At 67.2% G+C, this 96,533-nt stretch carries 84 protein-coding genes and 1 pseudogene; 33 read left to right on the top strand and 52 right to left on the bottom strand.

The features are described from left to right. Positions 1 to 61 precede the first annotated feature (61 nt). A complete protein-coding gene (gene hisH, locus C477_RS07905) occupies positions 62 to 724 on the bottom strand; it encodes an imidazole glycerol phosphate synthase subunit HisH (protein WP_008893941.1) in 663 nt (220 codons plus the stop codon). Between the two features lie 144 nt (positions 725 to 868). On the opposite strand from hisH, the gene C477_RS23470 reads away from it, so the two are divergent. Continuing rightward, a complete protein-coding gene (locus tag C477_RS23470; protein WP_152423293.1) occupies positions 869 to 1,681 on the top strand; it encodes a hypothetical protein in 813 nt (270 codons plus the stop codon). A 12-nt stretch (positions 1,682 to 1,693) separates the two neighbouring features. On the opposite strand, the gene C477_RS07895 is transcribed toward C477_RS23470, so the two are convergent. The 3 genes from C477_RS07895 to C477_RS07885 all read right to left on the bottom strand — a co-directional run bounded on the left by C477_RS07895 (position 1,694) and on the right by C477_RS07885 (position 3,340). Then, positions 1,694 to 2,299 (bottom strand): uracil-DNA glycosylase, encoded by a 606-nt coding sequence (locus C477_RS07895; protein WP_008893939.1) that lies wholly within the window; start codon positions 2,297 to 2,299, stop codon positions 1,694 to 1,696. A 280-nt stretch (positions 2,300 to 2,579) separates the two neighbouring features. After that, positions 2,580 to 3,167, bottom strand: a complete 588-nt coding sequence (locus C477_RS07890) for an endonuclease dU (protein ID WP_008893938.1) — start codon at positions 3,165 to 3,167, stop codon at positions 2,580 to 2,582. Then, positions 3,167 to 3,340, bottom strand: coding sequence for a DUF5786 family protein (locus C477_RS07885; protein WP_008893937.1), 174 nt, complete (start codon positions 3,338 to 3,340; stop codon positions 3,167 to 3,169). The genes C477_RS07890 and C477_RS07885 overlap by 1 nt, the downstream gene beginning before the upstream one ends. A 184-nt stretch (positions 3,341 to 3,524) precedes the next feature. Between C477_RS07885 and C477_RS07880 the strand changes: the two genes are divergently transcribed. Next, positions 3,525 to 4,142, top strand: coding sequence for an MBL fold metallo-hydrolase (locus tag C477_RS07880; protein ID WP_008893936.1), 618 nt, complete (start codon positions 3,525 to 3,527; stop codon positions 4,140 to 4,142). Between the two features lie 206 nt (positions 4,143 to 4,348). On the opposite strand, the gene C477_RS07875 is transcribed toward C477_RS07880, so the two are convergent. From C477_RS07875 to C477_RS07865, 3 genes are all read right to left on the bottom strand, one after another. Next, entirely contained in the window at positions 4,349 to 4,498 is a 150-nt protein-coding gene (locus C477_RS07875; protein WP_008893935.1) for a 50S ribosomal protein L40e, read from the bottom strand. A gap of 138 nt (positions 4,499 to 4,636) precedes the next feature. Continuing rightward, positions 4,637 to 5,140 (bottom strand): DUF367 family protein, encoded by a 504-nt coding sequence (locus tag C477_RS07870; RefSeq protein ID WP_008893934.1) that lies wholly within the window; start codon positions 5,138 to 5,140, stop codon positions 4,637 to 4,639. Positions 5,141 to 5,251: 111 nt separating this feature from the next. After that, positions 5,252 to 5,593 carry a TrkA C-terminal domain-containing protein gene (locus tag C477_RS07865; RefSeq protein ID WP_008893933.1) on the bottom strand — a complete coding sequence of 114 codons (342 nt, stop codon included), beginning with the start codon at positions 5,591 to 5,593 and terminating at the stop codon, positions 5,252 to 5,254. 228 nt (positions 5,594 to 5,821) lie between these two features. On the opposite strand from C477_RS07865, the gene C477_RS07860 reads away from it, so the two are divergent. Together C477_RS07860 and C477_RS07855 are read left to right on the top strand one after the other, a co-directional pair. After that, complete coding sequence (locus C477_RS07860; protein WP_008893932.1) at positions 5,822 to 8,110, top strand: amino acid permease; 2,289 nt, start codon at positions 5,822 to 5,824, stop codon at positions 8,108 to 8,110. Between the two features lie 66 nt (positions 8,111 to 8,176). Next, complete coding sequence (locus C477_RS07855; RefSeq protein ID WP_008893931.1) at positions 8,177 to 8,566, top strand: nuclear transport factor 2 family protein; 390 nt, start codon at positions 8,177 to 8,179, stop codon at positions 8,564 to 8,566. Between the two features lie 12 nt (positions 8,567 to 8,578). Here C477_RS07855 and C477_RS25015 read toward each other — a convergent pair whose 3' ends face one another. Further along, positions 8,579 to 8,749 (bottom strand): hypothetical protein, encoded by a 171-nt coding sequence (locus C477_RS25015; protein ID WP_449404396.1) that lies wholly within the window; start codon positions 8,747 to 8,749, stop codon positions 8,579 to 8,581. Between the two features lie 87 nt (positions 8,750 to 8,836). After that, on the bottom strand, positions 8,837 to 10,003 hold the full coding sequence (locus C477_RS07850; RefSeq protein WP_008893930.1) for an MBL fold metallo-hydrolase: 1,167 nt from the start codon (positions 10,001 to 10,003) through the stop codon (positions 8,837 to 8,839). A 160-nt stretch (positions 10,004 to 10,163) separates the two neighbouring features. On the opposite strand from C477_RS07850, the gene C477_RS07845 reads away from it, so the two are divergent. Beyond that, complete coding sequence (locus C477_RS07845; protein ID WP_008893929.1) at positions 10,164 to 11,693, top strand: stage II sporulation protein M; 1,530 nt, start codon at positions 10,164 to 10,166, stop codon at positions 11,691 to 11,693. A gap of 66 nt (positions 11,694 to 11,759) precedes the next feature. Here the strand turns inward: C477_RS07845 and C477_RS07840 are convergent, their stop codons facing one another. After that, the gene (locus C477_RS07840) at positions 11,760 to 13,148 is read right to left on the bottom strand and encodes an MFS transporter (protein ID WP_008893928.1); all 1,389 of its coding nucleotides are present in this window, start codon (positions 13,146 to 13,148) and stop codon (positions 11,760 to 11,762) included. 160 nt (positions 13,149 to 13,308) lie between these two features. Between C477_RS07840 and C477_RS07835 the strand changes: the two genes are divergently transcribed. Genes C477_RS07835 through argS form a run of 4 tightly spaced genes read left to right on the top strand, consistent with a single transcriptional unit; the run spans position 13,309 to position 17,838 of the window. Beyond that, positions 13,309 to 14,268 (top strand): succinylglutamate desuccinylase/aspartoacylase family protein, encoded by a 960-nt coding sequence (locus tag C477_RS07835; RefSeq protein ID WP_008893927.1) that lies wholly within the window; start codon positions 13,309 to 13,311, stop codon positions 14,266 to 14,268. A 1-nt stretch (position 14,269) separates the two neighbouring features. Continuing rightward, on the top strand, positions 14,270 to 15,430 hold the full coding sequence (locus C477_RS07830; protein WP_008893926.1) for a pyridoxal-phosphate dependent enzyme: 1,161 nt from the start codon (positions 14,270 to 14,272) through the stop codon (positions 15,428 to 15,430). Between the two features lie 25 nt (positions 15,431 to 15,455). Continuing rightward, positions 15,456 to 15,992 (top strand): NUDIX hydrolase, encoded by a 537-nt coding sequence (locus C477_RS07825; RefSeq protein ID WP_008893925.1) that lies wholly within the window; start codon positions 15,456 to 15,458, stop codon positions 15,990 to 15,992. A gap of 58 nt (positions 15,993 to 16,050) precedes the next feature. Continuing rightward, positions 16,051 to 17,838 carry an arginine--tRNA ligase gene (gene argS, locus C477_RS07820; protein ID WP_008893924.1) on the top strand — a complete coding sequence of 596 codons (1,788 nt, stop codon included), beginning with the start codon at positions 16,051 to 16,053 and terminating at the stop codon, positions 17,836 to 17,838. A 143-nt stretch (positions 17,839 to 17,981) separates the two neighbouring features. Here the strand turns inward: argS and C477_RS07815 are convergent, their stop codons facing one another. Beyond that, positions 17,982 to 18,575 carry a hypothetical protein gene (locus C477_RS07815; RefSeq protein WP_008893923.1) on the bottom strand — a complete coding sequence of 198 codons (594 nt, stop codon included), beginning with the start codon at positions 18,573 to 18,575 and terminating at the stop codon, positions 17,982 to 17,984. 327 nt (positions 18,576 to 18,902) lie between these two features. Further along, complete coding sequence (gene minD, locus C477_RS07810) at positions 18,903 to 19,778, bottom strand: cell division ATPase MinD (RefSeq protein WP_008893922.1); 876 nt, start codon at positions 19,776 to 19,778, stop codon at positions 18,903 to 18,905. A 182-nt stretch (positions 19,779 to 19,960) separates the two neighbouring features. Here minD and prf1 point away from each other — a divergent pair, with 182 nt between their 5' ends. Beyond that, complete coding sequence (gene prf1, locus C477_RS07805; RefSeq protein ID WP_008893921.1) at positions 19,961 to 21,220, top strand: peptide chain release factor aRF-1; 1,260 nt, start codon at positions 19,961 to 19,963, stop codon at positions 21,218 to 21,220. A gap of 222 nt (positions 21,221 to 21,442) precedes the next feature. Continuing rightward, the gene (locus C477_RS07800) at positions 21,443 to 22,861 is read left to right on the top strand and encodes a CARDB domain-containing protein (RefSeq protein WP_008893920.1); all 1,419 of its coding nucleotides are present in this window, start codon (positions 21,443 to 21,445) and stop codon (positions 22,859 to 22,861) included. Positions 22,862 to 23,022: 161 nt separating this feature from the next. Here C477_RS07800 and C477_RS07795 read toward each other — a convergent pair whose 3' ends face one another. Further along, positions 23,023 to 23,268, bottom strand: coding sequence for a hypothetical protein (locus C477_RS07795; RefSeq protein WP_008893919.1), 246 nt, complete (start codon positions 23,266 to 23,268; stop codon positions 23,023 to 23,025). A 242-nt stretch (positions 23,269 to 23,510) separates the two neighbouring features. Here C477_RS07795 and C477_RS07790 point away from each other — a divergent pair, with 242 nt between their 5' ends. Then, positions 23,511 to 24,260, top strand: a complete 750-nt coding sequence (locus tag C477_RS07790; RefSeq protein ID WP_008893918.1) for a hypothetical protein — start codon at positions 23,511 to 23,513, stop codon at positions 24,258 to 24,260. 124 nt (positions 24,261 to 24,384) lie between these two features. Here C477_RS07790 and C477_RS07785 read toward each other — a convergent pair whose 3' ends face one another. The 3 genes from C477_RS07785 to C477_RS07775 all read right to left on the bottom strand — a co-directional run bounded on the left by C477_RS07785 (position 24,385) and on the right by C477_RS07775 (position 26,253). Beyond that, on the bottom strand, positions 24,385 to 24,705 hold the full coding sequence (locus C477_RS07785; protein ID WP_049914407.1) for a HalOD1 output domain-containing protein: 321 nt from the start codon (positions 24,703 to 24,705) through the stop codon (positions 24,385 to 24,387). A gap of 234 nt (positions 24,706 to 24,939) precedes the next feature. After that, positions 24,940 to 25,269 carry a DUF7577 domain-containing protein gene (locus tag C477_RS07780; protein WP_008893916.1) on the bottom strand — a complete coding sequence of 110 codons (330 nt, stop codon included), beginning with the start codon at positions 25,267 to 25,269 and terminating at the stop codon, positions 24,940 to 24,942. A 93-nt stretch (positions 25,270 to 25,362) separates the two neighbouring features. Further along, positions 25,363 to 26,253 (bottom strand): acyltransferase, encoded by an 891-nt coding sequence (locus C477_RS07775; RefSeq protein WP_049914405.1) that lies wholly within the window; start codon positions 26,251 to 26,253, stop codon positions 25,363 to 25,365. Positions 26,254 to 26,608: 355 nt separating this feature from the next. Between C477_RS07775 and C477_RS07770 the strand changes: the two genes are divergently transcribed. The 4 genes from C477_RS07770 to trpB all read left to right on the top strand — a co-directional run bounded on the left by C477_RS07770 (position 26,609) and on the right by trpB (position 30,886). Further along, entirely contained in the window at positions 26,609 to 28,294 is a 1,686-nt protein-coding gene (locus C477_RS07770; protein ID WP_008893914.1) for an NADH-quinone oxidoreductase subunit D, read from the top strand. 144 nt (positions 28,295 to 28,438) lie between these two features. Further along, positions 28,439 to 28,579: a hypothetical protein gene (locus C477_RS24020; RefSeq protein WP_008893913.1), complete on the top strand. Its 141-nt coding sequence runs from the start codon at positions 28,439 to 28,441 to the stop codon at positions 28,577 to 28,579. A 4-nt stretch (positions 28,580 to 28,583) separates the two neighbouring features. After that, complete coding sequence (locus tag C477_RS07765) at positions 28,584 to 29,567, top strand: YeiH family protein (protein WP_008893912.1); 984 nt, start codon at positions 28,584 to 28,586, stop codon at positions 29,565 to 29,567. A gap of 161 nt (positions 29,568 to 29,728) precedes the next feature. Continuing rightward, positions 29,729 to 30,886 carry a tryptophan synthase subunit beta gene (gene trpB, locus C477_RS07760; protein WP_008893911.1) on the top strand — a complete coding sequence of 386 codons (1,158 nt, stop codon included), beginning with the start codon at positions 29,729 to 29,731 and terminating at the stop codon, positions 30,884 to 30,886. A 716-nt stretch (positions 30,887 to 31,602) separates the two neighbouring features. On the opposite strand, the pseudogene C477_RS24485 reads toward trpB, so the two are convergent. From C477_RS24485 to C477_RS07750, 3 genes and pseudogenes are all read right to left on the bottom strand, one after another. Beyond that, a pseudogene (locus C477_RS24485) lies at positions 31,603 to 31,830 on the bottom strand (HIT family protein); the annotation flags it as partial. Beyond that, positions 31,830 to 32,891, bottom strand: coding sequence for a glycosyltransferase (locus C477_RS07755; protein WP_008893910.1), 1,062 nt, complete (start codon positions 32,889 to 32,891; stop codon positions 31,830 to 31,832). The pseudogene C477_RS24485 and the gene C477_RS07755, both read right to left, overlap by 1 nt. A 205-nt stretch (positions 32,892 to 33,096) precedes the next feature. After that, positions 33,097 to 33,729: a hypothetical protein gene (locus C477_RS07750; protein ID WP_008893909.1), complete on the bottom strand. Its 633-nt coding sequence runs from the start codon at positions 33,727 to 33,729 to the stop codon at positions 33,097 to 33,099. A 315-nt stretch (positions 33,730 to 34,044) separates the two neighbouring features. On the opposite strand from C477_RS07750, the gene C477_RS07745 reads away from it, so the two are divergent. The 3 genes from C477_RS07745 (at position 34,045) to C477_RS07735 (ending at position 37,748) form a co-directional block, all read left to right on the top strand. After that, positions 34,045 to 35,865, top strand: coding sequence for a S9 family peptidase (locus C477_RS07745; protein ID WP_008893908.1), 1,821 nt, complete (start codon positions 34,045 to 34,047; stop codon positions 35,863 to 35,865). A 108-nt stretch (positions 35,866 to 35,973) separates the two neighbouring features. Then, the gene (locus C477_RS07740) at positions 35,974 to 36,930 is read left to right on the top strand and encodes an ABC transporter ATP-binding protein (protein ID WP_008893907.1); all 957 of its coding nucleotides are present in this window, start codon (positions 35,974 to 35,976) and stop codon (positions 36,928 to 36,930) included. Next, a complete protein-coding gene (locus C477_RS07735) occupies positions 36,927 to 37,748 on the top strand; it encodes an ABC transporter permease (RefSeq protein ID WP_008893906.1) in 822 nt (273 codons plus the stop codon). Before C477_RS07740 ends, C477_RS07735 begins: the two co-directional genes overlap by 4 nt. A 6-nt stretch (positions 37,749 to 37,754) precedes the next feature. Here C477_RS07735 and C477_RS07730 read toward each other — a convergent pair whose 3' ends face one another. Continuing rightward, complete coding sequence (locus tag C477_RS07730; RefSeq protein ID WP_008893905.1) at positions 37,755 to 38,816, bottom strand: NAD(P)-dependent glycerol-1-phosphate dehydrogenase; 1,062 nt, start codon at positions 38,814 to 38,816, stop codon at positions 37,755 to 37,757. A 79-nt stretch (positions 38,817 to 38,895) separates the two neighbouring features. Then, a complete protein-coding gene (locus C477_RS07725; RefSeq protein ID WP_008893904.1) occupies positions 38,896 to 39,885 on the bottom strand; it encodes an NAD-dependent epimerase/dehydratase family protein in 990 nt (329 codons plus the stop codon). A 175-nt stretch (positions 39,886 to 40,060) separates the two neighbouring features. On the opposite strand from C477_RS07725, the gene C477_RS07720 reads away from it, so the two are divergent. The 4 genes from C477_RS07720 (at position 40,061) to C477_RS07705 (ending at position 44,669) form a co-directional block, all read left to right on the top strand. Beyond that, positions 40,061 to 41,068 (top strand): RAD55 family ATPase, encoded by a 1,008-nt coding sequence (locus C477_RS07720; RefSeq protein WP_008893903.1) that lies wholly within the window; start codon positions 40,061 to 40,063, stop codon positions 41,066 to 41,068. Positions 41,069 to 41,241: 173 nt separating this feature from the next. Next, positions 41,242 to 43,437, top strand: a complete 2,196-nt coding sequence (locus tag C477_RS23465; RefSeq protein WP_152423292.1) for a hypothetical protein — start codon at positions 41,242 to 41,244, stop codon at positions 43,435 to 43,437. Between the two features lie 99 nt (positions 43,438 to 43,536). Continuing rightward, on the top strand, positions 43,537 to 43,962 hold the full coding sequence (locus C477_RS07710) for a GIY-YIG nuclease family protein (protein ID WP_008893901.1): 426 nt from the start codon (positions 43,537 to 43,539) through the stop codon (positions 43,960 to 43,962). A 92-nt stretch (positions 43,963 to 44,054) separates the two neighbouring features. Further along, positions 44,055 to 44,669, top strand: a complete 615-nt coding sequence (locus C477_RS07705; RefSeq protein ID WP_008893900.1) for a peroxidase-related enzyme — start codon at positions 44,055 to 44,057, stop codon at positions 44,667 to 44,669. A gap of 320 nt (positions 44,670 to 44,989) precedes the next feature. Here the strand turns inward: C477_RS07705 and gltB are convergent, their stop codons facing one another. The 3 genes from gltB to C477_RS07690 all read right to left on the bottom strand — a co-directional run bounded on the left by gltB (position 44,990) and on the right by C477_RS07690 (position 52,407). Further along, complete coding sequence (gltB, locus tag C477_RS07700; protein WP_193366256.1) at positions 44,990 to 49,570, bottom strand: glutamate synthase large subunit; 4,581 nt, start codon at positions 49,568 to 49,570, stop codon at positions 44,990 to 44,992. Between the two features lie 514 nt (positions 49,571 to 50,084). Next, positions 50,085 to 51,566, bottom strand: coding sequence for a proline--tRNA ligase (proS, locus tag C477_RS07695; RefSeq protein ID WP_008893898.1), 1,482 nt, complete (start codon positions 51,564 to 51,566; stop codon positions 50,085 to 50,087). Between the two features lie 64 nt (positions 51,567 to 51,630). Further along, positions 51,631 to 52,407, bottom strand: coding sequence for a YihY/virulence factor BrkB family protein (locus C477_RS07690; RefSeq protein WP_008893897.1), 777 nt, complete (start codon positions 52,405 to 52,407; stop codon positions 51,631 to 51,633). A 148-nt stretch (positions 52,408 to 52,555) separates the two neighbouring features. Between C477_RS07690 and C477_RS07685 the strand changes: the two genes are divergently transcribed. Then, positions 52,556 to 53,530 (top strand): quinone oxidoreductase family protein, encoded by a 975-nt coding sequence (locus C477_RS07685; protein ID WP_008893896.1) that lies wholly within the window; start codon positions 52,556 to 52,558, stop codon positions 53,528 to 53,530. Positions 53,531 to 53,559: 29 nt separating this feature from the next. Here C477_RS07685 and C477_RS07680 read toward each other — a convergent pair whose 3' ends face one another. Then, the gene (locus tag C477_RS07680) at positions 53,560 to 54,381 is read right to left on the bottom strand and encodes a hypothetical protein (RefSeq protein WP_008893895.1); all 822 of its coding nucleotides are present in this window, start codon (positions 54,379 to 54,381) and stop codon (positions 53,560 to 53,562) included. Positions 54,382 to 54,585: 204 nt separating this feature from the next. Next, the gene (locus C477_RS07675) at positions 54,586 to 55,131 is read right to left on the bottom strand and encodes an 8-oxo-dGTP diphosphatase (RefSeq protein WP_008893894.1); all 546 of its coding nucleotides are present in this window, start codon (positions 55,129 to 55,131) and stop codon (positions 54,586 to 54,588) included. Positions 55,132 to 55,313: 182 nt separating this feature from the next. Here C477_RS07675 and C477_RS07670 point away from each other — a divergent pair, with 182 nt between their 5' ends. Next, a complete protein-coding gene (locus tag C477_RS07670) occupies positions 55,314 to 55,736 on the top strand; it encodes an EamA family transporter (protein ID WP_008893893.1) in 423 nt (140 codons plus the stop codon). Continuing rightward, on the top strand, positions 55,733 to 56,152 hold the full coding sequence (locus tag C477_RS07665) for an EamA family transporter (protein WP_008893892.1): 420 nt from the start codon (positions 55,733 to 55,735) through the stop codon (positions 56,150 to 56,152). The genes C477_RS07670 and C477_RS07665 overlap by 4 nt, the downstream gene beginning before the upstream one ends. A gap of 99 nt (positions 56,153 to 56,251) precedes the next feature. On the opposite strand, the gene C477_RS07660 is transcribed toward C477_RS07665, so the two are convergent. The 3 genes from C477_RS07660 to C477_RS07650 are packed head-to-tail and all read right to left on the bottom strand — an operon-like array spanning position 56,252 to position 63,435. Continuing rightward, positions 56,252 to 60,091, bottom strand: coding sequence for an ATP-dependent DNA helicase (locus C477_RS07660; RefSeq protein ID WP_008893891.1), 3,840 nt, complete (start codon positions 60,089 to 60,091; stop codon positions 56,252 to 56,254). Beyond that, positions 60,084 to 61,196, bottom strand: a complete 1,113-nt coding sequence (locus C477_RS07655; protein ID WP_008893890.1) for a PD-(D/E)XK nuclease family protein — start codon at positions 61,194 to 61,196, stop codon at positions 60,084 to 60,086. The genes C477_RS07660 and C477_RS07655 overlap by 8 nt, the downstream gene beginning before the upstream one ends. Continuing rightward, positions 61,189 to 63,435, bottom strand: a complete 2,247-nt coding sequence (locus C477_RS07650; protein ID WP_008893889.1) for a hypothetical protein — start codon at positions 63,433 to 63,435, stop codon at positions 61,189 to 61,191. The genes C477_RS07655 and C477_RS07650 overlap by 8 nt, the downstream gene beginning before the upstream one ends. A gap of 190 nt (positions 63,436 to 63,625) precedes the next feature. Between C477_RS07650 and C477_RS07645 the strand changes: the two genes are divergently transcribed. After that, positions 63,626 to 64,030, top strand: coding sequence for a CBS domain-containing protein (locus C477_RS07645; protein ID WP_008893888.1), 405 nt, complete (start codon positions 63,626 to 63,628; stop codon positions 64,028 to 64,030). A 169-nt stretch (positions 64,031 to 64,199) separates the two neighbouring features. Here C477_RS07645 and C477_RS07640 read toward each other — a convergent pair whose 3' ends face one another. The 6 genes from C477_RS07640 to rtcA all read right to left on the bottom strand — a co-directional run bounded on the left by C477_RS07640 (position 64,200) and on the right by rtcA (position 70,795). Continuing rightward, entirely contained in the window at positions 64,200 to 64,559 is a 360-nt protein-coding gene (locus tag C477_RS07640) for a hypothetical protein (RefSeq protein WP_008893887.1), read from the bottom strand. 149 nt (positions 64,560 to 64,708) lie between these two features. Continuing rightward, positions 64,709 to 65,311 carry an Hsp20/alpha crystallin family protein gene (locus tag C477_RS07635; RefSeq protein WP_008893886.1) on the bottom strand — a complete coding sequence of 201 codons (603 nt, stop codon included), beginning with the start codon at positions 65,309 to 65,311 and terminating at the stop codon, positions 64,709 to 64,711. Between the two features lie 65 nt (positions 65,312 to 65,376). Then, complete coding sequence (locus C477_RS07630; protein ID WP_008893885.1) at positions 65,377 to 66,984, bottom strand: FAD-dependent oxidoreductase; 1,608 nt, start codon at positions 66,982 to 66,984, stop codon at positions 65,377 to 65,379. A gap of 102 nt (positions 66,985 to 67,086) precedes the next feature. Further along, a complete protein-coding gene (locus tag C477_RS07625; RefSeq protein ID WP_008893884.1) occupies positions 67,087 to 68,421 on the bottom strand; it encodes a hypothetical protein in 1,335 nt (444 codons plus the stop codon). 133 nt (positions 68,422 to 68,554) lie between these two features. Further along, the gene (kdgK1, locus tag C477_RS07620) at positions 68,555 to 69,508 is read right to left on the bottom strand and encodes a bifunctional 2-dehydro-3-deoxygluconokinase/2-dehydro-3-deoxygalactonokinase (protein ID WP_008893883.1); all 954 of its coding nucleotides are present in this window, start codon (positions 69,506 to 69,508) and stop codon (positions 68,555 to 68,557) included. A 135-nt stretch (positions 69,509 to 69,643) separates the two neighbouring features. Further along, positions 69,644 to 70,795 (bottom strand): RNA 3'-terminal phosphate cyclase, encoded by a 1,152-nt coding sequence (gene rtcA / locus C477_RS07615; protein WP_008893882.1) that lies wholly within the window; start codon positions 70,793 to 70,795, stop codon positions 69,644 to 69,646. A gap of 204 nt (positions 70,796 to 70,999) precedes the next feature. Here rtcA and C477_RS07610 point away from each other — a divergent pair, with 204 nt between their 5' ends. Further along, entirely contained in the window at positions 71,000 to 71,203 is a 204-nt protein-coding gene (locus C477_RS07610; protein ID WP_008893881.1) for a hypothetical protein, read from the top strand. 51 nt (positions 71,204 to 71,254) lie between these two features. Here the strand turns inward: C477_RS07610 and mutL are convergent, their stop codons facing one another. The 3 genes from mutL to C477_RS07595 form a co-directional block, all read right to left on the bottom strand. Next, positions 71,255 to 73,486: a DNA mismatch repair endonuclease MutL gene (gene mutL, locus C477_RS07605; RefSeq protein ID WP_008893880.1), complete on the bottom strand. Its 2,232-nt coding sequence runs from the start codon at positions 73,484 to 73,486 to the stop codon at positions 71,255 to 71,257. Positions 73,487 to 73,680: 194 nt separating this feature from the next. Continuing rightward, the gene (locus tag C477_RS07600) at positions 73,681 to 74,574 is read right to left on the bottom strand and encodes a dihydrodipicolinate synthase family protein (protein WP_008893879.1); all 894 of its coding nucleotides are present in this window, start codon (positions 74,572 to 74,574) and stop codon (positions 73,681 to 73,683) included. Between the two features lie 101 nt (positions 74,575 to 74,675). Beyond that, positions 74,676 to 75,473, bottom strand: coding sequence for an SDR family NAD(P)-dependent oxidoreductase (locus C477_RS07595; RefSeq protein WP_008893878.1), 798 nt, complete (start codon positions 75,471 to 75,473; stop codon positions 74,676 to 74,678). A 186-nt stretch (positions 75,474 to 75,659) separates the two neighbouring features. Here C477_RS07595 and C477_RS07590 point away from each other — a divergent pair, with 186 nt between their 5' ends. Next, the gene (locus tag C477_RS07590; protein ID WP_008893877.1) at positions 75,660 to 76,496 is read left to right on the top strand and encodes a YihY/virulence factor BrkB family protein; all 837 of its coding nucleotides are present in this window, start codon (positions 75,660 to 75,662) and stop codon (positions 76,494 to 76,496) included. A 35-nt stretch (positions 76,497 to 76,531) separates the two neighbouring features. Here the strand turns inward: C477_RS07590 and C477_RS07585 are convergent, their stop codons facing one another. From C477_RS07585 to C477_RS07535, 11 genes are all read right to left on the bottom strand, one after another. Next, positions 76,532 to 77,566: a carbohydrate kinase family protein gene (locus tag C477_RS07585; protein WP_008893876.1), complete on the bottom strand. Its 1,035-nt coding sequence runs from the start codon at positions 77,564 to 77,566 to the stop codon at positions 76,532 to 76,534. 84 nt (positions 77,567 to 77,650) lie between these two features. Beyond that, entirely contained in the window at positions 77,651 to 79,609 is a 1,959-nt protein-coding gene (locus C477_RS07580) for a PAS domain S-box protein (RefSeq protein WP_008893875.1), read from the bottom strand. Between the two features lie 80 nt (positions 79,610 to 79,689). Then, entirely contained in the window at positions 79,690 to 82,365 is a 2,676-nt protein-coding gene (gene mutS, locus C477_RS07575; RefSeq protein ID WP_008893874.1) for a DNA mismatch repair protein MutS, read from the bottom strand. Positions 82,366 to 82,462: 97 nt separating this feature from the next. Then, a complete protein-coding gene (locus tag C477_RS07570) occupies positions 82,463 to 83,962 on the bottom strand; it encodes a globin-coupled sensor protein (protein WP_008893873.1) in 1,500 nt (499 codons plus the stop codon). 248 nt (positions 83,963 to 84,210) lie between these two features. Further along, positions 84,211 to 84,540: a tRNA-binding protein gene (locus C477_RS07565; protein WP_008893872.1), complete on the bottom strand. Its 330-nt coding sequence runs from the start codon at positions 84,538 to 84,540 to the stop codon at positions 84,211 to 84,213. A gap of 103 nt (positions 84,541 to 84,643) precedes the next feature. Further along, entirely contained in the window at positions 84,644 to 85,066 is a 423-nt protein-coding gene (locus tag C477_RS07560) for a hypothetical protein (protein WP_008893871.1), read from the bottom strand. A 96-nt stretch (positions 85,067 to 85,162) separates the two neighbouring features. Beyond that, positions 85,163 to 86,161 carry a TIGR03560 family F420-dependent LLM class oxidoreductase gene (locus tag C477_RS07555; protein WP_008893870.1) on the bottom strand — a complete coding sequence of 333 codons (999 nt, stop codon included), beginning with the start codon at positions 86,159 to 86,161 and terminating at the stop codon, positions 85,163 to 85,165. After that, positions 86,158 to 87,519 (bottom strand): bifunctional hydroxymethylpyrimidine kinase/phosphomethylpyrimidine kinase, encoded by a 1,362-nt coding sequence (thiD, locus tag C477_RS07550; RefSeq protein WP_008893869.1) that lies wholly within the window; start codon positions 87,517 to 87,519, stop codon positions 86,158 to 86,160. The genes C477_RS07555 and thiD overlap by 4 nt, the downstream gene beginning before the upstream one ends. 444 nt (positions 87,520 to 87,963) lie before the next feature. Beyond that, the gene (locus C477_RS07545) at positions 87,964 to 89,001 is read right to left on the bottom strand and encodes an AIR synthase family protein (RefSeq protein ID WP_049914418.1); all 1,038 of its coding nucleotides are present in this window, start codon (positions 88,999 to 89,001) and stop codon (positions 87,964 to 87,966) included. Between the two features lie 208 nt (positions 89,002 to 89,209). Beyond that, the gene (locus C477_RS07540) at positions 89,210 to 89,533 is read right to left on the bottom strand and encodes a hypothetical protein (protein WP_008893867.1); all 324 of its coding nucleotides are present in this window, start codon (positions 89,531 to 89,533) and stop codon (positions 89,210 to 89,212) included. 185 nt (positions 89,534 to 89,718) lie between these two features. Continuing rightward, positions 89,719 to 91,203 (bottom strand): MATE family efflux transporter, encoded by a 1,485-nt coding sequence (locus C477_RS07535; RefSeq protein WP_049914400.1) that lies wholly within the window; start codon positions 91,201 to 91,203, stop codon positions 89,719 to 89,721. Between the two features lie 240 nt (positions 91,204 to 91,443). Between C477_RS07535 and C477_RS07530 the strand changes: the two genes are divergently transcribed. From C477_RS07530 to C477_RS07520, 3 genes are all read left to right on the top strand, one after another. Further along, entirely contained in the window at positions 91,444 to 93,315 is a 1,872-nt protein-coding gene (locus tag C477_RS07530; RefSeq protein ID WP_008893865.1) for a molybdopterin biosynthesis protein, read from the top strand. A 127-nt stretch (positions 93,316 to 93,442) separates the two neighbouring features. Next, the gene (locus tag C477_RS07525) at positions 93,443 to 94,096 is read left to right on the top strand and encodes a helix-turn-helix domain-containing protein (RefSeq protein WP_008893864.1); all 654 of its coding nucleotides are present in this window, start codon (positions 93,443 to 93,445) and stop codon (positions 94,094 to 94,096) included. Positions 94,097 to 94,185: 89 nt separating this feature from the next. After that, positions 94,186 to 94,458 (top strand): glutathione S-transferase N-terminal domain-containing protein, encoded by a 273-nt coding sequence (locus C477_RS07520; RefSeq protein WP_008893863.1) that lies wholly within the window; start codon positions 94,186 to 94,188, stop codon positions 94,456 to 94,458. Between the two features lie 329 nt (positions 94,459 to 94,787). Here C477_RS07520 and C477_RS07515 read toward each other — a convergent pair whose 3' ends face one another. Next, a complete protein-coding gene (locus C477_RS07515; protein WP_008893862.1) occupies positions 94,788 to 94,985 on the bottom strand; it encodes a hypothetical protein in 198 nt (65 codons plus the stop codon). Between the two features lie 63 nt (positions 94,986 to 95,048). Then, positions 95,049 to 95,678 (bottom strand): HAD family hydrolase, encoded by a 630-nt coding sequence (locus C477_RS07510; protein WP_008893861.1) that lies wholly within the window; start codon positions 95,676 to 95,678, stop codon positions 95,049 to 95,051. Between the two features lie 185 nt (positions 95,679 to 95,863). On the opposite strand from C477_RS07510, the gene C477_RS07505 reads away from it, so the two are divergent. Further along, complete coding sequence (locus C477_RS07505) at positions 95,864 to 96,316, top strand: DUF7344 domain-containing protein (protein ID WP_008893860.1); 453 nt, start codon at positions 95,864 to 95,866, stop codon at positions 96,314 to 96,316. A 46-nt stretch (positions 96,317 to 96,362) separates the two neighbouring features. Here the strand turns inward: C477_RS07505 and lwrS are convergent. Beyond that, positions 96,363 to 96,533, bottom strand: a 171-nt coding sequence (gene lwrS / locus C477_RS23460) for an LWR-salt protein (RefSeq protein WP_008893859.1), incomplete at its 5' end; no start/stop codon positions are given.

The raw sequence follows: 96,533 nt of genomic DNA, 5'->3' as shown, positions 1-96,533 counted from the left end.
ACCACTCACGCAAAAATCTGGACCAAAAAGCCGCTCACTCCCGCCGGTCGTTCGCGGTCGACTACTCTCGACTACAGATTTCGACGAAGTTCCGCAGGATCTGCAGTCCCGTCTCCCCGCTCTTTTCGGGGTGGAACTGCGTGCCGAAGACGTTCCCGTCCTCGTTGGCGACGATCGAGGGGAACTCGCGTTCGTAGTCGGTCATCGCGACCGCCGCGTTCTCGTCGTCGGGCACGGCGTAATAGGAGTGGACGAAGTAGGCGTACTGGCCGTCGACCCCCTCGACGAGCGGGTGATCGCGCTGAACGTCCAGTTCGTTCCAGCCCATGTGGGGCACCTTCTGGCCCTCCGCGAAGCGGACGTTGGTGCCCGGGATCAGATCCAGCCCCTGGACGGCCGACTCGCCGTCGTTCTCTCCCTCTTCGCTGGTCGTCAGCAACATCTGCATGCCGAGACAGATCCCGAACAACGGGGTGCCGCGCTCGGCGACCTCCAGGAGATCCTCGCGGAGCGGGTCGGCATTCTCGACGCCCTCGCGGAACGCGCCGACGCCGGGGAGGACGACGCCGTCCGCGTCGGCGAAGGCGGCCGGATCGTCGGTGATTTCGACGTCGGCGTCCGCGCGCTCGAGGCCGCGAGTGACGCTCCGGAGGTTCCCCAAGCCGTAGTCGACGATGACGACCGAGGCGAGGGACTGCTCGCTGGAAGTCGAAAGCGTGCTCATACCGGTATTCGGCGTCCCGTCTTGAAGTGTATTGCTGTTTAAGAGCTATAGAGACGGGTATAACTACTGGAATAAGTATATTGTATTCTTCTAATATGAATTACGACGAGAAGCTTTATCATATTTGAAACAACATGCAAGAGTATGCTTGATAAATCAGATGTCTATAATCCAAACCACGACTTATTTGATAATGGGGATAAAATATATTTTGATGCAGATGATCTGGAAGATCCAGACAATTCCTATGTCGCATGGGTTGACCTAATGGGTACCCGGTCATGGCTACTACGTTCAATTACCCATGCTGCAAATCATATCTACAAATTACATACTGCTGTTGCTAGTGCTACATATCGATTAGAGATCCAAGACGACCTCTATGTATATACAGCTATGGATGGTTTCTATTTAGTAGCGGAAGATAAAGAAACTATAGTTCGAGCATTAGAAGAAACATTTGCCACAATGGCTCGAACAGCAATTGATCGGATCTTTGGAACTGATAAAATATTTTATCTTCCTATAATCCGTGGTTCAATCGCATACGGACCAATAATCCATGGTAGTGATATAGACGATTCTACATTAGATAATACAATTTCACATTCTAATTCAACGGTTGATAAAAGTGATATTGTGCTTGGAGACCCGATATCTCAAGCATTTGATTCTGAATCTAATGCACCCCCTTATGGTGTTTATATCGATGAGTCTGCAAGAGGATTCTCCTCAAAAGGTGATGACCCCTTTAATAGAGTTTGGTTGGATTGGTATCATCACCGTTTTGGAGAGAACGATTATGAAGAAATAGCTGGTTTGATGAGAATTTTGCTTATAGAGTATTTTGACTGGTGCGATGATAACTCGGGACGGATTAGATATCCGGATGATAGACGTAAAGAGCATAAAAAATGGGCGAAGCAATATCTTCCCGAGATCGAATTAGAAACATAATATATTTTCTTTTCAAAATCCATCGAGTCGCGTCTGCCCGCTGTCGCCGTCGCCGACGTCCGCCAGCTCTGCCGCCCGCTCGAGCGCGTTCTCGAAGGTCTCCTCCTGGCTGCGGTCGTACAGCGTCGCCGCCGGGTGGACACAGAGGAGGACTCGCTGTGGCGTCCCGTTGATTCGGACCTCCTCGAGCGAGCCGGCCTCCTTGGTTACCGCCACCGAGCGCCCGAGCAGGTGCTCGCTGGGGACCTTCCCCAGCGTGACGATCACGTCCGGATCCAGCCGGTCGATCTCGGTCTCGAGGTAGCCCCGGCAGTTCGCGAGTTCGTCTTTCGTGGGGTCGCGGTTCTCCGGCGGCCGACAGCGCACGCAGTTGGTGATGCGGATGTCCGTCCGATCCAGACCGACCGTCCGCAGGCCGTCGTCGAGGACGGTGCCGCTGCGTCCGACGAACGGTTCGCCCTGTTCGTCCTCGTTGGCACCGGGCCCCTCGCCGACGAACAGCAGGTCGGCGTCCTCGGGCCCGGCGCCGTTGACGATCCGGCTCCGCGAGTCCACGAGTTTCGGACAGCGCGTACACTCGGTCACGCAGAGGCCGTCCATCGCTTCCGACTCGTCCATACGGTCTGAGACAGGCGGTCGCCTCCTACGTCTTTCGGGTCTCCTCCGGAGTCTCTCGAGGAACCATCACTAGTACTTCGACGAACACTACGGTGAAAGCCCCTTTCGCTCTCGACTCCCGGGCCTCGTTGCGCGCTTCGGTCGTTCGCTACGCTCACTCCCTGCAGTGCTTACGTCGTCCGGGTTCGCCGAGAGCGAAAGCCCCTTTCAGTCCCACCCAGCGGTGGCTAACCAGGGCTGCTATCGCACGTTCTGTTCGGGCCGAGCGACATAGCATCGCTCACCCAGCGTTTTCGTCTCCGTCCTCGAGCGATCCGACGAGCGAATCGCCCGCTCGAGCCGCCGTGCTCGCGACCCGAATCGGCTCCGGCCGCCCGCCGTCGGGCGTGAACGCGCGCACGACCGTGGCCGCCTCGTCGCGATCGCAGCCGCGATGGCGCACGTAGACGGTCTCGTCGTTGACCGACAGTTCGCGCCGATCCGGAAGCGAGCGATACGTCTCGAGGCGCCGCTCGAGTTCCCGTCCGGAAAAGGCGTCTCGGAGGCCGGCCTCGAGGCCGTCACTTGCCTCAAAGGTGACGGTGATTACCGGCCGATCAGCGGCCTCCTGGACGCGAGACGGGTCGAGAAAATTGTACCACGCGGGTGCGACGGCGCCGAGCAGGACGTACTGGACGTCGGGTCGACCCAACTCGGCGACCAGTTCCACAGCGGCCTCGGTCGCGTCGGTGCCGCCGACGGTACACCGACGGTACGCCAGTCCGTCGAGGACACGGTCGGCACGGACGACGGCACCGGCGAGCGTGCTTTGCTCCGCATCGCGACGAAACGACTCGGCGATGCCCAGCGCCCGCACCCCGGGCTTCATCAGGTCTCGTCTTTGATTTCCTTGAGTCGATCGAGCAGTTCGTCGCTGGACGCGCCGTTTTCGAACTCGATCGTCCCTTCGTGGCTGTTCTCACCGGATTTTACCGCGTCGTCGTCATCAAAATCAGCGTCGACTTCCTGTTGCTCGGATTCGTCGTAGCTCCCGAATCCCATACAGTGATCACTTTGGGCTTACGAGTGAAAAATCTCGTGGTTACCTGTTTATCTGCGTTTATGTCGTCGCTAGCGGACGCTGTGTCCGTCGGTCCGCATCCGTCCACATTCCGAGCGCAACTCGCGACGGGAGCGAGCACCCGCGACGACACCGTTTTTGGGGCCAGCGCTCGAGCCATCCGGTATGGAGGTCCATCACGTCACCGAGGACGCGGAGACGTTCACCTGCAACGCATTCCTCGCGATCGGCGAGGACGGAACGGCGACGCTGGTCGACGCCGGCGCGTGGGACGGCGTCGTCGACGAGATCCGACGCCACGCCGACGACGTCGACAGCGTGGTCGTAACCCACCAGCACGGCGATCACGTCGACCGACTCAAGGCCGTCGTCGAGGCCTTCGATCCCGACGTCTACGCATACGACGACCACTCGACCCGCACCGACGTGATCGAGGACGGCGACACCGTGACGATCGGCGACGAGGCGTTCGACGTCGTCTACACGCCCGGCCACGCCGACGACCACGTCTCCTTCGTCTCCGACTCGTCGCTGTTTTCGGGCGACGTGGTCGTCCACGACGACGGCGCCTTCGACTACGGCAGCTTCGGCCGCACCGACATGGCCGGCCAGTCCCGCGAGCGACTCATCGAGAGCATCGAGGACCTCCTCGAGCGCATGCCCGCGGAGGTCGAACACATGTACGCCGGCCACGGCGGCGTCTTCCACGGAACGGTGCGAGACGTCGTAGCGACGGCCCTCGAGCGGGCGGAGAAGCGCGAGCCGAAGTATCCCGACGGCTGACGGAGTCGACTACCTGACCCGTTTTTCGCGCGCCCGCCATTTCGACGGCACAGACGCCACTTGAAGGGACGCAGACGCCACTCGAAAGAGCGCAGTCGCCACTCGAAAGAGCGCAGTCGCCACTCGAAAGAGCGCAGTCGCCACTCGAAAGAGCGCAGTCGCCACTCGAGGGACGGTGCTGAGAGAACGAAAACGGAACGTCCGCGTTATGCGGCGCGCGGTTCCTTCGCCTTGGGGCGGAGGTTCTTGTAGCCGCACTTGCGACAGCGGTCGGCTCCCGGGGAGTTGCGGGCGTTACAGCGCATGCAGATCATCTTCTCGAGCGTCCGTTTCTCGGCGGCGTCGAAACTTGGCATACCGGCCCGTTAGCCAGTGGTGCATATAATCGCTGTGATTGTACGGCCCCGTCCCACCGAGCCGGCTGGCGACCGTCTCGTGTGGTCGCCGATCGCTCCTCGTCGATCAGGGCCGCTGACACGCCTCGTCGACGACAGTCACTCCTCGTCGGCCAGATACTCCTCCTGGACCGCGACGACCTCGCTCGAGTCGGCGCACTCGCTGTATCTTCGCAGGGGCTCCTCGTTGAGCGTCAGGAAGGTCTCGCCCCAGCGGAACGGCTCGAGCAGTTCCGCGGCTCGCTCTCGGTCGCCGAAGATACAGCAGGCGGCGGCCAGCGCCTCGACGGTGGTCAGCCGGAACGGCCGCCCGTAGTTGACCGGGTTCGCGGCGACGAGGAAGGGCAGCGCCCGGTGGACGCCGCGCATTTTGAACGACGCCGCCTCGGCGGACTCCCACGAGCAGTCGAGCGCGACCAGCGTCTCCAGCCCCTCCTCGGCGTCGGCCGGCGACAGCGCCTGCTCGGCGTGGGGGTTGAGGACGACGCCGTAGGGCACCTGCCCCATCGACCGGTAGAGGGTCGCCTCGTCGAATTTCTCGAGGCGCTTGGCGGTGCACTTGTTCGGGTCGTCGTCGCCCTCGTAGTAGACGTGACACTCCACGGCGGAGCGTTGGACACAACGGGAGAAAAGCGCCGCGGAATGGGTGCCACGAACTGCGGAGCGAGTCGGTTCTCGAGACAGCGGTGTCCGGCCACAGGTTCGAGACGGGCGTCACGACGGTCCATCGCGACGGAGCGCGTCGAGCGTCCTCGAGCCGATCCCGCCCTTCGGGAACGCGGTGACGATGTCGTCGGCTCCGATCGTCGTCTCGCCGTGTGGCGCCAGGACGGTGTCGCCCCGCTCGATCGCGATCACGAGGCTCTCTTCGGGGAGGGTCTGCCGTCGAACCGCGTGCTCGAGGATCAGGTCGGCGATGGGCGCCTCGTCGTTGACGGCGACTTCGACGTCGCCCGAGAGAGTGACGAAGTCGGTGATCCGGTCGCAGCTCGTTCCTTCGTCGGGACCGAACGGCGCGTCCGGCTGCCACGACCTGTGGTCAGAGCGGGAGGCCACTGACAAGCCCACCCCTTTAGGGCGGGTGCCTGACACAGTGTTCCGGGTTAGGACGTCGTTTCCGAGCCGACCTCGATTGCGATTGCATCAGGAGTTTTATCACGGCTTTCTCCTCAATTTCGACCTAATGAATCGTCGTTACCGTTCGCTCGAGTTGTCGAAACGGCTTCCGCCGATCGTCGCGTTCGGACCGACGAGTAGGAAAGTGCCACGGGGCGGGGGGACCGCATGAGCGCCGACGAGGAACTCGCGAAGGACCTCGGCCTCCTCTCGGCGCTCACGATCGGCATCGGGACGATGATCGGCGCCGGTATCTTCGTCCTGCCGGGGACCGCGGTTGCGCGAGCGGGTCCGCTCGCGGCCGCCACGTTCGTCATCGGCGGCGTGACCGCGCTGTTTACGGCGCTGTCGGCCTCGGAGCTGGGGACGGCGATGCCCAAGTCCGGTGGCGCCTACTTCTACATCAATCGCGCGCTCGGACCGATGTTCGGATCGATAAGCGGGTGGGCGAACTGGCTCGGGCTGGCGTTCGCGTCTGCGTTCTATATGTACGGCTTCGGGGAGTACGTCAACCAACTGGTCGGCGTCCCGACGTTCGCGCTCGGCCCGGTGACCGTGACGGCCGCCCAGACGATCGGCCTCGTCGGTGCGGCGCTGTTCATCGCCGTCAACTATCTCGGCGCGAAGGAAACCGGCGGATTGCAGGTCGCGATCGTTCTCACGCTCCTCGCTATCCTCTCGGCGTTCACCGTCATCGGGCTCCTGAACGCCGATTTGGATTCGCTACGACCGATCGCACCGCCGGGAACGACCGGCGAAGTGCTTCCGGTGACCGCAATCGTCTTCGTCTCGTACCTCGGGTTCGTCCAGATCACGTCCGTCGCCGAAGAGATCAAAGACCCCGGCCGGAACCTTCCGCTGGCCGTTATCGGCTCCGTTCTCATCGTCACGGTCGTCTACGCGCTGTTCCTCGTCGTGTTGCTGGCAGCCGTGCCGACCGAGTTGGTGGCCGACAACGAGACCGCGGTCGTCGAGGCCGCCGAGTTGCTGTTCGGACAGTACTCCGTGTTCGGCGTCGGTCTCGGCGCCCTCGGCTGGGGAATGCTGCTGTTCGGCGGGCTCCTGGCGACGGCCTCGAGCGCCAACGCGTCGATCCTCTCCTCGTCCCGGATCAATTTCGCGATGGGTCGAGAGAAGATCATCTCGCCGTCGGTCAACGAGATTCACGACCGGTTCGGAACGCCTTACAAGTCGATCCTGATCACCGGGGCGCTCATCATCGTCTTCCTTTTGTTCGGCAACCTCGAGTTGCTGTCGACCGCGGGGTCGGTCCTCCACTTGATCGTCTACGGGTTGTTGAACATCGCGCTGATCGTGATGCGGGAGGCCGATCCGGCCGATTACGATCCGGACTTCGAGGTGCCGTTGTATCCGTTCGTCCCGATTATCGGGATGATTTCGTCGTTCGCGCTGATCGCGTACATCGAGCCGGTCGTCATCGCACTCTCGGCGGGGCTCGTCGCCTTCGCGGCGCTGTGGTACCTGCTGTACGCGCGCAAACGCGTCGAGAGCGCGGGCGTGTTCGTCAACTGGGTCCTCGACCGATCCGAGGAGATGCCCGAACCGGCGGTGGCCGCGGCCGATTCCATCCGACCCAACGCCGCGCGCGAGTCGGACGCCGACGAGTTCGACGTCATGGTGCCGTTGGCGAATCCACGAACCGAAACGGAACTCATCACGCTGGCCGGCGCGATCGCGAAGCAACGCGGCGGCACAGTTCACGCGGTCCACATCGTCCAGGTACCCGACCAGACGCCGCTCGAACGCGCCGAACAGGAGGGGCGGGTCGACGCCGAATCGGAGAAGTTGCTCGCGCAGGCCCGCGACGACGCCGAGACGTTCGGCGTCCCGCTCGAGACGCACACGATACTCTCACACCGATCGTTCGAGGAGATCTTCGACGCCGCTCGCGCCTTCGACGTCGATCAGGTCGTCATGGGCTGGGGCGCCGCCACGCACGGCCGCGCCGAGTCGCGACTCGACGAGCTGACCCACGACCTCCCCTGTGACTTCCTCGTCCTGAAGGATCGCGGCTTCGATCCGTCGCACGTGCTGTTGCCGACCGCCGGCGGCCCCGACTCGGCGCTCGGAGCGGAGGTCGTCCGACTGCTTCGCGACGAGTTCGGTTCACGCGTGGCGCTCCTGCACGCCCTCGATGACGACGAGACTCGCGAGGACGGCGAGCGATTCCTCGAGGAGTGGGCGGTCGAGAACGGCCTCGGCGACGCCGACCTGGTCGTCGACGACCGAGACGTCGAGACCGCGATCGCCGACGCGGCCAGCGACGCGACGTTCCTGGTGATCGGCGCGACCGGAGAGGGGCTGCTGTCGCGACTCATCCAGGGATCGCTGGTTATCGACGTCCTCGACGACGTCGAATGTTCGGTACTCCTCGCGGAGACGGCCCGAAAGCGGAGTATGCGCGAACGACTACTGGGCACCGAGGAGACGGACTGACTCGGCCCCCGCCAGTCCGAAGACGAGATCTCGAGTGCTTTTGGCGGTGGCGCCGAACGGTCGGGTATGGGCACGGAGCCGAATCCGACCGACGATCCGGACGCCGCGTCGCTCGTCCGTCGCTACTACGACGCCCTCGACGAGCGCGACTACGAGACGCTCGAGGACCTCCTGACACCCGACTTCGTCCAGCGGCGGCCGGATCGGACGTTCGAGGACCGCGCGGCGTTCGTCCGCTTCATGCGCGACGATCGGCCCAACCCCGACACCAGCCACGAACTCGAGGGCGTCGTCGCCGACAGCGGAGCCGACCGCGTCGCGGTCCGGGGTCGGGTTCTCGACGCCGACGGGGAGCAGACGCTGTTCGAGTTCGCGGACTTCTTCGACCTCGAGGACGGGGACGGAGATGAAAACGGAGACGTTCGAATCGCTCGCCTCGAGACGTACTCGCGGTGACCTCGCGGAGAGTCAGAGCGACACCCAGTAGGAGTGGCCGTTGGAACAGGTCACGGACCGCCGTTCGCCGAACCGCGTCCCGAGGCGGGCGGACGTGCGGTCGTCGCTACGAACGGGAACGGGGATACTCGTTCGGTTCCCACACTGCGGACATTCGGCTTCGCGGATCGCTGTAACCTGCATTCGATATCACTATGGGATAGTATGCCACAGTAGTATATAACCTATCCTCCGAAGTACGGTGGAATCCGTGTCGCACCCAGGGAGCGCTCACGCCGAACAGTTGTTCGGCCCCAACTCGAGTTCCGTGCGATCCTCGGGCGGTCGCTCCTCGCGGCCGCGGTTCAGGTCGATGATCTCCTCGTAGTTCGCCGGCTTCTCGCCGGCGTCGGCCATGCGCTCGACGAACTCCTCCTCCCCGAGGCCGAGCAGGTCGATCCCGATGCGAGCCTCGCGGACGGTCGTCGCGATCGGTTCTCCCGGCCGGCCGTGCTCGAACTCGCCCTCGGAAGTGACGGTGACGTGGCCCGGCAAGACGACGACGTCCTCGGGTTCGGCCAGGATCGTCCGGTGGAGCGTCTCGTAGAGCAGCTCGGCACCTTCCTCACCTTCGTTCTGGCTAAACTCGAGTTCGGTTCGCCCCACCGAGTCGACGTGCAGCGTGTCAGCGGTCAGCAGGGCCGCGCCGTCGACGAGCAGAGTGATCATCTCGCTGGTGTGGCCCGGCGCCGCCAGCGCCTTGACCTCGAGGTCCCCGACGTCGAGGACCTCGTTTCGCTCGAGGGGCGTGAACGCGTAGTCGACGCCGCGGTCGGCCGCTCGCGCGCCGAGGTAGTAGGGGACCGCGAGACTGTCGGCCAACTCCCGACCGCCGGAAATGTGGTCGGCGTGGACGTGGGTGTCGACGACGCCGGCGATCGTCAGATCGACCTCTTCCGCGGCGACCTCGTACTCGTCGATATCGTCCGTCGGGTCGACGACGATCGCCTCGCCCGTCGCCGGACAGCCGACGACGTAGCCCAGACAGCCCTTCGCCCGCCGCTGGAGTTGGACGATCGTCGGGGCGTCCGTCGCGGTCCCGGTGCCGTCGCCGCCGACGTCGAGCTCGACGTGCTCGTAGACGCCGCTCCAGCCCGTCATCCCGCCGTCGACCGTCGCCACGTCGTAGGCGTCGGTGGCCGACTCGAGTCGGGTCGCCAGGTTGCCCGACGAGATCCCCTTCGCGCAGATCGTGATCACGCGGTCGGCGTCGCCGACGGCGTCCTCGAATTCCTCGAGGCGGTCGTCCAGTTCCTCCTCGGGGCCGAAGGGGAAGTGCACCGCGCCCGGGACGTGCCAGGCCTCGTAGCTGTCTTCGGGCCGGGTATCCACGAGGGTGACCGCGTCGTTTTCGTCGACGAGTTCGGCGAGCCGGTCGGCCGAGAGCGTGGTGACCATACGAACCGTACGAGAGCGCGCGATGTAAGTCTCGCCGCGCAGGTGCCGCTGTGGGATCCGCGGCCGCTCACCGCGCGACCGACACCGGGGGCGTCGAACTCGTTCAACTGTCGTTCCGGAAGGGAGGTCCATTTAACTGATACACGGACGAACGATCGGTATGTCCCTCTCAGAGGCCGTCGACGCGGCCATCGCCGCAGTGCGTCGCCGTCCGGGCGATCTCCTCCCCTGGTACGTTCTCGGCGCCGCCGTCCCCGCGATCGCCCGCGTCGTCCCGTTTCTCGCGACGGTGATCGCCTACGTCTACCTCGCGACGACCGGCCGACTCGCGACGATCGTCGCGGAGCTACAGGACCTGAACACCGAGCCGCCGGACCCGAACACCGACCCCGAGGCGTTCGAAGCGTGGGCCAGCCAGTTCGACGTGCTCGTCGACCAGCTGTTCACGCCGACGCTGATTCTGCTGGCCGTCGTGGCGATCGGCGCGGCGCTTGTCGTGTGGATCGTCCTGTACGCGGCCGTCGCCGCCGGACAGCTGACGGCCTGTTCCGCGCGGCTCCGCGGGAACCGAGGGGTGGCGGCCGGATTCGCGGGCGCGCGCCGCTACTGGCTGCGATTCCTCGGGCTCTACCTCCTCGAGTTGCTGGCGTGGCTCGCCGTCCTGCTGACGATCGGGCTGGTAGTGGGAGTCGTCGCCGGCATCGTCACGTTGTCGACCGGGTCGGGCGGCCCCGCGCTCCTCGTCGGCGCCGTCGCCGGGCTCGTGATCCTCGCCGCGCTGCTCGCGGTCCGCGCGGTGTTCGCGTTCGCGTCGGTCGCCGTCGTCGTCGACGACACGACCGCGGTCGACGCGGTGACGAACGCGCTCGGGTTTGTCCGATCGCGGCCTCTCGAGGCGGGCGTCTACTACGCCGTCGCGCTCGGGACGACGATCGCGCTCGCGGTGCTCTCGGCGGTAATCACGTTCGTCGACGTCGCCACGTTGCTGTCGCTGGTGACGCCGCTGGTCGTGTTTCCGGCCCTCGACCTCCTGAAGACGGCCGTCTACAACGACTATCGACGGCGCCTCGAGCCGCCGACCGCGCCAGTGCGGTCCCTCGGCGGACAGCTGCGAGACGGCGTTCGGTACGGCTGGTCCGAGATGGTCGCGTTCGTCCGCGAGACCCCCGGCACGCACGCCCTCGTGATCGCGCTCGCCCTCGGCAGCTTCTGGGCCGGCTGGGCGGCCGCGGCGCCGGTCGAGGGCACCGTCGAGACGTCGATCTCGGCGCGGCTCGTCGACCACAACCCGCTCGCGGCGACTCTCGAGTTCTTCGCCAACAACTGGCTGGTCGCGCTCACGACGGCGTTGTCCGGCGTCGTGCTGGTGGTGCCCGCGGTCGCCTCGCTGCTGTTCAACGGGCTCGCGATGGGGATCTTCGCGCGAACCGAGACCGAACCGACGGAACTGCTCGCGTTCGTCGTCCCCCACGGAGTCTTCGAGATTCCGGCGATCTTCATCGCCTCGGCGCTGGGGATCCGGCTCGGGCTGATCGGCTGGCGAACCTTCCGCGGGGACGCGAGCCGAACGGACCTCGCCGACGCGCTCGAGCGAGCGTTCTGGGTGCTGGTCGGCGTCGGCGTCCTGCTGGCGGTCGCGGCGGCGATCGAGGGCTTCGTGAGTCCGTACTATTCAGATCTGCTGTTCTGACGGCCGCGGCCGTCCCGCGCTCCGGGCGCCTCGAGCGTCTCGAGCGGTTCGACGGCGCCGGGCCGATCAGGCGTAGGCCTCGAACTCCTCGCCGAACAGCAGGAAGTAGGCGGTGCCGATCAGTCCGACGACGGTCGCGATGGAGAAGGCGAGCGTCGGCGAACCGGCGAATAGCTCTCGGCCGGAGAGCGGGTTCGAGAACCCGCCCCAGAGCAGGCCGCCCAGCGCGGCGCTGGGGATGACGATCAGGTTCCGGAGGAGGTAGTACGTGCCCGTGACGCGCCCGCCCGTACCCTGTTCGGCCGGCCCGACGATCAGCGCCTTGTGCGCGGGGAGGCCCGCAAATCGCAGCCCGGAGAAGGCGAAGAGCGCGGCGAGGGTGAGAGCGCCCGCGCTCTCCGTCGGCGCGTTGATCAGCAGGATCGGGAAGACCGCGTAGACGAAAAAGCCCAGCGCGACGACCGGCTTCAGCCCGATTCGCTCGGCGGCCTTCGCGACCGGAATCATCGTCAGCAGGGCCACGAGCATCTCGATCCCGAGCAGGACGCCGAAGTACGACTGGGGCGAGAGCTCGAGGGTGCCCGTCGCGGGCAGTGAGAGGGTGAGCCCGACCTCGAGAAACCGGGTGACGACGATGACGAAGAAGACGTAGACCATTCCGTTGGCGAAACGGACGAGGGTGTCGCCGACCAGCAGCGGTCGGAGTTCGTCGGGCATCGCCCGCAGATCGGCGACGACCTGCGAGAGGCCCGCGAACTCCTTGCCGACGCTGTCCTCCCCGGCCTCGTAGAGGACGTGCTGGACGATCGTCCCGACGATTCCGAAGATCACGGCGACGAGCAAGATCAGCTGGAAGGCGACCCGAACGTCGGCGTCGCTCGAGCCGAACGGGTAGAACAGCGCGGCGGCGAGCAGCGGGCCGACGAGAAAGGCGGTGCGACGGAACGTTTCGGTGCTCGCGAAGCCGGCGGCGAGCTGGGAGGGCGGGACCGCCTGCTTGACGATCGCAAACGTCGCGCCCAGCCCGAACGACTTCCAGGCCTGCGAGAAGAACAGGCCGACGAAGATCGCGACGACCGCGAGCGACGCGGAACCGACGGAAACGTCGGCGAACAGGGGAGCGGCCAACCAGATTCCGAAGCCGACCGTCGAACACAGCCCGAAGGCGGTCAGCGCGTACCGCGAGCCGATGCGATCGGAGATCGCCCCGCCCGGATAGGGGTAGACGGCGCTGATGACGTTCCCGACCGTCCCGAAGAGGCCGACGACGAACGCCGACGCCCCCAGCGCGTACATGTACTCGGCCATGTACCGGCTGGTCATCTGGAAGCCGAGGCTGAACGCGAACATCGCCGCCGAGAGGACCAGCACGTCGCGTTCGAGCGCGAAGAACTGCCGGTAGGCGTCCAGCGGATCGGCCGTCTCGGTCTCGGGAGCGTCTCGCTCGAGACTCATAGTCCGACGTGAGCGTCCGAGTGACTTCGTTGTTGTCCACAGCTGACAGCCCGTCGGGCTCCGCAGTTTCCGACGGGCAGGTCCCGGCGATACTGTCGGAACTGCCCGCTCGCTGGCGAACACCGAACCAATAAAGGCGAACGGGTCCGTCCACAGGGACATGACGACGACGCTCGGAACGGCGAGTGCGGCCCCCGGCGAGATGGATACGGGCCGTCTCGAGGTCGGCGAAACCCGGGACGGGAGCTCGTTCGGGTTACCGGTCGCCGTGATCAACGGCGCCCGTGCGGGAAAGACGCTCTATCTGCAGGCGGCAAGCGACGGCGACGAACTCAACGGCGTCGGCGTTCTCCAGCGCGTCGTCCCGCAGCTCGATCCCGCCGAAATCACCGGGACGATCCTGATCGTCGGGATCGTCAACTACCACGCGTTCCAGGTCGCCGAACACCGGAATCCGATCGACGACACGAAGATGAATCGCGCCTACCCCGGCAACGAGGCCGGCACCTCGAGCGAGCGGATCGCGGCGGCGACGTTCGAGGTCGCGACCCGTGCCGATCTGATCCTCGACCTCCACCAGGGCTCGACCAGCCGGATGATCGACGAGGTCCGGGTGCGCTGCGGGAAACGCCACCGCCTTCACGACGACTGTCTCAAACTCGCGAAGGTCTTCGGCTGCGGCTACATCCTCGATCAGAAGGGACCCGACGGCCAGCTGGCTCGCGCCGCCCCGGACGAGGGGATCCCGACCGTCGATCCAGAACTCGGCGGCACCGTCGGCTGGGACGAAGAGAGCATCCGCAAGGGCGTCGAGGGCGTGTTCAACGTCCTGAACTACTACGGCTTCCTCGAGGGGGAGACGACCGTCGAGACCCAGACCCGGGCCAACGGGTTCGAACAGTACGGCGCGCCCGGCGGCGGTCTGATCTCCTTCGAGCGCGAGCTCGGCGAGCGCGTCCGCCGCGGCGACCTGCTGTTCGAACTGACGACCCCCTTCGGCGAACGGAAGGCAGAGGTGACCGCCGACAGCAACGGCATCCTCTGGCGGACCCGACGGCTGCCCCAGGTCGCCAGCGGCGAGTACGTCTGCTCAGTCGCCACCGACATCGACGACTACTGACATGGCATCCGATCTCATCTGCCCGAACTGCGAGACCGTCTACGAGGCCGGCCCGTCCGAACCGTGGCGCTGTTCCTGCGGGGGCGCCCTCGAGTTCATCGACCGGCCGCATCCGCAGGGCGACCCCCTGCCGCTGCAGAGCCTCGATACCACCGAGGGGCTCTGGACGTTCTTCGAGTTCCTGCCCATCGAGAAGCACGTGACCTTTCACGAGGGGTTTACCCCGCTCGTCGACGCGCCCGACTGGGACGCCGAGTTCAAACTCGAGTACGTGTTCCCGACGGGCTCGTTCAAGGATCGGGGCGCGACGACGACGCTCTCGCGAGCGGTCGAACTCGGCGTCGAGAAGGTCATCGATGACTCCTCGGGCAACGCCGGCGCCGCGATCGCGACCTACGCGGCCCGCGCCGGCCTCGAGGCGGACATCTACGTGCCGGCGGACGTCAAACAGTCGAAGCTGATGGCCATCCAGCGGGCCGACGCCCGCCCGGTCAGAGTCGAGGGGAGCCGACAGGACGTTACAGACGCCTGTATCGACGCCGTCGAGGGCGAGGCGCGAAGCGCCTCGGAAGGGACGAGCGGGGACACCCCGCGACAAGCCGGTGAAGGATGGTACGCCAGCCACGCCTGGAACCCGGCGTTCTACGCGGGCACGATGACGTTCGCGTTCGAAATCGCCGCCCAACAGGGGTGGACCGTTCCCGACGCCGTCGTGCTTCCGATCGGCCACGGGACGCTGTTCCTGGGGGCCTACCGCGGCTTTTCGCTGCTCAACGAGGCCGGGATCGTCGACGGCATGCCCCGACTGCTCGGCGCGCAGGCGACGGGATACACCCCGATCGTCGACGAACTCGGCGGACAGCGGACCGAGGAGGACGGAGACACCGACGGGGCCGATATCGCCGACGGAATCAGGATCGCCGAACCGGCCCGGAAGGACGAGATCCTCCGAGCCATCGAGGAGACCGGCGGCGACGCCATCGCCCTCGGCGCGGACCCGATCGAGACCGCGCTCGACCGTCTCCACCGCGGCGGTTTCTACGTCGAACCCACCTGCGCGGTCGCCCCCGCGGCGCTCGAGCAGTACCGCGACGACGACGTTCTCGACGCCGACGCCGACGTCGTCGTCCCCCTGACCGGCAGCGGACTGAAAACCCTTTGAGGACGCGGTTCCGAAACTCGAACAGATGGTCAGTCGACCGCCGACGTTCTGTCCCGACTGCGGTACCCGCCTCGAGACGGCCACCGTCGACGGCCGCGAGCGCGAGCGCTGTCCGGCCTGCGGAGACGTGGTCTGGCACAATCCGGTCCCCTGTGCGAGCGTCGCGATCGTCGATCGCTCGCGGGCGGACGCGAGGGTGCTCTGCGTCGAACGCGGGGTCCCGCCGGGCGTCGGCGAGTGGACCCTCCCCGGCGGCCACATCGAGCTCGGCGAGGAGCCCGCGGCGGCCGCCGCGCGCGAACTCGAGGAGGAGACCAGCGTCAGCGTCGACCCCGGCGCGCTCGAGATCCTGAGCGCGTCCGCGATGGCACCCCGGGACGGCAAGCACGTGATGACGGTCCACTACGTGGCCGATCGGGCCGATGCCGACGGCGATCCGCTCGCGGGCAGCGACGCGAGCGCGGCCCGGTTCTGGTCGCCGAGCGAGTTCGACGCCTCCGGCGAGACGTTTCGGCCGGTCCACGAGGAGCGGTTCCGGGAGGCCGCGGCGTACTTCGACTAGTCGCCCTCGAGCGGGCGAACCCGACATTCCTTTACTTCGGCCCTGAATACGGGCGGGTATGTTCCTTGCCTTACGCGCGGAGGTCGAGGACGCCCTCGAGCGGGCGCTCTCCGAACTCGACTTCCCGACCGACGACCTCGGGATCGAAGAACCGCCGGAAGACGTCGACAGCGTCCTCGCCTCGAGCGTGGCCTTCCGACTCGCCGGCGAGGCCGGCGCGCCGCCGCCGCAGGTCGCGGGCCAACTCGCCGACGAACTCGACGCCGACGAGCTGACCTACGTCTCTGAGGTACAGACGCAGGGCCCCTATCTCAACTTCCTGCCGAGCGACGCCTACCTCGCCGAGACCCTCGAGACCGCGACCGCCGAGAGCTACGGCGCTCTCGAGGACCGCGACACCAGCGTCGTCGTCGAGCACACGAGCGCGAACCCGACGGGACCGGTCCACGTCGGCCGCGCCCGCAATCCGATCATCGGCGACGCCGTCGCGAACTTGCTCGACTACGCCGGCTACGACGTCGATCGCCACTACTACGTCAACGACGCCGGCCGCCAGATGGCCGTCTTCACGTGGGCCTACGAGACCTTCGACGAGGCGGAGTTAGAGAGCGAGCCGGAACGCGACCGGAAAGAGTACGACCTCGTGCGCTACTACCGGAAAGGCAACGCCTTCCTCGAGAACGGGCCCGAAGACGAAGTCGAGGAGGCCGAGGCCGAGATCGAGTCGATCATGCAGGGCCTCGAGGCGGGCGACGACGAGGCCTACGAGCGAGTCAGCGAAGTCGTCGATCAGGTGCTCGGTGGAATGACGGCCTGTCTCGAGCGACTCCCCGCGGAGTTCGACGAGTTCGTCAAGGAGACGCGGTTCATGCGCAACGGGGACACCGACGACCTCGTCGACCGACTGCAGGAACTCGACGAATCGGTCTACGAGGAGGACGCCTGGCAGCTCGAACTGGACGATCACGGCATCGACAAGAACCTCGTCTTCCTGCGCTCGGACGGCACCTCGCTGTACGCCACCCGCGACCTGGCCCACCACGAGTGGAAGTTCGACAACTACGATCGCGCGGTGACCGTGCTGGGCGAGGACCACAAGCTGCAGGCCAGACAGCTCAACACGACCCTCGAGTTGCTCGGCAACGACACCGAGCAACTCCAGCAGGTGCTCTACTCGTACGTCAACCTCCCCGAGGGGAAGATGTCGACGCGACGCGGCACGGGCGTCGACTTAGACGACCTGCTCGACGAGGCGATCGACCGCGCCCGCGAGGAGGTCGAGGACCGCCTGGACGACCGCATCCGCGACGACGATTTAGACGAGGACGACATCGAGCGGATCGCCCACCAGGTCGGTATCGGCGCGGTTCGCTACGACATCGTCTCCAAACAGCCGACGAAGGCGATCACCTTCGAGTGGGACCAGGCCTTAGACTTCGAGGCCCAGTCGGCACCGTACGTCCAGTACGTCCACGCGCGCTGTTGCGGGATTCTGGAGGAGGCCGGTCTCGACCCCGAGACCGCCCTCGCGGAGCAAGACGTCGAACTCGAGGCCCTCAAGGCCGACCTGCTCGAGACCGAGGCCGAACGCGACCTCCTCGAGACGATCGCGCGGTTCCCGGCAGTCGTCGACGAGGCGGCCGACGACCTCGAGCCCCACCAGATCGCGACCTACACGCGCGGGTTCGCCGACCGGTTCAACGCCTTCTACCGGGAGTGTCCGGTGCTTTCCGACGACGTCGACCCGGACGTCAGGGAGGCCCGACTCGCGCTCGTGGCCGCGTCGAAACACACGGTCGCCAACGCGCTGTCGATCCTCGGCGTCGAAGCGCCGCGCTCGATGTGACGGCGGTCGGATCGCTCGCGGCTACCGCCAGGCGCCGCTGACGGCGGTCGGATCGCTCGCGGCTACCGCCAGGCGCCGCTGACGGCGGTCGACGGCGTCAAAAAGACCGGTTGCGTCGAACGTCGATCGGTCGCTGGAACGGCTCACTCGGCCGTCGACTTGACGTTCTCGAGGAGCGCCTCCGCCGAGAGGTCGCCGTTCTGGTAGTCGACGAGCCAGTCGGTCTTCACGGAGAACGAAACCACCCGCTTGGCGTCGTGGTCGATGACCCAGTCGACGGCGTCGATCGCGTCCGCGAACGCCTCGGTGTCGACGATCGCGCTCTCGTGTGCCTCGGCCAGCGTCTCCAGTTCCGCGTACAGTTTCTGGTAATCGGTGATCTCGCTCGTCGCGACGACATCGACCGTGCTGTCCGCTTGCTCGACGGACGAGACCGAGACTTCGTCGCTCTCGAGGGAGAGTTTCGAGCCGTCGAACCCGGGGATATCCGTACTGGCAGTCTCGTCGGTTCCGTCGGAGTCCTCGGAGTCGCTCTCGTCGCCGTTCTCGGACGCTTCGTTCTCCGTCCCGTCGTTCTCGGAGTTTTCGGTTTCGTTCTCGGACTCGTCGTCGGTGATCGACTCGGTATCGTCGCTGTCGTCGTCCGAATCGTCGTCGTTACTGCCGCTGCCGGTACAGCCCGCGAGTGCGGTTGTGAGCGCTGCGCCACTGCCAAGGAGGATCTTTCGTCGCTCCATGGGCGACCGATCGCTACGGGATTTGATTAGTAATTAGATCGTTACAGTCAGTTCAACGGTTACGCGGAGAGTTTTTCCGAAAGAATGGCCCCTCACTTTCGAAAGCCGGCTGTTAGCACTCGAGCGAGTCGCTATCGACGAGACGCTCGACGGTATGTGCTGTATGAACGACAATATTGACTGATTATCACGACCTCGTGAACGACATCGAACCCGACGCGAATCGGCGGCCGCAAGCGCGAACCGAGCCGTTCAGGCACCACCTACCGGTCCGGACCGGGCGAGACGAGCTCATCGCTCAAGCCGGCGAGCACCGTGAATCGCCGATCAGGTGTCGGATTCGGCCTCGGTGATCGCACTCGAGACGTCGTCGTGGGCGGCCTCCCGCTCGGTGGATTCCTCATCGGTGGGGTCATCGGACGAGTCGGCGGAGTCGGCCGCGGCGGCCTCGGACTCGGCGGCCGCGTCGGCGTCTACCGTCGTGTCGGCGACCGCGATGCCGGCCAGATCGGCCGCGAATTGACGGTAGGCGCCGGCGGCGGGTCCGTCGGGTTCGTAGACGACCAGCGGCGTCCCGGCGTAGACGCTCTCGCGGGCCGCGGGATCGTCGGGGATCGTCGCCAGGAGCGGGGTCTCGAGGCGCGCGGCGATCTCCTCGTAGGAGACGTCGCTGTCGGGGCGGGTTCGCGTGACGACGAGTCCGGAGACCTCGCCGCCGGCGCGTTCGGTCAACTCGAGGGTTTTCTTCGAGTCGTGGACCGCCGCGGGTTCGGGCGTGGAGACGAGAACGACGGCGTCGGCAAGGCCGAGCGGGAGCACGGTTTCGTGACTGACTCCGGCGCCGACATCGAGAAAGACGTAGTCGAACCGTTCGCGGAGGTCCGCGACGACCTCGCGCAGGCCCTCAGGGGAGGTGTCGGCATATTCGTCGAGGCTGGTGCCGCTGGGGACCGCGACGATGTTATCGGTGATCCGGTAGGTGGCGTCGTCGATCGACGCGTCGCCGGACAGCACGTCGTGCAGCGTCGTCGAGTCGGGGGTGAGGCTGACGAACCCGGCGAGGTTCGCCATTCCGAGGTCGGCGTCGACGATGGCGACGCGCTCGCCGGCTTGGGCCAGCGCCGTGCCGAGGTTCACCGTCGTCGTCGTCTTCCCGACGCCGCCCTTCCCGCTCGCGATAGCATAGACCGTCTCGTGAGACATACTGGATACTGTCCGGACAGTGGAACGGCAGGACCTTAAAACGTGACCTCGGCACGCGACTCGACATCGGCCCGCAAACGCCGAGCGGGCGACCGCGAACGCGATGGTAGTCGCCCGCTGGGACTCCCGTCGACACCGCCGTCTCAAAGAATACTTACCCACAGGACCGTTTCCTAGGGACAATGAGCCAGGAGGGCGAACAGGAGCAATCCGACCGGAAGAAATACGAGTTCCGGAAGGTCATCGAGGATCTCAAGGATTTCGACGGGTCCGGGACGCAGCTTGTGACGATCTACGTTCCCGACGATAGACAGATCAGTGACGTCGTTCAACACGTCACGCAGGAACACAGCGAAGCGGCCAACATCAAGTCCAAACAGACGCGGACGGCCGTCCAGGACGCGCTGACGAGTATCAAGGACCGACTTCGGTACTACGACACCTATCCGCCGGAGAACGGACTCGTGCTGTTCTCGGGTGCCGTCGACAGCAGCGGCGGCCGGACCGAGATGGTCACCCGAGTGCTCGAGAGCCCGCCCCAGCCCGTCGAATCCTTCCGCTATCACTGCGACTCGGACTTTCTGACCGAACCCTTAGAGGAGATGCTGGCGGACAAGGGCCTCTACGGCCTGATCGTCTTAGACCGGCGCGAAGCCAACGTCGGCTGGCTGAAGGGCAAGCGCATCGAACCCGTCAAGTCCGCGTCCTCGCTCGTCCCCGGCAAGCAGCGCAAAGGTGGCCAGTCCGCCCAGCGATTCGCCCGCCTGCGCCTCGAGGCCATCGACAACTTCTACCAGGAGGTCGCGGGGATGGCGAACGACCTGTTCGTTCCCCGGCGCCACGAACTCGACGGGATCCTCGTCGGCGGTCCCTCACCGACCAAAGACGAGTTCCTCGACGGTGACTACCTCCACCACGAGATCCAGGACAACGTCATCGGCAAGTTCGACGTCGCCTACACCGACGAGTCCGGCCTGAAGGACCTCGTCGACAACGCCGAGGAGGCGCTGGCCGACGCCGAGGTGATGAAGGACAAGAAGGTGATGGAGGAGTTCTTCGAGGAACTCAACGCCGGCGATCAGGCTACCTACGGGTTCGAGCAGACCCGCCGGAACCTGATGATGGGCGCGGTCGACCGGCTGCTCATCAGCGAGGACCTCCGCAAGGACGTCGTCACCTACGACTGTCCGGAGTGTGGCAACACCGACCGCGAAGTCATCGACCGCCGCAAGTCCACGCCCGACCACTCCTGCAACGACTGCGGCACCGAGGTCGAGGCGACCGAGGACGACCGCGAGGACGCGATCGACCACCTCATCGAAATCGCCGAACAGCGGGGTACCGAGACCAAGTTCATCTCGACGGACTTCGAGAAGGGCGAACAGCTCTACAACGCCTTCGGCGGCTTCGCCGGTCTCCTGCGGTACTCCACCGGCGTCTAAGCACCCCATACTCGCTCCGTTCGCCCGTCCGATCGCTGATCCTTGCTCTCGACTTCGGACAAACCGATTCGTTCGTCGACCGCCGTTGATTGAACGCGTTCCCCTACGGAGCCGTTACCAGTCAGTTGTAATCTCTCCAGTACCGGGAGAAGGGGTGCATTCGCCGATTAGAAGATGTAACGGACGCTACCCTTTTCGATCGTTCGCCGACCTCGATCGAACATGTGGCAGACACCGACGCGCCGAGGGGTACTCGAGGGTGTCGCGGTCGGGGGGCTCGTTCCCGTCGCCGCTACGGGGACCGCCGCGGCGCGGACGACGATGCAGGACGCACCGATCGACGTAACGATTCAGGAGACGAACAGTCCGGTCGAGACGGGGGCCGTCCTCGAGGTGACCGCGACGGTCGAGTACGGCGGCAGCGGGTCCCTGTCGACCGACGCCGTGCTCGTCGTCGGCCACGATCCGACGGTCGTCGACACGCAGTCGATACAGGTGGGTGCCGGGGCCACGGCGACCGTCGAACTCACGTTCGAGACGGCGATCGTCGACAACGATCAGGAGTTTCCGATCTGGGTCGTCGTCGACGGGGCGGCCGATCGCACGAACGTCCTCGTCTACGCGGACGCGCCACCGGTCGCGATCGACATCTACCGGACAAATGATCCCCTCGCGACCGGCGAAGTCCTCGAGGTGACCGCACGGCTCGAGACCGAGGGCGACGTGTCGACGACGGAGACCGTCGAGTTGATCGTCGGCCACAATCCGACGACCGTCGATTCGGCGACCGTTTCGGTGCCGTCCACCGGCGGCCGACTGGTGACCCTGGAGTTCGAGACGGCCCTCGTCGCCAACACGCAGGAGTTCCCGGCCCGGGTGGTCGGCTCGTCCGATTCGGCAGAGCGGACCGTCCGCGTGATCGGGACGAACGACGATCCCGTCGAGACGAACGTGACCTTCACCTCGTGTACGCGGGCCGAGGTCTCGGGCACGTTCGGCGACGGCGACAACGTGGCGGCGAGCACCGGCTTCTACGACGATGCCGGGGGCGAGCCGATCTACGGGAACACGATCATCGAGGACTGGATCGAGATCGGCGCCCACGTCGACGCGCCGTTCGCGGGCACGATCGTCTTCGAGATCGGCGACGAACGCGATGTCTCCGCCACGCCCGACGGCGCTCGCGTGGAGGTTCCGGATTACGGCGAGCTCGGGACGGTGTTAACCGGAATTACGCTGCCGCCGGACTATCCGACCGCGACGATCTCCCACTCGAACCCACAGGCCCAATCCTGTCTCGAGGAAATCAGGAGCAGAGCCGGTGACGGCGGCGAGGGGACCCTCTCGGTTTCGATCTCCGGAACGAACGCGCCCGTCAACGCCGGCGATTTACTCGAGGTGACGGCGGTCGTCGAGAACACCGGCGGCGGATCGGCCTCGGGCACCGTCGCGCTCGTCGTCGGTCACGATCCCCAGCAGGTCGACTCGACGAGCGTCTCGCTCGAGTCGGGTGCGAGCACGACGGTGTCGCTTGGCTATACGACCTATCCGGCGGCCCAGACGACCGAGTTCCCGGTTCGGGTCGAGACCCCGGACGACTCGGCCGTCCGGTCGGTCACCGTCTACGGCACCGAGAGCTAGGTTCGCGGGTCGCGAGAGCGGTCACGCCGCCGCGGAGCGGTTCCTCGAAGCGCGGACGGCGACGACGGCCTCGACTCGAGGCGTTGAGATAGCGATACGCCCGTCCCGATCGAGACGGCCCGACAGGCCGGAGGGACGAACTCGCAGTCGAGCGGCCAAAACTAGAGCGTTCCGCGGAGGCGGACCGCGTCGTCGGTGATCTCCGCGATGCTACCCTCGTCGAGCGGGTGGGCCTCCTCGCTTCTGGATCCCCAGCCGAGTTTCGCCGCGATCGTGTCCGTCAGACTCGGATCCGGTTCGACGTAGCCGCGTCCGTCGTGGACGTCGACCAGCCGGCCGACTTCGGTCCCGTCGGTGTTCAGGACCCGTTTCCCCTCGTCCGCTTCGGTGAGTGTCCTCTCGCTCATACTCGTTCGACGATGATTCGCGCGTCGAGTCCGGTCCGGCGGCCGGACCGACTAGCCGACGACAGGCAGACGCGAGCAATAAATAGCCGAAACCGTTCCGCCGGTCACCGGCCCGTTATCGCCCGCTCGCCCGTTATCGCTCGAGTAGGCACCGGTTACGGCGCGATAGTGGCGTTCGGCGCCGCTCGAAGCGGTGCACAACAGAAGGGTTATGCCGGTAGTCGCGTATTACCAGTCGATCAATGGACGAATCCCCTCCCTTCGCCGCGTCGTTCGACGACCCCCGGATCACGCCCCAGTTTTGCCGCCGGGTGCCCGGGTCGTCGGGCGACTGTATTCTTCTCGGCGTCGTCCACGACCACCCCGCAAGCATCGCGCGCGTTGATCACATCCTCGAGTCGGTCGACCCCGAGACGGTCGCCCTCGAATTGCCGTCGGCGGCTCTGCCGCTGTACCGCGCCTACGCCCGCGACGGCTCCGCGTCGTCCCCGCCCCGCTTCGGCGGCGAGATGAGCGCCGCGATCCACGCGGCGCCCGAGGCCGACGTCGTCGGCATCGACGCGCCGAACTGGTCGTTCGTCCGGCGACTCGTGGCCCGGCTGATCGCCGACCGCGTCTCGCCGTCGACGGCCCGCCGCGTCCTCTCCGGTCTGGGCGGCGCGACGCGGGAGGCGCTGACCTGTCGCGTCGCGGCGACGCTGACCCACGCGACGTCGATGACCATCGCCTGCGACGATCCGATCGAGTACGACTGCGACCACGACGACACGCCGGAGCGCCAGGCCGCCCACGAGCGCTCCCACGTCGCCAGCGTCCAGGCGCTGCTGGGCAGCGTCGCGACCGAGGGCAGCGCGCTCACCTACCGCGACGACACCCGCGAGCGCTGCATGATCGATCGGCTCGAGGCGCTGCGAACCGAGACCGAGAACGACATCGTCGCCGTCGTCGGCGTCGATCACCTCGAGACGCTGGCGGACGCGCTGTCGGCGTAGGCCGGTCGAGTTGCTTTTCGCGGCCGTCGTCGCCGCATCGGCAGTCCTCACGGGCGAGGAGAGGGTTCGTTGCCGTCGTCGTCACTTCGGACGCGACGGACGCCGACGATCGACGAGAAGAAGGTTACCGCTTGGCGGGCGGTTCGATCAGGATTTCGCCGTCGCTCGAGACCGTCACGTAGTGGTCGCGGACGGTGAAGCCGAGCGAGCCGCCGCTTCGCTGGCGGCCGTCGTGGCGCGGGCGGAAGAGTCTGTCCAGAGCCTCGGGATCGATGGCGTCGTACAGCGAGACGTATCCGTCGGTGACGTCGGTACCCATGCAGTCGGCCAGCGCGTGGCTCACGGTCGTGCTGAGCCTGGCCGAACTATCCGGGTCGTGCGTTGCGCGGTAGACCGATGGAGAGCGAGACTGCGAGGCGGGGGAGTGAGTAGGGTTTCCGTGCATGACTGTTCGTCGTCCCTGCCCACTGTGTGCTTGAAGACCAAAAGCGTAATCGTTCATTACTCGGTTATTTTGACGGATGTATCGAGTATTCGTTACGCAATGTGACAGTCTATTTTTCGAGAATGGCGAATCGAAGGGCACAGGGCCGACTCGAGGACGGGTTCTCGGTGGACTTCGGCGAGGCGGTCCCCGACCGTCGAGGCGGCGACCGGAATCGAGACCGATGCGACGGGCTCACCGGCGGAGCGCCGAGATGCAGTTCCAGCAGTAGGTGAACGTCTGGTCGGCTTCGTTCCGGACGCCGCAGTGGGGACAGCGGATCGTCTCGCCGTCGAACTCGAGGTCGTAGTCGCCCTCGGGATCGTCGGGGTCGCCGACGTCGTCGACCGCGCGCGGATACCGGTCCGGTCCCGGCGGGGTGCGGGAACTCGCGCGGTCGGGGTCGGCGAACGAGGGCGAACCCGTGCTGTCGCCGTCGTCCCCGCGGAGGTAAACGTAGTACAGTACCAGGTGGAGGAGGGCGAACAAGACCACGTAGCCGATGAGCCAGCCCCAGAGCTCCATCAGTGTGCGATAGGTTCTCAAGGCACTTGGATATTCCCCGCCTCAGGAATTGCTGAGAGTCAGAAAGGGGCGACTAACAGGCTCGGCGACCGGTCAGCTGAGGTCGCGTTGGAACTCGTCGAAGACCTCAAGATCGTCGGGGAGATCGTACTCGATGCGGCGCTGTTCCTGACGGTTGACGCCGGCCTCGTCGATCGGCGTGGCGACGTCCTCCCAGCCGGGTTTGATCTTGACGCTCTTGGCGGGCGTGCCGATGGCGATGTGGTGGGCGGGCACGTCGTGCTGGACGATGCCGCGCGCGCCGACGATGGCGTTCTCGCCGACTTTACAGCCCGCGCGGACCATCGCGTCGTAGGTGAGGCGGACGTCGTCCTCGACGACGGTGTGGTAGTTGCGGACCTCGGTCTGATCGACGACGTCGTGGTCGTGGCTGTAGATGTGGACGCCGTCGGAGATCGAGACGCGGTCGCCGATGGTCAGCTTCCCGCGGTCGTCCAAGTGGACCTCGTCGTGGACGACGGTGTTGTCCCCGATCGTGATGTTGTGACCGTAGGTGAACGTGATCCCCTTGAAGAAGCGACAGCCGTCGCCGCAGTCCTCGAAGAGGTGTTCGGCGAGCATCCGACGGAATCGGAGCGCGAACTCGACGTTGTCCGCGATCGGCAGGCTGTCGAACTGCCGCCACAGCCACTGGAGGTGCTTCGAGCGGCGGAACTTTTCTTCGTCCTTCTCGGCGTAGTACTCGCTCTCGAGGGTCGTGTTACAGGGGTCGTAACTCTGCAACCGAACGCGCTCGGCCGGCGAGACCGACTCGCCGTTCCGCCAGCGCTCGTAGGCCTCGCGGTCGCCCGAGAGATCGATTAGGACGTCCTCGACGACCGAACAGGTGTCCTCGTCGCTCGAAAGTCGCCGGTCGACCTCGTCGATGAACTCGCGCATTCCCGCCTCCGCCTCCCCGGGGAGCGAGACGTACCGCTTTGTCATAGTCTGGAGTATTGTCGCCGTGTTCATAGGAGATTCGATTGAGTAATCGGCTTGCCGGATCGGTCCCAAACCGCGAGAAGCCGGCGAGCGGCCCCGTCGGCGGCGATAGTACCGGGGGACGCCCTCAGGGAAGTACCGGTCGCACCGAAGGTGGTCTCGAGGCGCTGGCGCGAGTTCGTCGTGCTAATTGTGCCCAATGAACACGTGACGTCGCAGTGAACGACGAGACGTCGGAACCGCCGGTCGCTCGGTCGGTCGGCTGCGACGACAGTCACCGTAACCCGGGAAAACCCTCAATTCCGTGTCAATCGTACGCTCGGTACGCGCGCCCCGTTCGTCGGCGCACGGGTATCCAATGAGTGAACAACGTCAGCGAGAACCGAAGGGCATCGATCCGGAGTACGACCACCTCCGGGAGGACGGCGTCGACGAGGAGCGCCTCGAGTCGCTGCTCTCCGAGTACACGCTCCGCCGGGACGAACACGAGAACGCGCCCGGATTCGTGATCCGCCCGGACGACGTCCAGGAGGTGCTGGCGCTGTTGCGCGACGAAGCCGGCTTCGACCACCTGTCGTGTCTCACCCCCCAGGAGTACGAGGATCGCTACGAGTCGATCCTCCACCTCACGAAGTACGCGAACCGCACCCACGAGGTGACGCTGGTGGTCCAGCTCCCGAAGCACGAGCCCGTCTGTCAGACCGCCGAACCCGTATTTCGGACCGCCGACTGGCACGAGCGGGAGGCCTTCGACCTCGTCGGCATCGAGTACGAGGGCCACCCCGACCCGCGGCGCATCCTCCTGCCCGAGTCGTGGCAGGGCCACCCGCTCACGCTGGACTACGACCAAGAGAAGCCCCAGGTGGTCAGCTACACCGAACACGCCAATCCGATCCAGCCGGACCACCGCGAGGCCGAGAGCGACACGATGTTCCTGAACATCGGCCCTCACCACCCGGCGACCCACGGCGTGCTCCACCTCGAGACGGTGTTAGACGGCGAGACGGTCGTCGACGTCGACCCCGATATCGGCTATCTCCACCGCTGTGAAGAGCAGATGTGCCAGAACGGCACGTACCGCCACCAGATCATCCCCTACGCGGACCGCTGGGACTACACCGCGAACCTCCCCAACGAGTGGGCGGTCGCCCGCGCCATCGAGGATCTCGCGGACATCGAGGTCCCCGAGTACGCCCAGATCCTGCGGACCATGTCCGTCGAGTTCGGGCGGATGCTCGGTCACTTCCTCGCGGTCTCGACGTTCGCGCTGGACGTCTACGGCGACTTCACGGCCATCTTCCAGTACGGCATGCGCGATCGGGAGGTCGTCCAGGACATCCTCGAGGACCTGACCGGCCAACGGATGATGTTCTACTTCTTCCGGCTGGGCGGCGTCGCCTGGGACCTCCCCGAACCCCGCGAGGAGTGGATCGAGAAGTGTCGGGACTTCCTCGACGAACTCCCGTCCAAGGTCGACGAGTACCACGACCTGCTCACCGGCAACGAGATCTTCCAGCTCCGAACGATAAACACCGGCGTTCTCGAGCCCGAGGTGGCGAAAGACTACGGCTGTACGGGCCCCGTCGCCCGCGGCTCGGGCATCGACTACGACGTCCGCCGGGACGATCCCTACGGCTACTACGACGAACTCGAGTGGGACGTCGTCACCGAGGACGGCTGCGACAACCACGCGCGGGTCCTCGTTCGCCTGCGGGAGGTCGAGGAGTCGGCCAAGATCATCGAGCAGTGTCTCGACCTGCTCGAGGACTGGCCCGAGGACGAGCGGACCGTCCAGAGCAACGTCCCCCGGACCCTCAAGCCGGACGCGGGCACCGAAACCTACCGCACCGTCGAGATCGCCAAGGGCGAACTCGGCGTCTACGTCCGCTCGGACGGCTCGAACTCGCCCGCCCGCTTCAAGATCCGCAGCCCGTGTTTTCACAACCTCTCGGCGCTGCCGGAGATGGCAAACGGCGAGTACGTCGCCGACCTGATCGCCTCGCTCGGCAGTCTGGATATCGTCCTCGGAAGCGTCGACCGCTGAGATCGACGGCTCCCGATCGAGTCAGCGAAACGCGTCGACGATATCCGTTCGGCGGATCGGTCGTCGCAGCGCGAAGGAATACGTGGCGCTCCCGGCGACGGAATCGAGAACAGTTAACTGCGACGTCACCCGAGCACGGGACACATGTCGATCGATGGCTGGCGGCCGACCGCCGTCGCCGCGACGGATCGCCGGAGGGGTCTCGAGCGCGACTGGCGGAGCGTCCGCGTCGGCGCGGCGATCGTCGCACCGGCGAGCGCGTTCGAACTGCAGGTCCCGCGATGATGCGATGAACGGCCGTCGACTGTTGCCGGGGCTGCTGGCCCTCTGTCTCGGCGCGATACTCGCCCGAGCGCTCGCCGTCTCGCTGGGGTTCAACCGGCTCCTGCTCGCGATCGCGCTCGGGTTCGTCGCGACGAACGCCGTAGGCATTCCCGACCGCCTCGAGCCCGGGATCGCGACGCACGGCCTGTGGCTGGCCGGGGGAATCGTGCTCATGGGCGCGTCGATCTCGCTCGGGACCGTCCTCGAGGTCGGCGGACTCGTCCTGGTGCTCGTCGTCGGCGTGACCGCGACGACGCTGCTCGCCGTCGAGTTCCTCGCGCGCAACGTGTTCGGGCTCGCCGATCGGATGGGGTCGCTGCTCGCGGCCGGCGCCAGTATCTGCGGCGTCTCGGCGGTCGTCGCGGTCGCGGGTGCCGTCAGCGCCCGCGAGGAACAGATCGCCTACGCGGCCGCGACGGTCCTGCTGTTCGACGCGATCACGATCGTCGTCTACCCGATCGTCGGCGACCTGCTGGACCTCTCCGGGATGGTGTTCGGCACGTGGGCCGGCGTCAGTATGTTCTCGACGGGGCCCGTCGTCGCCGTCGGCTTCGCCCACTCCGACGTCGCCGGCCAGTGGGCGACGATGACGAAGTTAGCGCGAAACGCTCTGATCGGCGTCGTCGTCCTCGCGTACGCGAGTTACTACGCCCACGCGGGTGGCGGCGGTCGCCCCTCCGTCCGGACGCTCTGGAACGAGTTCCCGACGTTCGTGCTGGGCTTTCTCGCGCTCGCCGTCGTCTCGAGCGCGGGCGTCCTCTCTTCGGCCCAGGTGACCTCGATCGAGAACGCCTACGACTGGCTGTTCGTGCTCGCGTTCGTCGGCCTCGGAACCGAGATCCGGCTCGCCGATCTCCGGGCGACCGGGCCGATGCCCGCCGTCGTCGTTCTACTGGCGTTGCTCGTCAGCAGCGCGCTCTCGCTCGCGGCGTTGCTGGTACTGTTTTGACCGAGGGAATCGAAGGTAGCTGCCCATATCACACGTGTTCGCAGGCGCCGGCGACCCGGTGTCCATCCTCACCGGTCGGCTCCCCCGGCCGCGAGCAAAGCGCGATCGAATCGGGGTTCGCCCACGGAATCTATTTGGCGTCGGCGCGCCACTGCGAACGTATGTCTGACGGCGCATTCGAGGGATACGGCGGACGACACGTCCCCGATCCCCTGCAGGAGCCGCTCGAACAGCTCGCAACCGCCTACGACGAGGTCGCCGAGACCGACGACTTTCAATCGGAGCTACGCGGACTCCTCGAGGAGTTCGCCGGGCGACCGACGCCGCTGTACTACGCCAGCAACCTGAGCGACCGGTACGGCGCCGAAATCTACCTCAAGCGGGAGGACCTGCTCCACGGCGGCGCACACAAGATCAACAACGCGCTCGGCCAGGCCCTGCTGGCCAAGCAATCCGGCCGAGAGCGGCTCATCGCCGAGACCGGCGCCGGCCAGCACGGCACCGCGACCGCGATGGTCGGCGCCCTGCTGGGCCTCGAGACGGAGATTTACATGGGGAAGAAAGACGTCGAACGGCAGGAGATGAACGTCTTCCGGATGCGGCTGATGGGCGCCGAGGTCAACGAGGTGACCCGCGGCGACGAGGGGTTGGCCGACGCCGTGGACGCGGCCCTCGAGGACTTCGCGGAGAACGTCGAGAACACCCACTACCTCGTGGGCAGCGTCGTCGGTCCCGACCCGTTCCCGCGGATGGTCCGGGACTTCCAGAGCGTCATCGGTCGCGAAGCCCGCGAGCAGTTTCAGGACCGGACGGGCGAGTTGCCCGACGCCGCGGTCGCCTGTGTCGGCGGTGGCTCGAACGCCATCGGGCTCTTCCACGCCTTCCGCGAGGACGACGTCGACTTCTACGGCGCCGAGGGCGGCGGCGAGGGGAGCGACTCGAACCGCCACGCCGCGCCGCTCGCGAGCGGGACAGACGACGTCATCCACGGGATGAAGACGCGCGTGCTCGACGACGACGTCGAGGTCCACTCGGTATCCGCGGGGCTCGACTACCCCGGCGTCGGCCCCGAACACGCCATGTTCCGCGCGGTCGGGCGCTGCGAGTACACCGGGATCACCGACGAGGAAGCGCTCGCTGCCTTCCGCGAACTGAGCGAAACGGAGGGGATCATCCCGGCTCTCGAGTCCAGCCACGCGATCGCGCGGGCGATCCAGTTGGCCGAAGCGGGCGACCACGAGACGATCCTCGTCAATCTCTCCGGCCGGGGCGACAAGGACATGGAGACCGCGGCCTCGAAGTTCGACCTCTCACAGTAGCGAGGAAACGAGAGTTTCGCGTTCGGCTCTCGCGTTATTGATTAGTCGTTGATAGTACATTTTCTTTATTCAGCGTGAGAGGGGAAGTCGTGTTCGGCAGCGGTGTAGTCTTGTGCAGTCCGAAGAGGCCTCTACTTAGAACGAGCCGCCAATAGTGACGTACACAAAGATTCCAACGACGGTAGCAATCACGTTGAGGATATACATAATCACGTAATCTTTGGGGTCCATACAGATGTGCCCTTAGGCTGTTCACTAAAATATTATGAAATAAGAACGTTCAGTAAGCGGATGTACTCGGCGAATTATCTAACCCCGTTTCAGCCCAGAGTCTGGATAATGCGATCGTGTTACTATCTGCTATAATTGGGCGAGGGGTTCGAGAGGTTGGAAGTAAAACAAAGGGTCCTACTATCGTGGCAACAGGGGTTTCCCACCCTCCCCAACCGATTCGCTCACTACTTACGGTTCCCGGTGGTCACCGTTCGCTTCCGAGGGATTCACTCCGTTCATCCCTCACACCGCTCGCTCATCTCTCGCACGACTCCGTCGATCGGTCCTCACAGTCGTTCGGACCGATCGCCAGCGTTCGCCACCGCGACCGAATTCGATTGGTACGCGCTCGAGACCGTCCGTACTCTCGGGAGGCGTCAAACAGTTCTGCAACGGACCTACCCGAAGTTCTCCTGCTACCGCGCCGCGCCACATCTCGTCTGTTACAGTCCGTCGCGCACGCGATCCGCCAGCGCCGCCGCCTCGTCGGACGCGAGTCGGTCACGCGACAGCGAGACGTTATCGGTGGTGTCCCGCGGCAGGAGGTGGCTGGAGGCGTGTTCGACGGTGCCGACTAACGGCCCGCTGGTGTGAAAGACGCTGAAGCCGTCGGGATCGAGGATCGCGCCAGCGACTTCTCGGATCGTCTCGAAGACGGCGACAACGTCGCTTATAACAGCCCGTACTCCTCCCGAAGCATCCGGTACTGCTCGAGGTACCGCTCGGCGACCGCCGACCGATCGTAGTCGGCGAACCGGTCGTCGAACGTCCGGTGTTCGAGGTCACCGGCCGAGAGGATGGCGTCGGCGAGTTCGTCCTCGCTGGTCGTCCGGAAGCCCCGCTCCCAGCCCTCGACGAGTTCGTGGGCGCTCGAATCGACGTGGTACTCGACGATGCCGACGCAGCCGGCGGCCAGCGCCCACAGCATCTCCGTGGGGAACACGCAGTGTTCGGCCGTCTGCGCGAAGACGTGGGCCCCGCGGTAGGCCGCGATCCGCTCCTCGAGCGAGCAGTCACCGACAAAGGAGAGTCGGTCTTCGATCCGGAGGTCCCTCGCGAGTCGCTCGTAGGCCTCACGTTCGGGCCCGTCGCCGATCACGGTCGCGGTCCAGTCGCGACCGCGGAGTTCCGCCAGCCCGAGCAGGAGGCTCTCGAGGTTCGCCCCCTCGTCGAGCCGCCGGGCGTAGACCACGTCGACGCGGTCGTCGGGCGACACGTCCCGAACGCGCTCGAGGTCGATCGGATTGGGCACCGTCTCGACGCGGTCGCCGTCGGCGCCGCGTTCGCGGACCCACGTGGCGACGAGCTCCGAGGGTGCGACGATCCGATCGGCCCGTCCCGTCGCCCGCCTGGTCCACCAGTCGTCGTCGACGCCGCCGTCGCCGTACCACTCGGCGACCAGCGGCGCTCGCGCGATCCGCGCCCCCCAGCCGGCCGCCAGTAGCGCGGTCGGCGGCCGGGCGGTCGCGTGGACGATATCCGGTCCGGCCGCCCCGAGGTCGAACGGAAGCCGAAGGCAAAACGAGCGCCGGGCGTCGGGGTCGTCCGTGACGGCCCGGTAGGTGACGTCGTCGCGCTCGAGCGTCGGCGAGTCGCCGTCCCAAAATCGCGCACAGAACAGGTGGACGTCGTGGCCCGCATCGGCCAGGAGTTCGAGCGTCGACTGGAGGCGCCGGTTCGTCTCGGTATCGCGGTGGCGTACCGTTTCGAGCGAGACGAACGCGATTCGCATACTCGGTCGCCACGCACCCCCCGGCTATAAAGTCACTTTTTTCGTCCCGTTGACGCACCGACGCTCGTCGCGAGGTGACGTCGGTGCGTCTCGAGTCCCGCGAACCGAGCGACTCTCGAGCGAGACGATCGAGTCCTGCGCTGGAACGAGAGCCGAATAACACGGCCGGATCGGACGCTGCGGCCCTCGGTCCGTTTCGAACCGATCACTCGCCGTCACCGACCGGGAGCACGTCGCTGAAGAAGCCGGTGATTCGCTCGACGATGGAACTCCCGTCGTCGCCGTCGCCTTCCGCCGGGGTCGCCGCGTCTTCCGAACTGTCGTCCTCCGCTGTGGATTCACCGGCCGTGTCGTTTTCGTCGTCAGCACCGTCTCCTTCGCCGGTTTCAGCGTTCTCGTCCGACTCGTCACCGTCCGTGTCGGTCTCGTTACTGTCCGTCTCGTCTTCCCCGCCGTCCTCATCGCCTTCGCTGCCTTCGTCTCCCGAATCGTTCTCCGCGTCTTCACCGTCCTCGTCGTCGACACCCCCGTCAGCTGACTCGCTCTCGCTCGAGTCGTTCCCGTCGTCCGAATCGTTCCCGTCAGCGCCCTCGTCTCGGTCCGGAGAGTCGTTGGCCGCGGCGTCCTCGGTTTCCTCGGCCGCAGCCCCGTCGTCCTCGAGCCCGTCGATATCGACCGACTCCTCGCTGTCGGTGGTCTCCGACTCGCCCGTCGAAAATCCGACGCCGATCGCGGCGATCGTCAGCCCGAACGCGACGAGCACGACGACCACCATCGCGAGGACCGCGCCGGTCGAGACGCGCTCGCCGCCGTCGGGTTCGCCCCCAGTATCTTGCATCGTATCGCAGGCTTTCGGCTCGAGGCAGTTTGTTACGCGTTGCGATCAGGTGTCGAGTCGTCGAGTCGAACGGCGCTCTGCGCGGGCGTGCACGCCGCAGGCGCCGGAATCGATCGTTTCGCCCGCGGACTCGATCGCTCGTCGCTGTAAGATCACCCTAGCCGCGCTGCGATGCCGAACCGATTTGGGACAACGCGGTTCGGCGCGCGATCGCTCTCGACTGCGACCGGCGGCGGGCGGTCGGGGCTCGTCGATTCCCGGCAACGGCATCGCCTCAACCCAAACCACTACCCACTCGAGGCGTCATCCCCGTGTATGGGCAGCTACGAGATCGAACGCTACCTCAATATTCGAAGCGCCTACGGGACCTCCTTCGGTCCGGACGGCGAGCGGCTCTCCTTCCTGATGAACACGACCGGGACGCCCCAGGTCTGGACGCTCGAGGAACCCCGCGCGTGGCCCGAACAGCGGACCTTCTACGACGAGCGGGTGACCTTCGCCTCGTGGTCGCCCGAGCGGCCGGAACTGATCTTCGGGATGGACGAGGGCGGCAACGAGCGCGCCCAACTCTTCACACTCGACGCCGAGACGGGCGAAATCGAGAACCTGACGGCGATGCCCGACGCCAAACACCGGTGGGGCGGCTGGAGCCACGACGGCGAGCGGTTCGCTTTCGCCTCCAACCGCCGCGACGAGTCGGTCTTCGACATTTACGTCCAAGACCGCGACGAGCGGGGAGCGGACGCGGAACTCGTCTACGAGGGCGACGGCTGGCTCTCGCTGTCCGGCTGGAGCCCCGACGACTCCCGGCTGCTGGTCTCTCAGGCCTACTCCAACTTCGACCAGGAGCTGTACGTGCTCGACCTCGCGGCCGACGAGCCCGACCTCGAGCACCTCACGCCCCACGAGGGCGACGTCCGCTATCAGAGCGCCAGTTGGGCCCCGGACGGCGAAGGTATCTACCTCGTCACTGACGAGGGCGACGCTGAGACCCTCTACCTCGCGTATCTCGACCTCGAGAGCGGAGCCCTCGAGACGGTCGCCGACGGAGACGGGTGGAACGTCGGCGGCATCGCGCTGGACGACGAGACGGGCCGGTTCGTCTACTCCCGGAACGTGGAGGGCTATACCGACCTGACCGTGGGCGAATTCGACGAGAGCGATCCCACCGCGTTCGAGACCTTCCCCGAACCCGACCTCCCGGGCGGCATCTCCGGCGGCGTGAGCTTCGACCCCGACGCCGAGCGCTTCGCGCTGTCGACGACCGGCGACGCGGTCAACACGAACGTCTTCGTGGTCGACGTCGAGAGCGGCGAGACCGAACAGTGGACGAGCGCGCCGACGGCGGGCATCCCCCCCGAATCGTTCGACGACTCCGAACTGGTCCACGTCGAGAGCTTCGACGGGCTCGAGGTACCGGGCTTTCTGACGCTTCCCGACGACGCCGAAGACGGTGAGACGCCGGTCATCGTCGACATCCACGGCGGCCCGGAGAGCCAGCGTCGGCCCTCCTTCTCGTCCGTCAAACAGTACTTCCTCGACCGGGGCTACGCCTACTTCGAACCCAACGTCCGGGGCTCGTCGGGCTACGGCGCCGACTACGCCAGCCTCGACGACGTCGAGAAGCGGATGGATTCGGTCGCCGACATCGAGGCCTGCGTGGAATGGCTTCGAGAGCACCCCGCCGTCGACCCCGATCGGATCGCCGCCAAGGGCGGCTCCTACGGCGGCTTCATGGTGCTGGCCGCTCTGACCGAGTACCCCGACCTCTGGGCCGCCGGCATCGATGTCGTCGGCATCGCCAACTTCGTCACGTTCCTCGAGAACACGGGCGACTGGCGCCGCGAACTCCGTGAGGCCGAGTACGGCTCGCTCGCGGAGGACCGCGAGTTCTTAGAGGAAATCTCGCCGACGAACAACATCGAGAACATCGAGGCGCCGCTGTTCGTCCTCCACGGCGCGAACGACCCGCGCGTCCCCGTCGGCGAGGCCGAGCAGATCGCCGAGAAAGCCGAGAAACAGGGCGTCCCCGTCCGAAAACTGATCTTCGAGGACGAGGGCCACGGCTTCTCGAAGCTCGAGAACCGCATCGAGGCCTACTCCGCGATCGCGGACTTCCTCGACGAACACGTCTGATCGACTCGAGACGGATTCGGGCCGCCAGTTTTGTTAGCTCGTATCGGACGTTAATCGTTCCCCAATACCTTAGCAAGACTTACAGTTCATCGGTCTGGAGAGACATGTATGCCCGCTATCAAAACGACCGCCCTGACCAAACGGTACGGCGGGGACGTCCTCGCGGTCGACGGCCTCGACTTGACCGTCGAAAACGGCGAAGTCTTCGGCTTCCTCGGCCCGAACGGCGCCGGGAAGTCAACGACGATCAACATGCTATTGGACTTCGTTCGCCCCTCCGACGGAACCGCGACGGTGCTCGGACTCGACGCGCAGGCCGACACCGACGAGATCCGCCACCGAATCGGCGTCCTCCCCGAAGGCGCGAGCGTCTACGATCGGCTCACCGCGCGCGAACACCTCGAGTGGGTCATCGATACCAAGGGAACCGACGACGACCCGGACGCCCTCTTAGAGCGGGTCGGGCTCACCAGCGAAGACGGCGATCGAGCCGCCGGCGGCTACTCGAAGGGGATGACCCAGCGACTGGGCTTCGGCATGGCACTGGTCGGCGACCCCGACCTCCTCATCCTCGACGAACCCTCTTCGGGCCTCGACCCCACGGGAATGCAGGAGATGCGCGAGATCATCCAACAGGAGGCCGAACGGGGGACTACGGTCTTCTTCTCGAGTCACATCCTCGGCGAGGTCGAGGCCGTCTGCGACCGAATCGGCATCATGAACGAGGGGAACTTGGTCGCGACCGGCACGCTCGACGACCTGCAGGGCGACCTCGACCTCGGCGCGCCGATCTCGCTCGAGGTCGCGACGGTGCCCGACTCGCTCGCCCTCGAACGAGTCGAGGGCGTCCGCTCGGTCAGCGTCGAGGGGACGACGATCACGGCGACCTGCGCCGACCCCTCGGTCAAGGTCGACGTCGTCGAGCGCGTCGCCGCGACGACGACCGTCAAGGACATCATCTCCGAGGACACCTCGCTCGAGCAACTGTTCAACACCTACACGAACGGTGAGCGCGCGGGAGACGAAGAGAAGGCCGAGACACCGTCACCGGAGGTGTCGGCATGAGCACGTTAGCCGTCGCGAAGAAGGACTTCCTCGACGTCCGCCGGGCGAAGATCGTCTGGTTCGTCTCGAGCCTCTACCTGCTTCTCGCGGTAGCGATGTTCTACTTCGGTCAGAACAACGCCGAGGAGCCCGAATTCCGAAACGCCCTGCAGAGCCTGACCGGCACCGGAGCGTTGGTTCTCACGCTCGTCGCGCTCGTGACCGCCTATCTCGCCATCGCCGGCGAACGCGAGTCCGGCAGCATCAAGTACATGCTCTCGATCCCGAACAGTCGTCGCGAGGTCGTCCTCGGGAAGTTCCTCACCCGGTCGGGCGTCGTCGTCGCTTCGATCCTCCTCGGCTTCGGCATCGGGACGATCCTCGGCTACCTCTGGTATCCGTCGGTCGACCTCGAGTTGCTCCTCGGTACGCTCGCGTTGACGATCCTGTTTACGCTGACGTACGTCTCGATCGCGATCGGCATCTCCGCCGCGACGGCCTCGCGCTCGCGGGCGATGGGCGGGACGATCGCCTTCTTCTTCGTGACGACCGTTCTCGTCCTGTTCGGACTGGTGAACACCGCACTCGGCTGGATCTTCAACGACGTCCTCGGCCGCGATCTCTCCGGAGAGGTGCTCACCTTCATCGAGGCGCTTGTGAGTCCGATGATAGCGTTCTCGAGAGCGTTTAACATCTTCCTCGCGGACCTGCCCGAAGAGGCCTTCCAGGATCAGCCGTGGTATCTCGAGGGCGAGATGATGATCGTCATCCTGCTGGCGTGGCTCGTCGTCCCGCTCGCGCTCGGCATCTGGAAGTTCGAACGGGCCGATCTGGGCTGAGCGCGATCAGTCGATAACGCCCGTCTTCGTCGCCACCTCGAGCGCGGCCCGCTCGTTCATCCCATCGCCCAGAATGGTGTAGCGATCGCGGATCGCGTGGCAGGTCGTCAACGCCTCGAGCACCGTCTCGTCGTCGATGCCGAGTTCGGCGGCGGTCGTCGGCGCGTCGATGCTGTTCAGCGCGTCCCGAATGTCCCGCCAGATACCGTCCTCGCCGCCATGGAGGTAGGCGGTCATGATCGAGCCGACGCCGACCTGGTGGCCGTGGAGGGCCGCGTCGGGCGCCAACCGATCCAACTGGTGTGAGAAGAGGTGTTCGGCGCCGCTGGCCGGTCGCGAGGAGTCGGCGATGCTCATCGCGACCCCCGAGGACATCAGCGCCTTGCTGACGACCCAGGCCGACTCCTCGAGTCCCGGGCGGATGAGGTCGGCGTTGTCGACTAAGATCTCAGCGGTCATCTCCGAGAGCGCGGCGGCGTACTCGGAGTACTCGACGTCCTTGAGCCGTTTGGCGAGCCGCCAGTCCATCACCGCGGTGTAGTTGGAGATGATGTCCGCACAGCCCGCGGTCGTCAGTTCCCACGGGGCCTGCGAGAGCACCTCGGTGTCGGCGACGACCGCCAGCGGCGGCTTGGCCGCGACGCTGTGGCGGGTGTCACCGTCCGGGACGGAGCCCCGATTGCTGATGACGCCGTCGTGACTGGCCGCCGTCGGCACCGACAGAAAGCCCATCTCGAGGTGGTGGCTGGCCATCTTGGCGATGTCGATGGCCTTGCCGCCGCCGATGCCGATCAGGTAGGCGGCCTCGGCGGCCTCGGCGGCCTCGATCACGTCCTCGACGGCCTCGAAGGACGCCGTCTCGACGGTGACGACTGCGGGGTCGATCCCGGCGGCCTCGAAATCGGCGGCGATCGGGTCCGCCGCGACGTCCTTCGGCGTCGGACTGGTCACGAACAGCGGCCGGCCCTGCAGGTGCAGATCGTCGACGACGTCGACGACTCGGTCGATGACGCCGTGCCCGACCACGACGTTGCGCGGCAGGCGAATCCACGTCGACTTCTCGAACATACGGTTCCTCACTCACCCGCGGGCTATGTGTTTTTCCTGTCGTATCCGTCGGGAACTCGAGCCGCCGCCCCGTCGGCCGTCAGACGGTGTCCAGAATCCCCAGCACACGCTCCTCGGCGTCCCGTTCGGGACCGTGCTCGCTCCCGTCGCGGTCGCTCTCGAGGTGGGCGTCGACCGCGCGGTCCATCGCCTCAGTGGGCGAAGTCGCCTCCCAGCCCAGATCGGCGAGTTTCGCCGTCGAGAGGACGTGCGGGTAGTCCCGATAGAGCACGTAGTCGTCGAGTTCGATGTCGCCGGCGGCGAGTTCGCGCGGGCCGGCGGTGACGATTTCGACGTCGGTCTCGAGCCGGTCCGCGATCAGTTCGACCATCTCCGCGAGCGTGACGAGCCGTCGGTCGCCGACGTTGTAGGCCTCGTCAGGCTCGCCGCGCTCGGCGACGATCCGGAGCGCACTGGCGACGTCCTCGACGTACGCGCGGTGCCAGACGTTGGTGCCGTCGCCGGGGACGACGACGCGGTCGAAGCGGTTCACGCGGTCGATCCACCAGTCGAGGCGCTCCGTGTAGTCGTGGGGACCGTAGACGACCGGCGGGCGGACGCTCATCGCGTTCACCCCCTGCTCGGCGGCCGCGAAGACGGCCCGGTCGCCCTCGGCCTTCCGATTGCCGTAGGTCTCCATCGAGTCGTCGGTCGCCTGGTCGGGCGTACAGGGTTCGAGGGGCGTCTCGTTCTCCCGCTTGGGAATGTCCTCGCGGCCGTAGGCCGAGCCGCTGGAGACGTAGACGTAGGCCTCGCAGTCCGCGAAGATCCGCGTCGCCTCGCGGACGTCCCGGGGCTGGTAGGCCACGCAGTCGAAGACCGCGTCGGGGTCGACGGTCGTCGCGGCCGCCTCGAGGGCCGCTTCGTTCGTCCGGTCGCCCTCGACGCGGTCGACTCGGTCGTCGTCCGCGAAGGGATTCTCGTGGCTCCCGCGATTGAGGATCGTCACGTCGTAGTCGTGCTCGAGGAGTTCTTCGACGAGGTGGCGCCCGATAAAGCGCGTGCCGCCGATAACGAGTGCATCGTCCATATCCGATCCTCGACGGTCGCGTGGAAAACGGTGGCGAACCGGACGGCGGTTTGACCCGCTCGCCGTCGGCGAGCCCGGTCGACCGCCGCGCCGACAGTGACCACTCGACGCGGACGAAAGTCACTCGCGGCACGAACTGGTTCTTTTTCCCCGTTCGTCGTAGCCGACGGTACCCATGACGTCACAACAGCGGCCGGAGCGCTCTCCCGAGTATCCTCTCGAGTGCGACCACTGTCACTATCCGATCCCCGGCGAACCCGACGAGACCGACGACGGGCAGTTCTGTTCGACGACCTGTCTCGAAGCCGGCAAGGACGGAGACGAGGTGCCCGATCCGAGCGCGTACAAGCGCATCGTTACGGGCGTCGAGCCCCTCGACTCGTTGGTACCGAACGGCGTCCCCGCCGACTCGTTCGTCTGTCTGTCGGGAGAGGCGGGGACCCGCCGGAGCGAACTGCTGACCGAACTCGTCTGGCGCGCCATCGAGCGCGGCGAGCCGGCCGTCATCCTGACCGCGACCACGCCGCCGGCGGCGGTCCTCGAGCGCTTCTTCGAGAACGGCTGGAACGTCCTGCCGGCCCTCGAGGACGACCGCCTCCGGCTCGTCGACTGCTTCACCCACCGGCTCGCGGATCGCGACGCGTTCCGCGACCACCGCGGCGAATGGATCGAGTTCGTCGGCGAGGCCGCCGCCGACTCGATCGTCCCGATCGAGGAGCCGACCGACGTCGAGCCGATCCTGCGGGAGCTGAACGCGGCGCTCGACGACCTCGAGATGACCGAGACCGGGCTGGTCGCGATCGATTCGCTGAGTGAACTCGCTCGCGGCCTCGAGACGGACCACGTCCACGAGTTCGTCACCGAGACGCGGGCGACGGTCTGCAAGGCGCGGTACGTGCCGATCTTCGGCGGCTGGACGGCCGGCGACGAAGGTGTCACGATGGACGAATCGGTCTTCGACGGCGTCGTCGACCTGCGGCTGGCCGATCACCTCGAGCCCGACACGCGACTCCGCCAGCTGGGCGTCCGGAAGCTCACCGGCGCCCGCTTTCTCCCCCAGTGGATCACCTACGAGTACGAACCGGTTCGGGGCCTCCTCGCGTCCGTCGTGGAGACCGCCGGACAGGCGACGCCCGGCGGCCCGCCGTCGCGGGAAATGCAGGGCGTTCGGGAGCGGCGCTGACACGTTCGAGCGCGTGCACGCTAGCGCGCGCTTTCCTTTTATCCGCCCGGACGGTCCAGCACACGATGTCGACAGCACCGCGGTGCCGGCCGCGCGCGACCGGCCGGCAGCGCATGGCCAGGAATCGAGACGAGTGACCACCGAGCGACCACAGCGCCACCACAGTCACAGCCATGAACGACCGATACGACCGCGACCGACGAGACCGAGGCACCGACCGCTCGAGCGACGCCGAGCGAGACGATCGGTATCGCGAGTCCGAGGGACGACAGCACCACGACCGCGGCTGGGTACACGGACTCTACAGCCGTGGCGGCAGTGAGGACACGGGCGCGAACGGCCCGTCTCGAGACCGTTCCGAGGAGGCTTCTCGAGGCCGCTCGGAGGAGTGGCACAGTTCGGAGGAAGACGTCCGCGGGACCGCCGGCGAACCGGACTACGGCCGCCAGTCGGCCGGCGGGGACCGACAGCGGGGTCGCCGCGAGGAGGCCGGCCGCGGCGAGCGAACGCAGCGCGGCCAGCAGGGTCGCGAGATGGGCGGTCAGCAGGGCCAACGCGGACAGCCCCAGCAGAATCGGGGCGACCGAGGCCAGCAGGGCGGTCAGGAGAGCGGGTTCGAAACCAACGCGATTCGGGAGTCGAACCTCCAGTACGGCGGCGAGGCGCGCCACGAGCGCCAGCAGTCCCAGCCGCAGGGCGGGCAGCGGCCCCAGCAGATGGGCGACCAACAGCGTCGGAGCGGCCGACAGGGTCAGCAGGGTCAACCCCAACAGCAGGGCCAGCAGGGCCGCCAGCGAATGGGCGAGCCACAGCGCGGACAGATGGGCGGCCAGCAGAGCCAACGGATGGGCGGTCGACAGCGCGGCCAACAGGGACAACGCAGCCAGCAGGGCCGTCAGGGAACGGGCGAGCCACAGCGCGGACAGCGAGGACGACAGTCGCCGCAGCAGGGGTCCCGGGGATACGAACAGCGCAGCCAGCAGGGGCAGGGTCGCGAGCGAACCGGCCAGTACGAGCACCATGGCGGCTCCGAACAGTCCCGCCGCGAACGCCAGCGCCAGCCCGGGAGCCAGTTCGAACCCGACGTGAGCGACGAGGCGGACCTCGAGTACGGCGCCGAAGCGCGCCGGCGACAGAGTGGCGCCCAGTCCCAGCCCCCCAAAGGCCGACGAGAGCAGCGCGGTCAACAGCGCCAGCAACAGACCGGCGGTCAGCAGCGCCGGCAACAGACTGGCGGTCAGCAGCGTCGACAAGGAATGAACGAGCAGCGCGGTCACCAAGGAATGGGCGGCCAGCGAGATCGCCAGCAGATGGGCGGCCAACGCGGACGGCAGACGGGCGGTCAACAGCGCGGGCGGCAGGACCGCCAGCAGACGGGACGACAACAGGGCCAGCGCGGCCAGTCCCAGCAGGGCAGTCAGGAGAGCGGGTTCGAAACCAACGCGATTCGGGAGTCGAACCTCCAGTACGGCGGCGAGGCCCGCCACGAGCGCCAGCAGTCCCAACCGCAGGGAGGCCAGCAACCTCAACAGATGGGAAGCCAGCAGTCCCAGCCGCAGAGGGGCCAGCAACCCCAACAGACGAGCGGCCAGCAGCGTCGCCCCGATCAGCAGGGCGGGCGCGAACGCGGAATCAACGAACGGATGCCCCGCGGCGCGACGGAGATGCAGGACCAACAGAACCAGCAGGACCGTCGCGAGCGCGGCTATCGGGGCCAGCAGCAGGATCAGCGGCGCCAGCGCGGCCGCGGCGACGCCGCTCAACAGGGCGGCAGCCAGCAGGGCTTCCAGCGCGGCCACGAGCGTCGTAACGAGGCCCGGCAGGACGACGCTCGGCGCGACGAACAAGGTCGGGGGCAACAGTCCGATCGCGGTCAGGGCCAGTACAACCAGCAGAGCCAGGGTCAACGCGGCCAGCAACACCAGGGCCAGCACGGCCAGCCCCGCGCCGGCCGCGCACAGCAGGGCGGCGGCCAACGGACCGGCGGTCGGAGCGATACCGGTTCCCCCGAGCAATACCAGCCCGAGAATCGGTCCGGTGGCGGCCTCGAGCACCAGCCCCAGAGCCGGCGCTCCGAGCAGGGTGACTGGACCGACGAACCTGAGTTCGGCCGGAAGTACCGGAGCCCGAACGATCAGGCGTCCCGGCGCGCCGACGACCGCGGCGAGCAGGGCCACAACCGCGACTGGAACCGCGAGCGCGAGCAGCCCTCCTCGACCGACCGCGGCGACCAGTCGAGTCAGGGGCTCCCCGGCGGTGGCGACGAGCGCCAGCAGAGCCAGCGCGAGGACGAGGACATGGACAGCCGACGGCACGTCCACGAGAACGATCCCGTTCCGCGGGACGACGAGCAGGATCGCGATCGCTAACGGCCGCTTCCGTCTCCGTCCGCCTCGAGTCGATCCGACTCGACCGCGTTTCGAACCGAACCGACCTCGTTTTTAGCGCTTCGGGCCCGACGCTCGACCATGAGCGAGAGCGGCACCTACGTGCTCGTCGTCGACGTCCCGCGAGCGACGACCCTCGAGGTCGGCGCGCTGGGCGAACGCGAGTTCGACGCCGGGGCCTACGCCTACGTCGGCAGCGCGTTCGGTCCCGGCGGCTTCGGCCGGATCGACCGCCACCGCGAACTCGCCCGCGGCGAGCGCGACACGCGACACTGGCACATCGACTATTTGCTCGGCCACCGCGAGACGCGCCTCGAGAGCGCGGTCGCGTTCCCCGACGACGACCGGGAGTGCGAACTCGCGGCGTCGCTGCCGGGCGAGCAGGTCGACGGCTTCGGGGCGTCGGACTGCGACTGTGCGGGGCACCTGCTGACTGCTCCGAGCGCCGACGCTGCGGGCGTTCGCGAGGCGGCGCTCGCCGAAGGCGGTCGCCCGTATTTCGAGTAGCCCGCTGTTGCCGCGGCGAGCGGCAATCGCGACCGAGACCCCGACTGCGAACCGCCACCGCGAGTTATGTGAATACGTGTGGAACGGTACCCATGACCGAATCCGACACCGAGACCGACGATGCCGTCGATCCGGAACTGCGCGACGACGCGATGGAACGGTTCCCGGTCCCCAACCTCGAGGAACTTCCCGACGACCTCAGGGAACGCATCGCGGACGAGACCGAGCGGGCGGGGTTCACGCCGAACGTCTTCGCGGCGATGGCGTACAAGCCCTCGCACTTCCGCGCGTTCTTCGACTACCACGACGCCCTCGTCGAGGACACGGCCCTCGAGCGCGAGGAGATCGAGATGATCGTCGTCGCCGTCTCGGGCGTCAACCACTGCTACTACTGCAACGTCGCCCACGGTGCGCTCGTGCGGATCTACGCCGAGGATCCGCTCCTCGCGGACCAACTGGTCGCGAACTACCGAACCGCAGACATCAACGACGCACACCGCACGATGCTCGACGTCGCGGTGAAACTCACCGAGCGGCCGACCGAGGTCGAGCAGGGCGACCTCGAGGCGCTCCGTCAGGCGGGGTTCGACGAGGAAGCGTGCTGGGACATCGCGTCCGTGACCGCGTTCTACAACCTGAGCAACCGGCTGGCGATGTTCGCCGATATGCGTCCCAACGAGGAATTCCACACGCTCGGACGAGAGTGACTGTGACTGTCTGCGTTGAACGGCGTACTCGAGTGTGTTGGCGGTGAAAAGCGCCCTGCTATCGTGGCAACAGGGAATCGCCACGCCCTCCCCAACCGATTGCGGTCCTCGTCCCTCGCACGACTCCATCGATCGGCCCTCACAGTCGTTCGGACCGATCGACAGCGTGCGCCACCGCAGATTCAATTTGGGTCGGAACCTTCTGCAGACCGCCTGTCCTGAACGCGCGTTCCGGCTTTCACTCTGAATAGCAAAACCGTATTACCGACTACCGGTAGTCGGAACAGCAGAAACAGTGGATCGAACGGTCCGAGAGCCGATCAGTCGTCGCTCGCTGCGAAGCTGGTCGACTCGGCCTCGGCGGCCACGTCGGGCGCACCGGGGAGTTCCTCGCGGACGTCGTCGCTGCCCTGCTCGGTGATCGCCTCGTGGTAGGCCTCGGGCATGACCTTCACGAAGGCGTCGAGCGCGCGCTCCCAGTTCTCGAGCAGGAGTTCGCCCCGCTCGGAGCCGGTGTAGGCGACGTGGTTCTCGACGAGTCGGCGCAGCATCTGTTCGTCTTTCTCCTCGAGGGTGTCGTGCAGCGAGACCATGCCGGTGTTGGCCTTCGCTTCGAACTCGCCGTCGGGGTCGTAGACGTAGGCGACGCCACCGGACATCCCTGCGGCGAAGTTCTTGCCGGTCTCGCCGAGCACGGCGACGACGCCGCCGGTCATGTACTCGCAACCGTGGTCGCCGACGCCCTCGACGACGGCCTTGGCGCCGGAGTTGCGGACGGCGAAGCGCTCGCCGGCGACGCCGTTGACGTACAGCTGGCCGTCGGTCGCGCCGTAGAGCGCGACGTTACCGATCGAGATGTTCTCCGTCGGATCGTAGCCGGCCGTCTCGGGCGTGCGGATCGTGATCTTGCCGCCCGAGAGTCCTTTGCCGACGTAGTCGTTGGCGCTGCCATCGAGGTGCATCGAGACGCCGCTGGCCAGGAACGCGCCGAAGCTCTGGCCGGCGGTGCCCTCGAGGTCCACCGTAATGGTATCCTCGGGAAGGCCGGGTTCGCCGTAGCGGCTGGTGATGCGGTTCGAGAGCATCGCGCCCACGGTGCGGTCGACGTTCGTGACCTCGGTCTCGAGGTTGACCGGCTCCTGGTCCTCGATCGCGTCGGCCGCGGCCTCGATCAGGTCGCGGTCGAGCTGGTCCTCGAGTTCGTGGTCCTGCTCGCGGATCTTCCGGCGGACGTCGCTGCCGGGGTCCGCGAGGACCTCCGAGAGGTCGACGTTGCGGGCCTTCGGGTGGTCGACGTCGTCGCGCTGCTCGAGCACGTCGACCTGGCCGATCATCTCGTCTATGGTCTCGAAGCCGAGTTCGGCCATGAGTTCGCGCAGCTCCTGGGCGATGAACGTCATGTAGTTGATGACGTGCTCGGGCTCGCCGGGGAACCGTTTGCGCAGGTCCTCGCGCTGGGTGGCGACGCCGACCGGGCAGGTGTTCTTGTGACACTGGCGGGCCATCACGCAGCCGCTCGTCACGAGCGAGGCGGTCCCGAAGACGTACTCCTCGGCGCCCAGCAGCGCGGCGACGGCCACGTCGCGGCCGGTCTTCATGCCACCGTCCGCGGAGACGCGGATGCGGTCGCGCAGGCTAGTCGCACAGAGCATCTGGTTCGCCTCCGCGAGACCGAGCTCCCACGGGAGGCCAGCGTTCTTGATCGAGGTGCGCGGCGAGGCGCCGGTGCCGCCGTCGTGGCCCGAAATGTGGACCACGTCGGCGTTGGCCTTGGCGACGCCGGCGGCGACCGTGCCGATGCCGGCCTCGCTGACCAGTTTGACGTTAATATCGGCCTCCTCGTTGGCCGCTTTGAGGTCGAAGATCAGCTGTTTGAGGTCCTCGATGGAGTAGATGTCGTGCAGCGGCGGCGGCGAGATGAGCCCGACGCCGGGCGTGGACTTGCGGACGTGGGCGATCATCTCGTTGACCTTCGAGCCTGGGAGGTGGCCGCCTTCGCCGGGCTTGGAGCCCTGGGCCATCTTGATCTGGAGCTCGTCGGCGTTCGAAAGGTACGTCGAGGTGACGCCGAAGCGGCCCGAGGCCACCTGCTTGACGTTACACTCGCGTTCGGTGTCGAACCGCTCCGGGGGCTCGCCGCCCTCGCCGGAGTTGGACTTGCCGCCCAGCCGGTTCATCGCGATCGAGTTGTTCTCGTGGGCCTCCGGCGAGAGGCTCCCGAGGCTCATCGCGGCCGTCGAGAACCGCTCGACGATGTCCTTGATCGGCTCGACGTCCTCGACCGGGATCGACTCGCGGTCGGAATCGAACTCGAGCAGCCCGCGCAGTGTCTGGAGGTTCTGTTGCTGATCGTTGATCTTCTCGGCGAACTCCTGGTAGCGCTCGTAGTCGTTCGAGCGCACGGACTGCTGGAGCGCGCCGACGGTGTCGGGGTTCCACTGGTGGTGGATGCCGCCCGAGCGGTGTTCGAACTCGCCCTGTCGCTGGAGGTTCGGATCGTCCTCGTCGACGAAGGCGGTCTCGTGGCGCTCGCGGAGGTCGGCCTCGATCTCGGGGAGGCCGATCCCTTCGGTGCGGTTCTCGGTGCCCTCGAAGTACTCCTCGACGAGGTCGCTGTCGAGTCCGACGGCCTCGAAGATCTGGGCGCCCTGGTAGCTCTCGACCGTCGAGATCCCCATCTTGGCCATGATCTTCAACAGGCCGTCCTCGACGGCGCCGACGTAGGCGTCGATGGCGACCTCGGTGTCCGCGCCGTCCTCGCCGGCGGTGATGTCCGCGATGGTCTGGTAGGCGAGGTACGGGTTGACCGCACCGGCGCCGTAGCCGACCAGCGTCGCGAACTGGTGGACGGTGCGCGGGTCGGCCGATTCGACGACGAGGCCGACGTGGTTGCGCAGCCCGTTGCGCACGAGGTGGTGGTGGACGCCGCCCGTCGCCAGCAGGCTCGGGATCGCGACCCGATCCTCGTCGACGCTCCGGTCGGACAGGACGATCACGTCGTGTCCGTCTTCGATCGCCTCGACGGCGTCCTCGCGGACGCGTTCGATCGCGTCGCGGAGGTCGTCGCCCGACTCCTCGCGTTCGGGCTCGTAGGTGATGTCGATCGTTGCGGCCGTGATGGCGTTGGCCTCGCAGTCGCGGATCGACTCGAGTTCGGCGTCGGTCAGGATCGGCGAGTCGAGCACGAGTTGGCGGGCGTGCTCGGGCGACTCGTCGAGCAGGTTGCGCTGGTAGCCGAGCCGCGACTCCATCGAGGTGACGAGTTCCTCGCGGATGTAGTCCAGTGGCGGGTTGGTGACCTGCGCGAATAGCTGCTTGAAGTAGGAGAACAGCGGTCGGTTGAACTCCGTCAGGACCGACAGCGGCGTGTCGTCGCCCATCGAGCCGACGGGATCTTTCCCCTTCTGCATCATCGGCTCGATCAGGTTCTCGAGTTCGTCGTGGGTGTAGCCGAAGGCGGCCTGGTAGTCGCGCAGGTCGTCGACCGACTGCCGGGGCGCGCTGTCGTCGGTCGTCCGGATGTCGTCGAGGTGGACCTGTTCCTGTTGGACCCACTCGCCGTAGCGGTCGTCAGTGAGGTCGTCGAAGACCTCCTCGTCTGGGATAACCCGGCCCTCGTTGGGGTCGGCGAGGAAGAGTTGCCCGGGCTGAAGGCGGCCTCGTTCCTCGATGTTTTCGGGGTCGGTATCGAGGGCGCCGGCCTCGCTGGCCATGATCAGACGGTTGTCGGACGTGACGTCGTACCGGCAGGGGCGCAGGCCGTTGCGGTCGAGGACGGCGCCGACGCGTTCGCCGTCGGTCGCCGCGACCAGTGCAGGGCCGTCCCACGGCTCGACGAGCGAGGCGTGGAAGTCGTACCAGTCCTTCCGATCGGGATCCATCGCGTCGTCGCCGCGCCAGGCCTCGGGGACGAGCATCCGCAGGGCGTGCGCTAAGTCCCGACCGTCCTGCATCAGCAGTTCGAGCGCGTTATCGACGCTCGCGGTGTCGGATTGATCAGGATCGTCGATGATCGGCTTGACCGCCTCGAGATCGGAGAGTACGTCGCTCTCGATGTCGGTCTCGCGGGCTCGCATCCAGTTGATGTTGCCCTGAATGGTGTTGAACTCGCCGTTGTGGATGATGTTCCGGTAGGGGTGGGCGAGNTGCCAAGCGCCGAGCGTGTTCGTCGAGAACCGCTCGTGGACCATCACGAACGTCGACTCCATGCGCTCGTCGGTCAGGTCGGGATAGTAGGAGGGGACCTGAACGCCCTTCAGCAGCCCCTTGTAGACGATCGTCTTCGAATCGAGCGAGACGACGTAGAAGCGCTCGTAGTACTTCGGATCGACGTCCTCGACGGCGTCTCCGCGAGCACGTTGCTCAACGGCGTTCTCGAGGGCTCGTCGACCGACGTAGAGGCGTCGATCGAACGTCTCCCGATCGACGTCGTCCTCGGGAGCGACGACGACCTGCCGGACGTCCGGTTCGGAATCGACGGCGGTCTTCCCGAGGTCCGCGTTATCCGTCGGGACGTCCCGCCACTCGAGCACCTCCAGATCGTAGGTCGAAAGCGACTCCTCGACGAGCGAGACGAGCGCCGCCCGGGCCGCATCGTCTTGGGGCAAAAAGAGCGATCCGACGGCATAGAGCTCGGGGAGATCGGTCTCGAGAACGTCCTCGAAGAAGGCGTCAGGTCGCTGCAGCATGATACCTGCGCCGTCGCCGGTGTTTTTCTCCGCGCCGGTGGTCCCGCGATGTTCGAGGTTGACGAGTAGTTCCAATCCGTCGGCGACGACGTCGTGTCCCCCATCCCCATCGAGGTCCATGACGACGCCAACGCCGCAGTTCGACCGTTCGTCTGCGGGGTCTACAAGCCCCCGCGAACGCTCGGCGGATGACGCTATCTGTGGCTGTGACATACACCCTCATTACGAGAACTGCTATAAGAGACTGACCCATTATGGCTAAGTGTATTATAAACACATATAGCCGGATATAAGGTCTATTCCCATACTATACAAGTATCATTATAGATCAGGCCAATCCGTCGATGAGGACGCGTTCCGGGCGTCCAACGCCAAAATTGGTGCGCGAAACTCGTCTCTACAAAGCGGCTACTGTCCTCGAAAAACGACGTTCTCCAGCGGGAAAGGATCGCTGCCCGGGCAGGGCAGCAGTGTCAGAGGCACGTAGTGCTCACCCACCAGAGTGAACACCACATCCGTTCGTACTCACTCTTTCCGTAAGGAAGATTCGGTTAAAGAGTTAGGTTCGGATGGATATACCTGTTCGCTATTCGCAGGCAGCCCCGCTACCGAATTCACTTGAACCAACTGCGGATCGAGAATCGAATTCCGCCTCGAGTCGACGAGAGTACGCCGTCCGAGCGGAACGTGAGTAACAGACCGAAGCGGACGGCGACCCGATCCGCGATCAGTACGACTTCGCGAAGTAGGCGATCTCGTCGGCGGGATCGCCGCAGACGCCGCACTCGTCGTGCTCGGGTTCGGGCACCTCGCCGCTCGAGTGCCCGCCCACGTCCTCGAGCGGTTGCATGACGATCTCGGCGGCGATCTTCTCCTTGATGGCCTCCTCGCAGGCCTCGTCGCCACACCACGGCGTCTTCACGTAGCCGCCGTGTTTGCCGATCGTTCCGAGGATCTCCTCGGGGCTGTGGGCCTCGCGGATGTTCTCTTCTAGGTTCTCCTCGGCCGTCTCGTAGAGCTTGTCGTAGATCTCGTCGAGGTGTTCGTCGACGCTCTCGACGATTTCGTCGCGGTCCTCGACGGACTCCTCGTTGTCCGGTCGGTGGACCATCGTGACCTCCTCGTCTTCGACCTCGTAGGGGCCGATCTCCAGCCGGAGGGGAACGCCGTTGAGCTCGTGCTCGTTGAACTTGAAGCCGGGATTGCGCTCGTCGCGGTCGTCGAGTTCGACGCGGAAGCCGGCGTCCTCGAGTTCGTCGGCGATGTTCTCGGAGTACTCGAGGACGTCCTCCTTGGTGTCTTCCTGCCAGATGGGGACGATGGCGACCTGTGTGGGTGCGATCGTCGGCGGGAGCACGAGCCCCTGATCGTCGGAGTGGGTCATGATGAGCGCCCCGATCGCGCGCCAGGAGACGCCCCACGAGGTGGTGTAGGCCGTCCGTTCTTCCTCGTCCTCGTCGGCGAAGGTGATGTCGAACGCCTCGGCGAAGCTCTGGCCGAGGTTGTGGCTGGTGCCGCCCTGAACGGACTTGCCGTCGGGCATCAAGGCCTCGACGGTCGTCGTCGTGTCCGCGCCGGGGAACTTGTCGTGCTCGGGCTTCTTGCCGCGCAGCACCGGAATCGCGAGCACGTCCTCGTAGAGGTCTTCGTACTGGCCCAGTCGGGTCCAGACCTCATCCCAGGCGCCTTCGTCGGAGGCGTGGGCGGTGTGGCCCTCCTGCCACATGAACTCCTTCGTCCGGAAGAAGGGCTTGGTCTCGGTGGCCTCCCACCGCACCACGGAGCACCACTGGTTCAGCCGCAGGGGCAGGTCGCGGTGGCTGCGGACCCAGTCGGCCATAAAGGGCGCGATGATCGACTCGCTCGTGGGACGGACCGCCAGCCGCTCCTCGAGTTCCTCGTGGCCGCCCTGAGTCACCCACGCCACTTCGGGGTCGAACCCTTCGACGACGTCCTTCTCGCGCTCGAGGAAGGACTCGGGGATGAACAGCGGGAAGTAGACGTTGTCGACGCCGGTCTCTTTGAACCAGCCGTCGAGCGCGTCCTGAATACCCTCCCACAGCGCGTAGCCGCGGGGCTTCGTGACGATGAAGCCGCCCATCGGCGCGTAGTCCGCGAGGTTGGCCTTCTGGACGACTTCGGCGTACCACTCGCCGGGTTTGTGCGATTTCGACTCGGTGATTCCGAGTTCCTGGCTCTCGTCGCTCATTGGTACGTCATCCAGTCAGCGCGGTCTTAAACCATGCGAAGGCCGGACGCTTGGTCGTGAGCACCTACCTCGTCTCCGCCGTCGCTCCCCGACGGACGGCGTTTACCGCCGCACCAAGCAGTATCACGATACCGCCGAAGTAGAGCCACGTGACGAACAGCAGGACGGCGCCGATCACGCCGTAAGCCGCGTACCGGCCGGCGTTGGCCGCGTAGATCCGGAACCCGACCTGCAGGAGTACCCAACCGATCGCGGCGATGATCGTGCCCGGGAGCACTTCCGATATCGAGACGCTCGCCGGCGGAAGCACGTAGTATATCGGCAGAAACGCGATCGTCAGGACGACGATCAACACGAGCGTTCCGATCACGTTGGCGAACGGGATTTGCAGGCTGAGTATTGAGAGCGCAACGCCGACGGCGACGACGAGCGCGACGGCGAGTGCGATCCCGACGACGGCGACGATGGCGTCCCGGATCTGGCCCAGGAGCGACGCGTCGACCGCGTCCGCGTACACCTCGTCGAACGCCTGATCGAGACCGCGAAAGAGCTTCAGGGCGCTCCACGCCAGCGCGAGGAACCCGACCACGGACGCGGCCGCCCGGCCGGACGGGTCGGTCAGCGCCTGCGACACCATCTGCTGTCCCGAAGACGACAGTTGCTGACTGAGCATGCTGGCCACGCGATCGGCCAGCGCCTGTCCACCGACGAACGAGGCGATCGTCACGGCGAGCAACAGCAACGGTATTGTCGAGACGAACGCGTAGTAGGCGATCCCCGCGGCCAGAAACGTGAGATTCCGATCCCTCGCGAGAGCGACGACGGAGCCGACGGTCGACATAGCCGTCGTACGACGGCCGCCCAGTTGAACCCGCTCGTGGCAGTCGCAACCGTCTCGGTTCGTTTCCCTCTCGACGACGATGAACGCTCCCTCGGTTTCATCCGGTTCTGACAGCGTTATGTGTGCGACACCGGTACACGCATTCGGTATGAAAGCGATCGAAGTCACTGAGTACGGCGACAGCGACGCACTCGAGGTCGTCGACGCAGACCTGCCGGAGCCAAACGCGGGCGAGGTCCGCATCGAGGTCGAGGCAGCGGGGATCAACTTCGCGGACATCATGCAGCGCCGCGGGGTCTATCCGGACGGTCCCGACGCGCCCTACGTCCCGGGGATGGAGGCCGCGGGGACGGTCGACGCGGTCGGCGAGGGCGTCGACGACGTCTCCGAGGGCGACCGCGTCGTCGCGATGCTCGACACCGGCGGCTACGCGGAGTATGCGACCGCCAACGCCGCGATGCTCTTTCCCGTACCCGAGGGGACGAGTTTCGAGGAGGCCGCCGGCTTCCCCGTCCAGTTTCTCACCGCCCACTGCTGTCTGTTCGAGTGGGGCGGCCTCGAGGAGGACGAGTCGGTCCTGATCCAGGCCGCCGCGGGCGGGGTCGGGACGGCCGCCGTGCAACTCGCCTCGAACCACGGCGCGGAGGTCTTCGGAACCGCGAGCACCCAGGAGAAACTGGATCTCGCCGCCGACCTGGGCTGTGACCACCCGATCAACTACACGGAGACGGACTTCCGCGACGTCGTCGACGACGAAACGGACGGCGAAGGGGTCGACCTCGTCCTCGAGAGCGTCGGCGACGACGTCTTCGAGCGCAGCCTCGACGCGATGGCCCACTTCGGCCGGATGGTCACCTTCGGCGTCGCCAGCGGCGTCCCCGCTGAGGTCCAGAACCGACGCCTACTCTTCGAGAACAAGACCGTCAAAGGATTCCACCTCGGTCAGGCCTCCGTTCACGACCCGAGTACGGTCATGGCGGCCGTTCCCGAGCTCACCGAGGGGTTGACCAGCGGCGACCTCGAGGTGATCCTCGGCGAGTCGTTCGCGCTCGAGGACGCCGCCGAGGCCCACCAGTACATCGAGGACCGCAAGAGTTCCGGGAAAGTCGTGCTGAAGCCGTAAGCGCCGATCGAACGGCGGCGAAGCGCTGACTATCCGGAGTCGTTCGAGTCTTCTCCGTCGTCGGTTTCGTCGTCCGTATTCTCCCCATCGTCTGTGCTGTCTCCATCGTCTGTGCCGTCCCCTTCGTCTGTGGCGTCTCCATCGTCAGACGATCCGTCTCCATCGTCCGTTTCGGACGACCCGTCATCGTCAGATGATCCGTCTCCATCATCCGTCTCCTCGTCCGATGATCCGCCGTCGTCCGTGGGCTCCGCGTCAGTGTCATCGCCGTCTCCACCATCAGTGTCGTCGCTCGTCTCGCCGTCGCCCCCGTCGTCTTCCGAACCGTTCCCGCCATCGCCGTCGCTCCCGTCGTCGTCTTCCGAACCGCCCCCGCCATCGCCGTCGCCCTCTTCAGCGTTCGTCTCTTCGCCACCGTCTTCGTCCGAATCGTCCTCGCTGGTATCGCTCTCGTCTTCGTCCGCACTGCTATCGTCTTCCTCACCGTCGTCTCCCTCTTCGTCCGCTTCGCCGTCGTCCTCATCCGATCCGTCGTCAGTGTCGTCTTCATCCGCTCCGCCGTCGCTCTCCGATTCGTTCGTTTCGTCGGGGCCGTCGTCCTCGTCCGCGCCGTCGGAGCCGTCTGTCTCTCCGCCGTCATCGCTCCCGTCGGACTCGTCATCGCCCCCGTCGTCCGTCGCCTCGTTCGCGTTGTTTCTATCAGCGGACTGTCCCGATACGGTATCTCGGAAGATTCCGTCCTCGGTACTCTCCTCGCTGTCCTCGTGGGTCTCGCCCAGACAGCCCGCGAGTGCGCCCACGGTGCCGACAACCGCTGCGACGAACGTCCGCCGAGGCGTCGTCTCGGTCATACTCTCGGGTCGACCGTCCACGAACGGATAGAAGAGTAATCACGCGATACTCAAATCGGGGTCCGTATCGTCCGGAGCGGTTACAGCCCTCCTCCGGTGGAAGTACACTTTTCCGAGAAAGAATAGTTCGGTATCATTTCGAGGGGAGAATCGGTTGGAGCGACGATCGACCGGCCACGGACGCCGGCCGTCGAGTTACGGATTTCAGTCGTCGGAAGTCGCCTCGAGGTCGACGTCCCACTCGAGGTCGTGATCGACGAACTCGGCTTCGTCGAGCGGCGTGCCGCCCTCGAACCGGAACTCGCCGGCGACCGTCCGTCCCTCGAGGACGCCCGGCAGCCAGAGGTGATCGTCGTCCCACATCCGGTCGTAGGGAACCTCGTCGACGGGGATCCACTCCGGCCGGGCCTCCTCGCTGACGGTCGGTTCGCCGGCGAACGATCGCGTCCGATAGACGTGACAGAACGTGTGTTCCGTCCCGTCGAGCACGAACGCGAGTTCGCCCGCCTTCTCGAGGGCTGCGGGATCGACCTCGAGGCCGACCTCCTCGCGGGTCTCGCGGACCGCACACTCGCAGGGCGTCTCGCCGGCCTCGAGTTTGCCGCCGGGGCCGTTGTACCAGCCTGCGCCGAGCCCCCGACGTTTCTCGATCAGGAGCACCTCGTCGGTCGCGGTCGGTTCGCCGTCGCCTGTCGCGCCGTCGTCGACCTCGCGGCTCCGCAGCGGAAAACACAGCGTCGTCTCGGTCATACGCCATCGTTCGACCCGGTCGGGATAAAGCGCCCGCACTCGAGCGAACGGGCCCGCTGTCCGATGCTCCGCCCGTTGGCGGACGCGTACTATGCCACGTACCCACATTCATCTGTTGTCATCTTCCCGGGAATCCTCGCCGCCTTCGACAGCCGTTAAGGTGTCTCCCCCCGAGCGTCCGTATGGAGTATCTGGTGTGGGTTCTCGTCGCGCTCCTGGCGTACTCCGCGGTCGCGCCGCTGACGAGTTACGTCACGGAGGACGTCCCGGCGGCGCCGGGGCTGTTTCTCGCGACGCTCGTCTTCCTCGCGATCGCGACCGTCGTGATGGTCGCCACGGGCACCGCCGACCCGTCCCTCGCGACCTCGTCCGGTGCGGGCTACGTCTACGCCGGCGGCGTCTTCCTGACGGTCGGCATCCTGGCGTACACGGCCGCGCTCGAAGCCGGGCCGGTGAGCGTCGTCGTTCCGATTTACGGACTCTTTATCGTCGGCAGTTCGGTCATCGGCATCCTGTTTCTCGACGAAACGCTGACGCTGACTCGAGCGGCCGGCATCGGCTGCGCGGTCCTCGCGATCGTCTGTAGCGCGGGTGGTGAGCAGTGAAGCGCAACCACCTCGTCCTGTCCCTGCTGGCGTTCGCGACGTACAGTCTGGTCGCGCCCCTGCTGAAGATCGCGATGGAGTCGATCCCGAGCACGACCGCGGTCTTCCTGTCGAACGGGCTCATGACCGTGCTGATCGGCGCGCTGATGGCCTACCGCGGGACGTCTCCGTGGCAGTACCTCTCACATCCGAAAGCGCCCTACATCGCGGTTTGGGGCGCGTTCCTCGCCGTCGGCCTGCTGGCCTACTACCGGGCGCTCGCGCTCGGTCCGGTGAGCGTCGTCGTCCCGATCTACGGCCTGTTCATCGCGATCAGTTCCGTCATCGGGATCGTCGTCCTCGAGGAGTCCCTGACGGTCAGGAAGGGGCTAGGGATCGCCTTCGCCGTGCTCGCGGTCGTCCTCATGTCGCTGTGACCGCGGCGTGAGTCGACGCCGGCTGCCATTCTCGTCGCTCAGTGCGAGTCGGTCGTCGCCGAATTTGAGACGCTCATCGGGATCCATCGCCCTCCGCGGTCAGTCGTCGCTCGAGGTCTCGAGGTCGTCGGGCCCGCAGCCGAGCGATCGGTGGGGACAGTGCCGGCAGTGATCCCCCGGCGTCGTCTCGTCGAAGGAGGGATCGTCGACCGCCGCGAGCCGCTCGCGGACGGCCGGCCACGGGGGCAACTCGTTCGTGTCGAGCAGGTCGACGCGCGGCCCGACGGCCTCGCTGACGTAGACGTAGCCGACCGCCGACACCGGCTCGTCGAACCGCCGCTCGCAGGCGCGGGCGTACAGCGCCAGTTGCGTGGCGTCGGCCGGCGCGATCCGCTCGGCCGTCGCCTTGTAGTCGAGCACCGCCAGCTCGCCGTCGGGCGTCCGCCGAATCGAGTCGATATAGCCCACGACGTCGCCGGTCACGTCGGTGACCGACTCGAGCGAGAAGGGGAGCTCCGCGGCCACCGGCTCCCAGTCGGCGACCGGCGCGTCGTAGTCGGCCGCGGCGGCCTCGAAGAACCGATCGATGCAGTTCAGCACGCCCTCGCGGTACTCGAGTAAGTCCCGCGCGGTGAGTTGGCGGACGGCGGCCTCGCGCCACGCCTCGCGGGTCCGATACTCGCGGTAGAACGCCTCCTCCGCGACGTCGTGGAAGACGGTGCCGACGAGCCGGGAGCCGGACTCGAGCGGTGAGTCGGTCGCCGTCGCTGCGTCCGTCTCCACCGCGTCCGTCGTCGACGCGTCCGGCTCCGACCGCGCCATCGTTTCGCCGACGCCCGCCGTCGGATCGTCGAACGCCCGCACGACGTGATCGAGGTAGTGCTTTCGCGGGCAGGTGTCGTGGGTCTCGAGGGCGGTGTAGCTGTGGCGGAGCGCGACCGGCAGCGTCGTCGCGTTCGAGAGGGTCTCGACGGGGAACCGAACAGTGTCGGTCGTCAGCGCGGAGAGCCGACGGCCGGTCGGGACCTGCCGCGTCGATCCGCTCGCGTCTGCCTCGAGCGTCCCACCGGTCTCGTCGCTGGCCGAGTCCAGGCTCTCGAGTCCGTGACTCGCCGCGTCGGCGGCCGGCAACAGCGTTTCCCCGCGGAGCAGCCGCCCCAGTCGGTGAACCGTCCGAATCGCGTCCCGCGTCTCGAGGGGTTCGACGTACCGGTCGTCGTAGCCGGCGTAGTAGGTGATCGTCCCCGGATCGACGCTGGCCGCGGCCGCGAGTTCGTCGGTTCGGTCGACGACGGTCTCGGGGTAGGTCTCTCGCACCCGCTCGAAGCTCGCGCGCAGTGACGACCACAGCTCCATCCGCTCGCCGGCGACCGACCACTCGATGTCGTCGGAGAGACAGGCGTCGGCGGTCGCACAGCCGAGTTCGTCCTCGTCGCCGTCGTAGTCGTACTCGCTCCCGAAGACGAACAGGTGGTTCTCGGCCCGTGTGAGCGCGACGTGGAGCACGCGCCACTCCTCGCCGACGGTCTCGGTCGCGAGATCGGCCAGCAGCGGCGACTCGATCTCGTCGTCGAGCGTCGCCGCGAGCAGCCGGTACCGCGCTCGCTGCGCGTAGTCGCGCTCGACGCACCACTCCTCGTCGGAGAGGTAGGGGACGAGGACGGTGTCGAACTCGAGGCCCTTCGCCTGGTGGACAGTCATCACGTCGACCGAATCCGAGGACTGGGTGCCACGCGTTCGTTCGCCGCCTCCGCCCTGAAGGGTTCGCTCGAGCGCGTCGACGAACGACGGCGTCAGCGTCCCGATCACCGAGTCCCCGGTGTAGGCGTCGACGAACCGCTCGACGCGCTCGAGTTCCTCGCGCTCTTCGCCGGTGAGGAACCACTCGAGGCGGGTCACCTCGCGGAACCGCTGGACGAACCCCGACAGCGGGTAGACGTCGCGGAGGTCCTCGAGTTCGGCGAGGTGATCCCGCGCCCGCCGGACGCGGTCGGGGTTCTCGAGCGCCGCGGACTCAACGTCTTCGGTCGAACCGATTCCCATCACGGCGTCGTACAGCGAGCCGTCCGCGCGCTGCAGCGTCGCGAGGTCGGCCTCGGAGAGCCGGTACCGGTAGAGCAGCACGCGTCGGAGGTGCGCGTCGGCGTCGGGATCGACGAGGACCCGGAAATACGAGACGAGCGTCCGGATCCCGGGGTCGATCTCGCCGCGCGGCGAGCCGGAGATCTCGTAGGGGATCCGTCGCTCCCGGAGTTCGTCGGCAACGGCCTGCGCGTGGCGATTCGTGCGGACGATGACCGCGATGTCCTCGAGCGAGCGCCGGGGGACGTTCTCGGCCTCGCCGTTCAGCAGCCTCGAGACGGTGGTCGCGACCTGATCGGCCGGCGAGGGACCGAGCGCGCCGCTCTCGATCTTGACGACGCGGTCCGGTCGGTCTTCGTCCGGTTCACTACCCGTCTCGCGACCTGCCGTCGCCTCGCTCTCCGTTCGGTACTCGCCGGGGGTCCGTCCGACTTCGCGGAGCCGCTTCGAGGACTGGGGGCCGTAGTCGCAGCGGTTGGTGAGGTCGAGGATCTCCTGGCGCGACCGGAAGTTGAGCTCGAGTTCGATCCCCCGGTGGTCGTCGTAGGCGTCGGCGAGCCGGTCGAGCCCCTCCCGGTCGGTCCCGCGCCAACCGTAGATCGCCTGGTCCTTGTCGCCGATCGCGAGCAGGTCAGGTCGGTCCGGCCCGTCCGTGAGTTCGGTGATGAGCCCGAACTGGGTCTCGTCGGTGTCCTGGAACTCGTCGCAGTAGACCTGCGTCCACTCGCCGGTGATCTCGTCGGCGATCGCCGGATCGTCCAGCAGTCCGGTGGCCGTCCGAACCAGTTCGTCGAAGTCCAGCGCGCCCTCCGCCGCGAGGGCGTCGTGATAGTCGGCGTAGACCTCGGCGTAGTGGCGGGCCAGCCGCAGGAACTCGACGTAGTGTTTCAGCCGGCCGAACGGGCTCTGCTCGACGCGCTCGGTCGCGGTCCGCCAGATCTCGTTGCCGAACAGCGCCCGCGGCAGCTGTTTGGTCGTCCGATCCTCGAGCGAGAGCGCTTCGATCGTGTTCGTCACCGAGTCCTGCACGACCCGGAGGTAGCGATCGATGTCGCGAACGACGGCGTCCTCGCGGAACGGCTCCGGTGCCTCGGCGATCTTCTCGCGGCAGTACTCCAGCAGCTTGCCGTACTCGACCAGCGACGAGCGGGACTCCTCGAGGTGGTCGTCGGCGTTGAAGTACCGCAGCGCCTCGTTGTCGAAGGAAAGGTCCTGCCCGGCGGTCCGCTCGAGCCAGAGGACGAACTCGTTGCAGAGCTCGAGGGTACGAACGTCCGGGAGCTGGTCCCGTAGCTCGTCGGGCGTGACGTCCTCCTGGCTCATCGACTGGATGAAGTCGTCGACGGCGGCGGTGAGGTCGTCGGGCGAGCCGTCGCCCCGCGTCGCGGTCGCGAAGCCGTAGTCGGTGGTCGCGAGCAGTCGGCCGACGATCCGGCGTCGCTTGCGCTCGGTGACGACGTCGAACTCCGGCGAGTAGCCGAGATAGTAGGCGTAGTCTCGGACCAGCCGGTAACAGAAGGAGTGGTAGGTGTAGACGTCGATCGCCGCCGCGGCCGCGGGATCGAGGCGCTCGGCGACCGCCTCGCGGATGCTCCCGGCGGCCTCGTTGGCGAAGGTCAACACCAGCACGTCGTCGGGATCGACCTCGTCGCGTTCGATCGCCCGCTCGATCCGCATGAGCATCGTCGTCGTCTTCCCGGTGCCGGCGCCGGCGTCGACGGAGGTGCAGTCCGCCCGGCTCTCGATGACCTCCCGCTGGTTGCCCCTCGGTTCGAGGGCGTCCAGAGCGTCGAAGACGGTCGCATCCGCGTGCTCGCCAGCATCCGAACGCGGTCCGCGCGCGTCGTCCTCAGCCATCGAACCGCACCTCCGCGGCGATGTAGTCCTGACAGCAGACCGTGTAGTCGCAGTCGGGACAGGCCTCGCTCGAGATCTCGTCCCAGCGGCCGGTGTCGGTCGGGTCGAACGCGCCGGCGACGAGATCGCTCACGACGCGCGCGAGGCAATCGTCGACCGTCCGATTGCGGTGTTCGTGGGTCATGCCGTAGGTGTGGTGATCGATGTAGCGGTCGGTCAGATCCATCGTCTCGAGACTCGTCTCGACGGTTTCTCGGACCCAGTTGACGGCGGTACGCGAGCGGTCCGCCAGCGGGATCTGGACGTACCGGCAGGTCCGGTCCTCGAGGCCGAGCCGATCGCAGCGGTTCCGGAGGCCGTCGAGGACGACGGCGGTCTCGAAGAGCGCGCCGACGAACGACGGCTCGAAGGCGTCCGCGTCGGGGTCGAAATGGTCCGTGAACTGGCCGGCGATATCGCCCTCCCACTCGGACCGGTAGCGCAGCAGTCCCAGCGGCGCCAGCGTCGGGACGAAGCGAACGCCGACGACCGACGAGCCGTCCGCGTAGACGTAGTCGACGGTCGCGTCGATCGCGACGCTGTCGGGGAGCGCTCCCGTATCGGCGGTCCCCTCGTCGTCCCCGTCTCGCTCGGGCAGCGATATCGTACTCGAGAGCGGCAGATCGGGGCCGATCAACTCGCCGGCCCCCGCGTCGGCCGCGAGCGCCTCGGTACCGGCGGCGTGCTCGGCGCCGACCGCCTCGACGTAGGCCTCGAGGGTCGCCTCGAGGACCCGCCGCTCGTGTCGGCGCTGGGCCAGCGAGTGAAACCGCTCGTCGTGGTCGTCCCAGAGCGCCTCGAGTCGGTCTCGAGCGGCCTCGAGGAGGGCCTGACTGTCGGTCTCGCCGCGTCGCAGCGCGTCGCAGATCGCGGTCCGCAGGAGGTCGACGCGGTCGTCGATCGACGACTCGTCGCCGTCGCCCTCGAGATCGTACGCGTGGGCGAACTCGTATCGGCGGGGACAGTGGAGATAGGTCGCGACGGCGTCGGTCGAGAGCGCGTCGGGAACGGGATTCGGATCCGATTCCGAGCCCGGGTCCGCGTTCGGCCGGGCGCCGTCAGTCATCGCGGATCACCTCGCCCGCGGCGAACTCGAACTGCGAGCGGACCGCCTCGGCGAGTTCGTCGTCAACGTCGCCCTCGGCGAGCACGACCGCGATCTCCTCGAACAGTTCCTCGGTCGCGCCGAGGTCGGCCTCGCCGCCGGTGCTGGCCTCCCGGAGGATGCGCTCGAGTTCCCCGCGGGGCTGGGCGAGCAGCGTCTCGAGGGCGTTTGACTCGCCGTGGATCGCCGCGTCCGTGTCGGCGTCAACGGTCCGGAGTTCGAGCCCGGGCGTCGCCTCGAGTTCCTGTAGGTAGCGCGACTCGTCGTAGGTCCGCCGCAGGCCGCCGGCGCCGCGTTCGTACGAACAGCAGTAGAGGCGGCTCCGCGCAGCGCGTGCCCCGAGCGCGAGGCGCCGTCGGGAGCGCTGGGCGTGGTAGGTCTCGAACGGATCGCCGACGCCGTCGGCGTCGACGGTGGCGAACGTCGCCGTCACGTCCTCGACGCTGGGGTCCGTAACGGCCGGGTAGCTGTCCATCTCGCGGAGCCACGCTGTCGGGAACAGCTGGGTGAGGAACTGCTCGCCGGGGTAGGTGTCGTCGATCAGGTCCAGAAGGAAGACGGCCTCCCGCGAGTCGTACTTGAGGTCGTCGACGGCACAGACCGTCACGCCGCCGGTCGGCGGCTGGGTCTCGACCGCGTGGACGTACGGCGCGTCGTACTGGATCGTCCGCCGGAGCATCCGTCGCAGTCCCTGCCAGTCCGGGCCCACGAGGTCGGTCTCCTCGACGAATCGGGCGATCTCGAGGACGCGACGCACTCCCGCGTACCCCTCGCGGGCGTCGATCCAGTCCTCCTCGCGGGCGATCCGCCCCTTCAGATCCGTCCGGCGGATCCAGCGCTCGAGCGACCGCGAGACGCTCGCGCCGGCGCAGTCGGCCAGCAGGTCCGGCGAGAAGTCGTCGACGCGGGCCCGGAGCCGCTCTACGGCGACCGTCTCCGGATCGTCCGCGTCGCGGTCCGGAGAGCCGCGGCCGCCGGCGAGCGCGGCGCCGATCCGGTCGTCGCCGTCGCGCTCGCGCGCACACTGCAGCGTCACGAACGCGTAGAGTTCGTTGACGGCCGGATCCTCGGCGAGCGACGGCGTGCCGATCGTCGCCGTCGGGATCCCGGCCTCGCGGAGCTGCGTTCTGGTTTCGGGAACCCGCTCGATCCGGGGGACGGCGACAGCGACGGCGTCGTAGCTCCACCCGTTCCGATCCCGGAGCGCCTGAATCTCGGTGGCGACGGACCGGACCTGTTCGCGGGCGGTCCGCGTGCGAATCCGGCGCGCGGAGTCGGGTTCAGCGTCATCGTTCGACCGCGGCGTCTCGCCCGTCGCCAGCAATCGCGTTACGGAGCGGTGCGGCGGCGTTCCGGTCCTGAGATCGGGCTCGCTTCCGTTCTCGCCCGATTCGAGGACCTCGATCTCGAGTCCGTCGCCGACGCGATCCTCGATCGAGCCGGACTCGACGCGGGTGCGTTCGACGCTGGCGTGGCGCTCGCCGAGACAGACGAGGTCCGCGTCGGCGGTCAGCGCCGCGAGGTAGCGCCGGTCGAGCCGTCGGTACTCCTCGAACTCGACGGCGAGAACGGCGTCGATCGACTTGCCGATCCGCGTCCGCAGATCGTCCGTATTCGCCTCGAGGGCGTCGACGGTTCGGGGGATCACGTCTGCCCGTTCGACGTAGCCCCGGTCCTCGAGTTCGGCGTGGAATCGGTCGTTCATCGCGTACAGGAAGGCCAGACAGTCGTGGGGGTCCTCGCGCTCGACGTCCGCGAGGCGCAGCCGCTGGCGCGTCGCCTCGAGCAGCAGTTGCCCGACGTCGCGGGCGAAGCTCTCGTGGTCGGCGGCGCGCTCGAGGTAGGACGGCACCTCGCGGCTGGCGCCGTCGATCACCAGCGAGATGAGTTCGATGCGCTCCTCGTACTCGAGTCGGTCGAGCGTCGGGTCCAGCGCCTCAAGGACCTTCGAGGCGTGCTCGGGCAGCGACTCGACGCGCGGGGACTGGGGCGTGCCGTCCGTCGCTCCGACGGCGGCCAGCGCGTCGGTGAGGCGCTCGAGGCCGGCGGGATGGCGTTTCAACACCAGCACGTTCCGCGGGCCGTACTCGGCCGCGAGGGCGGCGTACTCGCCGGCGATCCAGTCGAAAAGCTCGTCGCTGGGTGCCGGTTCGGCGCGGAGTTTGCAGGTCCCCTGGAGGGAAGCCGGTGTCGGAGCCATCGATCGGTCTGTCACCCAGTATAGCCGAGTTCGTACTTAAACCTGCGCCGCGGACTGAACGTGGTTTTCGCGTGCCGGCGTGTCGATGCGTTGATCTATTTCCAGGCTCGCGCTCCGATCGAACCGTCGACCAACGGGTGGACGACTCGACTTCGACAATTCTTATAGTGTATAAAGAATACAGATGTGTATGGAGGATATTTTCGTCGGACGGGTCATGTCCTCGTCGCTTCACACGGTGACGCGGGAGACGCTCGTCGAGGAAACTGCGCAACTGATGCTGGAGAACGAGATCGGCTCGGTCGTCGTCACCGACGACGACAACCGACTGGAGGGGATCCTGACGACGACGGACTTCGTCCGCATCGTCGCCGAACGGAAACCGAAGGACCAGACGCCGGTCTCGAAGTACATGACCGAGGACATCATCACGGTCTCGGCCCAGGACAGCATCCGCGACGCCGCGGACGTCATGATCGAGCACGGCTTCCACCACCTCCCCGTCGTCGACGACGAAGTGGGCGTGATCGGGATGGTCACGACGTCCGACCTGACGTCGTACCTCTCCCGTGAGGAGACGCCGAGCCCCGAGTAGTTCTTTTCGCCGCCGGTCGGCGTTCGGTCGCGGTGTCCCGTAGCGGCCTCGGCTACCCGATTCGTGTGGCGGTCGCTCTCGAGACCGTCACGACGGCGATAAGCGATGGCGAGTTTCCGTCTCCGTTCGCCGGGATCCGATCGATAGCGCGGCGTCAGTGGGAGTGGCGTCAGCGCTCCGAGCCGCCGTCGCCGTCCGGCATCCAGCGGATCGTCTCGTCGAGGCGATCTCGGAGTCGCCGGGCCTCCGCCGGCGTCAGTTCGACGTCCGCGTGGCCCGTGCCGTGATCGCCGGCCATCGCGTCGATGCTCACGACGATCCGATCCCCGTTTTCCGACTCCGGTCGGACGGAGACGTCGGCCCGGTCCGGATAGTCCCGCGGCGGCCCGATCTCGAGGTCGGTCTCGCCGCGGGTGACGCCGATGTGGACACACTCGGTGAGCTCGAGGTCGATCGCGTCCGTCGGATCCTCCTCGATCGGTTCCGATTCCCGCTCGTCGGCTCCATCAGGAGTGGTGTCATTACCCATGAATAGTCGTTGGATCGCATTCGCCTTGGGTGTACGCCCGGACTCCATCGTTAGAGAACCGACCGTGGAGAATACGTTATGACGAAATACGGTGCGTTCTGAACTCAATATCCGCCTAAGACGGGCGACAGCCGTCGCCGCATCACTCTTCACTCGAGTTCGATCCGGTGGCCGTCGTCGCCGTCTTCGGCGATCGGCAGGCGGACCTCGAGGACGCCGTTGTGGTAGGTCGCCGTGATCTCGTCGGCGACGATTTCCTTCGGGACGGGGACGTGGCGGCCGACCCGGCGGGATCGGACAGACCGAGCGGTATCGGTGCCCGACTCGACGTCGGTCCGCGCGTCGATCGTCAGACGACCGTCCGCGTAGCCGAGGTCGATGTCCGTCTTCTCGAATCCCGGCAGGTCCATCACGAAGACGTAGGCGTCGCCCTCGTCCTCGAGGGTCACCGCGTCGCCCATCGGGGCGCCGGTCTGCGCTCCGAAGCCGCCGAAGACGGGCCACTGCGAGCCGGATACGGGGTGTCCGGACTCGAGGGAAGAGCCGTCGGATTCGAGCGTCCGGCGGTCGGTTTCGGGGACGTGCCGGTCGGTTTCAGAGGCGTGTCGGTCCGACTCGGTCCCGGCGTGGCCGGACTCGAGGACCCCACCGAAGCCAGGCGACGCGAACTCGCGCATCCAGGTCGTGCGGAGCTGGTCGAACGCGCGGTCCATCTCGCGAAACATGCGGTTCATCTCGTCGAAGGATGTCATCGATAATCGACGCCCTATAGGACACGATTAATGATAAAGTTTCCTGGATCCGTGATAGCACGCGTCTACAGCGCGGGATCGCGGGAATCGGGGCCGACGCACTGCTGGCGCTCCTCGAGTTCGGCACAGGCCTCGCGGAAGAGTCCGTCGAGGAGCTCGGGCGTCGTGGGGTGGTAGGCCCGGTTGGGAACCTCGCGGACGTCCAGTCCCATTTCGACGACGACCTGCATCGTCTTCGCCATCACGTCGGCGTGCAGGTGAATCCCCTGATAGCCGAGGACGGCCCCGCTGTCGGCGTCGATCACCAGCGTCGCCCGCCCCTCCGGGTGGTCTTTCGTCTTGAAGACGCCGTCCGACGACGCCTCGCGGGTGACGACGAACGCGTCCATGCCGGAGTCGGCGGCCGTCGCCGGCGTGTGGCCCACCCTGGCGACGGGGTAGACGCCCAGCCCCGCGAAGATCACGTGATGGGGGACGTTCGCGTAGGGCTCGAGGTCGTCGCCGTGGGCGTGGTGGACGATGTTCGCCCCGGCCGCGAAGCCCTGCTCCTTGGCGACGTGCAGGATCGGCTCGCGACCGTTCGCGTCGCCGACGACGAAGACGCGCTCGTCGTCGATCGCCTGCATCGTCGAGCTGACCCAGCCGTCGCCCGGTTCGAGTCGCGTGCGCTCGAGCCCCAGTCCCTCGAGGTTCGGATTGCGTCCGGTGAAGCAGTAGAGTTCGTCGGCCTCGACGGTCAGGTCATCGCCGCCGCCTCCGCGCCCGTCGTCGCCCGCCCGCTCGGCGAACAGGCGAACGCCGCCGTCGTCGGTCGGCTCGAGGCGCCGCTCGTCCGCGGCCGTCACCACCTCGATCCCGAACTGGTCGCGGTAGATCTCGAGGAGGGTGTCGCCGTAGGCGTCCGGAAACGCGTCGAGGGGCCGTTCGTCGTGCTCGATCACGGTGAGGTCGACGTCGCCGACCTCGCTCAGGTAGGGCCCGAGCTCGAGGCTGATGTAGCCNGATGTGTATAAGAGACAGCCGTAGGCGTCCGGAAACGCGTCGAGGGGCCGTTCGTCGTGCTCGATCACGGTGAGGTCGACGTCGCCGACCTCGCTCAGGTAGGGCCCGAGCTCGAGGCTGATGTAGCCGTTTCCCAGCACGATCCCGGAGTCCGGAAACGTGGTCGCGTCGAGGACGTCCGCGCTCGTCCGCACCGGGACGTCGTCGATGCCGGGCAGATCGGGGATGTTGGGGCTGGAGCCGGTCGCGACCACGACGTAGTCGGGCTCGATCCGGCGGTCGCCGACCGCGAGAACGCGGTCGGCGACGAACCGCGCCGTCTCGCGGAGCAACTCGACGCCCTCGCGCTCGGCCAGGTCGTGGACGTGATCGCGGCGGTGTTCGGCGAATCCCGAAACGTGGTCGTCCTTCCGGGCGACGACCGCCTCGGGATCGACGTCGGGGACGCCCTCGAGTCGGTCGTCGTGGCGCGCCTGGTAGCGGTGCTGACCGGCCGAGAGAACGTCCTTGCTCGGCATGCAGCCCCGCAGAATACAGAGGCCGCCGCCGGGGTCGCCGTCGTCGATCAGCGTCAGTTCGAGGTCGGAGCGCTCCCCGCGGCGCTCGAGGAGTTCGTCGGCGACGGCGACCCCAGCGCTGCCGTACGCGCCGACGATCGCGACGTGTACCATAGCCGGTGTACGCCGGCGCGACAAAAAGGCGTTCCTCAGGAGGTAGGTGAGCGAAAGCGTTCGATACACTGAAAACGCGGTGCGGGGCGGACGGTGGAGACGTTAGCTGTGGACGCGAGCGCCGACGCCGATCAGCGCGGCGATCAGCGCCGCGCCGGCGCCGAAGCCGGGCATCCCGTCGCCGCCGTCTCCGCCGGTGTCGCTTTCCTCACCGTCGTCGGCGTCGCTGGTCTCGCCGTCCGCACCGCTTTCGCTCCCGTCGGTCGTCCCGTCGTTCTCAGTCGCGTCCGTCTCGTCGTCCGTCCCGCTATCGTCGCCGTCCGTCCCGTCGGCTCCGTCGTCCGAATCGTCGCCGTCGGCGCCGTCGATCGTCGCCGTGCGCTCCGAGAAGTGGTTGACGGCGATGTAGACCGTCGCCTCGGCCGACGCCTCCGACTGCTGGGCGACCATGTACCGGGACTCGTCGCTCCCGATCGCGCCCTCGAGTTCGCTCTTCGAGGAGACCTCCGTAGCGGCCTCGCCGTCGATCCGGACCTCGAGGTCCTCGAGGCTGCCGACGGCCGTCTCGGAGACGGTGGTCAGCACGACCGTTCCCTCGTGGGTGGCGCGGTCGATGGTCACGTTAACCTGATCGCGCGCCTCGGTTTCGACCTCGGCGCTGGTCTCCTGGCCGTACGTGACGGCCTCGCCGACCGCCTCGCCGCTCCGGTCTTCGACGTGGACCTCGACGGCGGCGTTCCCGTCGGCGATCAGCGATTCCTCGTACTCGTCGGACTCGTCGCGCTCGCCGTCCTCGTACGACCGGAACGTCAGCGTCGCGTTCTCGGCGAGTTCGGCCGTGACGTTACCGTCGTCGGTGACCGTCACCTGGCCGTCGCCGACGACGAGGAAGGTTCCCTCGTGGTCGCCGGTCTCGACGCGGACGCGGTCGCCCTCGTCGCTGGCCGTCGCGTTAGCGGCGAGTTCGGCCCGAACGTACTGACTCTCCGAGCCGCTCTCGACGACGAGCGTCCCGCGTTCGGTGTCGTGGGCCGACAGCGTCGCGCCGCTCTCGGCTCGCACCTCGGCGTTCGTCTCGGATTTGGCGGCCAGCGAGAGGCCGGCGCCCTCGAGAGTCGTTAGCGTCTCGAGATCGACCTCGGCGCCGAGACCGGCGCCGGCTCCGGCTTCGCTGGTCGACTGGACGGCCACCGAGGAGAACGTCTCGTCGCCGCCGATCCGGTAGTCGGTGACCGCGTCGCCCTCGACGTCGAACGCGACGTGGGTGCCGGCGTACGCCTCGCCGCCGGCCGTCGCCGCGCTCGCCGTCTCGGTTTCGCCGTCGGTGGTCGTACTCGATTCCGCGCCGGTCGACGCGCCCGCACCGGCTCCGAACGCCGCGCCGACGGCGCTCGTCGCCAGGAGCAGCGCTACGATGACTGCGAATCCACGATTCATGACGGTCGCAGCTTCCGACCGGGATATAACATAGCTTCTGACAAACCCGTCCAAATGTCCGCCGCGAGGATGCAGAGGGGCGTCACGCGGAGCCCCTAGAGATCCACGGTTCGGCTTCCGGAGACGACTCGAGCTACCGAGAGAGGTCGGTCCCGCCCGATTTGACGACCGCGTCGACCTCCTCCTTGGAGACGAGCGCGACGTCGCCCGGAATCGTTCGCTTGATCGCCGCCGTCGCCGCGGCGTACTCGAGGGCGGTCGGGACGTCGTCGCCGTGGAGGCGGCGGGCGATGAACGCGCCGGTGAAGGCGTCGCCGGTGCCGATCGACGAGACGGTGTCGGTCTCGTAGGCCTCCTGCTCGTGGACGACGCTGTCGTGCCAGCCGATCGCGCCGTCCGCGCCGCGGGTGACGACGACGGTCGTGAAGTCGTACTGGGAGCCCAGCCGGTGGGCCAGCTGGCGCGGATCGCCCTCGATGCCGAGGACGGTCCGGGCGTCGCGGGCGGCGATGACGAGCACGTCGATCCCCGGGAACAGCTGCGTCAGGGTTTCACGGGCCTCGTCGGGCGACCAGAGCTTGTTCCGGTAGTTGAAATCGAAGGCGGTCGTCGTCCCGCCCTGTCGGGCCGCCTTGAGCATGTTCGCCGTCGTCTCCCGGAGCGTCGAGGAGAGCGCGGGCGTGATCCCGGTCGTGAAGAAGACGCGCGCGTTCTGGATCCGATCGATGTCGAACTCGCGGGCTTTCGCCGTCGAGACGGCGGTGTTCTTCCGATCGTAGATCACGTTCGTTCCGCGGGGCTTGCCCGCCCGCTCGAGGTAGTACGTGCCCTGACGCCCGCGGTGGCTCCAGACGACGTCGGTGTCGATCCCGTGCTGGCGGAGTTCGCCGACGACGCGCTTCCCCAGCGGCGTCTCCGGGACCTTCGAAATCCACGACGCCGTCGCGCCCAGCCGACTCGCCGCGATCGCGACGTTGCTCTCTGCCCCCGCCGCTCGGACCTCGAACTCGTCGACGTCCTCGAGGCGCTCGTTCCGGGGCGGCGACAGCCGGAGCATCGTCTCCCCGAACGCGACGATATCGCTCACCGATCGGCCCCCCGAACCGAGTTGCCGGTACTGTCTGCGTCGGTCATACCCTGAGCAAGGGACGGCTGCGGTATAAGTTATGGCGGTGAGTTAACCGCTGCGTAAGAGCCGTTGACCGCAGTTTCGGACCTCGAGTCAGGTATCGACGGTCGAGTCGACCGTCACCAGCGCCGGCCGACCGGCGTCGCTCGCCGCGGAAGCGGTCTCGCCGTCGGCGCCGCTCGCCGCGTTGCACTCGAGTTCGAGGTCGAGATCGGCGCCGAAGGCCTCGAGCAACTCGCGGCTCGTCGCCACGTGGTCGGTGACGGCGGGGATCCGGACGCGACCGCCCGCGAGCGCGAGGAAGACGAGCAACTGATCGGCCATGTGGCGGTCGACGGGTGCCGGTTTGTTCCCGGAACTGTGCTCGAGGAAGCGGTTCGCGGCGTCGGCGGCGTCCTCGCCGACGCGCTCGGCCGGCGTGCCGCGCTCGCCCAGCGCGGTGAACCCGGCGATCCCCGTCCCGTGATCGACGCGGAGGACAATCGCCGAGCCGGGCGATGGGCTCTCGACCGTCCGTTCGCAGCGGTCGACGACCTCGAGGTCGGTCTCCGCGAGCGCCAGCCGCTCGAGAGCGCCCTCGGCCTGGCGGTACGCGACGTCTCGGTCCGCCAGCGATGCGGACTCGGTCGAATAGAGGCGGACGCCCTCGAGCGGACCGCGCTCCGCGAGTTCGATCGGCTCGAGCGTCGAGGGCGCGAGCTGCAGCGTGGCCCGCCCGCCGCCGTCGGGGTAGAACCCCCGACGATCGACCTCGAGGGCGGCGGTGAGCCCGACCCGCCGGAGCAGCGGCAGTTTCACGCGTTGCGCGTAGTCCAGCGGCGGCGACCACGCTACGTCGGTGCCGCCGGTGACCGTCACCGACAGCTGCGACTCGAGAATCGTCGCGAGCGGCAGGAGGGCGTCGAACAGCAGCGTCGCGCTCCCCGCGGTACCGATGTCGACCTCGTAGGTGCCGCCCGCGAGCCGGCCGCGTCCGGCGCCGCTCCAGCCGCTGGCGTCCGTGGTCGACTCGAGGTCGGGTTCGAACTCGACCGTCTCGGCGCCCAGTTCCGCGCCCGACACGTCGGCGTCACAGACGGCGGCCATCGTCTCGAGGACCGCCAAGTGCTGGTGGCGCAGTCCCGGCGTGGATCGATTCCCGCGGACGTTCTCGATGCGAACGGGTTCGTTCTCGAGGACCGACAGCGTGAGCGCGGTCCGGACGAACTGGCCGCCCGCGGTCGCACCGTCGAGATCGATCGTCATGCACGGCCGTTTGGCGTCGATCCCCGTACCGTTGCCGATGCCGGTGCCGGTGCTCGAGCAGCGTCGGTTACGGCGACCGCGACGGAACGGTAGGCCGATCGGGGCGTCAGATATCAGCGAGTTAGCCACTGATACGAGGGTACAGAAGCTAACAGCGCCGTTGCAGGCCGTCCCGTTACAACGGCCGCTCGCCAAGCGGCGCCCATGACTGAACTCGGCGATCGACTCGTCATCCTCGTCATCGCGGTGACGGGCGTGCTGGTGTTCGCTCTCGGCTGGGCGGGCGGGCTGGTCGAAGCGGAAGCGTCGTCCGAACTCGCCCTGTTCGCCGGGCTAGCGCTGCTGGCCGGCCTTATCGTGGTCGGAATCTGGAAGGGGTTCGACCGGATCAACAGCCGGCCGGACTGAGTCCCGCTAAGCCTGTGTTCCGATCTGGAGCGACGGTCCGAACCGGCGGGTTCACCCCTGGTGTCCCGGGTAATCCCGCTCGAACCGATCCTCGATCTCGCGCTCGTCAAACCGAACGATCACCGGTCGCCCGTGCGGACAGGCGTACGGATTCTCGCAGTCGTCCAAGGCCTCGAGGAGATCGACCACCGACCCCTCGGTCAGCGACGTGTTCCCCGTGATCGACGGGTAGCAGGCCAGATCCCCGAGGAACTCGTCGGCCAGCGCGTCGACCGTCTCCGCGCCCGCCTCGCGGTCGCCCTCGACGAACGACGCGAGGACGTCCCGCAGTCGCTCGGGCTCGAGCGTCTCGTCGAAGACGGCGGGGACGGTCGTCACGGCCACCGTCCGGTCGTCGGTCCGGTCGGCGTAAAAGCCCAGCCGCGAGAGCGCCTCGCGATAGCCTTCGAAGGCCTCGGCCTCGGCGGCGGTCAACTCGAGTTCCACGGGTTCGGCCAGCGCCTGTGCGGCGGGGTCGTCGGCGAACGCCCGCTGCAGGCGCTCGTAGTTGACCCGCTCGTCGGCGGCGTGCTGGTCGATCAACACGAGGCCGTCGTCGGTCTCGCAGACGAGGTAAGTGTCGTCGAGCTGTCCGAGCACGCGCAGGGCGGGCAGCGAGTCGAACGCGGTCTCGTCGCCGGTCGCCGCCTCGCCGTCGAGGGTCCGCTGTTCGGTGGCTGCGGCGAACTTGCGCTCCGGCTCGCGTCCCGCCCGATCGGGGTCGTCACCCCCGCGATCGGCGCTCGAGTTCCCTCGAGACGCCGTCGACTCAGTTTCCGGAGCGCCACTCGAGTCGCTAGCTGCCGGTTCGCTCGAGGGGCGTTTCGCTGACCCGCTCGAGACGGTTCCCGCCGGAGTTCCAGACGTCCCACTCGAGTCGCTGCCGGGCGGACCGCTCGAAGCGGTTCCCGACGGGCCGCTCGAGGCGCCGCCGGCCGGTGGTGATCCGGCCGAACCCGTCGCCGAACCGCCGTCGGCGGAGTCGGCGTCGACCGTCGATGGCGACCGCGAGGAGGCCGCTGCGGTATCGTCGGCCGTCGGCTCGGACGACGAATCGGATCCCGATTCCGACTCTCCGTTGCCCTCGAGTGCGGCCGGGAGGTCTTCGGCTGTCGGTTCTCCGTCGGTCGTCTCGCGAGCGGCGTCACCGGGAACGACGCTGGCTTCGCCGGGCGCCGACCGACCGCGGGGCGCGCGCGAGCGCAGCAGGCCGTGCTCGAGCAGCGCCGACTCGACGGCGGCGTCGACCTGCCGGCGGACGGAATCGTCGTCGTCGAACCGGACCTCCCGTTTCCGGGGGTGGACGTTGACGTCGACGGCTTCGCCGGGCACCTCGAGGAAGAGCGTCACGAACGGGTAGCGGTCGCCGCCCAGCTGGGCGCCGTAGGCGCCCATGATCCCCTCGCGGACGGCGTCGGCGGTGACCGCCCGGCCGTTGACGTAGGTCGCGAGGTACTCCGGACTCGAGCGGTTGGTCTCGGGGTGGGAGACCAGCCCGGAGACCGACTCGAGCGGCCCCGGCGGGAGGTCGTCGCCCTCGGCCTCGACGGGGATCATCGCCGAGGCGACCTCGCGGCCGTAGACCGCCATGACGGCCGCCTGCAGGTCCCCCTGTCCCGTCGTCGCGAACACCTCGCGGCCGTCGTGGGTCAGCGAGACCGCGACGTCCGGGTTCGCGAGCGCGTAGCGCGTGACGACGCGGTTGACGTGGGCGAACTCCGTCGCCGTCGTCTTGAGGAACTTCCGGCGGGCGGGCGTGTTGTAGAAGAGGTCCTCGACCTCGACGATCGTCCCCTCGGGACAGCCCGTCGGTTCGACGCCGGTCACCTCGCCGCCCTCGTAGACGAGTTCCGTTCCCGCGCCCGCGTCGCCTCGCGGGCGCGAGCAGATGGTCACCCGCGAGACGGAGCCGATTGTGTGTAAGGCCTCGCCGCGAAAGCCCAACGTGGCGACGCCCGACTCTAAGTCCTCTAGCCCGTCGATCTTGCTCGTCGTGTGCTCGCGGACGGCCGCGCGGACGTCGGCCTCGCCCATCCCGCGGCCGTCGTCGGCGACCCGTATCAGTTCGGTGCCGCCTTCCTCGACGGTGACGTCGACGCTGTCGGCGTCGGCGTCGAGGCTGTTCTCGACGAGTTCCTTCACCGCGCTGGCGGGGCGTTCGACGACCTCGCCGGCGGCGATGCGGGCGACGGTGTCCTCGTCTAGCTGGCGGATCTCGGTCTCCTGTGGTGGCTCGTCGGTCATAGCTCGGTCTCCGCGTGCGAACGGCCGGTCGACTCGAGGACAGTGCCTGAACTGCGGTCCTCCGCTCGAGTCCGTCCGAGTCCGTTCGCTCGGTTCATGGCGGTCGCTCTCGCTCGAGCGAGGTTAATCTGTGGATTAGTGACTGTCCGACTCGTCGGAGCGTCTCGCTCGGCGATATCGGCGCCGCAGAGGAGCTACTCGCTCGTTTCGAGCAGGCCGTCGACGGCGTTCCCGATCGACTCGCGGCCGTCCTCGGGGACCTCGACCAGCGGCGGGCGGACGGCGTCCGAGGGGATTACGCCGCGGTACTCGAGGGCGGTCTTCGCCGCCGGCGCGAACCCGTGGGCGGCGCAGGCGCCGAACAGTTCGCTGACTGCGTCCTGCAGTCGGTCGCCGCGCTCGTCGCCGGACGCCGCGTACAGTTCGGAAAGCTGTGCGGGCACGGCGTTCGAGAGCGCGTTCACGCCGCCGTCGGCGCCCATGCGTAGCGCGGGGACGAGCAGGGCGTCGTACCCTTGCAACATGAGGAACTCGTCGGGCGTCCGGCGCATGACCGACAGGAAGTACTCGAGGTCGCCGCTCGAGTCCTTCAGACCGAGAACGTCGTCGTGGGCGGCGACGGCCTCGACGGTTTCCGGCTCCAGTCGCTGGCCGGTACAGGCCGGGATGTTGTACAGCAGGAGCGGCAGCGGGGATCGATCGGCGACCCGCTCGAGGAACCGCCGGTTGCCGTCGGGCGCGTTGGCCGTGTGGAAGTACGGCGGCGTGACGACCGCCGCGTCGGCGCCGATCGCAGCCGCGTCCTCGGCGTAGTCGACCGTCTCGGCGACGCTCGTGGCCGCGGCGCCCGCGAGGACCGGCACTTCGCCGTCGACCGCGTCGACCGCGATCTCGTGGACGCGGTTCCGTTCCTCGCGCGAGAGACTGGCGAACTCGCCCGTGGTGCCACAGGGGAAGACGGCGTCGATGTCGTTCTCGAGGAGGTGCGCTATGAGGTCGCGGAGCGCGGCTTCATCGATGTCGCCCGAGTCGTCGAACGGGGTGACGAGCGGGGTCGTGATTCCCTGAAGTTCCTGCTGGAGTTCCATACGTGGATGTTTTCCGGGGGGTGCAAAAACGTACTCGCTCTCTCGCTCTCCTCGGAGAGCGCTCGAGTCGATCTCGGGAGGTCGCGTGGCAACGGAGACTGTTACTCGAGCCCCAGATCCTGCGACATCGAGTTCCCGGCCCTCGGCACGCCCTTCGCGGTCACGGTCTCGCCGTTCATGAACGAGGCGGCGGGGCTGACGAGGAACTGGACCACGTCCGCGATCTCCTCTGGGTGACCGATGCGGCGCTCGGCGTTCTCTCGAGGCGGCATGTCCTCGCTGTCGATGCCGAGCGTCTCGGCGACGCCCGGCGTTTGAACGAGTCCCGGCGCGACGCAGTTGACGCGGATGTCGTGTTCGGCCCACTCGACGGCCAGCGTCTCGGTCAGCCGGATGATCGCCGCCTTCGAGGCGCCGTAGTGGCTCTCGCCGGGCGCGGCGTGCTGGCCGTTGACCGACGAGAGGTTGACGATGACGCCGCCGGACCCCTCGCGCATGACCTCGCCGGCCAACTGCGTGCAGTGGACGGTGCTGTTTAAGTTGAGATCGACGATCGTCTGCCAGCCGTTCTCGGAGATCTCCTCGAAGGGAGCGACGAACTCCCCGCCGGCGTTGTTGACCAGAACGTCGATATCGCCGAACTCGTCGACGGTTTCGTCGACCAGATTCTGGACCTGGTCGCGCTCGCGGACGTTGCACTCGACGGCCAGCGCCTCTCCGTCAGTATCGCTCTCGTTGATCTCCTCCGCGACCGGTCCCACGCGATCCATCGAGCGCGAACAGATCGCGACGTTCGCGCCGCCGGCCGCGAGCGTCTTCGCGATCGATTCGCCGATGCCCTGACTCGCGCCCGTGACGATCGCCGTCTCGCCCGCGACGCCGAACTTCGGTTCATGCATCGTGCTAACTCGTGTCTGCCCGAGGCATAGCTGTATCGATCCGACACTTCGCCGTCCCGTCGACCGGTCAGCGATCGCTCGCTCTCGCCCGTCGAGGGTCGGCTCTCGAGGCTCGAGCGCCCCATTTGTGTCACAGTGGCACACGCCAGCGGCGGTCTTTTCGGCGCCGCTCGCCTCGAGTCGGGTATGGACGCGCGACGGAGCTACGCCGTCGCCCGAGAGGTCGTCGCGGTCATCGACGAGCACAACGTGACGTTCATGGCGGGCAGCATCGCCCACGCCGCCTTTCTCTCCCTGCTTCCCCTCCTGCTCCTGCTGTTTCTCGTCGCGAGCGCGGTCGGCAACGAGTACCTGACCGAACAGCTCGTCGCGATGGCTCGCGATCACCTGAGCCCCGCCGGTCAGGGGCTGGTCTACGAGGCGCTGACCCACGCCTCGAAACGCGGCGGCGCGTCGCTGATCGGACTCGTCTCCTTGCTGTGGGGGATGTTGCGGATCTTCCGCGGCGTCACGACCGCGTTCGACGAACTCTACGCGGACGGCGAGAACTCGTTCCCGGAGAAGGTCGTCAACGGCGCCGTCGTCTTCGCGGTCATCCTGATCGCCACCGTCGGCGCCGGCTTCGGGGCGACGACGCTGGCCGCGATCGACCACCCCGCCGTCCGGGCGGCGACGCCGATCGGCCTGTTCGTCGCCCTCTCGATCGCGTTCTTCCCGATGTACTACGTCTTCCCGGATCCGGACGTCTCGGTTCGAGACGCCCTGCCGGGAACGTTCATCGCCGCCGGGGGCTGGGTCGTCCTCGAGGCGGTCTTCGGGATCTACGTGGGACTGGTGAACACCGTCGGGACGTTCGAGACGTTCGGCGCGGTCATCCTACTGTTGATCTGGCTCTATGGCAACGCGTTGATCCTGCTGGTCGGCGCGGCGGTCAACGTCGTGATCGGGGGCCACCGCGCGATCGATCGCGAGGACGACCGCGACGCCGACGGCGAGAGCGCGCAGGAAACGGTCGGGGCGTGAGCCGGCGGCGTCGGCCGATCGGCGTTCGCTCGCGTTTAGTCGTCCAGAAACGACCGGAGGTCGTCTCGCGTGCCGGTCTCGCCCGTCGCGACGTAGTGAGACGCCGCGCAGTTCCCGAGCGCGAGCGCCGTCTCCCAGTCCCAGTCGCGTGCGCGGGCGACGGCGAGGCCCGCGCCGAACCGGTCGCCGGCGCCCGTCCGCCGTCGGGGGTCGTCGACGGCGAGGTTCTCCACGACCGCCGTTTTCTCCCGCGTCGCCGCCGCCGCGCGCTCGGTCTCGTGGAGGACGGCGCTCGTGATCCCCGCCGCTTCCCGAACGCTCGCGAGTCGCTCGATGTCGGCGTCGACTCCGGACGCATCCGGATCGGTGCCGATCGCGGCCGCCGTGTACTCGAGTTCCGCCCGGTTCACGTTGTAGACGACGTCGGTCGTCTCCTCGAGTTCGCCGAGCGCCTCGAGGAGGTCGGTCAGCGCTTCCTGGGACCGCATGTGCACCGGCCCCGGATCGAGGACGAACGTCCCGGCCGCGAGCGAGTCCGCGGCCAGCCTCTCGAGCGCGTCGGTCAGTCCCGCCATCGACGCCCAGTTCCCACAGTAGACGGCGTCGGCCGACAGCGCCTCGACGGCGTCGCCGCTCGGCGCCGCGGCCTCGAGGTCGGCCAGCGACCAGTTCGCGACGGCCGACGACCGCTCCGCGAATAGGAAGGCGTCGTCGTCGAACGGGAACACCGAGACGCGGGACGGGTCGCCCATCGACGCCGCCTCGAACGGCAGGGCCTCGAAGACGGGGTCCTCGAGGTGGCCGTAGAGCGTCGGGTCGTCGCCCAGGGCGTGGACCTGCCGGGCCGCGTTCACCGCCTGCCCGCCCGGTTCGCGGGCCTCGCACTCGATCGGAACCGTGTCCGAGTCCCCGCTGGCGATCCGGTCGCCGAACGCCTCGCGCTCCGCGATCCGGTCGCCCGCCGCGTCGAAGGCGGCGTAGTAACTGTCGACGCTGCCGTCCGGAAACGCCGCCACCCGCCGCTCGCGGTCGTCGGCCGCGAGTCGGTCGACGAGCTCGTCGTAGCTCATATCGGTCCCGCAACGTCCGCTCGGAAAAACAACCCCGCTGCGGTCGCTGCCACCGTCCGTTCGCGGTCGTTCCCCCGCCGGTCGTCAGTCGTCCGCGCGGGGCAGTTCGATTAGGATCGTCGTTCCGTCCGGACTCGACTCCTCGATGTCGATCGTCCCGCGGGAGAGGGAGACGATCCAGTGAACGAGCCAGAGCCCCATCCCGAGGCCGTGGTAGAGGGGTTCGACCGCCCCGTCGCCGGTGATGATCCGCCGCTCCTCCTCGGGAAGGCCGGGGCCGTCGTCGGCGATCCGGAGGCGGACCGTCTCGGGTCGCCGCTCGACGCGGAGTTCGACGGACGGCGACTCCCGGTCGCCGTGGGCGACGCCGTTCGCGAGGAGTTCGTGGATCGCCGTCTCGAGGGCCGGAATCGCGACGACAGTGGCGTCCAGGTCGTCCGCGAGCGAGACGTCGGCGTCGGGGTAGTCGATCCGGACGCTCCGACACGGGCGGCGACAGAGCGGCTCGAGTCCGATCGGCTCCGGCGTCGGCCGCTCGCTCAACAGGCGGACGATCGAGCGGTGCTTGTCGGTCAGGCCAAGCAGTTGATCGGCCTCCTCGACGATCGTCTCCGCGGCGCCAGCGGTCTCGCCGCCGGACCGCTCGGCGAGCTGTTCGGCGGTCCCCCGGATGATACTCATCTGGTTGGCGAGGTTGTGTCGCAAGACGCGGTGGAGCACGCGGAGCTGTCGCGTCGCCTCCTTGCGCTCGGTGACGTCCTGCTGGAAGCCGACGTAGTTCGTCACGGTTCCGCGCTCGTCTACCACCGGGGCGACCGTGACTCGGTTCCAGAACTCGCTCCCGTCGGTCCGGTAGTTGCGGAGTTCGACCGTGGTCGATCGCTCGGCGTCGATCGCCGTGCGCAACTCGTCGACCGGCTCGGCCTCGGTTCGCTCGCCCTGGAGGAACCGACAGTTCCGACCGAGGATCTCCTCGCGGGAGTAGCCGGTGATCCGCTCGAACTGGTCGTTGGCGTAGACGAGCGGATTGTCCGACTGCGTAGCGTCACAGAGCGTGATCCCGATCGGCGCCTCGTCTATCGCCCGCTTTTTCAACTCGAGTTCCTCCTGTCGCGCCTTGCGCTCGGTGACGTCTCGGACGAGCCAGAGGCGGCCGTACTGTCGGCCGTCGTCGTCGCGGACCGGCGTCGAGTACAGCTCGAACACCCGTCCGTCCTCGAGGGCGATCTCCTCGCGGCTCGTTGCCGACGGCTGCTCGGTCAGGCGTTCGACGCGACGGCGGAACGCCGTCGGATCCGCCAGCTGGCGGCTAATCCGCTCGAGGACGGCGTCGCCTCGCGGCGGCTCGAGCTCCTCGGCCGACACGTCCCACAGTTCCCGAAACCGGGCGTTCCAGGAGCGAAGCGAGCCGTCCTCGCCGACGACGAGGACGCCGTCGGGCATCGCCTCCTGCTGGGCCTCGAGGAGCGAGCGGCGGAAGGCGAGTTCGCGTCGCCGCTCGGCGCTGCGGTGGTTGCGCAGGGCGCGGTGGACGACGTCCGCGACGTCGCCCGCGAACCGTCTTTCGGCGTCGGTCCACTCGCGCGTCCGGCCGACCTGTTCGTGACAGACGACGCCGATCACCTCGCCCGCCGATCGGAGGGTCGCGTCGAGCAGCGAGTCGATCGCCTCCGGCTCGAGGTAGTTCGCCGTCAGTTCGCGGGTTCGCGGATCCGCGCGGGCGTCGCCGGCGCTGATCGTCCGGCGGGTTCGCAGCGCCTCGAAGTAGGCGGGATAGGTCGCCGCGGCGAGTTCCGCGCCGTCGCTGTGGGCGCCCGTTCGACGGTCGTAGCGGTCGACGCAGCGGATTCGCTCGCCGTCCTCGTCGAAGAGCCAGATGCCGACGCGGGTCGTTTCGACGATCTCGGCGGCCGTTTCGGTGATCGTGCGCGCGGCCGCCTCGAACCGTCCGTCGACCACGTCCGCGTCGGTCGTGAGCTCGAGGACCGCCTCCTGATAGCGCCGGCGGGAGTCTCGTCGCCGCGCGTCGGACTCGTCGGTCATCGAGATACGTGCTGTTGCGTGACGGACAGGATGAAGCTTTGGGCCCGTTCGGCCGATTCAAGACTGCCCGCCACGACCGGTCAGCGCTCCGTTTCCTCGAGGCGCTCCTGGAGCTCTTGGACCTCCGTGACCAGTTCGATCGGCGGCGTCGTGTTCACGTCGATCTCCGCGAACTCCTCGAGGACCGCCTTCGTTTCGGGATCGACCGTCTCACCCTGTTCGTGTTCGTTCGTCTCGTCCCTGTCGGCCGGTTGGCCACCGTCAGCGTTCGCCGGTCCGCGGAACTCGCCGTCGCCGAGGTCGAAGACGGTCTGGACGGGCTCGCTCGAGGTGCCTCCCTTCGCTTCGATCGCCTTCTCCTCGCGCAGGCGCTCTAAGACGTCCCTCGAACGCTCGACGACGGGGTCGGGGACCCCCGCGAGGTCGGCGACGTGGATCCCGTAGGAACGATCCGTCGGCCCGTCACGAACCGTCCGGAGGAAGGTGACGTCGCCGTCGCGCTCGTCGGCGGCGACGTGGACGTTAGCGACGCGGGGTAGCTTCTCGGCGAGGCCGGTCAGCTCGTGGTAGTGTGTGGCAAACAGCGTCTTCGCCTGCACTTCGTTGTGTAGATACTCCGTCGCGGCCCACGCGATGGAGATCCCGTCGTAGGTCGCCGTGCCGCGGCCGACCTCGTCCAAGATGACCAGCGACTCCTCGGTCGCGGTGTGGAGGATGTTCGAGAGTTCGCTCATCTCGACCATGAACGTCGACCGACCCTGCGCGAGTTCGTCGAGCGCGCCGACGCGGGTGAAGATGCCGTCGACCAGCCCGATCTCGGCCGACTCGGCGGGGACGAAGCTGCCGATCTGGGCCAGCAGGACGATTCCCGCGACCTGTCGCATGTAGGTCGACTTGCCGGACATATTGGGGCCGGTCACGACGAGGAACCCGCGCTCCTCGTCCAATCGGACGTCGTTAGGGACGAACTCAGTCGTCTGCTCGACGACCGGATGCCGTCCCTGCTCGACGTCGAGGCGGTCGTCCCGGTGCAACTCGGGCTGGACCCACCGGTTTTCGGCCGCGTGGGTCGCCAGACTCGCCAGCGCGTCGACGGTCGCCAGCGCCCGGCCGACGTCCTGGAGCAGTTCGGCCCGCGCGGCGACCTCCTCGCGCAGCTCCTCGAACAGTTCGTACTCGAGGTCGCCGCGCTGTTCCTCAAGCCGGAGGATCTCGCGTTCCTTCTCCTCTAATTCGTCGGTCGTAAAGCGCTTGGAGTTTTTGAGCGTCTTGATCTCCTCGTAGTGGTCGGGGACGCCGTCGGCCGCGGACTTGCCCACCTGAATGTAGTAGCCGTCGGTCTTGTTCCGATCGACGGTCACGTGGCTCAGGCCGTACTGCTTTTTCTCCCGGTCGGCGAGGGTATCGAGCCACCGCTTGACCTCCTCGTGGCGGTCGATCACCTCGTCCAACTCGTCGTCGTAGCCCCGCTGGAAGAGCCCGCCCTGCGTCACCGTCGAGGGCGGCTCGTCCGCGATCGCCTCCTCGAGAGCCTCCCGCAGTTCGCTCGCGGCGTCCCGGTCGGGCCGGTCGACGATGTCCGACAGCGGCGACGCCGCGAGGTCGGGGTTCGACTCGATGGTCTCCGCGAGCGCGGGCAGCACCGCGAGCGTCTGCCGTACCGAGAGCAGATCCCGCGCGTCAGCGCTTCCGTGGCTCGCCTTCGAGGCCAGCCGCGCCAGGTCGTAGGCCTCGTCCAGCCGGTCCTGTAACTCGTCGCGGGCCAGCGCCGCCGAGGACAGCGCGGCGACGCTCTCCTGGCGGCGCTCGAGCGTCTCGAGCGACCGTCGGGGCCGCTGGAGCCACTCCTTCAACAGGCGACCGCCGGCGCTGGTTTCGGTGTGGTCGATCGTCGCGAACAGGGAGCCCTCGCGCTCGCCCTGCATCGTCTCCGTGAGCTCGAGGTTGCGCTGGGTGGTCGCGTCCAGCGTGACGTGGTCGTCGCCGTGGTGGGCCTGAATGCGGGTCATCGAGGCGAGCACGCCGGTGCCGGTCTCCGCGACGTAGTCGAGCACCGCGCCGGCGGCCGCGAGGGTCGGCTCGCCGATGGCGAGGCGGCCGACCGTCTCCTCGCCGAACTGCTCCCGAACGGCGTGGGCGGCTCGCTTGGGCGCGAAGGCCTCCGTCTCGTGGAGCGTCAGCGCGGCGTCGATCCGCTCTCGCACGAGGCCGAGCAGGTCGTCGTCGGTGCGCACGCCGGGCCCCGGCAACACCTCGACGGGATCGAATCGGTACAGTTCGGTCAGCGCGTCGTCGGCGTCCTCGGCGTCGGCCACGAGAAACCGTCCCGTCGTCACGTCGGCGAAGGCGAGGCCGTAGCCGCCGTCGCCCGGGGACTCGGTGCCGTCGACCACCGCCGCCAGGTACTGCGCGTCGGCGTCGGTCGTCTCGAGCAGCGTCCCCGGGGTGACGACGCGGACGACCTCGCGGGCGTGGCCGGAGTCGGTCTCGTACTGGTCGGCGACGGCGACCCGGTAACCGCGCTCGACCAGCGCTTTCAGATAGGGCGTCAGATCGTCGATCGGCACGCCGGCCATCGGATACGACGAGCCGTGCGAGGACTTCTGGGAGACTTTGAGATCGAGTTCCTCGCTGACGGTCTCGGCGTCCTCGCCGAAGAACTCGTAGAAATCGCCGCATTGCATCGTCAGCAGATCGGCGTCGGTGTCCTCCTTGAGCGAGAAGAACTCTCCGACGATACCCGTCGCCTCGGTCATACGCGGTGACTGTGCCGCCACCGCTAAAACCATGCGGGTTCCGCCGTGGGCGTCGACTCGAGTGCTCGACGGACGGCGGGACCGCTGGTCCGACCGCCTATACCTCGTGCTCTTCTTCGACCTCGGTCAACTGTTCGACCAGATCGACGATCTCCTTGACCAGCGGGTTGGCCTCCGCGTTCGCCTGCGCAAGGTCGTCGGTCTCGGTGGCGACCTTGGTCGCCGTCTCCATGACGGTGTCGGTCATCCCCGCGACTTCCTCGGTGCTGGCGGCCTGATCGTCGGTCGCGGTCGCGACCTCCCTGATGCCCGAGGAGGACTCCTTGACCGCGTTCTCGATCTCTTCTAAGTTGTCGACCGTCTCCTCGACGAGTTCGACGCCGTCCTCGATCTCGTTGTTGGCCGTCTCGAGGCTCTCGACCGTGTCGTGGGTGTCCTCCTGAATCTCGGCGATCATCCGCTCGATGTTGGTCGCCTCCTCCTGGGACTCCTCGGCGAGGGACTTGACCTCGTTGGCGACGACGGCGAAGCCGTCGCCGGCCTCGCCGGCCGTCGCCGCCTCGATGGAGGCGTTCAGCGCGAGCAGGTTGGTCTGGTCGGCGATGTCGTTGATCACTTCGACGATCTCGTCGATCCGCTGGACGCCCTCGCGGAGGTTCTCGACGTCGTCGGTGACCTCGTCGGAGGCGTTTTTCACCCGCTCCATCTTGGTGATCGCGTCCTCGGCGGTCTCGGCGGTGTCGACGGCGATCTCCTCGGCGTGTTCGGTTGTCGCGCTGACCTCCTCCGTGTTCGAGGCGATCTCCTCGACGGTCGCGCTGAGCGTCGACATCTCGCTGGCGATCTCCGAGATCGACTCCGACTGCTCCTCGGTGTAGCCGTCGATGTTGTTGATGCCGTCGTTGATCTCGTCGGCCAACTCCTCGAAGTCGCCGAGGATCCCCTGGAGCTCCTCGTGGACCTGCTCCCGGCGGCGTTCCTGTTCCTCGAGTTCGGCCAGGTAGACGTCGACGCGCGCCTCGATCGCGAGCTGCTGGTCGATGACCGCCGTCCGGAGGAACGCGAGCGATCGTTCGACGGTGGCGTCGACCGCGTCTTCGACAGCGGGCTCAGTGTCCGACTCGTCGTCGGCCGTCTCGAACTCGGCTTTGACATCGGCGGCGATCTCGTTGAGCATCCGCTCGTAGACGAGCCCGAACGAGCCGACGTACTTGTCGAGCCCCGCCTCGAGGAACGGGTCGATATAGCCGGTCTGCATGCGCCGCTCGAAGAAGGAGTGGTCGTACTCGCCCTGACCGAACTCGCGGAGATACGTTCGCTGTTCGCGTTCGACCTGATCCGCCGTCACGCCTTCGCTTCCGAACGCCTCGAGGACCTCCGGCTGGGCCTGGACGTTGTTGTAGTACTCCTGGGGAAGGTCGTCGCTGACCCGCTCGAAGATCTCGGACATCGACTCGAGAAGCTCCTCGTCCCGGGGCCCCATCCCGACGAACGATTTCACCTGCTCGACGGTCGCTCGGTCGACGGAGAACGACGCCGCTTCGCCTGCGTTCCGGTCGGACAGCTGTGAGTCCGAGGGCCCACTGAGTTGTGACATGGATACATCAGGGCCCCTGACCGCCATAAGTGTTCTTGCCGGACAATTACCGATACCTCGAACAATCTCCGTGGATGGCTTGGTATATCCCGTCTACCGGCCAAAAATCAACGCAGATGTGAGAGTAGTTCGATATATTATCAGCCATCAAGTATTTATTCGGGGTCCGTAATCGTGTCGATCGGTCGGGTGAGAACGCGCTTTTGACTGGCGACCGTCGACCGCGATCGGACGGGCGGGCCGGCCGATCAGTACAGTTGCCCGCCCGTCGGGACCCCCTCGTCCGGCGACACCAGAATCGGATACCCCTCGTCGCTGGGGACGCCGACGGTCAGCGCCTCGGATTTGAAGCCCGCGATCCGGACCGCGCCGAGGTTCGTCGCACACAGCACCTGCCGGCCCTCGAGTTCCTCGGAGTCGTAGTGGTAATCTAACTGTGCAGCCGACTGGACCTCGCCGTGTTCCTCGCCGAGGTCGATCCACAGCTTGGTCATTGCCGGCTTGTTCGCCTCGGGAAACGGTTCCGCCGCGAGTACCTCGCCGACGCGAATGTCGACGTTGAACGGACTCTCGACCATGCGGCGCGGTACTCGATCCTCGAGAATGAGCGTTCGGTTCCCGGAACCGGCGTGTACTCGTCGTGACAGCCGGTTCCGAGTTCGGGTTCGGGGTCGACTGCGCTCAGCTATCGCTGCCGGGAGCTTCGACCCGCGTTTCGACCGTTCCGGCACCGTCCCCGGCGAGCGAGAGCGCGAGGCCGATACCGACGTTCGCCATCGTTATCGCGACGCCGATGACGAGCAGCCCCAGCGCGAAACCCGTTTCCGAGGACACCGGCAGTTGCGGGCCCATCACGGCGGTCGTCGCGAGCGCCAGCAGTCCGCCGAACGCGCCGGACCAGAGGCGGGCCGTCGTCCCCCACTCCGAGTTACCCCGTAACAGTCCCGGGATCGCGTCCGCGTGATAGGCCGTCAGCCCGACTCCGATCGTCCAGAACGCGCCGACGTACGCGGCGAGCAACGGCACACCGGCGAGCCAGTAGACGCCTCCCGAGGTCGCGAGTCCGAGCGCTATCGCTGGAATCCACGTTCTCGAGTCGATCATACGTGTCCGTACGCCGGTATCTATTATAACGCTGTTGTTGGGATGAAAACACGAACTCGTCGGACCGAGAGCGGACGGCTCGAGGCATCGGTCGCTCTAGTCGAGCAGTTCGCCGGCCAGCAGCTCGAGGCTCTCGTCCTCGTCGTCGGCCGCGTCGGGAACTACGAGCATGACCTCCTCGATGCCGGCGTCCGCGTACGCCGCGAGGCGGTCCCGGACCTCCTCGGGCGTCCCCGTCGGCGCCGTCTCGACGTATCCCGAGAGGAAGAACTCGCGGGGCTCGGACGGCTCGTCGGGGAGGAAGTCGTCGGCGAATTGCTCGCGTTTCGCCTCGGCGTCGTCGGTCGTCTCGCCGACGAAGACGAACAGTTCCGCGGACTTGCGGATCTCGTTATAGCGCTCCTCGCTCTCGCAGTGCTCGCGCAGCACGGCGAGTTTGTCGGCGAAGCCCTCGGGCTCGAGCGTGCCGAAGTTCCAGCCGTCGGCCAGTTCGGCGGCGTACCGCAGCGTGAACTCCTCGCCCCCGCCGCCGATCCAGATCGGCGGATGCGGATCCTGTACGGGCCGGGGTTCGCAGAAGGCGTCCTCGAGGTCGATCTCGAGGTGCTCGCCCTCGTGGCTGTACGTTTCGTTCGTCCACAGACCCTGCAAGATCTCGACCGTCTCGGCGAGCCGGCGGAGACGCTTTGCCGGGGGATCTCGGAACTCGTAGCCGAAGCGGTCGTACTCGGCTTCGTACCAGCCTCCGCCGAGGCCCAGTTCGAGGCGGCCGTCGCTGATCCGGTCGACCTGTGCGGCCATCTTCGCTAGCAAGGCGGGATGACGGTAATCCTGACTCGTCACGAGCGTGCCGAGCCGGATCTCGTCGGTGGCTTCCGCGAGGGCGCTGAGCGTCGTCCAGCACTCGTGGACCCCCCGCCGCGGGTCGCCGATCCACGACTGGAAGTGGTCCTCGAGCCAGACCGCGTCGTAGCCAAGCGACTCGGCCTCGAGCGCGACGTTCCGGACCGTTTCCGTCTCGGTGCCGTACTGCGGGAGGACGAGTCCGACGTCGAGGTCGGTCGCGTCGCCGGCGCCGTTGCCGTCGGCGCTCATCGGTCCACCTCGCCCTCGAGCGCCAGCGCTCGCTCGGCCAGCGTCTCCGGATCGCTCGCGACGAGCTTCACGAGCGATTCCTTGCCGATCTCGCCGCGGTCGACGACCGCGACCGGAGCGTCGTCGCGATCCGCGAAGGCCTGTCGAGCCCCCCAGCCCATCGTGCTCTCCTCGGTCGCCGCGACCTCGTCGGGCTGTTCGTCGCGGTCGTACTCGGCGACCGGCCACTCGAGGGCCTCGAGCGCGTCCTCGACGTCGTCGTTGAACCGGCAGTTAACCGCGAACCGAAGCGCCGGGAAGAACTCCCGGGCCGCGAGCAGGAAGCGGGCGACGTGACTCGAGGCGCCGAACCGAACCCCGCGGTTGGGCTGGACGCCCGAGAGCGTGCGCGTGATTCGCCCCTCGACGGCCGCGGTCTCCGCGACCGATTCGGCGTAGGGGGTCGCGCCGGCGACGTTCATCCCGACCTCGGGGACCAGCGCCGACACGTCGGCGTCGACGAAGCGGTCGACGACGGCCTGGACCTCCTCGGCCGTCAGTTCGCGGCTGGCCTCGTTTCGCAGCGGGACCATGTGGTTGACCGCGCCGTGGCCCTCGCCGACGTCGTAGTAGTAGCGCACCGCGCGGGCGAGGAACTGCGTCGCGCCCTCGACGGCCGTCTCGAGGGGCTCGTCCGTCGCGAGGCGGGCCGCGATCGCCGACCCCAGCGTACAGCCCGAGCCGTGGGTCGCCTCGGTGCCGACCCGCGGGTGCTCGAACGTCCGGACGCCGTCCGCGGTGACGAGCGTGTCCCGGACCGTCTCGCCGGGGACGTGGCCGCCCTTGACGAGGGCGGCGTCGACGCCCGTCTCGAGGATCGCCTCGCCGGCCGCGACCGCGCTCTCGTCGTCGGTTACCTCGATACCCGTCAGCACCTCGGCCTCGTCGGCGTTGGGCGTCGCCAGCCGCGCCTCGCCGAGCAGGTCCTCGTAGGCGCGCTCGGCCTCGGGCTCGAGCAGCCGGTCGCCCGAGGTCGCGACCATCACGGGATCGACGAGCAGCGGGAAGTCGAACTCGCGGGCGTAGTCGGCGACGGTCTCGATGACCGGCGTCGTCGCGAGCATCCCCGTCTTCGCCGCGCCGACCGCGAAGTCGCCGGTGACGGCCTCGATCTGGGCCTCGATCTCTTCCGTCGGCAGGACGTGCGAGGACTCGACGCCCCGGGTGTTTTGAGCCGTGACGGCCGTGATCGCGGACGTACCGAAGACGCCGTGGGCGGCCATCGTCGCGAGGTCGGCCTGGATGCCGGCGCCGCCGCCGGAGTCGCTGCCGGCGATCGTGAGCGCTACCGGGCGCGAATCGGGTGCTGGCGTTCTCATACGTGGCTCGTATTTTCCGGTTGTACAAAGCGGTCATGGTCGAGGATCGTGAGAGTCGACTTTTCTACCATACCGAACCGACTCGAGCAGTCCACGGCGGTGGCGCGTGCGGGGCCGCAGTGAGTGCTGAACGAACTGCGGCTCGAATCGCGCGAGGGATGAGCGAGTGGAACGAGCGAATCGGCTGGGGAGGGGGTGGAATCCCTCGGTACCAGTATGAGCAGGTCGCTCGGTCGAGGAGAATCGAACCCGATCGCAGCGTCCTGTTATCGTGGCAACGAGGAATTGCCACCTCCTCCCCAGCCGATTCGTTCACTCCCTCCGGTCGTTCACTCATCCCTCGCGGTTCGCTGTCCGCTCACCGCGACGCCGCACGCGCCACTGTGGAACGACCAGTTCTGTCGAAGAGACTCGAGTGGCTCGGGAAATCGAACGAAAATTCCGCTAGTCGTTCGCCGCGTCGGCCAGTTCGGCGTACGCCCGCCACGAGGGGTCGACGGTGGGATGGGCAAGCCGGTCGCCGTCGACGAGCACCTCGCCACCGCTTGCTTCGTCGATGGGTTCTACCCGGCCGATTTCGGCGACGACGGTGTCCCGGTCCTCGAGCGCCGCCACGACGCCGTCTATACCCTCGGGATCGACCGCCACCAACAGGGAGCCGCTGCTGGTCGCGGCCCAGGGATCGATCTCGAGGTGTTCGCACACCGCTCGAACGCCGGGACGCATCGGAACGGCCTCTCGATCGATCGAGAACCGAGCGCCGGCGCCGTCGGCCATCTCGTTCAACGCGCCCGCGAGGCCGCCCTCGGTCACGTCGTGCATCGCCGTCACGGGCCCCGCGGCGGCCGCCGCGAGGGCGTCCCGGACGCAGTAGACTTCCGCGAGTCGCTCCTGCGCGTCGTCGATCACGTCGGGGGACAGTTCTGCCTCGAGTTGGTCGCCGAACAACGTACTCAAAAGCCCCACTGACTCCACGGCGGGCCCGGTCGTCAGGAGCAGCCGATCGCCCGGGCGGGCGCCGTCGGGCCGGACGATAGCGTCGGGGTCGCCGACGGCCATCGCGGTCGCGGCGCCGACCCAGGGATGGGAGGGGTCCGAATAGCGGGCGGTGTGGCCCGTCACGACGGCCACGCCGAGATCGACGCACTCCTCGTGGACGGTCTCCCAGACGGTCGCGAACTCCTCGTCGGTCATCGTCTCGGGGAGGGTGAAACAGATCGAGAGGTGCGACGGGGGGATTCCGCTGACGGCGACGTCTGCAAGCACGAGGTCCAGCGCGAATCGGGCTGCGCGCTCGAGTCCCAGTTGGGGCATGATCGAGATCGGGTCGGTCGCGGTCACCAGCGCCTGCCCGCCGATCTCGAGGACGCCGAAGTCGACGCCGTGCTGGGGGCCGACGGCGACGTCGTCACGGTCCGCGCCGAGGTTCGGCGCGACGCGGCGGTCGAAGAACTGCCGATCGATCTTGCCGAGGTCGCTCACGTCGGGGAGGTCCAACGGAGCCGCCTTAGCGATAGTGGTTTCGGGGCGACACGAGCGCTCCAAAAGAATCCGACACGCGCGGACAGAACACCGGCCACGAAGCGGCTACCGCTCGCGGAGGCCTTCGAAGAAGAGCGAGGCGAGCCAGACGATTGCGAACGCCGCGACCCCTCGCCCGCGACATCGAGGTCGTGTAACGAATCGTTCGCTACTCGAGGCGATCCCATCGGGGCGTCGACTCCAGTTTCGGCAGCGCCGACTCGAGGTCCTGTTCGGCGGCGCCGTAGAACCGTTCCCGGCCGACGGGCGTCTCGACTCGCATGACGACGGTGTTGGTCGTCACCCGGAAAATCGTCAGTAGCCACGAGCGGCCCGCCCGGGCCCACTCGCTGTGTCGAACGACGTCCTCGCCGTCGACTACGCGCGATCCGAGTTCCCAGCTCAGTCGCGATAAGTGCGGCAGATCGAACGGCACCGCGTCGGGCAGGGAGACGCCCGTGCCGGAGCCGTCCTGAAAGCCATGGGTAGCCATACCATGCGATTCGACACTCGAGCGGAAAAAGACATTCATCCGTGTTCGTTTATAAAAGATCACCGAGGATGGCGGGAGCGACGGGTCGAGCGGGGATACAACCGGAACGGCGAGTACAGCCTCGAGCGATCGACGACAAACTGCCAGTGAGAGAGAATACCGGACCGGCGGACCGCCGCGCTCGGTTAGTCGCCGGGCGAGGAGCCCGACTCGGGACGGAAGCTCCGGCTGATCACTTTCCAGGAGCCGGTCTCGAATCGGTAGTAGGTGACGACGGCCGGAACGAGCGTCTCGAGGACTAAGGCGGCGTAGAGCGCGCCGATGCCCAGCGGCGTCGCGGCCTCGAGACCCGGCACCGGAACGACGGCGGCGCCGACGTAGGCGACGGGGATCGCGAAGACGTACAGCCCCAACACCTGCCCGTAGAACGGCCAGTTGGTGTCGCCGCTGGCCCGCAGCGGGCCGGTCGCGCCGCCGCTGACCCCGCGGAAGACGACGCTGACGCAGGCGACGGCGATGAACGTCGTCACCAGCGGGAGGATCGACGGATCGTCCACGAAGACGCGGCCGACCTGCTCGGCGAAGAGGAAGACGATCGTCGCGCTGATCAGGTAGACGCCGACGCCGAACCAGAGCACCTCGCGGCCGTAGGTGTCCGCGGAGCGCTCGTCGCCGGTGCCAAGTTCCTGTCCGACGAGGCTGCTCGAGGCCAGCGAGAAGCCCCAGCCGGGGGTGTCCATCAGGTCCCGGACGCGGCGGGCGACGACGTAGGCCGCGAGGACGTTCGGGCCGAACAGCGCGACGATGGCGAGCATCGGGAACTGGGCGGCCCGGCGGGCGCCGTTCGTAAAGACCAGCGGCGTCCCGATCGAGAGCACGTCGCGGACGTCGGCCCGCGTTACGGGGGGCCACTCGAGGTCGAGCGTGACGGGGAATTCGCCGATGACCGGCAGGCGACCGGTCGTGAAGCCGACGACGAAGGCGGTCAACACGAGGACGTTCGCAACGACCGTCCCGATCGCCGCGCCGACGACGCCCATTCCCAGGACGAAGATCAACACGGCGTTGATCGCGACGTTGACGACGGCGCCGCCGGCCCGGAGCATCATCGGCGTCCACGCGTCGTCGGCGCCGACGAGGGTACGGCTCCCGATGAGGTTCAGCCCGGCGAACGGAACGCCGAGGGCGAGGACGCGGAGGTAGTCGGCACCGTAGGCGATCGAGGCGGCGTCGTTGCCGACGAGTCCGATCAACCGTTCGGGGACCGTCCCGTAGAGGACCCCGAGCGGCAGCATGATCGCGGCGGTGACGAGCGCGCAGGTCGTCACCGCAAGCGAGAGGTCGCGGACGGTTCCGCCGGTGTAGCGCTGGGAGACCAGACTGATCGTGGCGCCGGCGATGCCGCCGCTGATCCCGAAGGCCAGCCCCCAGTAGGGGGTCGCGAGGCCGACGCCCGCGATCGCCGCCGGCCCGAGGGCGATCCCGACCATCGCGACGTCCGCCGCGGACTTCGACATCCGGGCGAGCCCCGTGACGATCCGCGGCCACGCGAGGTCGGTCGTCCGCTCGACGCGCTGGGGAGCGATCACGCCTAGCCGCGCGAGCAGATACCCGACGGAGAGCAGCAGCCAGCGGAGGGGATTCGGGACGGTACGCAAGCGAGAACTCACAACGATCCGTCCGTGACCGAGCACTAAATGACTTCATATGTTGAGATGTTTAGGGAGAATATCTCACATTCAGCAAGTAGTACACCATTATCATTCATTATCTATACTCCTCGGCTTTGACATTCAGAGCCCGAAAACGGTGACCGACGGGGCAGCGGTGCCCGATCGCTCGGACGCGGACCGCTCGAGTCGTCGCCGCGTTCGACCGACGTTTTTACCTCCGGGTCGCCAACTGCGGGTATGGAACGCAAGGAGTTTCGCGATCTCGCGACCCCCGAGGAGGCGCGGGCGGCGATCGACTCGCTGTCGCTCGAGGGCGGCCTCGAGCGCGTCTCGCTCGAGGACGCTCGCGGCCGGGTGCTGGCAGCGCGACTCGACGCCGAACTCGACGTGCCGGGGTTCGACCGGGCGAGCCTGGACGGCTACGCGCTCCGGGCCCGGGACACGTTCGGCGCCGACGAGGCCGACCCGGCGCGACTCGAGGTGGTCGGCGAGGTCCACGCCGGCGAGGAACCCGACGTCGCGGTCGAAGAGGGGCAGGCGGTCGAGATCTCGACGGGCGCGGTGATGCCCGACGGCGCGGACGCGATGGTCCCCGTCGAGCGGACCGATATCGACGGGGAAGGCGACGACGTACTGGTCCGAACGTCGGTCGCGCCCGGCGACAACGTCATGTTCGCCGGCGCCGACGTCGCGGCCGGCGAACGGGCGCTCGGCCCGGGGACGCAGGTTACTCCCCGCGACATCGGCCTGCTCTCGGCGCTCGGGATCGACGAGATTCCCGTCCGCGCACCCCCGACGGTCGGCATCGTCTCGACGGGCGACGAGCTCGTCCGGCCCGGCGAGGACGTAGCGAGTTCGCGCGGCGAGATCTACGACGTCAACAGCTACACGATCGCGGCGGGCGTCGAGGACGCCGGCGGCGAGGCAGTGCTCTACCCCCACGCGGGCGACGAACAGGACGAGATGGAACGCATCCTGCGGGAGGCCGCCGAGGAGTGCGACCTCGTGCTCTCCTCGGGGTCGACCAGCGCGAGCGCGGTCGACGTCATCTACCGCGTGATCGAGGAGCAGGGCGAACTGCTGCTCCACGGCGTCAGTGTCAAACCCGGGAAGCCGATGCTCGTCGGCCGCCTGCAGAACTCCGCGTACGTCGGCCTCCCCGGTTACCCCGTCTCCGCGATGATGGTCTTTCGAACCTTCGTCGCGCCCGCGATCCGCGCCGCCGCCGGCGTGCCGGAGCCCAGAGCCGCGACCGTCACCGGGAGGATGGCTCGAGAGGAGCGCTACGCGGAGGGTCGAATGCGGCTGATGCCGGTCGGCCTGATCGAGGATTCGGACGGCGAGACGCTCGTCTACCCTGTCGACAAGGGCAGCGGCGCGACGACCAGCCTCGCCGAGGCCGACGGCGTCGTCGAGGTCGGTCCCGAGACCGACTACCTCGAGGAAGGAGAGTCCGTCACCGTCCGCCTCTTCTCGCCGGACGTTCGACCGCCCACGCTGCTGGGCGTCGGCGAGGACGACCCGACGCTGAACCGGTTGCTCGACGGCCTCGAGAACCCCCGCTACCTCTCGGTCGGCACCCGTCCCGGGCTGCGACGGCTCCGCGAGGGCGTGCCGGACGTCGCGGTTGCGGCGGGGCCGCTCGAGCGCGAAATCGATGCCGCGGAACTCGGTCGCTGGGACCGCGAGTGGGGGCTGATAACCCGGGCCGGCAACCCCCGCGAGGTGGAGGGGCTGGCCGACCTGATCGAGCGCGACCTGCGATTCGTCAACCGGACGAGCGACTCCGGACTGCGCTCGAGCCTCGAGTCGGCCCTCGAGAGCGTCGCAGCCGACCGCGACGCGAGCGCTCGCGACCTCCGCGAGTCGATCGACGGCTTCGACCTGGGTCTGCGGGCCCACGAGAGCCCCGCTCGCAAGGTCATCGCGGGCGAGGCCGACGTCGCCATCGGACTGCGCGAGACCGCCGACCGACTCGACCTCGGCTTCGTCTCCGTCGACGAGCAGCCGGTCCGCGCTCTCGCGAACCCCGATCGGACGGGCAAGGCGAGCGTGCGGGAACTCGCCGCCGCCCTCGAGGCCGAGTTCGGGACCGAAGCCGACGACTAACGCAGTCCCGGATTCGCCGACTGCAGACGAGCCGCGACCGTCGATCATCCCTCGGCGATATCAACGCGAACGACAGTCATCTCCGTCTGAACAGCGCTTTTTGTTCCAGTAGCGTGTACGAGTGGTAATGTCCACGATCGCCGAGTTCCGCCTTCCGGCTGCGGAGACGACACTGGGGGTCGCCCTCGAGCACGTCCCGAACGCCACGTTCGAACTCGAGTCCTCGGTGTCGAAGACGCGACCGTCCCTGTGGCTCTCCGACGTCGACCGCGAGCGGGCCGAGGCCGCCTTCGAGGCGGACCCGTCGGTCGCGGGGTACGAACTCCTCGTCGAAACCGAGTCCCGGCTGTTGTACGACGTGACCTTCGTGGACGAGACGGTGCGACTCAGCGACGAACTGCTCGCCGAGGGCGGCTCCCTGCTGGAGATGTGGGGCACCGACGGCTGGTGGCAGGTACGGGTCCGGTTTCGCGACCGCGACGCCCTCGTCGACGCCTACGACCGCCTCGAGGAGGTCGGCATCTCCGCCGACCTGCGCCGGGTCAGCGACGTCACCGGCGTCACGGACGACGAGACGCAGCTCACCCCTCAACAGCAAGAGGCCCTCGAGGCCGCCCTCGAGCACGGCTACTTCGAGATTCCCCGCGGCATCTCGATGGAGGAACTGGCCGACGAACTGGGGATCTCCCACCAGGCGCTGTCCGAACGGTTCCGGCGGGCCTACGAGACGCTGGTCGACGACGAACTCCAGCCAGCGAGTAATCGATCGGACCTCGAGTGACGCGAGCGGTTTCGATCACCCCGCTCGCTCCCCGCGGTCGCGCCCGGCAACGAATGCATGGCCAAGGGTTACGCCCTCGAGCGGCGAGGATGCCGTACGTGCTCGAACTCTACCAGGCGGAGGGCTGTCCCAACAGCGCCGAGGTCCGAGAGACGCTCACCGATCTCGGCCTCTCGTACGTGATCCACAACCCTCGACGGCCCGGATCGGAGGGCGGCGACACGCTCAACGAACTGACTCAGCGGGCGATGGTCGACATCGGCGGCGAGGACGCGATCCCGTTTCTCGTCGACACCGATCGGGCGGAGACGCGCTATGAAAGCGAGGAGATCGTCGACTACCTCGAGACGCACTACGAGTGACGGCCGTCGCGTCGCTCTCGGTCGCTCGAGTGCATCGACGATGAGCGACGAATCACGAAGTACGTGCGGCTGACGGTCGGTAGTCGACAGATTCCAAAACCTGCGATAGCAGCCGCTCTCGAGTGTTGAAGTGACGGGGTAGGTCAAGGCAGGTGAACCCGCGTGGAAACCACACGGGCTGAAAGGTGACTGCTGACCGTGCCGTCTACCTACCCTTTCGCCTATCGTCATAAAACACCTCCGATACGCAACTCCAATAGGATCGAACTGGCGAACAGCGAATCTGGGCCGTCGCTCCGGCGGGATCCGCACCCGAACCGAGTCGAAACTCAGTCGCTCGAGGGAATCAGATCGTCGACGAAGATTTCGGTGGGGACGTCGGGCAGCCGCGGGGGGACGACGCCGTCGCTCGAGTCGATGGTGTGGCCGGTTTCGACGTGGTGATCGATCGCCGCACGTGATCGAGTTCGGGCGGACGGTTCGTCGGTCGCGCTCGTGTGCCAGTCGCAGTGCAGACAGTACTTCATCCGTTGCTATCGCTAGCTGCGACCACGGTCCTGAAGCCTTTTCGGTGTCCGATCCCCGGGAGATCAGAACAGTTCGTCGAACGACTCGACGCGGTAGTCGCCGCGGACACACCGGCCCCGTCGCTCGTGACCGACGCGTTCGACGTGGATCGCGTCGAGGCCCGCGTTCCAGGCCGCGCCGACATCGCTGGCGCCGTCGCCCGCGAGGACGCCCGTATGACCGTTCTCGCCGACGCCGAGGTCGTCCATCACGCGGTAGACCGGGTTCGGGTCGGGTTTCCACCCGGTTTCGGGGGTACAACAGAGGCGGGCGTCGAACCAGTCGCGGATACCGAGGTGGTCGAGCACCGGCTCGCAGAGGAACTCCTGACAGTGGGTCACCAGCCCCACGGGCTCCTCGAGGTCGGCGACGAACGCGGCGTCATCGTGGAGATACGTCTGCTCGGCCCGCACCAGCGGATCCTCCTCGTCGTGGAAGGCGGTCCAGAACTCGTCGGGATCGAGGCCCCACTGCCGGAGCTGTCGATCCCGGGAACCGGTCAGTCCGCTCCAGAGAATGTCGGCTTCCTGGTCGGTAAACTCGTACTCGAGTCGCTCGCCGACCCGGTCGAACACGTCCCGGGTGTAGGACCACTCGACGTCGACGAGCGTGCCGTCGAGATCGAGCAGCCAGAAGTCGTACTCGCCGTCCATCGGACACTGTGGTACGAGCGTCTCGAGTAAAGATGTATCGCCTGTTCGCACCCGAGCACCGCGGCCCGTCGCGACCGGCGACGGGATCCGGGCGCAACTATCACTGCCGGCAGCGCTAAATCGCACAGCTATCAACGGCGTCACCGTTCCAAATATATAACTTGGTAGTATCATCGAATAATATCATGGAGAAGAACGGCGACGGTAGTCGAAACGGAGGTAGTCAAAATCGAACAGCCACTCCTTCGGATGCGGTCGACGGCGCCAGGCCCGATCTCGACGACCACCTGCGGTTGCTGTGCGAACGGCGGCGCCGCTACGCACTGTACCTGATGCGTGAACGAAACGCCGAGGAACTGTCCGTCCTCGCGAGACGGGTCGCCGCGGAACTGGCCGAGACGACTCCCGACGCCGTCGACGAGACACGCCGCGCGGAGATCGAAACCCTGTTCGTCCACGTCGATATCCCGATGCTCGAGACCGCAAACGTCGTCTCACACGATCGGCGGATCGAGACGCTGTCTCTCGAGGACCTCCCGGAATCGCTCGAAACGGCGCTCGACGCGTGTGCGGCGATCGACGGTATCGGCTTGGGCGACGGAAAAACCTCTGAAGAGACGCCGAACGATCCCGACTGAGCCGAGTCGTCGGCGACGCCCGCGATCGAAACCGTGCGGTTCCGGGCTAGTCGTCGGTATCCGTCACTCGGATGCTCGAGCCGAGATACTTCGAGAGCACCTCGGAGACGTTGTCGGCGTTAAAGAGGTCGAGGTCGTCGGCGATCGCGTCCTTCAGCGCCGCGAAGTACTCCTCGTCGACCTGTAGCTCGCGAAACAAGACGGACTCGACCGGCTC

Origin of the sequence: Haloterrigena salina JCM 13891 (genome assembly GCF_000337495.1) — an archaeon.
Lineage (GTDB): Archaea > Halobacteriota > Halobacteria > Halobacteriales > Natrialbaceae > Haloterrigena > Haloterrigena salina.
This window is presented reverse-complemented; position numbering and strand designations above follow the sequence as displayed.

Excerpts from the sequence above, each read along its gene's own strand:
- hisH (WP_008893941.1), bottom strand. The coding sequence starts at position 724 with ATGAGCACGCTTTCGACTTCCAGCGAGCAGTCCCTCGCCTCGGTCGTC.
- C477_RS23470 (WP_152423293.1), top strand. The coding sequence starts at position 869 with ATGCTTGATAAATCAGATGTCTATAATCCAAACCACGACTTATTTGAT.
- C477_RS07895 (WP_008893939.1), bottom strand. The coding sequence starts at position 2,299 with ATGGACGAGTCGGAAGCGATGGACGGCCTCTGCGTGACCGAGTGTACG.
- C477_RS07890 (WP_008893938.1), bottom strand. The coding sequence starts at position 3,167 with ATGAAGCCCGGGGTGCGGGCGCTGGGCATCGCCGAGTCGTTTCGTCGC.
- C477_RS07885 (WP_008893937.1), bottom strand. The coding sequence starts at position 3,340 with ATGGGATTCGGGAGCTACGACGAATCCGAGCAACAGGAAGTCGACGCT.
- C477_RS07880 (WP_008893936.1), top strand. The coding sequence starts at position 3,525 with ATGGAGGTCCATCACGTCACCGAGGACGCGGAGACGTTCACCTGCAAC.
- C477_RS07875 (WP_008893935.1), bottom strand. The coding sequence starts at position 4,498 with ATGCCAAGTTTCGACGCCGCCGAGAAACGGACGCTCGAGAAGATGATC.
- C477_RS07860 (WP_008893932.1), top strand. The coding sequence starts at position 5,822 with ATGAGCGCCGACGAGGAACTCGCGAAGGACCTCGGCCTCCTCTCGGCG.
- C477_RS07855 (WP_008893931.1), top strand. The coding sequence starts at position 8,177 with ATGGGCACGGAGCCGAATCCGACCGACGATCCGGACGCCGCGTCGCTC.
- C477_RS25015 (WP_449404396.1), bottom strand. The coding sequence starts at position 8,749 with ATGCAGGTTACAGCGATCCGCGAAGCCGAATGTCCGCAGTGTGGGAAC.
- C477_RS07850 (WP_008893930.1), bottom strand. The coding sequence starts at position 10,003 with ATGGTCACCACGCTCTCGGCCGACCGGCTCGCCGAACTCGTCGACGAA.
- C477_RS07845 (WP_008893929.1), top strand. The coding sequence starts at position 10,164 with ATGTCCCTCTCAGAGGCCGTCGACGCGGCCATCGCCGCAGTGCGTCGC.
- C477_RS07840 (WP_008893928.1), bottom strand. The coding sequence starts at position 13,148 with ATGAGTCTCGAGCGAGACGCTCCCGAGACCGAGACGGCCGATCCGCTG.
- C477_RS07835 (WP_008893927.1), top strand. The coding sequence starts at position 13,309 with ATGACGACGACGCTCGGAACGGCGAGTGCGGCCCCCGGCGAGATGGAT.
- C477_RS07830 (WP_008893926.1), top strand. The coding sequence starts at position 14,270 with ATGGCATCCGATCTCATCTGCCCGAACTGCGAGACCGTCTACGAGGCC.
- C477_RS07825 (WP_008893925.1), top strand. The coding sequence starts at position 15,456 with ATGGTCAGTCGACCGCCGACGTTCTGTCCCGACTGCGGTACCCGCCTC.
- argS (WP_008893924.1), top strand. The coding sequence starts at position 16,051 with ATGTTCCTTGCCTTACGCGCGGAGGTCGAGGACGCCCTCGAGCGGGCG.
- C477_RS07815 (WP_008893923.1), bottom strand. The coding sequence starts at position 18,575 with ATGGAGCGACGAAAGATCCTCCTTGGCAGTGGCGCAGCGCTCACAACC.
- minD (WP_008893922.1), bottom strand. The coding sequence starts at position 19,778 with ATGTCTCACGAGACGGTCTATGCTATCGCGAGCGGGAAGGGCGGCGTC.
- prf1 (WP_008893921.1), top strand. The coding sequence starts at position 19,961 with ATGAGCCAGGAGGGCGAACAGGAGCAATCCGACCGGAAGAAATACGAG.
- C477_RS07800 (WP_008893920.1), top strand. The coding sequence starts at position 21,443 with ATGTGGCAGACACCGACGCGCCGAGGGGTACTCGAGGGTGTCGCGGTC.
- C477_RS07795 (WP_008893919.1), bottom strand. The coding sequence starts at position 23,268 with ATGAGCGAGAGGACACTCACCGAAGCGGACGAGGGGAAACGGGTCCTG.
- C477_RS07790 (WP_008893918.1), top strand. The coding sequence starts at position 23,511 with ATGGACGAATCCCCTCCCTTCGCCGCGTCGTTCGACGACCCCCGGATC.
- C477_RS07785 (WP_049914407.1), bottom strand. The coding sequence starts at position 24,705 with ATGCACGGAAACCCTACTCACTCCCCCGCCTCGCAGTCTCGCTCTCCA.
- C477_RS07780 (WP_008893916.1), bottom strand. The coding sequence starts at position 25,269 with ATGGAGCTCTGGGGCTGGCTCATCGGCTACGTGGTCTTGTTCGCCCTC.
- C477_RS07775 (WP_049914405.1), bottom strand. The coding sequence starts at position 26,253 with ATGACAAAGCGGTACGTCTCGCTCCCCGGGGAGGCGGAGGCGGGAATG.
- C477_RS07770 (WP_008893914.1), top strand. The coding sequence starts at position 26,609 with ATGAGTGAACAACGTCAGCGAGAACCGAAGGGCATCGATCCGGAGTAC.
- C477_RS24020 (WP_008893913.1), top strand. The coding sequence starts at position 28,439 with ATGTCGATCGATGGCTGGCGGCCGACCGCCGTCGCCGCGACGGATCGC.
- C477_RS07765 (WP_008893912.1), top strand. The coding sequence starts at position 28,584 with ATGAACGGCCGTCGACTGTTGCCGGGGCTGCTGGCCCTCTGTCTCGGC.
- trpB (WP_008893911.1), top strand. The coding sequence starts at position 29,729 with ATGTCTGACGGCGCATTCGAGGGATACGGCGGACGACACGTCCCCGAT.
- C477_RS07755 (WP_008893910.1), bottom strand. The coding sequence starts at position 32,891 with ATGCGAATCGCGTTCGTCTCGCTCGAAACGGTACGCCACCGCGATACC.
- C477_RS07750 (WP_008893909.1), bottom strand. The coding sequence starts at position 33,729 with ATGCAAGATACTGGGGGCGAACCCGACGGCGGCGAGCGCGTCTCGACC.
- C477_RS07745 (WP_008893908.1), top strand. The coding sequence starts at position 34,045 with ATGGGCAGCTACGAGATCGAACGCTACCTCAATATTCGAAGCGCCTAC.
- C477_RS07740 (WP_008893907.1), top strand. The coding sequence starts at position 35,974 with ATGCCCGCTATCAAAACGACCGCCCTGACCAAACGGTACGGCGGGGAC.
- C477_RS07735 (WP_008893906.1), top strand. The coding sequence starts at position 36,927 with ATGAGCACGTTAGCCGTCGCGAAGAAGGACTTCCTCGACGTCCGCCGG.
- C477_RS07730 (WP_008893905.1), bottom strand. The coding sequence starts at position 38,816 with ATGTTCGAGAAGTCGACGTGGATTCGCCTGCCGCGCAACGTCGTGGTC.
- C477_RS07725 (WP_008893904.1), bottom strand. The coding sequence starts at position 39,885 with ATGGACGATGCACTCGTTATCGGCGGCACGCGCTTTATCGGGCGCCAC.
- C477_RS07720 (WP_008893903.1), top strand. The coding sequence starts at position 40,061 with ATGACGTCACAACAGCGGCCGGAGCGCTCTCCCGAGTATCCTCTCGAG.
- C477_RS23465 (WP_152423292.1), top strand. The coding sequence starts at position 41,242 with ATGAACGACCGATACGACCGCGACCGACGAGACCGAGGCACCGACCGC.
- C477_RS07710 (WP_008893901.1), top strand. The coding sequence starts at position 43,537 with ATGAGCGAGAGCGGCACCTACGTGCTCGTCGTCGACGTCCCGCGAGCG.
- C477_RS07705 (WP_008893900.1), top strand. The coding sequence starts at position 44,055 with ATGACCGAATCCGACACCGAGACCGACGATGCCGTCGATCCGGAACTG.
- proS (WP_008893898.1), bottom strand. The coding sequence starts at position 51,566 with ATGAGCGACGAGAGCCAGGAACTCGGAATCACCGAGTCGAAATCGCAC.
- C477_RS07690 (WP_008893897.1), bottom strand. The coding sequence starts at position 52,407 with ATGTCGACCGTCGGCTCCGTCGTCGCTCTCGCGAGGGATCGGAATCTC.
- C477_RS07685 (WP_008893896.1), top strand. The coding sequence starts at position 52,556 with ATGAAAGCGATCGAAGTCACTGAGTACGGCGACAGCGACGCACTCGAG.
- C477_RS07680 (WP_008893895.1), bottom strand. The coding sequence starts at position 54,381 with ATGACCGAGACGACGCCTCGGCGGACGTTCGTCGCAGCGGTTGTCGGC.
- C477_RS07675 (WP_008893894.1), bottom strand. The coding sequence starts at position 55,131 with ATGACCGAGACGACGCTGTGTTTTCCGCTGCGGAGCCGCGAGGTCGAC.
- C477_RS07670 (WP_008893893.1), top strand. The coding sequence starts at position 55,314 with ATGGAGTATCTGGTGTGGGTTCTCGTCGCGCTCCTGGCGTACTCCGCG.
- C477_RS07660 (WP_008893891.1), bottom strand. The coding sequence starts at position 60,091 with ATGGCTGAGGACGACGCGCGCGGACCGCGTTCGGATGCTGGCGAGCAC.
- C477_RS07655 (WP_008893890.1), bottom strand. The coding sequence starts at position 61,196 with ATGACTGACGGCGCCCGGCCGAACGCGGACCCGGGCTCGGAATCGGAT.
- C477_RS07650 (WP_008893889.1), bottom strand. The coding sequence starts at position 63,435 with ATGGCTCCGACACCGGCTTCCCTCCAGGGGACCTGCAAACTCCGCGCC.
- C477_RS07645 (WP_008893888.1), top strand. The coding sequence starts at position 63,626 with ATGGAGGATATTTTCGTCGGACGGGTCATGTCCTCGTCGCTTCACACG.
- C477_RS07640 (WP_008893887.1), bottom strand. The coding sequence starts at position 64,559 with ATGGGTAATGACACCACTCCTGATGGAGCCGACGAGCGGGAATCGGAA.
- C477_RS07635 (WP_008893886.1), bottom strand. The coding sequence starts at position 65,311 with ATGACATCCTTCGACGAGATGAACCGCATGTTTCGCGAGATGGACCGC.
- C477_RS07625 (WP_008893884.1), bottom strand. The coding sequence starts at position 68,421 with ATGAATCGTGGATTCGCAGTCATCGTAGCGCTGCTCCTGGCGACGAGC.
- rtcA (WP_008893882.1), bottom strand. The coding sequence starts at position 70,795 with ATGACGATCGATCTCGACGGTGCGACCGCGGGCGGCCAGTTCGTCCGG.
- C477_RS07610 (WP_008893881.1), top strand. The coding sequence starts at position 71,000 with ATGACTGAACTCGGCGATCGACTCGTCATCCTCGTCATCGCGGTGACG.
- mutL (WP_008893880.1), bottom strand. The coding sequence starts at position 73,486 with ATGACCGACGAGCCACCACAGGAGACCGAGATCCGCCAGCTAGACGAG.
- C477_RS07600 (WP_008893879.1), bottom strand. The coding sequence starts at position 74,574 with ATGGAACTCCAGCAGGAACTTCAGGGAATCACGACCCCGCTCGTCACC.
- C477_RS07595 (WP_008893878.1), bottom strand. The coding sequence starts at position 75,473 with ATGCATGAACCGAAGTTCGGCGTCGCGGGCGAGACGGCGATCGTCACG.
- C477_RS07590 (WP_008893877.1), top strand. The coding sequence starts at position 75,660 with ATGGACGCGCGACGGAGCTACGCCGTCGCCCGAGAGGTCGTCGCGGTC.
- C477_RS07585 (WP_008893876.1), bottom strand. The coding sequence starts at position 77,566 with ATGAGCTACGACGAGCTCGTCGACCGACTCGCGGCCGACGACCGCGAG.
- C477_RS07580 (WP_008893875.1), bottom strand. The coding sequence starts at position 79,609 with ATGACCGACGAGTCCGACGCGCGGCGACGAGACTCCCGCCGGCGCTAT.
- mutS (WP_008893874.1), bottom strand. The coding sequence starts at position 82,365 with ATGACCGAGGCGACGGGTATCGTCGGAGAGTTCTTCTCGCTCAAGGAG.
- C477_RS07570 (WP_008893873.1), bottom strand. The coding sequence starts at position 83,962 with ATGTCACAACTCAGTGGGCCCTCGGACTCACAGCTGTCCGACCGGAAC.
- C477_RS07565 (WP_008893872.1), bottom strand. The coding sequence starts at position 84,540 with ATGGTCGAGAGTCCGTTCAACGTCGACATTCGCGTCGGCGAGGTACTC.
- C477_RS07560 (WP_008893871.1), bottom strand. The coding sequence starts at position 85,066 with ATGATCGACTCGAGAACGTGGATTCCAGCGATAGCGCTCGGACTCGCG.
- C477_RS07555 (WP_008893870.1), bottom strand. The coding sequence starts at position 86,161 with ATGAGCGCCGACGGCAACGGCGCCGGCGACGCGACCGACCTCGACGTC.
- thiD (WP_008893869.1), bottom strand. The coding sequence starts at position 87,519 with ATGAGAACGCCAGCACCCGATTCGCGCCCGGTAGCGCTCACGATCGCC.
- C477_RS07540 (WP_008893867.1), bottom strand. The coding sequence starts at position 89,533 with ATGGCTACCCATGGCTTTCAGGACGGCTCCGGCACGGGCGTCTCCCTG.
- C477_RS07530 (WP_008893865.1), top strand. The coding sequence starts at position 91,444 with ATGGAACGCAAGGAGTTTCGCGATCTCGCGACCCCCGAGGAGGCGCGG.
- C477_RS07525 (WP_008893864.1), top strand. The coding sequence starts at position 93,443 with ATGTCCACGATCGCCGAGTTCCGCCTTCCGGCTGCGGAGACGACACTG.
- C477_RS07520 (WP_008893863.1), top strand. The coding sequence starts at position 94,186 with ATGCCGTACGTGCTCGAACTCTACCAGGCGGAGGGCTGTCCCAACAGC.
- C477_RS07515 (WP_008893862.1), bottom strand. The coding sequence starts at position 94,985 with ATGAAGTACTGTCTGCACTGCGACTGGCACACGAGCGCGACCGACGAA.
- C477_RS07510 (WP_008893861.1), bottom strand. The coding sequence starts at position 95,678 with ATGGACGGCGAGTACGACTTCTGGCTGCTCGATCTCGACGGCACGCTC.
- C477_RS07505 (WP_008893860.1), top strand. The coding sequence starts at position 95,864 with ATGGAGAAGAACGGCGACGGTAGTCGAAACGGAGGTAGTCAAAATCGA.